The sequence below is a fragment of the Psychrobacter sp. M4 genome (assembly GCF_055699795.1).
This window is the reverse complement of sequence record NZ_CM146740.1, coordinates 173,015-288,357: the sequence shown is the minus strand read 5'-3', so window position 1 is coordinate 288,357 and position 115,343 is coordinate 173,015. Positions and strand designations below refer to the sequence as shown.

Genomic DNA, 115,343 nt, shown 5'->3' with positions numbered 1-115,343 from the left:
AGTACAACCAGACCCTAATCTTGTACCAAAACCGACTAACAAGCCAGCTGCGATTAATAAAGGCAGTGATGACGTCACTTGCATTACCGGCAGCGGCGTTACCAGTTGGTATAATAAAGGTGACACCACCAAACCCAAGATAAATAACACTTGCCATATCTCAACGCGTCTAGGCTTTAGTAAACTTGAGGCAATGCCGCTGATACCAGCAATACGGCCAATACCTAATAGTAAAACCACTGCTGCGATTCCTATCATCAAACCACCAACTAAAGAGATAGGGGTGAAGGCTTGCCAGTCTATTTGTATACTCATAACGAATTACCTGATGAATTCTTAATTATTCTATTTATAAAAATACATTATATTATAAAACATAATAAATAGCTAAAAAAATACCGAGCGCTTGTATCAACACACTCGGTATTTCTTGTTTAAATTATAGCTGTACTAAAAGCGCTATATTTCAATCAATTAGGCAGGTTGCTCAGCCATTACTTTTTCAAGTACTGTCTCAAAACGCTCAACTGCCCCCTCAATGTCAGTCAATTTATCCAGACCGAATAGACCCAAGCGGAAGGTTTTAAAGCTCTCAGGCTCCCCTACCTTTAATGGCACTCCAGAGGCTATTTGCATGCCAGCTTCAGCAAAGGCACTACCTTTATGCATATCATCACGGTCAGTATAAGATACCACTACCCCCGGTGCTTTAAAGCCTTCAGCGGCAACGCTCTCAATTCCTTTATCTTCGAGCACGGCGCGGATACGCTTGCCAAGCTCCCACTGCGCCGCGCATAATTTATCAAAACCGACTTCTTTGGCTTCATTGATAGTATCGCGGAACTGACGCAAACCATCGGTTGGCATAGTAGCATGATAAGCATGACCACCATCCTCATAAGCACGCATGATGTTTAACCACTGCTTTAGATCAAGACTAAAGCTATTCGATTCAGTGCTGTCTACTTTTTCGACCGCAGCTTTGCTCATCATAACCAAACCGGCACAAGGAGTGCTACTCCAGCCTTTTTGCGGCGCGCTAATCAGGACGTCAATGCCCAGTTTTTTCATATCCAGCCAGACGCACCCTGAGGCGATACAATCAATAACTAATAAGCCGCCTACGCTATGAGTGGCATCAGCGAGTGCTTTGATATAGTCCTCAGGTAGAATAATACCCGCTGAGGTTTCGACATGCGGTGCAAACACGACAGCAGGTTTGTGCTCTTTAATCTTAGCGACTGCTTCATCAATGTCCACTGGGGCAAATGGTTTTGGCGTATCACTATCGTCACTGCGATTGGCAGTCAGTACGGTTGATGATTTGGCGATTTTGCCTTTTTCTAAAATCTGCGTCCAGCGATAGCTAAACCAGCCATTACGGATGATAAGGCAATCCTCATCATTTGCTAATTGTAGCGCCACAGCTTCCATACCATAAGTACCAGAGCCTGGAACGATGGCAACGGCTTCGGCGTTATAGACTGATTTTAAGTCGCTAGATAAGTCGTTCATCACTTGCTGAAAGACTTTTGACATATGATTTAGGGCGCGATCAGTATAAACCACTGAATATTCTAAAAGACCATTAGGATCAACATCTTGACGTAATGCAGGCATGAGACACTCCTTGTTTTATTAAATTATTTATAAGATTGCTAGGATGCGAATAACTTTTATACAGCTAAGCCATTGATACAATAGAGGGTATAACGAGGGATTGACGATATAGCGCTTTAACCTTGCACTATTGTCGTTAATGGTTGCCAACTGCGATATAAGCACAGCACTGGTGTTGTGATATACGAAGCTACATAACGGTAGACAACGGCATAGCAATGGCTATTTGATATTAGCATCGATATTGAGGACTGGCAATGCTTTGCTGATTCAGCAAGCTATTATTTGACTGGATAAATAATCACAGGATGGATTGTAATTATCTAAATAACGTCTACTTAGTTCGATAAGCATCATTTAATCCTGATACCACAAAGTCAAGCAACTCACTATCGCCTTCACGCGCCGCTTTACGCATAAGCTTTGATGGGGCGTGGGTTAAAGTCTGAGTTAAACGCCGTGATAGCTCAGTGATGATATCTTCAGCGCAAGCATCACCCTGCTCAAGCCTTGCTATTGATTCGTGTAATAGCTTGTCAACTTGATCATAGGTACGCATACGGTACTGCTGGATATCGCGGCCAACCTGACGCACCTGAAAACGCCGCTCCATCTCAACCACCAGCTGACTGACCAGCAGCTCAGCATCTACAGCAGCCTGCCGGCGCTGCTCAAGATTGCCTGCGATAACATGCTGTAAATCATCAACAGAATACAGATATACATCATCCAAACGGCTAATAGAGGCATCGATATCACGAGGTACAGCTAGATCTATGAGTAACATAGGCTGATAGCGACGGCGCTTTAGCGCTTGTACGGTCATAGTTTTGTTAATCAATAACTCCATACTACCGCTACAACTACTGACGATGTCAGCTTCGCTCAGCACCTTTGGCAGATCTTGTAGCGTTCTAATCTCAACGCTACGTCCAGGCTGACGCAGCTCGCCAGCTAACGCTTCAGCGCGCTCGGGACTGCGATTACAGATGATAATGCGGCCAACACCTAAGCCTGCGATATGGGTAGCAACTAAGCGGTTCATCTCGCCCGCTGCTACGACAAGTAAGGTACGATTGTGCAAATCATCAAAAATCTGAGTTGCCAATTTGGCGGCTGCAAACCCAAGTGACACCGCTTGAGCACCGACTTGGGTTTCATTACGCACCCGTTTAGCAGCGGCAAATATTTGATCAACGATCCAGGTGAGCTGACTGCTTAGTGCCTGCTGTTCTTGAGAGAATTGTACCGCACGTTTAATTTGTCCCAGAATCTGCGGTTCACCCAGTATCATAGAATCAAGGCCTGCTGCCACCCGCAGCCAATGCGTGAGTGCATGGACATCTCGATGAATGTATAGATACGACTCTATCTCGGCCAAAGGCAGGCGTTTAAAATCGGCAAGCCATGATTTGATTTTATTAATATGCGCGCTCATCACTGCCGCTGTAATACCAACTCTGCCCGTACTACTGTCAGTATTTTTGGTATCAGTAGTCATTTTGGTATTAGCCGGCAACGTACTATAGCTTTGCGGTACTAGAGCATAAATCTCGGTACGATTACAGGTTGAGACAATTACACTGCCGTCGGTAAAGCGTTTTAGTTGCGTATGAGCAGCTGTCAAATCGTCACTACCAAACGCCAGGCGCTCACGCAAAGCAACTGGTGCGGTTTTGTGATTAACCCCAATGACCACTAATCTCATTATTGATATACCATAAATATAACGCTTGCCAATTGATTACACCCTAATAGATACCAAAGCAAATCTGGCATCCAAATGAGTAAAATTCAGCTTTTTGCGGTTGCCACCAAATTGTGTATCAACCGTCAATATTGGTACGTTATTAGTTTGAATAGGTTATACAGCGCATACTACAAATACAAAAGCGCTCATTATAACATCGTTGAGCGCTTTATTTAACATCCGCCCTAGTATGATTGCTACCTGACTGTATTTGGGCATACCAGCGACAAATCAACCACAATCCTTGCTATCAGTATTCAGCAGTCAAATAAACACACAACTTGCCATATATAGTTAAAAATCCTCTTATTATAAATTAGTCATAACGAACAATATGTTATTATTAAGCTACTCTATTTTGAAATCTATATAAAGAATTCAAACAACAGCTATCCTGTTGTAATAAGATCTATAGCGCTACTATAGTCATTATCTACTGAATATTAGTAGAATAATCAGTAACAGGATTACTATTGTTCGCTAATATCGTTATTTGTTAATATTATTTGCTTTTATAATAAACTGTTTTTACTTACTGATGAATGCTGCTGTCTATGATTTCTCTTGGGTTGTTGTCTCAATCAAAACCTGCGCTGCAATTTATTTATGATCATTGTTTTAAGAATCAGACCTTAACTAGTGTCATTACGAATCGTTTGCGCCGGTACCAAAAGCTAACGCTATCGTTGGTGACTTGCCTGTGTCTTAGCAGCTCTGTTCATGCCTCAATTTTTGATATTCCCTCATCACTATTCGCCGCTGAGTCTGCTCCGGTAGAGACAAGCGCTAGTAATACTGATCATACAGATATCAACGTTGATAAATTGAGCGGCGCAGCTGTTATTGGCCCTATTATTGGCACTGGGATTAGCACTACGGCTACTGATGATAGAACCTATACTCAGTCAGCATCGCCAGCGTTTAATATTCATGATACTGATGATTTTATCAATACTAATACATTGCCTTCGGCGACAGTGCTACAGCCAAAACCTAATGAATCCTTAAATGAACCCAGCTTATATGCCCTGCTAGATGCTGAATTTGCCGCTGATCGCGATGATATTGGGCGCGCCTTAGCGCTTTACAAACAGCAATCCTTTAAAGAAGATGCTACAGCTGTGTTCGAGCGTGCCTTGACGCTATCCTTACGTTATGACGATGTAATATCCTCGCTACAATTTGCTAAAAAATGGCAGGATCAAAATCCTGATCATGTGCCTGCTTGGTTTTACGTAGCACATTTGGCTCTCAAAGCTCACGACTATAAGCTGGCAAGCCAAACCTTAAACCGTATTCTGCGTTATGATCCGCGTACTGATTTAAGTGAGATCTTGATCGGGATCTACCCCACCACAGATAGCGATCAACGTGAGCTGCTAGCAGCTTTGCAGCCAATCAATAGCGAACAAAACGCTTCTTTGTCAGTATTAAAAGCCGGCCTACTTTATCAGTTTAATGAATCAGAAGCGGCGCTTATTCATATTAATCGCGCTTTGATGCGTCAACCGGACTACGTACCATTTATTACCTTAAAAGCAGATATTTTACGCAAAATTGAACCTGCTGTGACAGTCACAAACTATATTAGCCAAGCGCGCTTGCGTATCCCGAATAATAAGAGCTTATATCTTTATGAGATTCGCTACTTGTTAGACCTTAAACAAAGCGAGCAGGCGTGGCAATTGTTACTGACAGCAAACGATCGTTTTCCAGATGATGCTGAGATCACTTTATTAGCAGCCTTAGTCAGCTTGGATATTGAAGAGTATCGTAGCGCTGACAAATTACTCAACATGCTAGCAAAAAGCCCTACCTATCTAGATCAAGCTTACTATTATTTAGGGATTAGTGCCGAACGTCAGCAGCGTTTCGAGCAAGCAAAATACTACCTAAACGGCGTCATGCAAGAAGACTTAGTACTGGCTGCGCGCAAAAAAGTTGTCGATCTTGAACTCTTAAATGGTAATGTTGATGCCGCTATTGCGACGCTTGAAAAACTACGTCAGCAATTTGAAGTGTTTGCGCCCGAAACCTATGTTATGCAAGCCGATATTTTATGGCAGCACGATGAGGCGGATGCTGCGTTACAACTATTGACGCGCGCCAGTCGTCAATATCCTAGCAATGAGATCATACTCTTTGCCCGTGCTCAACTGCTAGACGATGTCAACGACTATATCGTCAAACGTGCCCTCCTTAATCATTTGCAAACGTTGGATCCTAACAATTTGTCCTACCAGCTCAGTTACGCCCAGCTTTTGCTCGCTCACGATCAAAAATCTGAGAAGGGATTGGAGCTGGCGCAAGCGCTTATCGAGATTCGCTACGATGACCCGCGTTATGATAATGAGCTCCATCTACAAGCATTGAATGTCTTAGCAAACAATGCTCTGGTGAATAAAAAATACGCTCAAGTTATTGATTATCTGCAGACTCCATACGATGTACTACCTACTCTGCGTTCGGGGGTGCTTTTACTGCGAGCTTATCAAGGTCTTGGCAAGAACGACAAAGTTGATGAGCTTTTAGAAGATCTGCAGCAGCGCTTTTCGTTCGGGCAACAAAACGTTAATGATCGCGTGCAGCTTTATTAACTTTTATATACTACCTGATGCTTTATCAGCTCGTATAAAGCCAACAAAAATTTAAACTCAGGCAACAACTATAGCTTAAGCTGCCTTTTTCAATATCGAGGAAACATCATGTTAGCGCGCTTATCATCACTACCTGTAAGTCACCATAAATCAATTAAGCTGCCTGCTTTTGCTACGCTTGTAGCAGCCCTATTAATAACCTCCGGTTGTCAGTCACTACAAAGTGCGCAGACAACAACCAGTGCCACGCCTGTGGTGCAAGCTCAGAAACTCGATAATTTCAGTATCACTGGTAAAATTGGCGTCACTACACCTGCCAATAGTACGACCAATACTAGTGCTCAGGGCGGCAGTGCATTTTATGCTTGGCAACAAGAAGGTGAGCGTTTCGCCATTGAGCTGATTGGGGCTTTAGGTATTGGCAAAACCAATATCGAATATGATGGCCAGACTGCTACTTTAGTTAGTGAAAAAACAGGCACGCTGACTGCCGACAATCCTGAAACCTTACTGCAAAAAGCGACAGGCTGGCAAGCGCCTATCTCACAGATGCCGTATTGGATATCTGGTCGTCCCGCCCCTTCTGATAGCGCGCCACAGCTAGACAGCGCCGGACGCTTAATCAGCTCAGTCAATGGTCAATGGACCGCTAGTTTTACCTACAAAGGCGCGGATAAGTTGCCCAGCAAAATAAGCGCGGTGCAGCCTACAGGCGAAAAAGTAGTGATGACCATCAATCATTAAAAATAGCCTAACTATGACGCTAGAAAAAACCAACGCTGATTCAGTCATTACTTGCTTGTCACCTGCAAAAATTAATTTATTTTTGCATATTACTGGCAGACGTGAGGATGGCTATCACAATCTACAAACGGTGTTTCGCTTGGTGAATTGGGGCGATGATCTGCACTTTTTGCCGTTAGAGATGATCGAGACTAGTCAAATAACACCAGTAAATAGTGATAATAAGCTGCAAGCCACTAAGCTATGTAAAGACCTGCTAACGCTTACGGGAACGGATAATATTACTGATAGTATCGAAGATAATTTAATCTTTAAAGCGGCAAAATCGCTACTAATCTACGCTATTGATACGAAAAAACTGCCTGAACATTTACCACAAGTTAGCATTACTCTAGATAAACGCTTGCCCATGGGCGCAGGTTTAGGCGGCGGCTCCTCCAATGCGGCAACCACTTTACTTACTTTAAATAAGATCTGGCAATTTAATCTAAGCCAAGAAGGATTAATAAGAATCGCGACCACTATTGGCGCTGATGTGCCAATATTTATCTTTGGTGAGGACGCTATCGCGATGGGTATTGGCGAGCAGCTAATCCCTATTGACTTGCCCGACCAGCACTATTTATTGCTAACGCCTGATGCCCATATTAGTACTGCTAAACTATTCGCGTATCCCAGATTGCGCCGTGATATCGAACTACTATCAGTTAAGACCATTCAAAATCAATCCGATAATTACACACAAAATTTAGTTGCGCCTTATCACAACGTATTTACGCCCATAGTGATAAGCCTCGCCCCTGCCGTCGCTGAGGCTCTAGAGTATTTGCAAAGTTTGGAGTCTCAAGCTTTGGGCACAGCAAGAATGACAGGGTCAGGTAGCACAGTATTTTTGCCTTTGGATGACAGTCTAGTTTCTAATAAAGCGCTTTTGGAGAGGTGGATTGCTAATGCACCTTGCTCTGCCCATATTATCAATAATTACTCTTAGCATGGTTACTCTTAATAAGGTTATGCTTAGTCCTATTAATTTGCTAAAATGATGCCAACCTTGTTTCATTATGAATAAAAGCAAGAAAAGAGCGCAAATACCTTGCAAAATATAAATATTTATTTATAATAGGTCGCCACAATAGGGGTATAGCCAAGTTGGTAAGGCATCAGGTTTTGATCCTGACATCCGTTGGTTCGAGTCCAGCTACCCCTGCCATTTTTAGTTTGAATTGTTTAGTAGTTACTAATAGAGCTTATAAGCAATTGACAACACCCTTCCGATTTCGGTATAGTTCGCAACGAACACTACTGGGAAACGTAGTTGATTTTCCAGTGACAGCTTATTTAATTATAAGTTAGTACAGTTATAGCTTTATGAAATAGCTTGCACATTACAGGGGTATAGCCAAGTTGGTAAGGCATCAGGTTTTGATCCTGACATCCGTTGGTTCGAGTCCAGCTACCCCTGCCATTTTCTACTATAGTGGTTTTATAAAACTATTTCACAAAATATTATCTATCAATAACTTTTACCACACTTTTCTTAATTTGAGCAGTTAGCTACTGCTTAGCGGTCGCTGCTTGAGTCAATTAATAGGACTTTAGTCATGCCTTATTTGGCAATCTTTACGGGTAATGCCCACCCAGAACTTGCGAAAACCGTAGCCGATCACCTGCATATTCCTCTTGGTAAAGCTGACATCACGCGTTTCTCTGATGGCGAGATTGCTGTTGAGATCAAGGAGCACGTGCGCGGAAAAGACGTGTTTATTATGCAGCCTACTTGCGCGCCGACCAATGATAATTTGATGGAAATCATGATGATGGCTGATGCCTTGCGCCGCTCAAGCGCTGGTCGTATCACGGCAGTCATACCTTATTTTGGTTATGCTCGCCAAGACCGTCGTCCTCGCTCCGCTCGTGTTCCTATCTCTGCAAAAGTCGTCGCTGATATGCTCAACATTGTTAGTATTGATCGCGTCATGACGGTTGATTTACACTCAGATCAGATTCAAGGTTTCTTCTCTATTCCCGTAGATAATATCTATGGCACGCCGGTACTCTTAAAAGACTTGATCAAACAAGACTATGACGACATTATCATAGTCTCACCTGATGTCGGCGGTGTGGTTCGTGCCCGCGCTATGGCAAAGCAGTTGGGTGATACTGATCTTGCCATTATCGATAAACGTCGTCCCAGTCCTAACGAGTCACAAGTGATGAATATCATCGGTGATGTACGTGATCGAGACTGCGTGATCGTTGATGATATGGTCGATACCGCAGGTACGCTGTGTCAAGCTGCATTAGCGCTCAAAGAAAATGGCGCCCGCCGTGTTCTAGCGTACATTACCCATCCGGTGCTCTCAGGTAAAGCGCTTAAAAATATTAGCGAATCGGAGTTGGATGAAGTGGTGGTCACTGATACGATTCCGTTATCTGAGGCTGCTAAAGGCTGTAGTAAGATTCGTCAAGTTTCTATCGCACCAATGCTGGCTGAGAGCCTACGCCGTATTAATAACGAAGAGTCTATTAGCGCCATGTTTGACGCGTAAACCTTTATTATTGCTACAAAACCGCGTATAATGCGCGCCTGTGCCTGCCCTTTGTCTCGAATCTATCATTTATTCAATAGATTTGATGGACGAGGTGGGCACTATCACGAGTGTCGATAACCTAGTAATGGACTGGTCGCAAGCTCATTATTGGCAGATACTTCATTTATTTTATAATAGGATTATATCCATGGCTATTGATCATTTTGCAATTAACGCAGTTGACAGATCTAGCGAGCAGCAAGGTAAAGGTGCGAGCCGCCGCCTACGTAAGCAGAATCTAGTTCCTGCTATCATTTACGGCGGTAATGAGGAGCCAACGGCTATCTCTATCAAACTTAACGAGATGGTAAAGTCGCTCGAATATGAAGCGTTCTTCTCGCAGATTTTGACCATTACTACCGATAAAGGCGATGAGCACCAAGTCGTTATCAAAGACTTACAGCGTCATCCTGCCAAAGGCTTTCCAATGCATGCTGACTTTCAGCGCATTGTAAGAGGTCAAAAAATTCACATGAACATCCCAGTACATTTTTCAGGTCGCGAAGAAGCGCCTGGTACTAAAGAGGGTGGTATTTTATCAACACTAGTATCTGACGTTGAAATCGTTGCTCTACCATCACAGCTGCCTGAATATTTAGAAATAGATGTCTCTGGTATGGAAATTGGTGATCTGTTCCGTCTATCAGATATCAAACTTCCTGAAGGTGTTATCATCTATGAGCTTGACCTAGAAGATGCACACGATCGCACGATCGTCAACATGTTGCCACCGACGGTTGAAGAAGTAGATGAAGTTGAAGAAGATGAAGTGGATGCGGATGAAGTACCAGCCACTGAACAAAGCGATAAAGCTACTGGCGACGCTGATAGTGAAGATGACGAAGATAAAGACAGCGAAGAATAAGTATTAGGTTAAGAGTCTAGAGTAGTAAAAAACAGCAGGTGATTAAGGTCTCCTGCTGTTTTTGTCATTACGGTTTAAAACCACACTTTTGTAGCTCCACAATAAAGATGACTTAGTAAATTTGAGCAGAGTATTTTATGGCTATAAAGCTTATCGTCGGCCTTGGCAATCCGGGTCAACAGTATATGTTTACGCGCCACAATGCTGGGTTTTGGTTTGTACAGCATTTAGCGCAGCAGTTTAATATTGAGCTGACTCCTGATAAAAAATTCCATGGGGTCACTGGACGTGGCCAGATTCACGGGTCTGATGTGCGTTTATTACTGCCTTTGACCTTTATGAATAAGTCTGGTCAATCAGTAGTACCGATGGTCAATTTTTATAATATTGCTAACGATGAGCTGCTGATAGCCCATGATGAGCTTGATATACCAGCTGGCAGTATTAAGCTCAAAACTGGCGGCGGTCATGGGGGTCACAATGGTCTACGAGATATCACTCCGCATATTGGTAATGATTTTCATCGTTTACGCGTCGGTATTGGTCATCCTGGTCACAAGTCAAAAGTCACCGGCCATGTGCTATCAAAAGCCGCTCCTGATGAACAAATCGCTATCGATAGTGCCCTGACTGCTGCTTTTGAGGCATTGCCACTATTATTAAATGGTGATATTGAACGGGCGCGTTCGCAGATCAATAGCTTCAAACTACCTGATTAGTCTTATAAATAGTATAAAATGTGCTTTTAATTCAACAGCCTCATCCCCATTAAACTTTTGATTTAATCTATTAATACTATTTAATTTATTAGTACCGAGGAAGCAATCTATGCTACTTAATATGCTTAAATGCAAGTTACACCGTGCACGCGTCACCCATGCTGAGCTTCATTATGAAGGCTCTTGTGGCATTGATGGTGATTTATTGGATCTTGCAGGTTTACATGAAAACGAATCCATCGATATCTATAACGTTACTAATGGCAAACGTTTTCGTACCTACGCTATTCGTGCAGAAGCAGGCTCTGGTATTATCTCCTTAAATGGTGCAGCCGCTCATATGGCAGATTTGGGTGATATCGTAATCATTTGCGCTTATGCTCATTTTGATGAAGTGGAAGCGGCAACCTATCAGCCCAAACTCGTCTACTGCAATGAAGATAATACGGTTAAAGACACCGCTAATATAATTCCGGTACAAGTTGCTTAATAGCTAAGTTGCTTAACGATACAGGGACTTGTAATTTAGCCAGTATTTATTCATTTTACCAAAACGGCAATATTTCTGGTTTAGTAAAATGAGATATATATTGAAAGTGATATAGTTTTTCCAATTATAATCTTAAACCTATGCTAATATAAAAGCTGGATCATTATTTTGATTCAGCTTTTTTTGTGTCCGCTAATTGTATTAAAACTACTCTATGACACAAGGGTTCTTTAACTTTTTAATAGGAAATAAAACTCATGTGGTTGGCAGTCATTGCAGTACTGATTGGACTTGCAATTTTAGTTTGGAGTGCCGATGTCTTTATTGACGGCGCTGTCGTTTTAGCAAATAAGCTTAAAGTTCCAAGCTTTTTGATTGGTGTCGTAATTTTAGGGTTAGGAACCTCAGCACCAGAGATGGTGGTATCGGTATTAGCGGCATTGGAAGGTAGCCCTGAGCTGGCATTAGGCAATGCTTATGGCTCCAACATTATCAATATCGCTTTGGTCTTGGGAGCGACCGTACTGATCAGCCCTATTATTATTCGCAAAAGTATTATCAATCGCGATATGCCTTTGTTACTATTGGTGACTGTAGTTGCCGCATGGCAACTAAGCGATGGCGTCTTAAGCAGTACTGACGGTATTATTCTAATCATTTTATTAGTCGCTGTACTAGGTATGCAGATCGTATTGAGTTTACGTGAGGGCAATCATGAACACGAAGATGACCCCATAATAGCAAGTGCAGATGAGACGAGCGCTATCCGCGGCTTAGGTGGTCTATTCCTAGGTTTGCTGGTACTGATACTAAGCTCGCGTGCCATCGTCTGGGGCGCAGTTGAGCTAGCAACATTTTGGGGTTTAAGTGAGTTGATTATCGGTCTCACTATCGTCGCTGTAGGTACGTCATTACCTGAGCTAGTAGCCAGTCTGTCAGCGGCGCGTAAGGGTGAGCACGATATGGCTTTAGGAAATATTATCGGCTCAAATATATTTAATACGCTGGCCGTAGTCGGATTCGCCGCGCTCATTGCTCCTATTACGCCTAATGCAATTATTCTATCACGTGATATATTAGCAATGGGTCTGTTAACATTATTGCTATTTGCAATGTGTTTGTTTGCCTTCAAAACCAAGCGCCAATTTGGCCGCTTATCAGGCGCGACTTTGGTGCTATTTTTCGTCGGTTATACGGTAGGGTTGATACAGACGGCTAGCTTGTAGCTAAGTACGCTACTATTTACACCCCTTACTGCTTGTTTTGTTTGCGATTTTTGAAGCCTTTCCATAGTCCTTCATGTTCTTGTTTAGGCATCTTTAGGGTAATGGTATTTGAGATCATATCTTGCACCGCTAAACCGCGACGATTGAAGATACAAAATGCATAGTTAAACATTAAGCCTAAAAACGCGCTGGTCAGTACCACAGCGCGTGAGCCACCGATCAAGCTACCAATAACGCCAAAGAGTAACGGCATCAAACAAGCCGCTAAGATACGTTTAAACGATTGTCCCCAGCTTAATAAATGACCTACATTATTGACGGTTTTAAGTCGCCACGTTTGCATACCCAAGGTTTGACCACCGCGTCGCCAAAATAAACCATAGAACCCCACTAGCGTTAGAATAAAAGAGGGCGTCATAATTAGGTTTTGATACCAGGTCGGTAGCGACTGCGCCTGTGCTGAATCAGTACCGGTTTGCATGGTCAATAGCGTACCAATTACGGTCAGCACTGTCCCGACCAAAAACAATAAAGCCAAGATTAGCATACCATCGTAGACAATGGCGACGAGCCGAGTACTTGGTTTAGCGATGGTTGGCTGTTCGGTTGCAGGTATAGGTAGCGGCGATGCTTTACGCTGTGTTTTTGCTTTAGCAGGCGCTTTTGACATGTTTTTCGGCCTTATTCAAAGTCATAATAAGCACAGGCTATTTGTTAGCTGATTCTATCGATTGCTTATTAGTTGAACCTTGTATTGTACCGTAATTATAGGCTCAATCGTAGAGTAACTATACATACGATATGAATATAAGAAATAGCAAAGATTTAGATATAGTCATGAAAATGCAAAAACAATCAGACATAAAAAAATCGCCAAAGTGTCATCAGACAGGCGATTGATTTAAATTTGGCTAGCTATTATGCAAATGGTGCGCCTGGAGAGATTCGAACTCCCGACCCCTTAGTTCGTAGCCAAGTGCTCTATCCAACTGAGCTACAGGCGCTTATTTTGCATATCATCTACTGCTTTTTAAACCTCATTTACAGTAAATTAGGTTGGCTATTATATAGATAATCTAGCTGGTGTCAATACATTTAAAAACTTATAATAAAACAATTTTCATTTTAAGGTATTAAATATAATACAGTACTATAAATCTAAAAATAAACCGAATAAATGGCGGTGAAGGAGGGATTCGAACCCTCGATACGCTTACACGTATGGTTCCTTAGCAGGGAACTGGTTTCAGCCACTCACCCACTTCACCGAACGAGATAAGACTCTTTGTATTATAAGTATTCATAAAAATATTTATAATCTAAAGAACAGTATTGATGCTAACAATACGTCCTAGCCGTGGGCGAGTATTATAACAAAGACATAACGAATTGCAAGCGTTGTACTCGTTTTTTCATCATACTTTTCATACTTTCGTCATAATATGGCATCTATATAATAATCGAGCCCATGCAAATACTCATTTAAACCTTTTAACCCAACCTTTTAACATAGAAAGTTGCGGACAAGACAGTAGTCGATATAGACTTGTATAAAAAAAGACGCGCTATAAAAATAGGCGTCTTTTTTGTAGTTCACTAGCTAGCTATAATTTAATCAGCCTAGCCTAGCATAGGCATAAAGCTTGCTGCCAAACCGCCGATAAAAATCTCGATCAGATAGAAGGCAAAAAAGGCCACGAGTGGAGATAGATCTAGCATTCCTAAATTGGGCGTGATACGGCGAAATGGTGCCAAAATTGGCTCAGCTAAGCGCATAATAATACCGATGATAGGATGCATAGAATTGGTAAAGACCACAATCCAGCTGACGATAATTGAGCCAATAACTAGGTAGCGACACATACGCAAGAAGTCTAGCACTAAACTGATTGAACCGGTAAAAAATAGCGGTACAGGAGCGATACCCTGATTAGTTAATGCCGCCTTACCTGAGATATCCACTAGCCGAATAAGAAACATCAGCACAATAGCAGCAATACTAATACGACCCTGCGCCACGGTTGGAAAAATACGTCCAAAGACATCGACAATATGTGTCGCTTTATAAGCTGGGCTTACCATAGGGTCGCTAGCATCCATCCCTGCAAATTGCAGCATAAAGCGTATAAACACTAGCAACATGGCAAAGGTGGTGACCAAATCAAAAATTTGCAATAACATATTATTCATGAAGAGTTACTCAATGTACCTGTATTGGTAAATGCTTGTATTAGTAAATGCCGGATTGATAAATGCTAAATGCATGGAGGATAACCTAATTGATATTGGGCAAATAAACGACAATACAATTACTTTACTATCTATTAGTTAGATCAGTAGCGTTACCCATGTTTTATTTCATCTCTTCGCTAAGCGCTTGGCTACGATCATAACACGCTTGCATAGCCTCGCCGATTTGACGAGCGATCTCATTGTGCTGCATAGACTCAATCGCCGCTTGCGTAGTACCGTTTGGTGACATCACTTTACGGCGCAGCTCGCTTGGACTATCTTCACTGTCGATGGTCATTTGTGCCGCTCCTAACACGGTTTGCATGGCAAGTGCTGAGGCCTGCTCTTTATCTAGCCCTAACGCTATAGCGCCATCAATCATCGACTCGATAAAGTAAAACACATACGCAGGCGCGGAGCCAGCTACCGCAGTGACCGCATGCATCTGCTGCTCAAAATCTACCCACATTGCCAGACCGGACGCTGCCATCAGTGCCTCAGCAAGCTGCTTTTGGGTATCAGTGATGTTAGCAGTAGCATATAGACCAGTAGCGCCCATCTGAATAGTTGCTGGAGTGTTAGGCATTGCACGTACGATATGACGATAGCCGCCAAGCATGTCAGATAAAACCTCAGTCGATAAGCCAGCAGCAACCGAGATCACTAATTGCTCATCTAAGGCATCAGCAAAGGCGCTAACGACCTTTTTCATCACCTGTGGTTTGACAGCCAGTACTACAATATCAGCACCAGTAATGGCCGCTTTTGGCTCTGTTTTGGCGTCAACGGTATGCATGTGCTGATCAGCAAAGCGTTGACGCGTCTCCATGCTAGGTGCTGAAACGGTAATCATCTCAGGCTTAACACCGCAAGCAAGCAGGCCACTTATCAAGGCTTGCGCCATGTTGCCGCCACCAATAAAGCTGATTTTTTTGTCATGCAGCTTATCGTTACTTAGCTTGTCATTATTTGATTTTTCGTTATTTAAAGATGATACGGACATAGCGGTCTCCTACTAATATGGTACCAAGCTGACAAAGTCTAAAAATAGCATAAATAGTCTTGAACAAACTATAGTTGAGCATAATAATATTTAAATGACGCCTAGTTTAGCATACTGCTATTATTGCCGTTTGATAAATTAAAAATGATAACTGCGGAGCAAGAGATGTTTTTTGTGCGTAAGGCCAGTTCACATGATTATTTGGATATTGCTAACATTCATTTTACAAGCTGGCATGCTGCTTATGCAGATATTTTGCCTGCATCGTATGTACAACAGAAAAATGATTTGTCAGAAAAGATAATTATGTGGCAGAAGCTTTTATCCCATCCTAATGTAATGATTTGGATAGCTTATGATGACAATCATAATAACTTAGGGTTTATTGGATATTTTGCGACCGCTGATAACTATGAAATCACGACCTTGTATGTTTTACCTGAGTATCATAGTTTAGGTATAGGTACGGCGCTGATAGATGTTTCATTACAATACCTATTGAATACCAACGCCAACGCCCACTTTTATCTATGGGTGCTTAAAACCAATCTAAATGCTATCAACTTTTATGAGAAACTTGGCTTTGTAGCTAATGGAGAAAACAGTGAAGAGCTATACGAAAGCACTAGGATAATAGACATTAAAATGGTGAAAAATTAATAGCTTACTTGTATATTTGAATCACTATAAAACTGATACAGTGCTACTGGTAATGTTAGCGTATCGATTTTATTTCGAATTGACTATAGTACATTTCTGATAATGCTATCTACTAAATTGTCAGTATTTGTCATCTTTAGCGCTAACTTATCGACGCCCAATACCCAGCTCTCAAATGGTGATAGCAATAATAAAGGCCATTTCTCGCCCGTTTGCTCATCTATAACACTGACAACGATTAAGCTGTCGCGCAGCCATACAGGCACGCCCAGTGTTTGATACAACTTTTTCCCAGCTTGCGGACGCGTTGCCAAAGCCGTTTGTAGTCGCTGCTGTCGATCTAATGGCGCTACTTGTAAAGCTATATTATGATTTTCTTTATTAACAAAATTAGCATTAATAAATGCTAGTAAATGATCTAATTTCACTATCAATTGCCAATGACAACGATCACTATCTCGTAAAGTAATGCTCAACGATTGATCAGTCGCCGAATGAGAGTCTGGTAAAAAAGGTTCTATTAATACTTTTGACTCAGCAAGGGGCAGCTCTAACCATGTAAGCCAAGTCTCACTGAGCCGATACAGCTGCTGGCGGTAGCGACGCACACTATAGTGCTGATAGCGGCCTTGCCAATCTAATTGCGTTTGATGGTCATGATCAGCGCGCTGGGTTAGGCTTAGGACGTCGTCTATCAACTGTTTGTTAGGCGGTAGCGGTTCGTCTTGCGCTAGCCAGTGATGCAGCAGCTGGCGTTGTCGGTAGATAGGGAGCGTTTGCAGCAGATCAATATCCAGCGCCCGCTGCACTGGTGGATAGCATAGTCGCTCAATAGCGCTATAGTGCATGTCTTTATTTGCCTGCTCACTTACGATAGCCTGTGCGTCGCTAAGCAGCTGCGCGCTACGGGCAATATTTTCAATTACATTGTTATTATAAGTCGTTAATAGCGGTATCACATCACAGCGCAAACTGCTACGCACATTATCACCGCTGTCGTTGGTTGGATCATTAATATAAGGTAGTTTTAACTGTTTGGCATAGCGGCTAATAGCAGCCCTGCGTACTGACAACCAAGGCCGCCATAGTATACTCTGCTGCTCGCCTTGCTTAGTGACGCGCCATGATTGCATACCAGATAGACCTTTGACGCCTGCGCCCTGAATTAGGCGCATCAGTACCGTCTCTGCCTGATCATCGGCATGATGCGCCAATAGTAAAACATCCTCTTGATTGATGTGCGCACCCATGATTTGATAACGCGCTTGCCTTGCTGCCTGCTCGTCATGACCATCTACCTGTGCCTGCAAGATCGTACAAGACATTTGCTGCGCTGCTGCCCATTTTGCAACATGCTGCGCCCAGAGCTGGCTACCCGCTTGTAGATTATGATCAACATGCAATAACTGCGGTAAAAAAGGTAATTTGCCTTGACGGTATAATTGCAAACATATCGCAGCAAGCGCTAATGAATCACGGCCACCGCTACAAGCCAGCCAAATGCGGCGACCGTGCAGCTGCCTACGATACTCATTCACACTTACCAGTAGCGCATCGGCAAGCACTGCAGCAATTGGCAGATTTGCTGCTATTGGCGCGGCAGGATAGGGTTTGATGGCGCTGCTGGTCATAATGGTACCCATAAAAAAAACGTGCTATTTTATAGCACGTTATCATTAAAGTATTAAACCGTGTTAAATAATTAATTTTGGTGTGTCAAACCATTAGCTTGGCAACATAACCTCTGAATTGAAGGCTTTAAACTTCTCATAACGTTGCTCGCAGCGAGCCTCTGCGTCCAGCTCTTGTAACTCGTTTAATTGTTCAAGCAGCAAGTCTTTTAGCGCATTCATCACAGGCTGCGGCTGCAGATGCGCCCCCTCACCCTCTTCAATAACAGCATCAATCAGACCTAGCTGATATAAGTTAAGCGCGTTTAATTTTAAGGCCTCACTAGCGTCTTGCGCTTTTTCAGCCGTGCGCCAAAGAATAGAGGCACAGCCCTCAGGCGAGATGACAGAATAAATGCTGTTTTGTAGCATGTTTACTTTATCGCCAAAGCCGATAGCTAGCGCACCGCCAGAACCGCCTTCACCGACAACAGTTACGATAATAGGCACACGCAAGCTTGAAAATACGGCAATACTCTCAGCAATTGCTTGTGCCTGTCCGCGCTCCTCGGCACCGATACCTGGATAAGCACCTTGTGTATCGACAAAGGTCATAACAGGGACATTAAAGCGCTCTGCCATCTTAACCAAGCGGATAACTTTGCGATAACCCTCAGGATTGGCCATACCAAAGTTATGAGCAATACGCTCACGGGTACTGCGGCCCCGATGTTGACCGATGACCATAACCGGCTTGCCAGCAAAACGCGCCAGACCGCCAATAATAGCTTTATCATCAGCATAAGCACGATCTCCATGCAGCTCATCAAACTCGGTAAACAGCTGATTAACATAGTCCATGAATAATGGACGCTTGGCATGACGTGCCAGCTGAACGCTATCCCAAACAGTACTCATAAGCGTATTCCTTCGTTAGTTTCATATCATTCATATCAATAATAACTGGTTTGAGCATAAACTCTAAATAAACAGGTACAGTTGTAAACTCAATAAAACTTATAGTAGCACAGTTTATAGACCTTAGTGTATTATCAAGGCCTGTGTTTTTTGATGTATTCAACAGTGTAGTGACTCATAGAAATAAGATAACCGCTTAGGCAGGTAGCGGTGCTTTAATTACCTCTAACCTAACACCCCATTTGGCAAATTGTTCAATCTCTGCGCTCAAGTCTGACAATAAAAAAGCATAGTGTTTTTTATCAGTAGCGACCATCATTTGCCAGTGATTGGTATCTATAATGTTCAGCTGCATGTCAGGTGGGCTATATTCGCTACGACTATGATGCGCTAGCACTGCCAGTCTCAATAGCAAGCATAAATAAACCAATTGGTCACCGCCAATTGTACAAGTTTGCTCAAGTATATCGGTCTTAAGCTTGCGCCGATGACTGAGCACCAGCTGCGCCATACGTTTTTGATCTACCTGTGAAAATCCTGGAATATCTGAGTGCTCAAGCAAATAGCTGCTGTGCCGATGGTAATTACTATGACTAATGGCTAAACCGATCTCATGTAAAAACGCGGCGCGCCTTAATAAATCAGCGTCATCGCTATTTAAACCCAGCTCATCTTGCACTTGCTCAAGCAAATGCTGGCAGGTCTTAACCACTTGCTTGGCCTGCTTTTTATCTACAGAATAACGCTTAATCAAGGCCAGCACACTTCGATCTCGCACATCTTCGCTGGCAAAGCGACCTAACATATCGTACATAACGCCCTCGCGCAGCGCCCCATCAGAATAGGTAATGGTATCGATACCTAGCACCTTCATTGCTGCGCGCAGTACCGCAACCCCTGCTGGAAACACAGCGTTACGATGCTCTTTGACGCCTTCTAGCTCAATAGCACTCACATCCCCAATATTAATCAATAGTTTTTCTAACTTTTTGACCCCTTGATAAGTAATACGCTCTTGATCATCAGCCCAGCCCTTAGATACTAATACGTTTCTGACCGCTTTGATGGTACCACTGGAGCCGATCACACTACTCCAACCTGTCTTTTGGTACTGACCATTGATGGCCAATATCTCCTTGCGTGCGGCAGTAGTTGCGTTGTTAAAAGCGTCTTTGGTAATCAGACCGTCAGCGAAGAATTTTTTGGTAAAAGCCACGCAGCCCATTTGTAAGCTTTCAGTCAATAGCGGCTCAAACCCTTTACCGATAATAAACTCTGTAGATCCGCCGCCGATATCGATGACCAAACGCTTGTCACTACTAGCATTGGTATGCGAGACGCCCAAATGAATCAAGCGCGCCTCTTCACGACCAGCAATGATCTCAATAGGTTTCGGTAATATCTCATTAGCACGTTTAATAAAGTCATCAGCGTTTTTGGCTTGACGCAAAGCATTGGTGGCAACGATACGGATGCGCTTTGGCGATACCGAATCAAGGCGCGCGACAAAACGACTTAGGCATTCAAGTCCGCGGCGTATGGCCGCTACGCCTAAAATATTATGCTCATCTAAGCCTGCAGCTAGTTGTACCTTTTCAGACATAGAAACTACTTTTCGTACTTCGCCATGATCAAGGCGCGCGATAGCTAAGTGAAAGCTATTGGAGCCAATATCAATGGCCGCCATTAGCTCATCATCAGCGAGTGGCGGGTTTGCTAGATATTTATTAAGCATAGGGCAGACGATTACCAAATTGGATGGGTTGGATAAATGATAACAAATGACTCATGATGTCAACTGACAAAGGATACTGCAACAGTTATAGTGGCTAAAAGCATAAACCTATATACTATCGGTAAATTTTGTTATTAAAGCACTTTTGCTAAAAACTGGCAAGCTAACGGTAACACTTTTAAGCTAAACTTAAATAAGGGAAGGAACAGGGTAACATGTAGAATAACTTATGCTCGTTATGACGGTTTGCTACATTCTGAGTTAAAAACACAACTGTTAGTAACTACTAGAACTATTAATAACTACTAGATGATTATCATTTATACCCTATTTATGACTATGTAATTCTTTTTATTTCGTTTCAAGAATACTGCTACTCTAGTATTATTATCAATTTAGCGCTAGCAAGTCTGATCAGTTAACATATGCAATTAGCAAGGGAAGCTACGACCATGAATACAATTGACCACACCCAAGTACAACCGACTACCAATACGCTCAAAAGTACGAATATGAGCAATGATGTCACAAATACGAGTGAGCTTGCAAAGTATAATTTTTACGATTTTTATTTAGATGAGCATCAAAACATGGCTTGTCGCCGTTTGCACTTTGCTGGTAGTAGCTTTGGTTTGTTAGGATTGGCAAAGTCTGTCAAAATTCGTTCACCTAAACCCGTTCTCAAAGGTATCGCTGCAGGCTACGCTTGTGCTTGGGTTGGACATTTTTTCTTCGAGAAAAACAAACCGGCTTCTTTTAAGTTTCCTCTACAAAGCTTTGTCAGTGATTTTCGCATGTATACCGACGTGCTACGCGGTAATCTAAGCTTGGTGGATCGCAAATTTGATAAACCAAGATCTAATGTAGCCAAACGAGCCAGCTAGTTCTTAAGACTAAGTATTTCAATTATAAAATAAAAGCCATTAAGCTCTTCTAAAGACAGCTTAACGGCTTTTATTGTTTGGTTATCTAATATTTAGCTTTAGTAATCAGCGTAGCGACTTACGCAGTATTTTGCCAACCGCCGTCTTTGGTAACTCGTCAATAAAGGCGTAAGACTGTGGACGCTTGTAAGCGGTTAAGCGATCCTTGGCAAAAGCGGTTAATTCCTCTGAGGTCAGACTTGGATCTTTTTTGACCACAAAAGCTTTAGGCACCTCACCGCTATGGTCGTCTTCAATACCAATAACAGCTACTTCTAACACTTTGGGGTGTTCAGTAAGCGTCGCTTCTACCTCATTGGGGTAAACATTAAACCCTGAGACCAGAATCATATCTTTTTTGCGATCAACCAAAGTTAAAAAACCCGCTGCGTCAAGGACGCCAATATCGCCTGATTTGAAGTAACCATCTTCTGTAAAGGTTAAGGTATTATCTTGTCGCCAATAGCCACGCATTACCTGCGGCCCCTTAATACCAACCTCCCCAGGCTCTCCAACAGCGCACGACCCACCTTTATCATCGATGATTTTGATTGCCATCATCGCTAGAGGCAAACCGACGCTACCATTGAACTTGGTAATACCTGGTGGGTTAAAAGAGATCACCGGCGCGGTCTCCGACATGCCATAGCCTTCATTGATAATCATTCCAGTCACTTGTTGCCACTGATCAGAGATGGCTTTAATGATTGCCGTACCGCCACCAATCGATAACGCTAAACGGCTAAAATCTAGGCTGGCAAACTTAGGATGGTTGAGCATGGCATTAAACAAGGTATTGACTGACGGAATAACGTGTGGACGATGCTGCTCAATAGTATTGACTAGTCCATCGATATCGCGTGGATTAGTGACTAAAACATCTTCCCAGCCGCCATAAATACCAAGTAGGCCGCAAACGGTAAACGAGAAAATATGATAAAGCGGCAAAGGATTTAGGATTTTGATTTGTTCACTACGGCCCGCTTCAATAGCCTTGCCAAACATGGCATAACACTGACAGACATTAGCCATGACGTTGTAGTGAGTAAGCATCGCGCCTTTAGGCTTGCCTGTGGTGCCGCCAGTGTATTGCAGCAATGCCAAATCGTCACGCTCAATAGACACCGGCTGATATTGGTCAGCATGGTATTCGCTCATAATGTGGGCAAATTTCACCTGACGTTTCAAGTCTTTATTGATGGGTGTACCAGTCAATAATTTATTGATTTGTTGCAACAAGGAAATATCATTGTCTGCATCGGTGACATTGGGATCAATGGAGCAGTGCACCACGACCGACAACTGCGCTTTGACATCGTCCTCAAGCTGATCATAAGCAGATGACATGCCATCAAGAATAATAAGCCCACAAGCTTGCGCATCGCTTAATTGATGCGCAAGCTCATAGTGAGTATACAGAGGGTTGACGTTGACCAGTACTATTCCTGCCCGCAAACAACCGAGCATCACGACAGCGTACTGTAATATATTGGGCAACTGGACGGCGATACGCTCGCCCTTTTTTATGCCCTGAGCTTGTAAAAAGGCAGCAAAGCGGCGACTGGCAATATCTAACTGCACAAAGCTTAGTTTTGCAGCTCCCATACTAAAAGCTGTGGACTCACCATACTGATTGATTTTTGGCTGTAGTAGGTCGAGCAGGTTTTGTTTGCCTTCTAGTACTTCTAAATTATTTCTAAGTCCATATTGCTCATAGCTCACCTGCCATAATGGTGGCACAGATTTGCTAGGCGAGCTATTGTCAGCAGTAGCATTCATAGGTCAGCGTCCTTGCCAAGATAGTTAGTTTCAAAAAAGTTAAAGGTTTTAAGCCTATAGGTATTAATATTAGCATAGCATGATTTATTATTTATTTTATATACTGCTAGACTATTATTTATACTAATCAGACCAAGATTTTAGTTTTATAAAAAAGCCAGCATGACCTTCTATATTGGTCATGCTGGCTTAGTTATAGTTTTCTTAAAACTGTTGAGCTTTTTAAACCATTAAGCTATGCTGCTGCCATCTGAGCAAAGATTTCATCAGCAGCCTTGATTGATGCCTCTAAGTCTTCATCACTATGTTTGATAGACATAAAACCGGCTTCATAAGCAGAGGGCGCCAGATAAATTCCGCGATCTAACATACCGTGAAAGAAGGTATTAAAGGCGTCCATATCACAAGCAGTCACGTCATCGAAATCAAGTGGAGTTTTAGTAGCGCTATCTTTGACAAAAAATATGCCAAACATACCGCCCAATTTGTTGGTACGCAAATGGATACCATGTTTATCAGCCGCCGTTTGAATGCCATCAACTAAGTGATCAACCTTGGCTGATAAATCCTCATAAAAACCATCGACGGTTAAGTCCTCAAACATCGCGATACCCGCACGCATCGCCAGCGGATTACCCGATAGCGTACCGGCTTGATAAACGCCGCCCATTGGCGCGATATGCTCCATAATCTCTTGCTTACCGCCAAAAGCACCTACTGGTAAACCTGCCCCAATGATTTTACCAAAGCAGGTCAGATCAGGCTTAATATTAAAGTGCCCTTGCGCGCCGCCAAGTCCTACGCGAAAACCCGTCATAACCTCATCAAAGATCAGCACTGCACCGTGCTTAGTACACTGATCACGTAAAGTATCATGAAAGGTTTGCTCGGGGATCACCATGTTCATATTGCCAGCGATAGGCTCAACAATAACGCAAGCAATGGTCTCGCCCCACTTCTCAAAACAGTCTTTTATCGCTTGTGGATCATTATAAGGGATAGTAATGGTGTGCTTAGCAAAGTCCGCCGGTACCCCTTTTGAAGTCGGCTCACCGATATCAAGCATACCCGACCCAGCTTTTACTAATAAGCTGTCGGAATGGCCATGATAGCAGCCTTCAAATTTGACGATATTGTCGCGTTCTGTAAATCCACGCGCCAAACGAATAGCACTCATTGTCGCCTCAGTACCGGAGCTGGTCATCCGCACCATCTCAACGCTAGGCACGATATCGCAAATCTTATCTGCAACCGTCGTCTCAAACGGCGTTGGCGTACCAAAGCTTAAGCCATCATCAGCCGCTTTTTTTACCGCCTCGATGACTTTTGGATGCGCGTGTCCCAAAATCATGGGACCCCAAGAGCCAATATAATCGATATAGGCGTTATCTTCGGTATCGTAAATTTTACTCCCTTCAGCACGGTGCATAAAAACAGGCGTACCGCCGACACCAGCAAAAGCACGTACAGGTGAATTAACGCCGCCCGGAATATGTTTGCGGGCTTGCACGAAAAGTTGTTCGTTTTTAGTACTCATAATGATGACCTTTATTTATTAGAATTTTGGACGAATAGTCCATTGTAGCGATTATTCAGTAGGTTTTAAATTTTGCTGACAATAAAAAACAGTCCCAGTAAAACAGTCCCAGTCTTAAAAACTGTATTTGCTGACATTTGAATTTGCTAAACTTTTATTTCTGTAATATAGTAAAAAGACCTGATAAACTTTTGTCTAACTTTTTATATAAACGGAGCTACTATATAATGACCACTTTAGTACATGAATCCATCAAGACAGCGGCTGCAATCCCTATGAACAACCAAGAAGCCATCACTATTATTCAAACCCTGATTGATGGTATTAATCCTTTATCTGATGAACCTTTATCCGCTAATAGTTTATGTTTACATAGTGACATTCAAAGGGCGCTGCAAACCGCGATTCCTGCACTTGAAAGCAAAATCAAAGCTGATATTCGTAGAGCTAATTTGCCAGTCAACGCCGGTAAGCCTTGGAATAAAGAAGAAGATCAAAAACTCATAGCTGCTTTTGATAATGGCCACTCTATTGCTATGCTCGCTGGGCAGCATGAGCGCACTAAAGGCTCAATCACCTCGCGCCTACTAAAGTTTAACAAAATAGACGGCTAATACTTTTAGCTCTTCTGCATTTGTCTATACGTGCAAGAGCTTATTAAGCCTTTTTGACTACCGAAGACTTAAGTTTCATCTGCCCAAAGCCGTCTACTTTACAGTCGATGTCGTGTCCGTCTACGGGATCGTCAAGCAAACGGATGCTTTTTACTTTCGTACCGACTTTTATGGATGTCGATGCGCCTTTCACCTTTAGATCCTTGATCACCGTTACGGCATCACCATCTTGCAGCTCATTACCGACGGCATCGCGAATGACGTTATCTTCGATATTGGCTTGTGCCGCGTCAGCCTCTGCAGCATCGGTTTCAGCAGCTGTCCACTCATGAGCACACATGGGACAAACCAACAACGCGCCATCTTCATAAGTATAATCAGCATCACATTTTGGACAATTAGGTAACATAATTTTCTCTTTAGACTCTATAAATTAGGGTTATGCTAATCCTAGCATTGTAGCTCAAGTGGCTAATTTTAACCAATCCGCTTGGTTGAAAATCAGTCATAGCACCCAATCTATAACCTAATCCATGTGTTTTAAATGACAGGAATAATAACAATGAATGATGCTCTGAATTCATCACTGCTACCGCAGTTTGTACAATTGACTATTCAAGGCGAGGATGCTGAGAAATTTTTGCAAAATCAGATCACATCTGACCTAACCAAACTTGGGCTTAGCTATCAGCCAACGGCGCTTAGTAATTTAAAGGGCCGTATTGATTTTGGTCTTTGGATAAAGAAACAAGACGAAAAACACTACGACGTGGTTGTTAGTAGCGATTGTGCACAGTCTTTACAAGCTCATCTAACTAAGTATGGCGCTTTTTCAAAGTTTGAAACCAGTGCACCTGTAGCTATTTACCCTTGTGTACTCGCTGATGAACCGACCTTTAGTCATAAGGATGACCATAATACAGCAGAAGATACTCGAGCCTGGATGCAGCGTAGTGTTGCGACAGGTAACTATTGGATAGTGGCGGCAACGCAAGGTCAGTTTCAGCCGCAAGAGCTGCGTCTGCATCAGCGCGGCGGTATAGATTATGATAAAGGTTGCTATTTAGGTCAAGAAGTCATCGCTCGTATCTATTTTAAAGCTGCGCCAAAAGCGTTTTTACATCGTGTAGCAGGTGCAGGCGAGGTGCCAGCAGCAGGCGATAAAATAGACAAGATTCAAATAGTCAACGCTATTGCCACTGACAAGGGTTTTGAGGCTTTGGTCGTTGCGCGTCCAGAGCAGCTAGCAGATAGTGATTTAAACATTCTTGAGTTGCCATCTGCTTTGCAAGTCGATGTTGCTCGCCCTCAGTAAAATAAAGGGGGCCAGTAAGTCTTGAGCCAAAAACGTCACCTATAATTAGGATAACTAATCAGGACTACTATGACACATATTGCAGTACTTGGAGCAGGCGTGGTGGGCGTGACCACTGCCTGGTATTTACGGCAAGCAGGTTTTGAGGTCACCGTCATTGAGCGAGAGTCAGGTGCTGGCATGCAAACTTTATTTGCAAGCGGCAGCTTATCGGTAGCTAACGCTAAACCTTGGGCCGACCCCAAAACCCCTTTTGAAGCGCTTAAAGGCTTTTTCAGCGAGGATGCACCGCTGCTTTATCGTCTGCGCGCTGATAAGTCACAGCGTCAGTGGGCGATGCAGTTTCTGCGTGAGTGCCGCGCTGAACATTCAGATGCCAATCTTATACAAATGGTACGTCTAGGATTATATTCACAAGAAGCCCTGCAAAAACTGCGTACCGAGACCCAAATCAAATATGAGCATAAAACTCGCGGAGTGATGCATTTTTATACCAATCAAGCCGCTTTTGATGCTGCTAGTGCGCCTACTGAACGTCTGCAAGAGCTGGGCTGTAACCGCCGCTTTATCGATATCAATAATGCGGCAAGCTTGGAGCCGGCGCTATATCCGGTTGCTCATAGACTGATTGGTGCCACTTATACCAGTCTCGATGAATCAGGCAATGCCTACTTATTTACCAAGAACTTAGCTGAGCGCTGCGCTGAAGCAGGCGTGCGATTTATGTATGATACTGAGGTTTTAGCTCTTAATAGTGATGTACACTCCAGTGCGCCGCACATTCACAGTATTACTATCCGTCCCATCGATGAAAACGCTCAGACCTTTAGTGCAGATAGTTATGTTCTCGCACTTGGTCACGATAGTATGCCTCTAGTAAAACCGTTGGAGGTGCAATTGCCTATCTTTGCGGCCAAAAGCTACTCTGCAACCTATAGAGTCAATCCGCGTGCTCCGCATTTAGCGCCATTTATTAGCCTTATTGACGATGAATATAAATTGGTAATATCACGTCTTGGTGACAAGCTGCGAGTGGCAAGCGCTATCGAATTTAATGGTTATAGTTTGGATTTAAACCAAGCTCGCTGCGAGGCTATTACGCGCCGCGTAAGACAGCTATTTCCTAAAGGTGTTATCGCTAACTCTGCTCAGTACTGGGCAGGTTTGCATCCTATGACACCCTCAAGCGTACCTTTGATCGGGCGCGCTCATATCGGACAAAATTACCACGGTAGCCAAGATAGCAGTGCTACCTTTGATAATTTATGGCTCAACACTGGACATGGTACATTAGGCTGGATGTATGCTTGCGGCTCTGCTAAAGCCATTAGTTTGATGATGCAAAACGAAACCCCAGTAGTCGATTTTGATTTTGTCGGTATAAATGCTTGATAGGCTTGTCCAATAAATAAAACGTCATTAGGTATGAAAAAGGCGCTCATATAGAGTGCCTTTTTAATTTTAATAACTTAGAACGCTTAGTTTTTCCAGAAACGCTTAGCCCATTATATTGTCAGATAAAGCTTTAGGTTCAGACTCAGCTACAACATCGATATCGGTATCTCCACTTTCTGATTTGAGCGCTATCAGTTGCACAGGTACGCCGTTTACCGCCGCGTTGCCACACAGCTGATCTATCAAAGTATCGTCGGTAAGATCGTTAACACTGACACCAGCATGCGCTTGGGCGATTTTTTGCTTAACGCCTCTGCGGCCATGGCCCCAACCATGGGGAATACTCACTATCCTTGGCATCAACTCATCAGTGACTTCGGCGATGATAGTTACGCTACCGACACGTGAGGTGACTGCTACCTTTTGACCATCCTCAATGCCGTACTCTTTAGCTGTGTCCGGATGCAGCATTAGAGTGCAGCGCGGCTTGCCTTTCACCAAGCGATAGCTGTTATGTAGCCACGAATTATTACTGCGCACATGGCGACGGCCTATCAGTAAAATCTGCTTATCATTATACTGCGCCATCATCTGTTGTACGCGTTCTAAATCAGCTTGATAGAAATCCATATTGAGATGGATTTGCTTATCTTGATGCTTTATAGCTTGTGGTAGCATTTTTTTCAAAGGTCCTAGATCTACGCCATGCGGATGTTTTTTTAGCTTGTTGAGAGTCATACCATAATAAGGCCCGCGTTTTAGACCTTGATCAAGCATAAATTTCGGCCCTAATCTTTTGATTAATTGGCGCTCAACTCTGGTGGCAACAGGTACTTTTTTGTCTAAACGATCAGCCAGCTCTAAGTAGATTTGCCAATCGTGTTTGGCTTCTTTGTGCTTGGCAAATAAAGCTGGTGAGTATTTGGCCACATTGTGCACCGCAAAACCATTAAAGGTTAGGTCATAGTGATCACGCTCCAGCGGCGAGACGGGCGGCAGTATGATATGGGCATGACGACTGGTCTCATTGACGTAATAATCAAAGGCAACCATAAAGTCGAGCTTTGAGAACGCCTCATCTAGTTTTTCGCCATTCGGTGTACTCAGCACCGGATTGCCAGCGACACAAATAAAACCCTTTAGTTGCCCCTCGCCTTCTACTAGCATCTCGTCGCTCATAGCAACGACAGGATAATCACCATTAAAATCGGGCAAGTTGCTGACGCGGCTGTGACGTTTACCTAGATAGCCGGGACCTGAATTATTAACCACATCGACGGCAGGGTTAGGGAACATAAGACCGCCTACTTCATCTAAGCGGCCAGTGACAAGGTTAATCACCATGATCAGGTACTGACTTAACAAACCAAACTCTTGCACCGAAACGCCCATGCGCCCGTAACAAACCGAGCTTTTAGCTTCACAAAACTCTTTTGCTAAGCGTTTAATCTCATTTGCAGCGATACCGGTAATATCTGCAACCTTCTCGGCAGGATAGTCTTTGGCAAAATCAGCTAATCGTTCAACCTCTGGCGCTAAAGCGGCAGCTGTGTTACTAGAAAACGCTTTATCCGCATAGCCTTGCGCATCAATTTCATTGAGCATGGCGAGCAATAATAAAACGTCAGTTGCTGGGCGAATAAAGTGATGTTCGCTAGCCATATCTGCGGTTTCGGTACGCCTTGGGTCAATGACCACCACTTTGCCGCCGCGAGCTTTAATGTCCTTTAGTTTTTGGCGCATATTTGGGGCGGTCATAATACTGCCATTCGAGGCTAGCGGGTTACCACCTATGATAAGCATATGCTGAGTTCGATTGACATCAGGTACCGGAATACGCAGCATATGCCCAAATAGATGCATACTCACAATATGATGCGGCAGCTGATCGATTGAGGTGGCTGAGAAGCGACTGCGGGTTTTTACGCTGGTGAGTAGATGCTTAATAGTCAGCATACCGCCTAAATTATGCACATTTGGATTACCTAGATAGATACCGAGCGCGTTTTGACCATAATTTTTTTGTATAGATTTAATACCAGCAGCTACCTTGTCTAAAGCCTCAGACCAGCTGATTTCTCTCCAGCCAGTAGCCGTACGCTCAATAGGGTGACGCAGACGATCAGGGTCTTCATGCAAGTCTTGCAAGGCCGTTGCTTTGGGGCAAATGTAACCTTTGGAGAATGGGTCATCTTTGTCGCCTTTGATCGATAGAACCTTTTTGCCATCATGCTGGATAACGATGCCACACATCGCTTCACACAAATTGCAGGTTCTAAAATGAGTTTGTTCAGTAGTCATAGTCAATCCCTCTGGTAGCTTGATGTTCCTTGCCATATCCTTTGTCGTACCTATGATATAAACCTGTTTTGATTGTCACTTTTTTTATAACAAAACGGCTTTGTTAAAGATTACTTTAGCTTATAGGCAAACGTAATGTCGAACTTTTTTATTGACCCAGTAATTTAATAATAGATATTGTATATGTAGATGATTATCGGTGCTTCATTAGCATCTCATGTGTAGTTACTAACTACAAAATCTAGTTTACATTATATTAATTGCTTTGATTATCAATAACATAAATTACAAAGCCTTAATAAAATTGTGGCTTTATTTATGAAGAAGTAACACTTTGGACAATGCTTATACAGACAAAATAATCTGGATTTTATAGATTAGATATTACCAGCTGGCTTATGAGTTTTGATCGCCACTGGTAGCTAGAATATTAGATCAAAGACAATGATCTTAACTATAAATTTATAATTAATAAAAGGAATAGAACAATGGACAACAATACTCTAAAAGGTCAATGGAACGACATGAAAAACTCAGTGAAACAAAAATGGTCTGAGATGACTGATGACGATATGGATCATGTCAATGGTGACCGAGATAGACTAGTAGGCCGCGTCCAAGATCGCTACGGTCGTAGTAGAGAAGATGCCGAGCGTGAGGTTGATGATTGGCGTCGTGATAATAATTACTAGTATTATCTGATAAACAGCTTTTCACATTGCTTAGCTTATAAATGTTAAGACCGTATAAACTACCTAGTTTATACGGTCTTTTTCTAGGCTAATAGAAGCTTTTAATCACAGTAACTTTTGTACGGTATACTATACCGTTTGTAAACACGATAAAACCGCATAACAATCAATGTTATGCGGTTTTATTGTTAACCATTCCTGTTATCTTTTACCGTGAGTATCAATGCATCCATGCAAAATACTATATATACTGTAAAAGCTGAGCATCCTGCTCATCGTTTATTACTTTTCTGATAACAACTATTTTAATAGTATCTACCAGCAGCATAAAACATGCGTTTCTATCTCACCTACTGTTATCATCCTGACGCTAGCAGATGAATTAACATCCTTAATTCGGTCTACTCAATCCTTGAGTCACATTCCCTTATGCCGTGTGTGTATAATGCCAAATTGATGAGCTGCTGATAAGTCGCTCAAGCGTCATTATGTGTAAGCATATGCTTACATGCACTTTTGAGAATATATTATTATCCTCTATAACAGCCGCTCACTCATTATTCTGCACAAAAACCGTAGAGTCGCACCTAACGAATAAAAGCTCTTTTTATTCTGTCTCTAACAATGCCTTTATAGCTGTACTTCGATCTATTTCACTAAAGGTTCTGCATGCACAAGAGTTTCTATGTTCTTGCGCTAGCTGTTGCATTATTTACAACTTACTAACGCACATGACATCTATCATCAAGCTTTGCAGCTTACTATACAAATGTAATAAATTATTTCGCTATTTGAATTAATCAAGTTCATAAAACAATAGCGACGTTAATGATTAAATTTGTTTGATCAAAGCGATAACCAGATGGGTTATAACAAAAGGTTGATAGCTAGTTATTGCTATGATTAGTGAGATGTTGTGCTGAATCATTGTAAACTTTGTAGGGAAAATACTATGCCTATGCTTAAGCGCTTAACAAGACGTCTAATTTTGCCCAGTCTAGTTCTTCTGGTATTGGGTACAGTGCCTAGTGTCAGCGTTATAGCTTCGAATCATAGTGAACAAAACATCTACCAACAAGAGAGTTTTGGAGAGATGACTAGCCAGCTGCGTCAGGATCTGCGCCGTGATGGCTATTATGTGATGGACGTGCAAGCTGACGGCAACAATCAAATTGATGTTTATGCCAAAAAAGACCATCAGCCTTACGTTCTCACTTATAGCTATCCTGAATTAGAACTGATTAGCACAGATAAGAAGCAGTGGTCGAACGTATGGAAGAATAGAAAACATAAAAATATTGAGGATAGCATTAAACAAGAAGCTCGTTATCCTACTGTTAGGAAGCGAGCTATCGGCAAAATAAACGATATGGACTATCAAGTAGAGAAAATTGAGCTAGAAGAAGAAGATAATCACGGAGTATTTGAGATTGAAGCTAAACGCGGTTCACAGGATTTTGAGGTAGTACTTGGCTACCCAGATCTGGACATTATTAAAATTGAAAAAGACTGATACTTTTGACCAAAACAATAAGGTACAACTAAATAACATAAGACTTTAAGTTAAGTTTTTGACACCGTTAAAATTTTGGTGTCTGTAGTCAGACAAGCCAGCCCTTGGTTTCGTCTGACTTTTTTTATATTGACTTGACTATAGTATTTACCAAGCTTCAAATATCAAGCACTTTGATAACATCATAAGCTGGGGTCTCATAAGGGTGAGCGTCTTTGAGTGCAGCGATGACTGTTTGAATAACAGCCTCACGAACGACCATCTCAACACGCCACTCTGCGACTGTTTCTAGCTCATCTTGGCGGCCGATATGCGGTGTACTACCTGATATGGGCATAAATTGTCCTCTACCCTCAACTTGCCAGCAGCACTGTTCATAATTGCCGATGGTCCCTGCTCCAGCAGCAAACAGAGCCAACTTGACCGGTTCTAAAGCGTCTTCGGGAATAAAAACCGTTAATTTATACATTTATAACCCTCATAAGCATACGTTTGATGGTAATAGATAAACTAAGTATAGCCAATAATTTCATATTAGGGCGAAAAACAAAATCTACTTTATTATTGCCTTTCTAACCTCAATGCTACGAACTTTTTTACTATTTTTTTGATAATGAGGGATGATCGGTCCATACATAGCGTAGTAACCAGTCTTTGGCCTCCCCTGCATAGTCAATACCGATACGAGGACGTAAGGATACTGGCGGCGTGCATTCATCATCTTCAATCCATAGGTTTGATTCAGGATCGATTGCCAAACCAGACAGCGTACGGTCAATCTGCAAATGTTTGGTTAATTTGCCTGGACCTGCAAATTGTTTGAGCTGCTGCACAGGCGTTAATTTTTTATTATTACCTGAGTTATCAGTACTTGAGTCTGCATCTGAATGGTCGCTATTATCTATTAAGAATCCTGCCCGTATCAGCACAGACTCAGGAGACTGGGCTTTGCCGCTCACCAGATTTAGCATATGATGGACGCCGTAGGTCAAGTAGATATAAAAAATCCCCCCTTGCTCATACATAATATCACCGCGTTTGGTGCGTGTCCCTACATGTGCTTGTACCGATCCATCTTCGTCACCAATATAAGCCTCGGTTTCTGATATGCGCAGTCGCAAAGTCTTGACGTTACCATCACTATCTATCAGTTGGCGACACAGTATTTTGCCAACCAAGTCAGCCGCGACCACGCACGTTGGACGCGTAAACCAAGAAGAGGCTAAAATCGTTACTTTAGACACAGAAGCTTTAGCGGTTGGCATTTATCAAACCTTGTTGCTACTAAATATTATGGGCGCGGCTACTAAACTTTATATTAGTCATATAATTTTACAGGATTTTAAGCTTGCTTAAAGCTAGCATTTACTTAAGTTTTAATACTTTATTCCACAAAAAACTGAGCACATGGCTCAGTTATTGTAACTACTTTTATAAAGATAAAAAAATACCTAATCTAAAGGCACGCCAATACGCTTAGCCACCTCTTCATACCCTTCAACCACATCTCCTAAGGATTGGCGGAAACGGTCTTTATCTAGTTTTTTCTTAGTTTTTTTATCCCAAATACGGCAGCCATCTGGTGAGAACTCATCACCCAACACAATGCGGTCGTGAAAAACGCCAAACTCTAACTTGAAGTCTACTAGCATTAAATCGCCAGCGTCAAAGATCTCACTAAGTACATCATTGACTTGATAAGTCAGCTCTTGCATTTGGCTCAGCTGCTCTTTGGTAGCCCAATCAAGAGAGATGGACAATGACTCGTTGACCATAGGATCGCCAAGCGCATCATCTTTATGAAACAGCTCATAAGTTGGCGGCGTCAGTGCTTGCCCTTCCTCTAGGCCCAAGCGGCGCACCAAACTACCAGCAGCAAAGTTACGCACCACACACTCAACCGGAATCATCTCAAGACGCTTTACCAGCACTTCATCCGTTGACAGTTGTTTTTCAAAATGAGTCTCGATACCAGCATCCGTAAGCTTTTGCATAATAAAGGCATTAAAACGATTGTTTATCTCGCCTTTACGTGCCAACTGTTCAACACGTTCACCATTGAAGGCTGAGGTATCATCACGAAAGTGTAAGATCAAAAAATCATTATCGTCTGTTTCATACACAGATTTAGCTTTGCCCTTATAAAGCAGTTGTTGCTTTTGCATGGTGGCTTGTCCTTCATTCAAGCTTATATTTTACAACGCTAGCTCTATTCAAAAATTAGCGTTGTCTGGTTGGCGTTTCAGTAAGGTATTGATCTTTATTCAACGGGCACAGCAGTCACAGGAACCGCGCGCTCAGGTTTTGGCAGTCGATACTGTTTACCTGCCTCGTTTTGCAATTCAAGCGTGTTTGCACCCAAATCCGGCGTTTGGTATAAAGGGACAAAGGGCGCTGTTTCTTGAGCGACGGGTAGCTCTATAGGTGCAAGCTTTTGGCTTTGTTGATACTCCAAACTGCCATTGTCTCGCTGACCCAGTAGGTTTTTAGCAGATTGACAACCGCTCAATGCCACTGTACTTCCTAAAAATAAACTAAATATCGCAGTAAGTAGCTTTGGGTTAATTGACGACGTCTTCATCATGTTATCTCTTAAAGTAGTAATCGACATTTATATCAATACCACTATAGGCGCAGCACTGTTGCTAGCTAGTACTATAGTTACTATTGATTTGGAATCGAAAATTTATAATAAGTTTGCCCGTACTAAGGCCTCATCGATGGTCGCATGATGCTCTGGAGCTAGCCATACAAGCGGCAAACGAATACCATTGTCTATCATACCCATCTTATGTAACGCGTATTTTGCTGGAATAGGGCTTGACTCAATAAACAGGTCACGATGCAGATGCTTGATGACATCGTGTGCTTGGTTTGCTGTCTCAAAGTCGCCGCGTAAAGCTGCAGCGAAAGTATTACTCATAGCCTTGGGAGCGACATTAGCCGTTACAGAGATATTACCTTTAGCACCTACTCTCATCAGCTCAAGCGCTGTGCCATCTTCACCTGATACAACCACAATTCTGTCGCCAACGGCTTTAATCAGTTGCTCGCCGCGAGCAACAGAGCCAGTGGCATCTTTAATAGCCACAATATTATCGATGTCAGCCAGACGCTCGACCGTCTCTTGAGCGATATCGACCACCGTGCGACCAGGTACATTGTAGAGCATTTGCGGCATATCAACTGCTGCAGCGACAGCTTTATAATGTTGATACAAGCCTTCTTGCGGGGGCTTATTATAGTAAGGAGCGACCAATAAAGCACAGTCCGCACCTGCATCCTTGGCTTCTTGTGTCAGCTTGATGGCTTCAAGCGTATTATTAGCGCCCGTACCTGCAATTACAGGTACACGGTTTTTCACATGTTGCACAAAATAGCGAATGACATCACTGTGTTCTTGCATAGATAAAGTGGCAGATTCGCCAGTAGTACCTACAGCCACCAAACAATGCGTGCCTTGCTCAATTTGCCAGTCTATGAGATCTGCCAGACGTTTATAATCGACCTTACCATCAGGATGCATAGGCGTTACCAAAGCTACCATAGAGCCTTGTAATTGGGTCTTAATGTCATTGTATGCTGTGCTCATAACTCTACCTTACTGTATCGCGCCAGCTTTGAGTAAAGCTTACGCATAATAGGTCACCTGCAAGGACTACGCCTCGCTTTATATTAATATTAATGCTATTGGCTCATATCTTATTAGAATAGATAATCTGTCAAATTAAAAGATCTAATTGAATAGTGCATTAGCTACTGTTATAAATGCCCGCTAGTGTAGCATATTTTAATTTACTGACTCACTAACAATTGACTTTTAATGGGCTTTATTTAATAACAATCAGCTTTAATTGCCTTCCTTGTAGTGAGTATGGGCATACCAGATGGCAATAACCTAGCTGTTAACCGCTATTTGTTAATAACTACCATTAACGAATGGTTAATACATCAATAGTGGGACAATGCAGGCGAAAGGGCAAACCCCGAGTACCAATACCACTACTCACAAATACTTGTGCGCTACCATGTTGATACAAGCCACGCTCGTTACCTGTTAGTTTACCTTTAAATTCAGCAGATTTTGCAGCGCCTGCGATCAAAAGTGGTCTTGGCTGTAGCGCTTTTGGTAAATCAGCAACATTATCAAAGCGTGCAGCTAAAATAATAACTGGTAGTGTGGCTTGCTTAATTTTAGTGCGCAGCGCTGTTTTATCAGCCAACACTGCAATGCCAGCATTAGTCTCATGGCTGTGTTTTTTAAGATGGTTGTTCTCATGACTGTTTGTACAACTATCTGCTTGAGGAGCTGCTGGTACCTGCTTTTGGTACTCTTGTGATTCTATATTCTTAAGCGTGTTTTTAAGATAATGCTTTGGTACATCTTGCCAACCACAGAGCATGGCCGTTTGCTGTACAGGATCTATGCGTTTGGTCGTTTTGGTACTCAAAGATATATCTTGCCTGTCCTTTATTGCACAAGTATGAACATTACCTGTACTTTTGGGCGGTAGCGGCAAGCACTTTTGACCGATACAAGCAATGTCGAGTACATCAAACGCGCAAGCTAGCGTATCTTCTAGCAGTGGCTGGCCTTGTTTGGTAGTATTCATAGACTGATAGCGTAAATCTGAGATGCTCATCACTGTATAAATAGGTTTATTCGCGCCCTTAAATAGCATTAGCTGTCCAACCAAATCAGCGCTCGGGTAATAAAGCCAGTCACCAGTAATTAATACCGCATCCACCGTCAGCTCGTTAATCGTAGCAATTAGCTTGCGAATATGGCGCGGCTTACCGCTGTACAGCCCTATACGTAAATCTGCTAGTACGGCTACAGTCAATGGTGTCGTTAAACCGAGATCTATAGTTTGACAGCGCAGTCGTAAGCGGCTTGGTTGTACAATAACGGTATAAAAGTATAGCCCCATCACTGCTATACATAACAGTATCCATAGTAATGATGACTGTCCTAGCATAGGCGTTACATTTGTAGCCCAGCCCGCGATGAGCAGTAGGGCCCATATCGGCATGGTGTAGGCGGCATAATACAATGCCAGTTTTGGCCAAATACGCATAAAACGCTTGCTAGGATTGGCATTAAAGGTTTGCAGTCCTGACCACAATATTACGTACGCCACTAGCATTGTCGCGATAATGATACCTAGCGTATAAATAGGGTGGTCAATCATGAATACCTAATATGGATATGAACGGACACGGGTAAAGTCTCAAGTTAGTTTAGGCCCAAACTAGCGCCAATACGTATCAGCTCTGTGCAGTTTAGCTTACCCGTTATACAAAAATAGTTAAGGTGTATAAATAGATGCCCTACTCATCGTTATACCATCAGCAGCGGACACTACAAAAATCAGCTATTATAAAGAGCGTTACCTACAATAAACAAGTCTTATCAGCTATCGTCTGACTTTGTTCTTATTCAATACGTAAACCGATAATTGCTGGTATGCCTTGGCGTAATAGCTCTATAGTTATCACGCCTTTATTAGGTAGCGCTGAGATGGCACTAGAAAAATCTGTCACATCGCTGATAGGTTTTTGATGCAAATTCGTAATGATATCGCCTGCCATGATACCGGAGCGTGCTGCCAGCCCCGTTGGATCTACAGCGGTGACCAGTATACCAGTCTTGCCCTCTGTAGCCAGACCCGCTTGCTCATCTGGAGTCAAGTTGCGTAATCGCAAACCTACACGTACCTCGTTGTCCTGTTTATCGCGTCCTTCTGCTTGCACATCACTTGGTGCTTGACCAAGCTGACCGGACACGCGCAGCTGCTTTCCATCACGCTGTACTTGGGCTATAAACCTATCATCAGGACGAGCACGATTGATAAGATTAAGCAGGTCGGAGGCGCGCATAATATTTCTATCATTATACTTTAAGATAATATCGCCTGACTCAAGTCCTGCTTTTTGTGCTGGTGAATCTGGGGATACCCGAATCAACAGCGCGCCTTGTGGCCGTGCTAGCTTATAAACCTCTGCTAGGTTACGATCAATATCTTGTGGATAAACGCCTAAATACGCGCGCGATACTTCACCATTTTCTTTGAGCTGCTCGTAGATATCCATAGCCGCATCAATGGGAATAGAGAATGATAAGCCCATGTAGCCGCCCGTACCGCTAAAGATACGCGAGTTGATACCAACTACCTCGCCGCGCTTATTAAACAAAGGTCCCCCTGAATTACCAGGGTTTAGTGCCACATCCGTTTGGATAAAGGGCACGCTGGTCTCACGCGAAAAGCTGCGCGATTTAGCACTGACAATACCTGCAGAGGCAGAATAATCAAAGCCAAATGGGGAACCGATAGCCAAGACAGGCTCGCCGACCTTTATGGTATCAGAATCACCAATTGGTAGTGCTGGAAACTGGTTGCCTGATACTTTTAGTACCGCCACGTCTGAGCGCTCATCACTACCCACTAAAGTGGCGTCAAGCTCGGTGCGGTCATTGAGGGTGACGGTGATATTATCTGCGCCTGCAACCACGTGATGATTGGTCAACATATAACCATCATTCGTGACAAAAAAAGCAGTGCCATAAGCATGCTCAACTGCAGGCGTCGCCGCTCGATCAGGTAGGCGTAAACGATTACCAAAAAACTGACGTAATAATTCAGCCGTCTGAGCTTTGACCAATTCATCCTCACTGATCTGCTTAGTGACATTAACCCGTGCTACCCCTGGCGTCACTTGCTGCACCAGATCGGAGAAATCAGTAGTGCTGACTGCCGCTTGCACACTAGTACTAGCAGTAGCACTAATCCCTGCCATCATAGCTATACTCAGTGCTGATGCCAGCACTCCTTGTTGTAATCCACGTTGTATCCTATGAGCTATTGGCTGCGCTTTCATATTACTACCCTTGTCTAAACTTTATAATTTGATAATTTGAATTTTTTATGGCTATATTATGCAGGATAAAACTATGCATAGCTATGTCCCTATTCTCTTACTACTGCCGTTCAATGTACGGGTAATAGGCTTATCAACTGCAGTGTGAAAACTGACATAAATTCTACCTTATACTGTCTATCACTAAATGATACCGCTTGCGTTTAACACAAGTAAAATAAAATCATGGTATGATTACAAGCCAAATAATCTAAACTATAAACAGAAGTTATTGATGAAAAATACTGCTATTATTCCTCGTTTTAGTCTTTGGCAGCTTGAACCCTCTATTATTTCAATTTATTTATTATCTCGTTTGTTACGCATACGCTGTATCAAATGACTCTTTGTCTTTGAGCTCTTTTGGTGTCACAGGTTTTTGTCACTATCTATTTTTGCCGACTATATTAAATTGAGTATAAATGTTTTTGTGACAATGAATGATGCTTCATTAAAGTGTTGGTAACAACTATTTACTATAGCAAAGATTAGAGTTTACTTCATAGATACCAGTGCCATACAGTGCTATAGGTATCAGCGAAAACCACTAGATAGTCACTGTTAGATCGCAAAAAACTCTAATGTACGTGCAGTATAGCAAGCTTATAAAAGGATTAACTTATGGATACCGCCCTATTGCTATCCGGTGTGGTTGGGCTTGGCATCGCCGCTCAGTGGTTGGCTTGGTACTTAAAACAGCCATCCATTCTATTTTTATTATTAATTGGCATTCTAGTCGGCCCTGTATTGGGTATCTTTGACCCTGATGTGGTATTGGGCGAGCTGATGTTCCCTTTTATCTCATTAGGCGTGGCCGTTATTTTATTTGAGGGCTCACTAACTTTAGAGTTCGATGAGATTAAGCAACATGGTACCGTCGTGCAGATGCTGGTATCGGTCGGCGTACTTATTACTATCGCCATTGTGGCGCTATCGACCTATCTTTTATTTGATGTTGATCCTCTGATCGCTTTATTGTTTGGTGCTCTAGTTTGCGTGACTGGTCCTACGGTCATCATGCCGCTCCTGCGCAGTGTGCGTCCCAATAAAACTATTGCCAACATCTTAAAGTGGGAAGGTATTATCATCGATCCTATCGGCGCAATTGCGGTAGTATTGATTTATGAATATATCATCTCTGGCGGTGAAGCCAGCAGTATCTTCTTATTCGCCAAAATAGTCGTGCTAGCGACGGTAATTGGGATGGCAGGAGCTTGGGTGCTAGCGTTTTTGATGCGCAGACATATGCTTCCTGAGTTTTTGCACAATGTCTTTACCCTCGCCTTTGTTCTCGTACTATTTTCAATATCCAATCATTTAGAGCATGAATCTGGGCTGTTGACCGTAACAGTAATGGGAGTCGCGCTTGCCAACTGGCCAAAATTCCCACGCGATACGATTTTAGAATTTAACGAATCGCTAACGATCCTACTCATCTCAGCGCTATTTATTATTCTTGCTGCGCGCGTAGAGCTTGCCAACCTAGTAAGCGTAGGTTTTTTTGGTTTAATACTGCTTGCCATCGTAATGTTTGTCGCGCGTCCCTTATCAGTTTGGGCCTCCTCGATTGGCTCCAATCTAAAGACCAGCGAAAAGCTCATGATCAGCTGGATCGGGCCGCGTGGTATCGTCGCAGCTGCCATCTCCTCCTTGTTTGCGATTCGGTTGCAAGAGTACGATATACAAGGCGTTGAGCTGCTCGTACCCTTAGTATTTATGGTCATTATCGGTACGGTCATGGTGCAGGGTTTGGGCGCAAAAATGGTTGGTAATTTATTGGGCGTTCGTGAACCTGAAACCAATGGCGTATTGGTAGTAGGCTCAAATCCAGTTGCTTTACTAGTAGCCACCTCTTTAAAAGAGCAAGGTTTTGATGTCATCGTCGCTCATAATAACTATACTAATATTGCGCGGGCGCGCATGAGCGGGATACGTACCTACTTTGGTAACCCCATCTCCGACCATGCCGATCGCCATTTAGATCTCATCGGCATCGGTAATTTATTTGCGATGAGTACGGATAAAGAGATGAATACCTTATCTGAGATTCATTATCGCCATGAATTCGGCGAACAAAAACTTTTTCGCCTCAAATTTAGTGATGAAAAGGTTAAAAGCGAGCGCGATGATAAGCAGTCAAACTTTCAGTCACAGTGGTTGTTCGGCAAAGACGTGACTTATACTAAGCTTGCCAGTATGTTGTCCAAAAAGGCAAAAATTAAAATCACTAATATTACTGACAGTTATAGCTATGAGCAGTATAAAGCGGATAATAAGCAGTTTGTACCTCTATATACTCTTGATAAAGAAGGCAAATTGCACGTTATCACTGACAGATTTGATGGCACTGTACCGCGCGATCGTAAGCTAGTAGCCTTAGTCATTGACGATGAAGTGCAACCAAAGCCTGTTGATGTCACGGCCAAACAAGAACAAGCTCGGGCAGTTGCTGACGCGCACTTTGAAGCCAGCTCTAAAGCCCCTGAAAAACGCAAAGAAAAAGAGCTGATAGATGATAGCGATAAAGATAGTGCTATTGAAGATACTGCGGTAGATGACAATGCCACCGAAAACAGTTATCAAGAAGGCGATACGGACATTGACGCCGACCAAAAGGTAGTCGCTACGCAAAAAGAGATACCAGCAGTCGTGCAAGACAACGCTGCGAAAACTGAAAGCCCTACCACATCCAGCGCTACAAATAGCGATACAGTTGCTAGAATAAAAGGCAACGCTCAAGGTAGCGGTAGCGCGCCCAAAAACAAAAAGGGTTCACTAGATCCTAATCGACTACCAGGTGGCAGTAGTACGGCCGATGATACTGAAGAAGGGTCTCAAGATACAGATAGCAGTACTGCTAAAGATGGTAGTGATAATAAGTAGCTGTTGTATTATTGACTGTTATATAAATAACTGTCAAAGCAGCTGTCATAATCATCGATAGCTACATAGTCTATTTTAATAACAGTCCAGCTTTAGAGCTGGACTTTTACTGTAGTAAAGCTCACTAATTTTAAGTCTTAAAAGTAGCAAACTTTGACTCAATCACCTGCCAGATGCGTCTGCCAACCTCATCGCTACTCCCCGCTGCATCAATACGCTGTATCCTTTGGGGGTATTTACTGGCAAGGGTCTCAAAGCCTGCATAGACTCGGGTAAAAAAAGCAGCTGCTTGCTGCTCAAAGCGGTCAGCGACGCTGCGTTTGCCTGCGCGTGCCATACCTTCAAGCACAGGAAGATCTAGCCATAATGTCAGCTCCGGTAGCACAGGAACAAACTGGTCGATAAGCGTATCAATTTTTGTTAATACGCTAGTGTCGCCATGTGCTCGTCCAAAGCCTTGATAAGCGATGGTTGAATCAGTAAAACGATCACAGATCACCCACGAACCGTTTTGTAGCGCGGGCAAAATAACGCGCTGCAAGTGATCACAGCGCGCTGCAAATAGCAGTAGTAGCTCGGTATCATCACTGATAGCCGTTGCTGGATCTAAAAGGATAGTACGCAGACGCTCAGCAAAGGGACTACCGCCCGGCTCGCGCGTACGCACATAAGGTATGCCAGCTGTTTCTAGACGCGTGCATAGCTGATTGATAGCGGTGGTTTTGCCAACGCCTTCTGTACCCTCAACGCTAATAAATTTACCATGTTTTTGCGCTAATTCTGAGCTTGACTCTGGATTAGTTACAGTCGCAGGCTTATTACTCTCTGTAGGCTTAGTCATACTGACCTGATTTGCTTGCATATTCATTGGTGCTAACACTATTGACATATAAGTATGCCTTATTGATTTACTCGGGCGGCATTTGCGCTTTTTTCTCACGCATGACGCTTAGATATTCTTGTACGGCCTTGTTGTGCTCCGCCAAGCTATTGGTAAATTTGTGCCCACCATTGCCTGTCGCGACAAAGTATAGCGCCTCGCTATCAGCCGGATGTAGAGTGGCTTCGATAGAGGCCGCTGAGGGTAGCGCAATGGGCGTTGGCGGCAGACCATCGATCTGATAGGTATTGTAAGCGGTCTTTTCATCGATATCTTGGCGGCGAATATTACCATCATAGCGGTTGCCCATACCGTAAATGATCGTGGGATCCGTTTGCAAGCGCATGCCTTTATTTAAGCGATTATTAAATACCGCTGATACCAAAGGGCGCTCGTCAGGAACGCTAGTCTCTTTTTCAATAATAGAGGCCATAACTAAGGCTTCATAAGGGGTTTTGTAAGGCAGGCCTTCGGCACGATTCTCCCACGCGGTGGTTAATGCCTGCTGCTGACGCTTGTACAGATCGGTGAGAACTTTTGTGTCGGTAGCGCCTTCACCATAATAATAGGTATCGGGTGCAAACCAGCCTTCTAAATTATAGCGAACGATGGCATCATCGCTGTTTGTTACTGAATCTGGTAATACCCCATCCAAATCTAGCGCTGTGGCGATACTGGCATTATCGCTATCTGCTGTTAGCACTTCTTTTTTGATACCAGGATTATCACGCAAGTTTTGATACAAGTCGCTTGCGGTTTTACCCTCGATAATTTGTACTTTTACCATTGCTACTTTTGCGCCTTGCTCTAAGACTTGCAGAACCTCTGCAATCGTTGGATTCTCAGGCAGCTGATAGATTCCAGCATGCAATGGTGCGTCAATCTGTGATTTAATATAAAGCTTAGCAATACTGGTCGAAAACAGCGGAATTTGTCGTTGCCACTGCGGCAGCAGCCCATAGTAAGTATCACCCTGCTCGATAGTCACTTTTTGTGCAGGCTGATCGATACGTCCAAATAAGGTTTGATAAACCATTACCAATAAAAAGGCAGCAATGAGACCCAACACTAATAGTATCTGATAGCCGCGCTGCATAAAAAACGATTGGTTGTCCTTTTTATAGCGCCGCGGTTTGGTATCGCCACTGATTAAGGAGATATCGGTTAAGGGTGCTTTATCATCAGTATCTGTAGCAGACCCTTTATCATTAGCGTCGTCAATAGTCCCTTCTTGCTGATTTGCAGGCGTGCCATTCTGAGTATCATCAGATTGATTAGAAGGTTTTTCGGATGTAGGCTTGCTCATGGCAACTCGCGAGGCAAAGGTTTGCTAGAATTTAGCACTGAACGGTAAGCTTTTCAATGTTATTTGCTAAGTAGTAGATAAATAGAACTATTAAAAATGTATAACCTTACCCGATAGCAAACTAAGCTCACTTACGGGCATCACACCGCGCACTGCATTGCAAAAAAATAGCGCCTGTAGATTAGGCAAATCTTTATCTTTTAATGGACGCATAATAACAGGCGAATCAGTGTTGGCAAAGCTATCAAGCAATACTTGGCGCATCACGCCCGCGACTCCTGAGTGTACTATAGGCGGCGTAAACCACTGACCAGACAAATAGTGATCAGAATAGCGGGTGTTATGGCTAGAGTCAGTCAACTGAGCGCTAGATAACTGATAAAAGACATTACTCATCGTCCCCTCAACCCAGCGGCCTGTCATATCACGCAGCAATCCTTCACCAAAACCTAGTGCAGCTGAAGCAGCGTTAATACGCTGAAGCTCACCACTTGCAAGAACACTATCGAGACGATTGAGGCTTTTAAGTCCTGCTAAAGGCGGCGGCATACTAGCCAGCTGAGAGGTTAAGCAGACAGCTTGTGTGTTAGGCTGTAGAGGAATTGAGGGCGTATTTGCTAAACAAAGATACTGACTGCTATCTATAGACATCGCGGTTGCTTTTAACCAAACTTCACAATCACTGCCTGAGGTATTTGGCACAAAACCATAACCGCGCGCTGTTTGGGTCGCACGGGTCACTATAAGCTTCATTATCCCTTGTTGTAGCTCACCAGCCTGTGCCTGTAAACTTACTATTAGTTTTGCAATGTGATCTTGATTGTCTATATTTAGCTGCAAGGCTTGTGCATGAGATATCAGACGCTTGACATGATAGTCTTGCCATAGTACCGCACCGTCAATAACGCCCATAGTGGTAAAAAAACCATCACCATAAGCCAAACCGCGGTTGTCTAAACTGATACAAGCACTATCTATGGTAGCAGAATTCGTATCGACCTGCGGATATAGGCACTGCCATTGACCTTGAAGACTCTGAGCTTTAACAGTCATTGCTTAGCTGTCTGTTGCTTGCTGTTCACCTGATTTATTTAGCACCAGCATACAGCTATAAAACTCACATTTTGCTAATTCTATTTTCTGGCCGCCGACGGTTTGATTTTTTATGACTTGACCATTTAGCATCTCAGCCAGTACTTTTTCGCCATCATCTCCCATTAGCTGCCGCGCAAGTTGATATGATTTTTGTGCATGCGCTTGACTAAACTTTTTTTCTTCATCCGAGTCAGTAGGATTGGCATAATACCAGCCAAGCTCGAGATATTTTTTAGAATCGATCAGATCCAGATAAGGCGCGTCAGTATCCATAAAACGATATTTGGTTGCAGGGTTACTGGCATAGTCTAAGCTATTTTCATCGGTCGTAATTACTTTACCGAACGTTGATTTGATTTGATCAACCTCGTTTATACTGACAGAATTGACAGCGTCGCTATTCCACGATGATACATCATAGCTGACGGGGACCCCTTGCTCGGCGACTGCCCCGTCCATATCTGCACTCGGTGCTGGGCTGGTCTGTACAGGATCCTCAGCAGTCGTTTGTTCGGTGGCTATTTCAGCAGTATTATCTTGGGTTGAGCTGTTACATGCACTTAATGATGCACCAGCCCCCATCACTATACCGATCATAACAATCTGTAGGTTATTATTCCACATGGGCACTTTACTCATATTTTTTAGGTTTTAAGGTTACATTTGAGTTTTGGGGTTATACCAACAAGCTACTAAGAGAGGCAACTGTCGATAAAGAGTCTGCGTTATCAATAAGATATAAATATATGCCAGTTTGTGCAATAAGTGCGCCAGCTATAAAACAATTATAAAACCATCGCTTACTTTGTTAAATTATTATAATTTTACTATACTGGCTTACTTTATTTTATACTCAATGACCTACTATTAACACTATACTTACACAACAGTGTACCCAACTGCCTAGTGCTTGACTAGCCTTTACGTTACGGATAACCGTCCAAGAGAGCACAAATTTGTTAAAAATATTGTTATATCCTATGACGATTATCTTCTGATGGTTTTTTATCTTTTATGTTTCGTTCTCTTTAACTTATAAGACTTATGGATTATTTATGACTCAGCACTTTATTGTCATTGGCAACCCTATAGACCATAGTAAATCTCCAGATATCCATCGTGTGTTCGCTGCGCAGACGGACCTTGATATTATTTACCAGCGTCAATATTGCCCAGATGACAATGCTAGCTTCGTCGCTGTGGTTGAGGCGTTTTTTAATGGCGGGGGTATAGGCGCTAATATAACCGTACCTTTCAAACAAATAGCTTATGCTTATTGCCAAGCACATGGTAGTCTCTCCAAACATGCAGAGGTTGCTGGCGCCGTCAATACCCTACTCCTAAAGGACAATGCTCTGTATGGTGATAACACTGATGGACAAGGTTTGGTTAACCATCTGTTGAGTATGGGCTGGCCACTGCATGACGCACGCGTCGCTATTGTCGGTGCAGGCGGGGCGGCACGCGGAGTGATTTTACCGCTTATACAGGCAGGCATCGGGCAGCTGACTATCGCCAATCGGACACTTATCAAAGCTAAAACACTTATCAATGAGCTTACGCTTGCTAGCGATGAGATTAATCAGCACTCTATAACGACTTGTGCAAGCGCTGAATTGACGGGCGAATTTGACTTGATTATCAATGCAACGTCTACGGGCTTATCAGGCGATAATCTGCTCTTGTCTCCAGAGTTAAGTGCTCATTACGCCTACGACATGATGTATGGACGCCCGCTGCCTTTTTTACAACACTTTGATGCTAGAGGCGCGCAGACAACTGATGGCTACGGTATGCTTATCGGACAGGCAGCCTTGAGTTTTGAGCGCTGGACAGGACAGCATATTGATGTATTACAAGCGAGTGACACCTTAAAGCAGGCGGCTAAGTAGTGGACTAAAAACAGTAGCTGGCTGAAAATATCTTGATCTATAAGCGGCTGTTTTTATTTTACCCAAACTTTACTAGTAGCCAGTCCTCTACTTGCCGCAGTGGTACGCGCAAACGTGAGGACTGCATCATAAAACCGCCTGCAAAGCCCGTCACGCAGCCAATTAGAGTATCAAACAAGCGCGCATTAACGATGTGTTGATAGCCTTGTTGCATAAGTGGCGAACTGCTGCCATATTCAGCGATAAATATCGTTAAGGGCGTAACAAATACAACGGCGAGCCCGTAATGGCGATCGACTAGCGCTTCTATACAGAGCATCATGATCAGTATGGCAATAGCAACCTCCCATCTTGCTAACCCCCAAGAAATCATCCAACCTGCCAAACCCATACCCAGTAAGGTACCAAACAGACGATGAAACTGCTTAATCCACATCGTGCGCAGATGAATCCCTTGAATAATAATAAAGCAGCTGACTGCCGCCCAATAAGGGTTAGGTACGCCTAAAATTACGGCTATCAACAGCGCTAGACTGACAAAACCTGCCACCATAATGCTTTCACTAATAGTCTCAGGCTCGTAGTGATAAGTAGGCGTTGGGGTATACTGACGCGTCATCATTAAAAATAGCGAATAAAACAATGCCATCAGTATCGAAAAACCACTACCCAGCACTACCAGACCCGTTGCAAACATAATTTGCTCGAAAGGCACAGGAATAAACAGAGCAATGGCACCCGCCATCATGACAAACAACCCTGCTGGTGGCGGCTGGCGATAGTACCTTCCAAAAAAAACAATACCAAAAGCCATCAGTGCAAACACAGGAATGATCAGTATGGGCACCTGCTGCGCAATAAGTCCAAGTGCAAAACACAGCGACATAGCAAAACCCCATGTCATCACTGTTACCAGACGATAAGGCAGAGAACCTGCTAGCGGTATATTTAAGATAATCATCGCTCCTAAAGAAGCTTTGATACCGTCAGATAAAACGTCAAAATAAGCTCCTACAAACACCGGAAAGCTGATGGCAATAGCGGCGATAATGGGCAGGTGCCAAGGACGTTTGCTACGATTGACTGTCAGTAGATGGGCAATCTCACCACTAACGACTCGTCTAGTCACTGTAGATATAGAGTTAGCTGTTGGTTTAGACAAGGATATGCCTCGATAAGATATTGAGTAGTAATTTTTAAGGAAAGCACGAATTTAGTTTTTACTTTTAGTGTTTGTGAATAGTAAAACTATTCTCTATTATAATATAAAGTAATAACTGAACTATTATAATATGAATTTTAATTATGAATAGTATATTTGTTGCTAAAGAACACTTATACTCAATGTAAGTTTATAAGTGAGCAGTTTTATAATTGCTAAATTTGTTGAATACATTTTTACGATAGATATTATAACCAGATCTGTTTTTTACTTTATCTATTAATAACTGGTTTTACCATTTTTATATAACTAGTCATATAAATTGAGCGAACCGATAATCAAAGAGACCAACTATGTTAACCTACAAAGCGCCTTTACGTGATATTAAGTTTTTAATCAACGACGTATTTGATTTTCAAACCCATTACAAAGATTTGGACAACGGCGCTAATGCTGATCCTGAAACCATCGATATGATTTTGCAAGGCATGGCTGATTTTGCCGAAAATGTTCTTGCACCTATCTATCAAGATGCCGATGCTGAGGGTTGTCATTTTGAAAATGGCGTTGTAACTACTCCAAAAGGCTTCAAAGAAGCCTATGATCAGTTCGTAGAAGGCGGCTGGCAGGGCATCTCATACCCTGAAGAATACGGCGGTATGAACTTACCTATGTCACTTAACCTCATTAAGTCCGAGATGATCGGTACGGCCAACTGGCCGTGGTCCATGTATCCGGGTCTATCTACCGGCTGTATCAATACTTTATTGCAGTATGGCACGGATGAGCAAAAACAGACTTATTTACATAAGTTGGTTGAAGGCTCGTGGTCAGGCACCATGTGTTTGACTGAACCTCAGTGTGGTACTGACTTGGGTCAGGTTAAGTCTAAAGCTATTCCGCAAGACGATGGCTCATACAAATTATCAGGCACTAAAATCTTTATCTCAAGCGGCGAGCATGATTTAACTGAGAATATCGTGCATATTGTGCTAGCGCGTCTTCCCAATGCACCAGAAGGTACGCGTGGCATCTCATTGTTTATCGTTCCCAAATTCCTACCAAACGATGCCAATGAAGTTGGTGAGCGTAACAGCGTCACTTGCGGCTCTATTGAGCACAAAATGGGTATTAGCTCATCTGCCACTTGTGTACTTAATTTTGATGAAGCCACAGGCTATCTGATTGGCGAGCCTAATAAAGGCCTAAAAGCCATGTTTACCTTTATGAATACCGCGCGTATCGGTACCGGTATCGAAGGTTTGGCACACACAGAGTTGTCATTCCAAAACGCCCTACCTTATGCCAAAGACCGCCGCTCTATGCGTGCTTTATCAGGTACTAAAGATCCTGAAAAAGTAGCCGATGCCATCATTCATCATGCTGACGTACGCCGGATGCTCTTAACCCAAAAAGCCTTTGCCGAAGGTGGACGCTCAATGATTTATCATGCTGCTCGTTACGCTGACAAAATGGCTCAAGGCGTCGCTCAAGGTGATGATGCTGAGTTTGAAAAGTGGGACGACAAATTAGGCTTTTATACTCCTATTCTCAAAGGTTTTTTAACCGAGCTTGGTATTGAGGCGGCCAAACACGGTCAGCAAGTATACGGTGGTCACGGCTATATCAAAGAGTGGGGCATGGAGCTGATCGCTCGTGATGCTCGCATTGCTACTATGTACGAAGGCACTACCGGTATTCAAGCGCTTGATTTGCTAGGCCGTAAGGTAATTTTGCAATCCAAAGGCAAAATCATCCGTGATTATACTTCTAGCATCATGAGATGGTGCGGCGAGTATGCCCTTGATAAGAACATGCGTAAATTCGTTTGGGCACTCACCAAACTATGTGCTGAGTGGAATACGCTTACCGTACGCCTAATGCTTATGGCACGTAAAGACCGTGAGATCATCTCAGCAGCCTCTGAAGACTTCTTAATGTATTCAGGCTACGTGATGATGGGTTATCACTGGGCGCGTATGGCAGCAGTGGCTTATGAAAAACTAGAAAATGGCGGCGTGGAATCAGCAGAATTCTACACCGCCAAAGTTCAAACGGCTGAATTTTATTTCGATAAAATCTTGCCACGTACTTCAGGTCATGCCGAAAGTATGGTGGCACCAAGCGAGAGTATGACCGCTATGGATATTGAAAACTTTGCCTTTTTAGACTAAATTTATAACAATATAAGTACGAGAAGCGCCTATTGATTAGGCGCTTTTTTTGTAAAACATAAAATACTTAACTACCCAGTATTTTCTTTTGATAAACATCACTAATCTCTTCCACCTCAACACAAATCTGTAAAGAGGTACGTTCTGATTGCTCATCAATGAGCTGATCTTCTATAGCTTTGACTAATATTTCTGCCAATTGGTTGCGAGCTACAATGTCACGACCTATCATCAGCTTTAGATGCACGTAAATAAAACCATACTCTTGCTCATCATCTTCAATACCGACTAAAAAGGTGTCGATAGGTATGATACGCGCTTTGATATCTGTCGCTTTATTGAAGTGACCGCTACGCCAAAGCGCTTGATTGAGTGCTTTGAGTAAAGATTCTTCGTGAGGTATGCTGACATTTGGCGTCGCTTGCAAAGTAAGATGCGGCATAAAATGCCTCCTTAGCTAGATAATCTGGTAACTGATTTATTTTGAATTAGAGTAATAAACGACAAGCCAAGAGCATACTACTAATTATCAGCGATATCGGCAAAACTTGCATTAAGCGTTGTAGCCAATTGTATCGGTGGTAGCTCAAGATCAAGTCCGCGCCGACCGCCGCTCACATATATCGTAGTCTGGTTTTGGGCTCTGCTATCCATAATCGCCATTAAGCGCTTTTTTTGTCCTAATGGACTGACGCCGCCCAGCACATAACCGGTACTACGCTGCACCTGTTTAGGATCAGCCATTTTTGTCCTTTTGCAATTTAAAGCTTTGGCCATTTTTTTGAGATTCAAGGTAGTATCAACGGGCAAGATTGCCATCGCTAGTGCCCTTGTATCAGTCTCAACGATTAAAGTTTTAAAAACTTGCGCAGCTGGTAGCCCAAGCTTTTCAGCAGCTTCTAACCCAAAAGATTGGGCACTGCTATCGTGAGTAAATTCGTGTACTTGATAATCAAGATCAAGCGCTTTGGCAAGCTCAATAGCAGGAGTCATCAGCCCTCACTTTAAACTAGTAATTAATGCGTAATAATAGTTCTTCTGTAAATAGTTTTTCGTCTTTATTTTGATAGGTCTATCACAAGCGACTATCCGCCAAATCTTATAATATATTAAGAAGAGATGGCGACACTATATATCGCTTTATGTACTTTTATGGCATCATAAGCACACTATATTTTATAAAACCTGACTCCTGATTATGATACCCAGTTTCCTAAAAAACAAGCTTTTGAAAAAACGGATTGCTAAGACGTCAGCTGCCCCTACTGACGTTAATGAATCAACGTCCAAGCGCCAGTCGCTAGCACCGCATTATGCCAGCGTATCTAACACTTCAATCAATCAGCTCTACCGTAAAATCTCGGGACAAACGCTTGATTTGGCAGTCAAAGCTAAGCTGCTTGGCGAGCTGCCACAGATTGATAGTGATGACCAAACGCTAACCTTTTATGTACTGCAAGATTACTCACGCTCCAACAGTATCTTAATTGACCTGCAGACTCAAGAGCATAACTTACCGCCAGCTTTGGTAGGTTTAAAAGATAGCTCTCAGGGTATCAATGAGAATGCAGCTATTGTGTTTTTGCATCATCCAAGAGCAAAAGATCATCAACTGTCGCCGCGTCTATCACGCTTGGTAGCGGCCAGCTTGCAATATCCTAATTTAAATATTCGCCTGATACCAGTGACGATCCTTTGGGGACGTGCTCCTGAAAAAGAAGATTCTTTGTTTAAGCTGCTGATGACGGATAACTGGGAAGATCCAAGTATCACCAAACAGCTCTTCAATATTGGCGTTATGGGACGTGATACCTTCGTGCAATTTCATACACCGCAGGATTTACGTACCATCATTTACAACAACCTAAACAGTGAGGGAATAGATGGCCAAACAGACTCTGCAAATACTTATGTAGACCAGTCAAGCCAGCCCAGCACTGAGCATGCTGCGTTAGTTGCCTCAGTAGATGCCAATCGAGAACTGGTACGCGACTTACAAACTCAGTTGAATACTTATCTTGATAAACAGCGCGCCAGCATGCTCGGCCCTGATTTATCCGATCGCCGCAACTTAGTTGATAAACTCATCTATTCGCCAGCCATTAAGCACGCGATAGAGATAGAGGCCAAAACAAAGGGCATAGCCGTAAAAGAAGCACGGAAACTGGCTAGAGGTTATGCCAATGAGATGGTTAATGATTATTCACATCCTATTATCCGCGTTTTTGATCGGTTTTTGACGTGGCTGTGGACGCAGCTTTATGATGGAGTTAAGGTTCATCATTTTGAGCGCGTACGCGAGCTGGCAACGGATCACGAAATCATCTACGCGCCTTGTCACCGCAGTCATGTCGATTATTTGCTATTATCTTATGTTATCTATAAACGCGGTTTGAGCATTCCGTACGTCGCTGCTGGAGATAACCTAGATGTGCCTTTGTTAGGACCCTTACTACGCGGGGCTGTGGCTTTTTTTATTCGCAGAAGCTTTCGTGGTAATGCGCTATATACGGCAGTATTACGCGAATATATGCACACCTTAATTACGCGCAATACGCCGATTGAGTACTTTATTGAGGGTGGGCGCTCACGTACTGGCCGTTTGTTACCGCCAAAAATGGGCATGCTGGCGATGACGGTGCATAGCCAGCTGCGTCAAAGCAATAAACCCGTCGTCTTCATCCCCACCTTTATTGGTTACGAGCGCATTATGGAAGGCGGCACTTATATTGGTGAGCTCAAAGGCAAACCTAAAGAGTCAGAATCGATCATTGGCCTACTTAAAGCTGGACGCAAAATAGAACGCATTTTTGGTACCGTGCACCTAAGCTTTGGTACACCGCTATATCTTAGCGATTTTATGCAAAAATTCGATGTGCCAGCTGATAGCTTGCCTGCTCATCGCACTGATACTCCACTTGATGAAAAAGCCAGCGCCATGGTTGATAATATTGGTGTCAAGATTATGCAGCATATCAATAAAGCTGCTGTGATTAATCCGGTCTCATTATTATCCTTGGTACTCTTATCAGCGCCCAAAGCGGCTCTCGATGAAGACATCTGCCGTGAACAAATCGCCCTTTATCAAGGCCTTGCCCGCGAGCTGCCTTATGCTGATGATACTATTATCACTGATATGAGCCCGCAGCAAATTATTGATTACGGTATCAAGCTCAAGCTTATTGAACGCATACCGCATATTTTGGGTGATATCATCCAAGTCGCTGGTAGACAAGCGCCGTTACTGAGCTACTTTCGCAATAATATCTTACATGTCTTTATCTTATTATCGTTCTTGGCAGCCTTGGTGGCTCGTAATAGCCGTATCGAGCGTAGCCGTTTAGATGATATCGTCAAGCAGCTCTACCCCTTTTTACAAAGCGAGCTATTTTTATACTATCCTGCTCACGGTTTGACCGAAACCCTCGATCAAAAGATCGAAAACATGATGGCTCATGGCATTATCGTTGAGCTAAGTGATGGCCTGTTGAGCGTTCCAGAAGCCAACAGCAATGAATACCAACAGTTAGAGGTGTTAGCAGCGCCCGTGGGTCAAAGTCTTGAGCGTTACTTTATGACCCTTGCCCTGCTCTCGCAGCAAGGTTCAGGCAATCTGACTGAGGATGAAGTGGTTGATCTATGTCATCTGCTAGGCCAGCGTCTATCTGTACTTTATGCCGATGATATTCCAGACTTTTTTGATCGAGCGTTATTTACCAGTTTTGTGACCGCCCTTATCCGGCTTGACTATCTTCAAAAGGATAATGAAACGGGAATTCTCACCTTTGATCAGCGTATCGATGATATTGCGCAGTACGCTAAATACGTTCTCAATCCTGATATGATGCAAATTTTGCAGCAAGTGGCGCATCTTAGTGAAGAAGAGATTACTTATGCTATTACTGAGATTAGCAACAAAAAGCAGCGTAAATTTGGTCTTAAGCGCTAACAGCTACTAGTTATTAAGACAATTTGCTTATTGTCTATCTATCACTAAAAAGCAAACTGTGAGCAGTTTGCTTTTTTTATATATTAAAACAAAGTAAATTTAGCCTTGGTTTTTAAAAGCAGTTATTATAATCATTTTGCTTTTGTCACAATATTTGAGCAAACTCATTTATACACTGTAGTATTGGCTTGTTTGCAATAGAGGGTATCAATATGCATTATGACGTTATTGTGGTGGGCTCAGGTATGGTGGGCACATCCATCGCTTGGCATCTACAAAAAAGCGGTTCTCAGGTTTTGATGCTGGACAAAAAACTGCCAGGAGAAGAAACCTCTTATGGTAATGCTGGATTGATCCAAAGAGAAGCCATTCACGTCACCCCTTTTCCGCGGCAACTTAGCGAGGTTATGCGCGTACTGCCTAATAATAGTACCGATATCCGGTATCGCTGGTCGGCTATGTTTCGATATCTACGTCCTTTGATGCAATACTGGATGCATTCTAGTCAGAATAAAGTTGGCGCTATTGAAAAACAGTGGTCAACGCTCATCGAACATAGCACCAGTGAACACAGCATTATGATGAAAGCAGCCGATGCTGATAATTTGGTCTCTAAAGCGGGCTGGATTGATATTTATCGTAATCAGACTAAATTTAATGAAGCGGTCGCCCTTACACAAAAAATGACTGATGAAGGCATAGAGTATCAAATCCTATCCGTACCTGAATTGCAGGCGCTAGAACCAAACGTTGACTTTGCCGATTATGTCGGCGGAATACACTGGAAAAGCTCCTGGCAGGTTAGTAACCCAAGCAAGCTAGTCAAAGCTTATGCACGTAGCTTTGAGCAGATGCAAGGCCGTACCAAACAAGCAACCGTCAAAGAGCTGTTGCCAATTGAGGATGGCTGGCAAGTCATTACCGATGACGACACTTATTTATGCAAGCAGGTGGTTATTGCTGCAGGACCTTGGTCTGCCCAGCTTATAGCGCCTTTGGGCTACGATATACCTCTATTCCCTATGCGCGGCTATCACCAGCATTTTGCGCTGACAGACAAAAACACCATCAATCATAGTTTGTGTGATGTGGACAAAGGCTTTGTCATGGGTGCTATGGAGCAAGGCATTAGAATCACGACGGGCGCTGAGATGTCGCTACTGGACGCACCCAAAAACTTTGCGCAATTAGAAGCAGTACTTAGCTATGCCAGACAAGTCTTGCCACTTGAGAGCGCTATTGAGTCAGAACCTTGGGCAGGAGCCAGACCTTGCTTGCCAGATATGAAGCCAATCATTGGACCGGCTTCAAAGCACGATAAGTTATGGTTCGCCTTTGGTCATGGTCATCAAGGTTTTACTCTAGGTCCTATTACCGGTCGTCTTATAGAAGAGATGATCTATGATAAGCCTTTAATCATAGATGCCAGTCCTTTTAGCAGTCAACGTTTTAATTAATTTTCTCTTGTTTCAGTATTTTTCTATAAGAACCAGTTTGCACGCCTTAAAAAATTAATCTAGTCAGCTTCTGATAAAAAGCATAAAGTAAGCTGAGAAGCTGCATAAGATCCATTAGACGGTAGGAGAATAACTATCATGGAAGATAAAATAATCAATACAGAGCCAAAACCTGACACAGCTATACCTTTTCGTTACGCGATCTTGCCCGTCATTATTATGATTAGTTTTATGGCGGTTGCCATTAGCGTGTATGAGATTGCGCCGCACGTCCCTTTAATCGTTGGTGCCATTATCGCAGCTATCGTAGCTTCTTTGCACGGTTATACCTGGAAGACTATCGAGGAGGGCATTTATGTCGGCATCAAGCTGGCATTACCTGCGGTAGTTATTATTATCATGATCGGGTTGGTCATTGGCTCTTGGATCGGCGGCGGTATCATCGCTACTATGATTTACTATGGGCTTGAGATCATCTCGCCACCCCTGTTTTTGGCGACTATTTGCATCATTTGTGCGGTGGTTACCTTAGCGGTAGGCAGTTCTTGGTCAACCCTAGGCACTATCGGCGTAGCAGGCATCGGCATTGGTATCTCCATTGGTATCCCATCCGCTATGACCGCAGGCGCTATCATCTCTGGCGCTTATTTTGGCGATAAGATGTCGCCTTTATCAGATACCACCAACTTAGCGGCTGGTATTACTGATACTGATTTGTTCGAGCATATTCGCTATATGATGGTCACCACCTTGCCCGCTATGCTTTTGGCGCTAGGCGTGTATTTTTATTTAGGTCGAGGTTTTGATGGCTCAAACGTTGATACCGGAAGAATCAGCGATATCTTAACGGTGATTGAAGCTAACTTTGTCATCTCGCCATGGCTGCTTTTGGTACCCGTTCTTGTTGTGGTATTGGTTGCCAAAAAGGTACCAGCACTGCCCGCTTTAACCGCTGGTATTATTCTCGGTTGGTTGTGCCACGTATTTATTCAGGGCGGCGATATTGGCGTCGCTTTAGATACGCTCAACAACGGTTATGCGATAGAAAGCGGTAACGAGATGATTGATACCTTATTTAATCGCGGCGGTATCGATGCCATGATGTTTACCGTATCCCTAACCATCGTCGCTATGAGCTTTGGCGGTATCATGGAGCAGACCGGTATGCTGCGCTCTATAGTGACCCAGATTTTGCGCTTAGCCAAAAGCGCTAAGAGTCTTATTGTGGCAACGCTAGCTTCAGCGTTTTTGACCAACGCTACTGCCTCCGAGCAATACATCTCTATCCTGCTGCCGGGACGTATGTATGTAGAGGCGTTTAAAGACAAGGGTCTCCATAGCAAAAACCTTTCGCGCGCCCTAGAGGATGGTGGTACGGTCACCTCCGTATTGATACCTTGGAATACTTGCGGGGTCTTTGCCTTCTCAATGCTCGGCGTCAGCGCCTTTGAGTACGCCCCTTATGCAGTTTTCAATTACGCCACCCCCTTACTTGCCATTTTATTAGCCATGATGAACTTTAAGATTCAATATTTAACTCCCGCTGAAAAACAAGCGCTACTGGCTAAAAAACAAGCGCTGTATAATGCTTAATCAATAGACGCATAGTTGGCGTATTAACCTTGTTTTTAGTGAATCATATTTTCCATAATAAATGACACAAAAAAAGACCGCTAATTAATTAGCGGTCTTTTTATAGCACTGAACAAGAAAAACAAACCTAGCTAGTAATTTTCTTATATTTCATGCGCTTGGGGCCAGCATCTGCGCCCATGGTCTTTTTGCGATAGGTTTCAAATTCAGAATAGTTACCATCAAACCAGATCGGACCTTCTTCTTCAAAGGCAAGAATGTGCGTAGCAATCCGGTCAAGGAACCAGCGATCATGTGAGACTACCATTACCGTACCCGGGAAAACCTGAATCGCATCTTCAAGCGCGCGCAAGGTTTCGATGTCCAAATCGTTTGAGGGCTCATCGAGTAATAAAACGTTTGCGCCTTGCTTTAAAGTCTTCGCCAGTTGTAGACGGTTACGCTCACCGCCGGATAGTTGTCCAACGCGCTTTTGCTGGTCTGAGCCTTTAAAGTTAAAGCGACCAATATAAGCGCGGCTTGGGGTGGTATAGTCACCAACAGTAATAATATCTAAGCCGTCCGAAACCTCCTCCCAGACCGTTTTATTGTCGTCGAGATTATCACGTACCTGACCGACGTAGGCCACGCTGACGCTCTCGCCAAGCTCTACAGAACCAGTATCTGGCGTATCGCGTTCGGTAATCATATTAAATAGCGTGGTTTTACCCGCGCCATTTGGACCGATAATACCAACGATAGCGCCTGCTGGTACATTAAAACTTAAGTTTTCATAAAGCAGACGATCGCCAAAGGATTTGGAGATATCGTTGACTTCGATAACTTTATTACCTAAACGTGGGCCTGGTGGAATATAAATCTCTGAGGTCTCATTACGCTGCTGGAACTCTTTTGAGTTCAGCTCTTCAAAGCGCTGTACGCGAGATTTGGATTTGGTTTGCTGGCCCTTTTGGTTTTTACGAATCCACTCAAGCTCTTTTTTCAGCGCTTTAGCAAAAGACTCTTCTTGCTTTTGCTGCTGCTCTAGACGCGTGTTCTTTTGCTCAAGCCACTCAGTATAGTTGCCTTCATACGGATAGCCATGACCGCGATCCAGCTCCAAGATCCACTGAGCCACATTGTCTAAGAAATATCTATCATGGGTAATAGCCACGATAGTACCGCTGTAGTTTTGCAAAAACTGCTCAAGCCATGCCACCGATTCGGCGTCCAAATGGTTGGTCGGCTCATCAAGTAGCAGCATATCAGGGCGCGATAGTAGTAGACGGCATAAGGCTACGCGGCGTTTCTCACCACCTGATAATTTGCTGACGTCAGCATCCCATGGCGGCAGACGCAAAGCATCGGCCGCTTTTTCTAACTGCGGCTCTAAGTTGTGCGCGTCCCACGTTTGAATGATGTTTTCCATCTTGCCTTGTTCTTCGGCAAGCTTATCAAAGTCGGCGTCAGGATCAGCGTAGTCGCTATAAATCTGATCTAGACGTGCCAGCGCATCTAACGCTTCACGCATGCCATCTTCAACATTACCGCGCACATCTTTGCTGTCATCAAGCTGTGGTTCTTGCGGCAAATAACCGATTTTGGTACCAGGCTGCGCCCGGGCTTCACCGCTAAATTCGGTATCAACGCCCGCCATTATGCGCAGCAAAGTTGATTTACCTGAACCATTAATGCCCAATACCCCAATTTTTGCACCAGGGAAAAAGGATAAATTAATATTTTTTAGAATTTCACGTTTAGGCGGAACAAGTTTTGATACGTTGTTCATCGTGTAGATATATTGAGCCATTAACACTCCGATAGACTGTATAACCAAACGCTCTTAAACTCTAGCACCATCACTCTTGCTTATAGTACTACCTGTACTTAGCTGAGTATTTAGCTTAGTACCGACTGTACTTTTGCATGCGACTTTTGCTTTAGAATTAAATTAGATTGGCTATATAAGAGAGCTCAGCAAATGCATGTCACGACTATTTATATGAACACCTTTGCTGCGCTTTAAAATTAAGATATGGATGGTGGCTTATTATCGCATTGTGGCACGCGCCCTGCAACCTGAGAGACAGCTTTTGCAAGCGTTTTGACCCTTTTATCACTAATTACCCTCTCTTTGTGACAAACTCGAACAATAGTGGTTGTAAAGCTCTGGCTAAATCACCATAAAAGAGGCTATGAGCGCTATTTTACAGCGTCCAAAGCTTTATTAATTCAAAGTTTTATTGATTCAAAGCTTTAATAATTATAGTAATCAGCGCTAACTATTGATTATGCTAATAGCGCTTTTTATAACAAGGTACTAAGGGTATGACATCCGGCTATCAGCCTGAGATTATTCAAAGCGTGTTTATTGATTTTTTGGGCGCGCGCATGCTTCCGTTTTGGTCGTTGACGACACCAAAACTGCGACTGCTTGCTAGGTATGCGCTTAGTGACGAGCTAGTTGCTTTACAATTTGAGGTCAATCGCGCTTTTGAGCAGCAAATATTAAAAAAAGAGGGCTGGCAAGGCGGGCAACACCTGAATCTAAGTGTGCCAATAGACGGTATTTATCATCAGCGTAGTTACTCATTAGTAGGTATGCCCTATCAGCCTTTATGGTGGGACACTAGTAAATCGTCCAAACGCCATACCCTGACCATTGCTCTTAAGCCGCAAGGCCTAGTCTCAAACTATTTAACGAAGCTTGCGCCCATAGGTAGTGTCTTTGGTACTAGCAGACCTAGTGGTAATTTTGTTTTACAATCGCGGATTTTGGCTGCTAAATCATCGCTAGCAAAACCAGCGCCTTTATTATGTATCGCAGGTGGTAGTGGTATTACACCGATGTTAGGATTAGTGACTCAGGCCCTAGCAGATGGGCGGCAAGTCACTTTATTGCACTATAACCGCGGCTCTATATTGGAGGATTGCTGGCAAGATTTAGCTGCTAATTATCCTGCTTTCACTTACTATCTCATTGATACGCACGACTCCAATACTTACTTAGCGAATACTCGTCATTTAACGGCGCAAAGCCTACTGGCATTAAAGTTGCCTCTAGCCGAGACACAGATTTTTGCTTGCGGTTCGCAGACATTGTTGGCAAGTTTGTATGATGCTGCTAGTAAAGTAGCGCTGACGAATGGTTATGATTTGCGTGATAACATTGTGGTAGAGCATTTCGGTAGCGTTTTATCTGCTTTTGATACAAATGATATAAAGAGTAACGCTGAGATACATACGGTTTATCTGCGCATGCGCCAGCAAAAGTTTAATAGTGATAACACGATATTAAATGCAGCTGAACAGGCAGGTATACGTATGGCTTATGGGTGCCGCCAAGGTATTTGTCAGATGTGCCGCTGTAATAAAGTCAGCGGCGTAGTCAAAAACGTACAATCAGGTAAAGTCAGTAGCGACGGCTTTGAATCGATTCAAACTTGTATCAACATGGCTATAAGCGATGTGGTGCTGGATGTATAACCGTTATTAGAACTAACTTTTTTCCAATAGGCATAATAAAAACCGTATTTAGCAAGATAAGTAATAAATGAATGCGTGATTTGTTGTTTACTGTGCCAAAACCTATATGCTTTACAAACCGATCCTACTTATATAGTTGCATTGATTTTGTGCATCAATCAGGCTGGCTCGGTAAAGGATAATTTATGCGCTTATTACCCCCACTATTTACTGCCAACTCTGCGGTACCTATCTTGGCTTTAAACCCGCAGCCACCATTGCAGAGCGACGCATTAGCAGATCAAGGTTATGTTGCGTACCTATCTGATAGCAGTGACAATAGTAATGTAGATCACAAACAACAAGCTGAAAAAGGTCAGCCTGCACATTATCCTACTCTATCTGGCGCGCCGCTATCAAAGGTACAAACCGAAGCCTTAGCCGATGAGTTAAATACCTTATATCAAGATGTTATGAATTCATTGGGCGCTACCGATGCGCGCTATATCAAACGTGTCTATGCGACCGTGGTTTATAGCGAGCTTGTAGCTCGCGGAATATTGGCTAGCGCTGGTCGTTTATCATCAAAGCGTTACCAACTCGGCGCTTGGCTAGTGGGTACTGGCCTGCTCAGCTTTAGCAAAATATTGAATAATATGGAGCTTGGGCACAATGTTATGCATGGTCAATATGACTGGATGCAGCATCCGCATCTAAACAGTCGAAGTTTTGATTGGGATATCGTGTGTCCTGCGCCCTTGTGGCAGCACTCACACAACTATTTGCATCATACTTTTACCAATATCGTCGGCCGTGACCACGACGTCGGTTACCATTTGATTCGAGTAACCGATGAGCAGGCGTGGATACCAAGCGATCGCTATAATCCATTTAAAACCATGGTGTTAGCCTTGGGCTTTGAATGGGCCGTCGCCTTTCACGATATTCAAATCAGCGTAGATGAGTATGCACAGTCAGCGGACAGGCACCCGCTACTACAACAAAAATCTCGTGCTCTGTTTGCCAAAATCGTCCGTCAGGTGGGTAAAGACTATGCGGTACTACCCATAATTGCAGGAATAGTACTAGGTCGCCGTAGTGCGCTAACTACATTGAGTGGTAATATTACCGCCAATATTGCGCGCAATTTATGGACATGGGCGGTGATCTTTTGTGGGCATCTTACTGAGCAGGCACACATTTATACTCATCTTGATGATAGTGAGACCAAGGGCGACTGGTATGTACGCCAGATCCTCGGCTCTAGTAATATAGAGGGCAGCAAATTATTTCACCTTCTCACGGGTAACCTATCGCATCAGATTGAACATCATATCTTCCCTGATATGCCAGCCAATCACTATGGTCGTATTGCGCCGCAAGTAAAAAAGATATGCCAAAAGTATGATCTATCCTATAATACAGGTAACTTTGGGATACAGTTTAAACAAGTGCTCAAACGTATTTATCACTTTAGCAAGCCCAATGCCGATGAATTGCAAGCTTACGAGCAGATACAGTCCCTCTGTGATGCTGATAGTATACCTATAGGTAAAAAAGAACAGAGAATGACGACGCCGGTAAGCGGCATCAAAAGCTATCTTCCTGAGGTGGTACGCGATGCTTGGTTCTATGCATGGTCAGCAAAACCTACGAAAAGTTAATAATTAAATAATCTTACCTAACTATGGAGTTTTTATGAGCAACCAAACCGACAATAAAGATCTTGATATCCGTCATGATGAGTCAGCCAAGCGTTTTGAGACCACTATTGATGGTCAAACCGGCTATATCAGCTATCAAGAGCGCGGTGATACTTTAGTCTATGACCACACTATCGTCCCGCAAGCATTGGGAGGTCGCGGTGTGGGCTCAGCACTGGTTGAACACGCCTTAGATTATGCACGTGCTCATGACAAAAAAGTCGTACCCCAATGCTCATTTGTAGCGTCTTACATCAATAAGCATCCAGATTATAAAGACCTTGTAGGATAAAGAGTATGATGGAGATCAAACTTATCATGTGCTTATAAACTATTTTATAAACATGCAACCTATTATCTTCTATTATGAGGATATAACTATTAAGCAGTGACGCTCTGCATACTCACTATTTGAACTTACCTAGCTTTGTATTTAAAAATCGATATATAATAAAGTATAAGCGGTAAGTAGTTTTTACGTCCTGATGACAATTGTATAATAATAAAATAAGGGATATTAATATGAGTAGTTTATCTAATGAACAAATTGATATGCAGCTAGAAGACCTTGCTGGCTGGCAGCGCGATGGTGATAGTATCATTAAGACCTATCACTTTAGCGATTTTATTGAAGCTATGAGCTTTATGAATCAGGCAGCTTTTTATGCAGAAGCGCTGGAACATCATCCTGAATGGCGCAATATCTATAATGTAGTAGAGGTGCGTTTGACCACTCATGATACTGGCGGTATCACTAGTCATGATATTCGATTGGCGAAACGCTTAGAGTATATCATTCAACCAAAACGGTTTTAATAATTCTAGAATAGCTATTTAGTCTTATTATCAATGTCAACGTATCAATAAAAAAACGTCCTTTTAAAAGGACGTTTTTTTGGTTTTTAGATCTTTTACGTACTTAGTTGCTATTTGGCAACTACATTTTACGGCTAACAAAAGCTACGATAAATAAAATAACAGCTACTGCTAAGAAAATGTAAGCCAAGTTAGCAGATAAACCCGCTACGCCGCCAAACCCTAACAAACTTGCCAGCAATGCGATAACTGCAAAAATAATAGCCCAACGAAACATAGTTATTCTCCTCAATTGAACGATGACGAAACTATAAAAAACTTAAGTAAAACCTAAATCGCCAACATCTCAATACTTATTAGCACTTATGCGTTGAATATTATTATGGATATTTATTATTGAAACCTTTCAATAGTGACTGCATTCAACTTATATAATAACTAACTTACAAAGCATTAAACGATATAGGTTAGTTGCTGATGACTTAATCATAACAACTTTTAGAACATACAAATGTTCATATTAGTAACCGTCTCGCTATATTATGTAACCTTTGTAGTTTTGTACCTTTATTTATAGCAAATTTGAATGGTACATTGTTCTTTATATCAGTATTACATGCACTCTAATATATAGTTTGTAGGATTATAAAAACTATATAATGTTAGCGCCTATAATCATTTCACTGCAAGTGAAACTATTCAATTATAAACCAATCAATTATAAATTAAGGAAACAGCTATGAATAACGATACGGACAACTCAAACAATCAAGACCGCTCTTATGCCGTTGTTTTATATGGTGCAACCAGCTTTGTAGGTCAGATTACTGCTCATTATTTATCACAGTTTTTGTCACGTGATAATCAGCAAAATGGGACAGATCAAAATAAAACAGTCACTTGGGCAATCGCTGGACGTGATCAAGACAAATTAGACAAATTACAGCGTGAGCTAAGTGACACGCAGAAAAAAGACTCAGCGGATAATAAAGCTAAAGTTGATATTATTGTCGCTAATAGTAATGACCCTGCTAGTCTTGATGAGATGACCAAACAAGCCCAAGTTATTATCTCAACCGTTGGTCCTTACCTTAAATATGGAGAACCCCTGATCAAATCTTGTGCCGAAAATGGTACAGACTATGTCGATCTCACCGGTGAAGCTATCTTTATCAAAGACATGCTAGATAAGTACCAAGATACCGCTAAAAATAGCGGCGCCCGTATTGTCAACTCGTGTGGTTTTGACTCTATTCCTTCAGATCTAGGGGTTTACTTCACTCAGCAGCAAGCTGAAGACCAATTTGACGAAGCATGTGAAGTTATAAACATGCGCGTAAAAGCTGCCAAAGGCGGTTTATCGGGCGGTACTATAGCTTCGATGGCCACTATATTTGAAGAGGTAGGTCAAGACAAAGCGCGCCGCAAGCAGTTGGCCAATCCCTATCTGCTCAACGATGATGACGATGCGCCTAGCGTGCGTCAAGATAATGTGAGCAAACCTGAGTATGACGATGAGCACAAGCGCTGGCTTGCACCTTTTGTTATGGCAAGCATCAATACTCGCGTCGTGCACCGTAGCAACCAGCTATTGGGTTACGAATATGGTCGCAACTTTAAGTACGATGAAGCCATGTGGATGAAAGATGGGCTAAAAGGTCAGCTGATGAGCTTTGGTATGAGTGCAGGTTTGCTTGGCTTTGCCACAGCGATGACCTTTAAGACCAGCCGGGAGTTTTTATCTGAACACGTTTTAACCAAAGCGGGTGAAGGCCCTTCTAAATCTGAGCAAGAAAACGGCTACTTCGATATCCGCTTCTTTGGCAAAACGCCTAATGGCGACACTATCAATACTAAAGTCACGGGTGATAAAGATCCTGGCTATGGCAGTACGTCGCGTATGCTGGCGCAATCAGCGCTGTGTTTAGCCCAAGATATCACCAAAGAAGACGTTGAAGGCGGTTTTTGGACGCCAGCCTCTGCTATGGGCGAACATCTATTGCAGCGCTTAGAGACTCACTCCGGTCTTAGCTTTGAGGTGGTGAGCGCTAAAGACTAAAGTCGACTATATTTATCTTTCATAGTTCATAATTACCTACTATATAACTATTTATAAAAGCAAAAACCGTGACTTATAAGATAAGTCGCGGCTTTTTATTGTCCGAAACTTACGGATGAGGGAAGTATGTTAAAAAATGGCTACCTCTCAAAAATCAGGTCGATTAATGTTAATAAACGCTAATAACGTATTTTTTAGGTAAACGGTAGCGCTTATTTTTGATATTTAAGCACATAACAATACACTTTGTTAATTCAAAGACACAGCGATAACTAATTATATCGCGTACCCTTAGTAAAGTTATCACATTGTGACTATTGTGACGCTCAAATAAAACAGTTATGGGAATCCAAAGTTCTTTTATCTACCTGAGGTTTTCGTAGAAATTTTCACTTTGACATTTAGAGGATTTATTTTTCCATTGATATTCATAACAGTTTTAACTTTAAAAACAACCTATCAGCATTAATTAAATAATCGTCAAAAGGAGTCTATTATGAAATTGAATATATTAACGGCAGCAGTAGTAACCTCAGGTCTTGCTATGTTTGCAAGCTCTGCTAATGCGGCTATGGTAACCGATAGCCATGGTAACGTTGGTTATGATAGCTATGATGAATGCGTGGCTGCGGTCAAAGATGGTTCTGCTAAATTTTATACCCCTTATACTTATCAAAACCCAAAGCCCCGTGCAGGCGAAGTAAGCGTTGAGAAAATGCGTTTGTCTGAAGTCATGATTCCTCAAAGCGTGGTCAATAATCAAAGTCTACGTACAGCAGATTATCAAGCTGGTGCTTGCGACTTAGGTGTTGGTCAATCAAATGGTCGTTATGGTGTTTCAGGTACGTTAGTAGGTAAGTACGTTCCTTTTGCAGCTGATATGCCAGTCAACGTTTATATGGATAGTAGCGGTAATCCGGTACGTTTGACTATGCAGCAGTGTGATAACCATTTTGGCGATCATTTTCCAACGCCTGTTATTAGTGAAGCAAAAGCGCCAGAAGCACAGGTCGCTATAGAAGAAGCGCGCATTGTTGAGCCTGTAGTTATTGAGACCAAGCGTGTTATTCGCCCTTCTCAATATGTTGTTAAAGAAGTCATCATCGCACCGCAAGACCAAATTAACCGTGTTGAGACAGAAGCAGGTACTGCTATAGCTATTGAAAATCGTAATCAGCGTAACGTTGTTATTGGTCAAGAGGCGGATGCTGAAGTACTTGAAAATACCGAGATTGGTCAAACATTCCCAGTGTTTCAGGTGCCTAACAACGATGCACCGCAGCGCATGGTAGATCCAAATACTGGCGAATTTATTATTGTAGAATAAACACTCCATAATGGATAAGTGACCGCTGATCTGTAGATAGTTGCTGTTTTAGAGCTATAGACACAGCACTTTCATAACGTCACATGAATACATCAAGCTGTTAGACCTTTAATGAGTTTACTACTGAAATACCAGCCCTAGAGCTGGTATTTTTGTGTCTGAGGTATAGCGACTAATTTAGATGACAGTCGCAGTCTTAATTTAAACCAATCATGATAGCTACTTTATGGGCTGCCATGATTTTATTTTGCATTTATATATTAACTAAATTAACAACATATGTTAAGTATACTGAATGTGCTGACAATAGTTAAGTTTAGCGTTAATAGTCTAAATTATTATTAAACTTAACTATTACGAATACTTTTAAAGGATGTACCCATGAAACTCAATACTCTATCTTTATCACTACTGCTTAGCTCCGCTCTTGTCGTTCCAACACTGGCAATGGCCGATTCAACTGACTATAGCCGTGCGGCAGTAGAGGTAGGTACTACGTCTGATACTTTGCCTGCCGAAGGAAGCCTACAACCAGGCAGTGGTGAGATCCTTACTACCCAACCTAATATTGATAATGGCTATGCAACTGAAACGATTACTGAAAATAGTACTCTGGATCAAGGTACTTTAAATCAGGGCACCATGAATCAAAACTCTATGAATCAACAAGGTTTTGACGAAGAGCTTAGTCAACAAAGCAACGTCGAAGCCTATCCACCAGTAACTACTCCTGCTAATACCGACTATGCGGCACCAGTAGAGCCTGAAGCACCACTTGCTGACGACAACTTTTAATAAAAGCTTTAAAAACAAAGCTTCAATCTAATTAATTAAATTTTTGACCCAAGGAATGACCCCATGAAACGTAATACTTTATCTTTATCTCTACTTCTTAGTACAGCTCTGGTAGTGCCAACCCTTGCCATGGCTGATTTAACAGGCTACGAGGAGACTACCCCAGCAGATACAAGTACTGCTACGGCTGACAATACCCTACAAGCTGAAGTTGAAGGCCCTGATGGTGAACTACTAGCTACCCAACCGGGTGAAGTGGTAACTGATGAAACAGTAGTTGAAACTTATCCTGAAGAAGTAAGTCCAGACGCTCAAAATGAAGCTCTTAATCAGCAAGATAGTAGCGAGATAGACCCAGCTGTAACAGAACCTACCGATGTTGACTACAATACTATGCCGATAGAGCCAGAAGAGCCACTTGCTAACGATGAGTTGTAAGAAAGAATAAGGTAAAAAGAGATAAGTTTAAGAGCGCTTTGAACGGATCAATAACGTTATGACTAAGGAATAGACTGATGCAAATTCGCACTTTATCATTCATTATAGGCACGGCTTTGGTTATGCCAAGCTTAGCTATAGCCGCACCTCTTGATACAGATAATATCACGCCAGCAGATATGGGCGCGGCCCCTGTTAACAACACCTTGCAAGCTGAGATAGAAGGACCTGATGGCGAGCTACTTGCCACCCAGCCAGGTGAAGTTGAGACCAATGAGATGGTTGTCGAAACTTATCCTGAAGAAACGCAGGATCCTAACATGATGCAAGATCCTAACATGATGCAAGATCCTAACATGATGCAAGATCCCAACATGATGCAAGATCCCAACATGATGCAGGATCCCAACATGGTGCAAGATCCCAACATGATGCAAGATCCCAACATGATGCAGGATCCCAACATGATGCAAGATCCTAACATGATGTCAGAAGATTCTGCTAATACAGGCTATATTGAGCCCGCTGATGAGCGCGTTACCTCTGCTCCTAATACCTTACAAGAGGAGATTGAAGGCCCCAGCGGTGAGCTATTAGCTACGCAGCCAGGTGAAGTTGAAATAGAAGAGCAAGAAGCCTTGGCTACGGATATGGCAACCTCGGATCCACTACTGAGTCAAAATAGCAACGCTAACCCTCAGCGTCTGCTTGCTGGCGAAGATTTTGATAGTAACGTGACGCCTGCTGATGAACGTACTACCGCAGTGCCTATCACTTTACAAGAAAAAGAGGCAGATAGTCGTGGTGAATTGCTGGCGACTCAACCAGGAGAGGTTGAAGTTAGTGAGGTTCGTGTGGTTAGCGTACGTTAACCAACTTACCTTAATATAAGAATGTAGCAAGCAATATAAAAAGGCAGCCTGATGGCTGCCTTTTTATATTGTGAAAAATAGCTGGTTTATTTTTTACCTTTAGTCACGCCAGCTTCTTGTAACAATGCGCCCAAAGTACCAATCTTACTAGGAGCCTCTGGTTTGCTAGGCTTTTGCGTATGGTTACGATTGTCAGTAGCGCCTTGCTTAGTAGCGCCTTTATTAGAATTGGATCTACTATCAGGGCGTTTGCTACGTGATGGAGAGCGGCGCTTGTCACCATCAGATGTTGGACGGTTATAAGACCGACTTGGCTTATCATCAGTACTACTAGAACCAGTATTAGCTGTAGTCGTTTTATTGGTAGTACGTACTGGCTTATCTTTCTCAGGTTTCATACTAAAACCGATGCGACCACGTTGCTCATCGATGGAGATGACACGTACCGAGACAATGTCACCGGGTTTGACACGGTTCATAGGATCGGCGACAAAGTCGTTAGCCATCTGCGAGATATGTACCAAGCCATCTTGATGCACGCCAACATCAACGAAACAACCAAAGGCGGTCACATTAGTTACCACGCCCTCTAGCTGCATACCTTCAGTCAGATCTTTGATGCTATTAACATCATCACGGAAGTTAGCTGTTTTAAACTTAGGACGCGGATCACGAGCAGGCTTTGCCAGCTCTTCAACAATCGCACTGACGCTGATATTATCATCGTTGGCGGCAAGCTTATCAGTATCAATGCTATTAAGTACGCTATCGTTACCGATAATCTCCGGCAGCGCTTTACCGGTCTGTGCCAATAAGTTATTGACTAGCGCATAACTCTCGGGATGAACACCGGTGGCATCAAGAGGATTACTACCATCATGAATACGTAAAAATCCTGCCGCTTGCTCAAAAGTCTTGGCGCCCAAACGTGGGACATCTTTTAGTGCCTCGCGGTTATCAAACGCACCATGTTCGCGGCGATAGTTGACAATTTGCTGGGCAACATTGCTATTAAGACCAGCGATATGCGTTAAAATTGCTGGGCTTGCCGTATTGACATCGACACCAACGGCGTTGACGCTATCTTGAGTGACTTTATCCAAACTATCCGCTAGCTGGTTTTGATTGACATCGTGCTGGTATTGACCTACGCCGATCGCTTTTGGATCTACTTTCACCAGCTCCGACAACGGATCTTGCAAGCGGCGAGCAATAGAAACCGCACCGCGTACGGATACATCTAAATCAGCAAGCTCATCACTAGCAAGCTCACTTGCTGAATAAACGGATGCTCCTGCTTCGTTGACGATAACGGCTTTAGCTTTCAGATCGTCGTTGGCTGCTAGGATCTCTTTAATCATCGCATCGGTTTCGCGGCTAGCAGTCCCGTTACCGATAGCCACCAAATCAACGTTGTAAGTACTTAATAACTCATCAATAACGGTTTTGGCCTCAGCCATTTTATTATCGGGTGCAAAAGGATAGACTGTGGCGATGACTGGTTTATCGTCATTATCTTTTATGACCTGACCTTGAGCATCAATAACTGCCATTTTGACCCCATGACGAATACCAGGATCGACACCCAAGATAATTTTGCGCCCCGCAGGAGCCGCCATCAGCAGATGCTGTAAATTATTAGCAAAAACCTCAATAGCGTCAGCCTCAGCGGCTAAACGTTTTTCAGTTAGCAGACGATGCTCAATGTGTGGACGCCATTTGTCTTTCCAAAGACTTGTCGCCGCCTCTACTAAAAATTCGCGCCGCGCCTCGGGCGTTTTGCTATCAACGTCAAAGTGTTTGATAATTTTATCAATAAACGGCGTATCTTCACCTTCGATTTTGAGACCCAAGACGTTTTCTTGACGACCACGCAGCATTGCCAGCAGACGATGATTGGGCAGACGTGCCAAGCTCTCGCTATGCTCAAAGTAGTCTTTAAACTTCTCACCAACTTCGCGTTTCTCATCGCTAGCTACTGTCGATACAATGCTGGCGGTTTTGGCAAAACCACTGCGCACGCTGTCGAGTAGATCCAGTGCTTGCGTCCATTCATCAATGATAATAGCTTGCACGCCAGCGAGCTGCTTATCGATATCACTAAAGTCAACGTCGATCTCATTACCACTATCATCAGTGACGCTGGCAGGTACTTGATAATCGCCTAGCGCCTCCATTGGCGTGATCTCTTGCGTTAGTAACGCTTGCGCGGGCGCGTCCAAACCTGCGGCACGAGCTTTAGCCGCAGGTGAGCGGCGGCGCGGACGATAAGGCAGATAGATATCTTCAAGCTCAAGCTTAGAGGTAGCATTGTCGATACGCGCTTGCAGCTCATCGTTTAGATTGCCTTGTGTACGCAGCAGCTCAGTTATTTTGAGGCGACGCGTTGCCATGTCACGCTCATAATTGAGCGACTTCTCTAGTGCCCTGAGCTGAGCATCATCAAGGTTTTGGGTCTTCTCTTTACGGTATCGCGCGATAAACGGAACCGTCGCTCCTTCATCGAAAAGTTTAACAAACGCATCGACTTGAGCAGTCTTAATGCCAAGCGCGCGAGCAAGTTTGTCGTGAATATTCGCGTGTGTGGTTGCATCCAAGCTCTGCGTGTTTGCTGGGGCTTGTGATGACGTTAAGGTATCAGTGCTACTCATATCCATATCAATCGTTGAGAAATGTAGTTTTGCATTATAGCAAAAGCTGCATGAATAAAAATCCTTTTTATATTTTCACAGCTTTTTCTGGTCTCTGCGGCATAAATTATGGGGTTAATGGTTTAAATTCTCGTTTTTACCCTATAAATTTAGCGCTATTATCTGTTCTCTAGTATTATTAAACAAACGCATACAGCATTTACGCTATGAGTGGTGCAATTGGCTGTACAATCTTATACACTAAAGTAGTCAAAGTATAAATGCCAAATCATTTGAATTTTAGAGGAATGAGGATTTCGTTTAAACGATACAATTATATGGCTGTCAATAACATTACTAGTAGATAAATGAGCTTATAAATAATTAAAACGCTTCTGACAATAACAATGTTTATTAAAGGATTTTGATATGACGGATAGTAAAAGCCCCGATACTATGACTCAACGTATTTTAGTCGTCGATGACGACGCACGACTGCGCTCATTGCTACAGCGCTTTTTAGAAGATGATGGTTTCGTTGTCCGTACTGCTCATGATGGCAGTCAAATGGATAAGTTGATGCAGCGCGAGTTGTTTTCTTTGGTGGTGCTCGATTTGATGTTGCCCGGTGAGGATGGTATTAGTATCTGTAAGCGCCTGCGAGAGGACAATGGTGATATCCCCATTATTATGCTAACGGCCAAAGGTGGCGACGCTGACCGTATTGCCGGTCTTGAAGCAGGCGCCGATGATTATCTGCCCAAGCCTTTTAACCCAAAAGAGCTACTAGCTCGTATCAAAGCGGTACTGCGTCGCCAAAACCGTGAGTTGCCAGGTGCACCAAGTTATCAGTTAGAGGTGGTAGAATTTGGGCCATGGACGCTGGATTTATCGACGCGTACTTTGAAGCGTGATGGCAATGTGGTGACCTTGACCACAGGGGAGTTCTCAGTGCTAAAAGCGCTGGTACAACATCCACGCGAGCCTTTGACTCGCGACAAGCTTATGAACCTAGCGCGTGGCCGCGAATGGGGCGCGATGGAACGCTCTATCGATGTACAGGTTTCACGCTTACGCCGTTTGATTGAGGACAATCCATCACAAGCGCGTTATATTCAAACGGTTTGGGGTGTCGGCTACGTCTTTGTTCCCGATGAGGCTGAGCCTGAAGAAGCCACTGAATCTGCTGAGTAATCGTTTTAAATTTAGTACTTTCGTTTATTACGCAAACAAAAAGCTCTGATACCGGTATCAGAGCTTTTTGTTTATCAATCTCATAGCTATTATTTAACAAAACTCATAGTCTGCTAGCGCAATTGACTGTCTTTGCTGCCGCGGCGATTAAACAGCTCAGCGGCTTTTGCTGTTTGCTCAAGCTCGGTCTGACAACCAACGCAGTGCTGTACGCCTGGTAGTGCTACGCGGCGTGCTTCTGGAATAGGCTCACCGCATTCATCACAGTACTCGCTACTTTCGCCTTTGGGTATAGCACTACGTACGCGATCCAAAGCATCATTAACGGTTGCATCCATCTGCTCATGTTCAGCGCCATCTCTTGACCATCCACCCGCCATAATCCTATCCTTCTTATCTGTTATTATGTCATTTTTATAAAATAAAAGTCTTTAAGAACAAATAGATGGGGTTAAGGAGTCTAATTTCAATAGGTACATATCGCCTAAAAACCGACGGTCTATATCAAAAAACCTACTAATCCTTCGGCTGCAAAGCCACCACTTGTCCGCGCACACCGATACTGGCATCACTCATCAGACATACATAACCTGACATAATATCCTCGGGCGTTTTTAGGGTCATAGGATTCTCACCCGGAAAAGCATGAGCACGCATATTGGTGCGAGTACCGCCCGGATTGATACAATTAAAGCGCAAGTTAGTGGTATTTTGGGTTTCTTGGGTAAAGATATCACTCATGCCCTCCAGCGTTTGCTTTGAGAGTGCATAAGCACCCCAGAATGCTCGCGGATGGGTGCCTACAGTGCTGGACGTGAAAACGATGGAGCCGTTATCACTCTCTTTAAGTAGCGGCAACAAAGCTTGGGTGAGCATAAAAGTGGCTGTCGCGTTGACGTACATAACTTTGGCAAAGAGATCAACATCGTACATCTCAAGGGGCGTCAATTGTCCAAGAATACCAGCGTTATGCAAAACGCCATCTAACTGCCCAAATTCTGTATCAATCAGCTCTGCTAATCTGCGCATCTCATCATAAGTGGCCGTCTCTAGATCCATCGGTAATATCGCTGGTTGTTTACCGCCTGAATTTTCGATCTCATCATAGACCGCTTCAAGCTTACTAATGTTTCGGCTCAGCAATAGCACCGTAGCGCCGTAACGGGCGTAAGTTAGAGCAGCGACTCGGCCAATACCAGCGCTGGCTCCGGTGACCAAAATAGTCTTGCCTTGTAGACACTCCTCGGGTGCTACAAAATGACGTATGGCATCGTGAGATAAAGGAGTGTTGGACGTTAAGTTGGTGTCTAGATTGGTACTCATAGCATAGCTCATCGCTTTAGATTAATGACTAGGTTTAATAACAGCTTATCGTTACTAACATCTATAGATTGAGTTTATTCAGTTATAAGTATTCAAACTTACCTGAAGATAACATTAGTTTTTCTAGCTGTTCGGGCGTCTCAACAATATAATTGGCACCCCATTTTTTTAGCTTCTTTTTTTCAGCAACAGCAATATAACCATAAGCAGCCAAAATAGTAGTCATACCAGCAGCATTACCTGCTTCAATGTCGCGAATATGATCACCGACATAAAGTACACACGCTGAACCGCCGCGCGGTATACCCAGCTTCTCTAAAGCCAAGTACATGGATTCAGGATCAGGCTTAGTCCGTGCAACATCCTCAGGACAAACCAGTACCGAACAGCGCTCATCTAACTGCATGGCTTTGAGTAGCTTTTCAGTCAGGTAGCGCGGTTTATTAGTCACTATGCCCCATGGCACCTGATTTTGCTCAAGTGTGCTTAGAATCTTTTCAAGACCATTAAACAACACGCTATCAACATAAATATCGGCGTCATACTCATCCAAAAACTGCTGACGAAAATCAAGCAGTTCTTTCTCGCTGGCCGCTGACTGTCCATTATGGCGTAGCAACAGCTCTACCATTGCCGAGGCTCCTGCTGAAACCTGTTCACGTATGTCAGCATCGCTTGGTACTTGCCAACCATGCTCACTACTCATTTTGCCAATAATACGTACAAAATCAGCCGCAGTATCAATCAGCGTGCCGTCAAGGTCAAACAAAACTGCTTTTACAAAGTTAGTCATAGGAGAGGTTCTCGTTTTATTATAAAAAATAGTCTCCGTCAGCGCTTTATTAGCGCGATAGCCACTACTGGTAACCGCTACATTTAAAAAGTTCAAAAAATCATCTAAGACTGATTCAAGCTAGTGGTTTTTGCACGGCCATCATATAATTGACATCGACATTTTGTGCCAGCCAGTAGCGCTTGGTGATAGGATTATAGTGCAGGCCAATGATGTCTTGACGATTAAAACCTGCGTTGACAGCCATTTTATCAAGCTCTGCTGGGGTAATAAATTTGGCATAATCATGAGTACCGCGATCAAGCAGACGCAGGACGTATTCAGCGCCGATAATGGCGAAGAGATAAGACTTGGGGTTACGATTGATGGTGGATAATACGCACACCCCACCTGGCGCTAGTAGATCAAAACAGGCTTGTACAATCGCACTAGGATCAGGCACATGCTCAAGCATCTCCATACAAGTCACGACATCGAATTGACCAGCATGAGATTTTGCTAGATTTTCTACGGGAATATGTTGATAACGCAAGGTATGCTCAAGTCCGCTTTGCTTGGCATGGACAGTAGCTGCTTTTAGGTTTTCTGCTCCTAAATCAATACCCGTCACATCTGCACCTCGGCGTGCCATTGACTCTGACAATATACCGCCGCCGCAGCCAACATCGAGGATATTTTTATCAGCCAAGCCACTTGCTGCGGTTTTATCGGCATGGGCACTTAAATAGCCGCGCTTTACATTCTCTTCTATCCAGTTAAGGCGTAGCGGATTGATCTCGTGCAAGGTTGCAAAAGCACCATTGTTATCCCACCACTCGCCCGCCAGCTTATTGAACTTGTCGACCTCGCTTGGATCAACATTGGTTGACGTTATGGTATCAGCAGTATCAGTATCAAAATTATCATTAGTCTGCGTATTAGTAGCAGGTGCAGATAAGCTCATGGCTTTTTCCTTTGTGGTCATTATATGTTGTACACTATTATGATCTTAATGTTAGCATGAGAGCGACTATTTTGTCGTAAGGACATCGTGACCGATTGTGAATAACGCTATTATCTACGTGATTAAGAGCAATATCCTCTAAATAATGTCTCACAGATTTACAACTTTTGATTAAGAATGAGATTCACAAAAGTGGTTGTTTTGCGTTATTATAGCCTCATCCCATTTAACGCTATATGGTTTATTATTTAAAATCTTAAACTCCTTGAAGGAAAAAGTATGAAACGTGTTATTACTCTGACTGGTCTGGCAGTTGCTATTGGGCTTGCTAATATGGGCGCGCAAGCTGCTGATTACGTTGCCGGTCAAGACTACCGCGTACTCGATAACCCAGAGAACATCAGCGGTGACGCTATTATTGTCCGCGAGTTTTTCTGGTACGGCTGTCCGCATTGCTATTCTCTAAACCCGCATATGGAGAAATGGGCTAAGACCAAAGATAAAGATGTGGCATTCTTTAAAACCCCAGCGGCACTGAATCCAGTTTGGGAAGCCAGTGCGCGCGGCTTTTATGCCGCTCAGCTGTTAGGTTATGAAGATAAAACCCACGACGCGCTATTTGATGCTGTTCATAAAGAGGGTAAACAGCCATTTGATCAAGCGTCACTTAGCAAGTGGTATGGATCACAAGGCGTTGATCAAAAGAAATTTAATAGCCTTTACAACTCATTTGCTGTAGGTACTAAAATTGGCCGCTCACAAGCTGGCGCTAAACGTTATCAGCTCTCTGGTGTGCCAGCCGTTGTGGTGCAAGGTAAGTATGTAGTAACCGGTGAAGGGGCTAAAGTTCCTCAAGTCGTTGATTATCTTGTTGATAAAGTCCGCGCTGAGAAAAAATAGTCTTTTTCTGTAGTTATACCTACCAAAGAATTAGGTCAAAGAGTTATATTGCGGGCAGCACAGAAGCCAATCTTAATTGATTGGCTTCTGCGTTTTACTATTCTGTTATTATCTACGAAAAGCCTTTTAGATCAACAGCCTTTTAGACTTATGGAGAGTTAGGCTGATTATCAAGCTGAGGGTTGTCGACATTTTCATCAAGCTTCTTATCCCCATTCTCCTCAAAGCTTTCGCTATCCTCTTCTTTAAATTTCTCAAACGCTTTTATTTGTCTGAATTGTTTAAACTTTTTAAATTCTTCGAATTCTCTAAACCTTTTAAACGCTTCGAATTCTTTAAATTCCTTAAACAGTTTAATATACTCCTTATCCTTACCCTCTTCATCATCTTCAAAAACGTACTGGTATAGAGCCTTTATATCGGGTCTATTGCCGATACGCTGCGTGCGCGGACGTTCAGGAGCATCAGTTTGTTCAGCGCCAGTTGCACGCAAGCACTGACGCATTTGCGCCGGACTTAAAAGGGCTGCACCGCGTGCGCGTACCATACCTTGCAGTGAGGCGACTGCTCCAACTACGATAGGCGACGCCGACGAAGTACCTGAAAAGGCGTCAGTATACCAAACATCCTCATTGAGACCGCTTTGTAGATCACCATAGCCACAAGTAGTCACCTCGCGGCCCCAGCCTTGGGCATCAACCAGCGCGCCATAATTTGAAAACCCTAGTCTTGATCTGTCGGGTCCATGGTCGCGACCATGAGTACCGGGCGGCGGCGCTCCTGCTCCAACAAAGATTGCGCCGGAGTCTCTATTTGATCGACGAAAAGAGTTACGCCAACTGCTTGGAAAATCACTGGGTCGCACTTCATAGAGATCATCATCTAGATTCTCAGCGCCATTACCAGCGGCTTCAATGACAATAATACCGCGCCGTGTAGCCGCTAGAATGGCAGCATAGTCATCCTCCCACCATTCGATAGCGATATATCCTTGTTGATCCTCTCGTGCTTGGAAATCATAGCGCGGCCCTGGGCGATGCAGCTCTAGCAATATCACATCACCGCTTCGTAGCCGCGCCGCTGCACTACGAATCGCTGCCGCTGACCCCATACCACCAAAGATTGACACTGCCGATGCCATAGCCTGATCGCTAATGCCAGATATGCCAAAATGATTATGATCACCAGAATAGACTCCTAGTACCGCCGTACCATGATTGCGCCAACCCACATCTTCTGATTGCACGCCGCCTACCACGCCGCCTTGAATTTGACGTAGATCTTCATGGGAGAAGCGCCACGCGCCTTCGATATCAATGATACGAACGTCTTGACCTCTTCCTCCTGCCTGTGAATGTGCAAAATAAGCGTCTACGCCCACAGGGCTAGGATCTAAGTAGATTTGCCGCGATATAAAATCTGGCGTTACAGGTACGCCTAGATCGTTTTGTAAGGACGTAACTTGCTCATCTAACATGATGGGCGGCTCAGCTCCAGGTTTAACATAAGCGGCCTCGACCTGACTTAATTTTGCTAGCGCTGCAGCAGCTTCTTGCGCCCTTGAATCATCCACCTCTAGTTTATAGAATCGGCTCAACTGCGGCATTGGCATATCGACTACGCCCTCAGCAGACTCTGCCAACAGCTCCCTCTCGATCCGCTCTTCGGTACTACCAAACATAGGCCTCATACTAGCTTGATATTTATCCAATAACTTCTTAATATCGGATACCGGTTCTGCTGACGCCGTCTCAAGTCGCCCATCAGAGGCACGTAGACTGGCATCAGGCTGCATAATAACTACCGTCTCACACGGTGATGCAGGCATTTTTTTTATCGTATTGTTAGTCATAGCTGTAACTCCTATCAAAACAAAAACTGCTTAAGGAGGGGCGTCAGTTGGCTTTCTATAACAGGCGTCAACGAACGTCAGATCCGAAAGCTCTACCATTATCGTATCCGCTCGATCCTTATTAGGAGCTAGCACGGCTGCATATCGTAAAGCTTCGGCGTTGGTATTTATAGGCGGCTGCACCGTTACGTTGTGATCAGCGGCCCAATCTTTTAGCATCACAAAAGCATGAAACATTGGCTCGGCGCCGGATGGATCCGGTACTGGATTCAAAATTACGGTCACTATCACAGGTTCAGTCAATGGTCATACTCCTGTTTGAGGCGAAAGGACAAATATTAGGGGTGTACATAGTTATAAATACACTCTAATAACATATTGATAGCATAGAAAATAACGTAAGGCTAGCGATGATTACTAAGTAAACTATTAAGCAACAATACATACTGTAGTTAATTATAAATAAACAAAGTACACTCACTATAATGTGCTACTAGTATGATTTTCCTCGTGTACTGTGGCTTTATAGTTTTGATACTGCGCGATACACATTAAAAAAAACATACTAATAACACTACATCTGTTTTAAAGTAGCTTTTCTATCTAGAATAGCTTTTATAAAAGCAGGCAGCAAAAAGCCGACTGAATCAGCCGGCTTTAATGTAATTTATACTTTTACTTAAAATCAGTGCCTAATACTATTTTAGCTGCGATAAAATAGCCACTTCTCGAATGTAGCTGGCCAGATCTTCCTCAGACTCCATTAGCAACTCGTCATCTTGGTTGTGCTTGGCATACTCAATCCAAAGTAGTAACTGATACAGGCTATTACGCTCTGAGGCTTTATACTGCTTTATAAACTGTTTCAGCGTGCTTTCATCGTTGATATTTAGCCGCCCTTGCCAGCTCTCAATTTTGGCAATTTGCTCATTGGGAAAAAAGGCTTCAAATAAAGCTTTTACCAGCTCATGGCGATTCTCTTCACTGATAAGCTTACCCACGCGTTTGGTCTGGCGATTGCGCGCATTAGCGCTGGTAATGTCAGCAAGCGCCATCAGCTCTGCCATAAAGTAATCACTAGCAGGCAGTGCTTTGAGCTGCTTTTTCGATAGGCTAGCAAGCGGTATTGATAGCTGCTGCAAACGCTCGTGAGCTTTTTTAAGTTCGGTACGCGAGACGCGCATGTCCTGTTCTGACCAATCAATCATACAAGCCTTCCAAAATAGTGAATAAAATTAACCCAGCAGCTAAACCTCTACCAACGCCGTTTTTCTCGGTGTTTAGCAGCGACGCTCAAGCCTTGCGGGAGACTCTTTGCCAAGCGTGTTTGCAGCTGCTCGGTAATAAATACGGAACGATGCTTACCACCAGTACAGCCAATAGCGACCGTTACCGTATGGCGGTTGTTATGTAAAAAACTAGGCAACCAACGATTCAAGAAAGTCGCGATATCATCAGTCATCTCTGCCACTTCAGGATAGTCAGCGAAGAAATCACTCACCTCGCTATCTAGACCCGTCGACGTACGCAGCTCAGGATTCCAATGTGGATTGGGCAGAATTCTTACATCAAAGACAAAATCGGCATCGATAGGGCTGCCGTATTTAAAACCAAAAGACAGTAGGTTGATGACAATCTTGTTGTCCACACCGATATGATCACGCAGACGATCTTTTAGCTGGTGGATGTTTAACTTGCTAGTATCAATTTTGATATCGGCATAACTGGCAACTGGCTCTAGCAGTTCTTCCTCTTTTCTGATAGCAGCGGGTAGATTGTAAGTAGCATACATCGCCCCTACTGCATCTTGTGCCATGAGTGGGTGTACACGGCGCGTAGCGTTGAAACGCGCCACCAAGACTGCATCTAGTGCAGTGACGTAGATGACTTTGACAGTCTGCTCACCATATACGTGTTTTAAATCTTTATAGATGGTAGCAAAATTGGATAAATCTGCACGCGGCGAGCGTATATCTACTCCAAGCGCGACGAGACGTATGGCGCTCTCTTTAACCAACTTATGAGCTACATCTGGCACCAAAGACAACGGCAAATTGTCGATAGAGTAATAACCCAGATCCTCTAAAATATTTAATACGGAGGTTTTTCCTGATCCTGAGCTGCCTGACACTACTATAATGCTGATACTATCGTCTTTGTCTTGCTTTGGGGTCGACGCATGCTCTTGGTTCATACCTGAATCATTCATAGCCTAACATCCTGTCTTGTTATGATCATTGGCCCAGCACATCATACTACTTTTAGCCGCGCTACTCTGAGTTAGTGGCTACTAGCGTACGAAATTGACAGGGTTTCATTATCTAGTAAGCGCGCACGTCCCAGCCATGCAGCCGCTAATATAATTAAATCTTGGGTTTGCTTGTTTTGTGTTTGCACTTTATCAATTTGTACCGCCTCTAGCTGGGTAGTCTTTATTTCTAAATAATCGATAATAAAACCAGCTTTCACAAGGCGCATACGCGTCTGTTTTAATAACACATCTAATAAATCATTGAATTCTGATTGAGTACTGTATATACCATGCTTCAGCTGCTGCGCTAGTTTGTGTAGCGCTTGATGCAGTACTGGTGCCACTTCGCGCTCCGCTTCGCTTAGATATTGATTACGCGAGGACAACGCCAAACCATCTCCAGCCCGAATAATGGGAGCGGCAATAATAGCAACCGGATAACTTAAATCGCGCACCAGCTGCCTGATAATAGTCAATTGCTGATAGTCCTTTTGTCCAAATATGGCGACATCAGGCTGCACAATATTAAATAGTTTGGCCACGACGATACCGACACCGTCAAAATGAGTCGGACGCGATTGACCACATAACTGCTTAGTAATCATACCGGCACTTATACTGGTCGGCGCTGGTAGTACCGGATACATCTCATCAACGCTGGGCGCGAATACATAATCGGCGTTGACCGTGGTAAGTTTAGCGACATCGTCATCTAGCGTACGCGGATAGCTGTCAAAATCCTCACCAACGCCAAACTGAGTAGGATTAACAAAAATACTGACCACTACGATATCAGCGTGCTGCTTAGCAATCTTGACCAGTTCAAGATGACCAGCATGTAGATTACCCATCGTTGGTACCAGTGCTATACGTTTATGACTACGATACGCTTTTAAAGTAGTTTGTAGCGCTGAGATATGATGGTAGATAATTGGCATTAATAAATAACTCTTTGCAAAATAAAAAGATAGGTTTAGTTTAAGAAGCTACGAAAAACTTATCTTTGTAGCGCAGTCTTTATAATAAAAACTATATATTCTCAACTAAAGCGCCCCTAATCAAATTGATGCTGCGAGGCTGGAAAACTGCCCTCTGTTACGGATTGCTTATAAAGTGCAAACGCCCCTTCGATACTATGCTGAGTGTTGCGCTCATCAGTCAAAAAATCATGCACAAAGCGCGGTACACGCCCATGCGTCATCCCGAGCATGTCATGCATAACCAGCACTTGACCATCTGTATCAGCGCCAGCCCCAATACCAATAACAGGTACCTCCACCGCCTCCGTCACGGCTTTGGCAAGCGCTGCAGGGACGCATTCTAATACTAGCATGGCAGCGCCAGCGCCCACTACCGCTTTGGCGTCATCAAGCAGTTTGTCAGCTGCCTGCTCACTACGCCCTTGGACCTTATAGCCGCCAAATACATTGACCGACTGCGGGGTTAGACCCAAATGAACACAGGTTGGCGTGCCTGCCTGCGCTAAAGTCGTCACCAAATCGCAAAGCTCGCTACCGCCTTCAATCTTAATCACATGTGCGCCTGCTTGCATTAAACGGCGGCTATTAGCAATGGCCTCTGGCAGCACGACATAGCTCATAAAAGGTAGATCCGCTAATATCAGCGCGTGCTCATTGCTGCGAGCAATGTTGGCGGTATGATAAGCGATGTCATCGACGCTCACCGGCAAGGTTGAATCATGACCCTGTACGACCATGCCCAGACTGTCACCGATCAAAATAGTATCTATTTGTGCTTTGTCCATCATGCGAGCAAACATCGCATCATAGCAGGTCAAACAGGTGAACTTAGTGCATTCTTTTTTAAATTTGTTTAAAGTCGATAAGGTTGTCATATCATTCTCTATTGATCAGCTGATAACAGTTTTAAGCCTGTCCAATCGCTACTTAGCTCATAATAGCTTATAGGTTTACCGGCAATGGTTAACTTTGGCGCCAACTCTCGTAGCGGCAGCAACACAAAGTTACGCTCAATCAGGCCTGCATGAGGCACTGTTAGCTCTGGTGTCATAATCTGCTCTTGCCCATAAAGTAAAATGTCTACATCTAGGCTACGCTCGCCCCAATGACGCAGACGTGCGCGCCGCGCTGCTTGCTCTAACTGCTGACAAAAGCTAAGTAGCTCAAGGGGTTTCAATGTGGTTTCAAACCCTGCTACTGCGTTGACAAAATCTGGCTGATCCTTAGGTCCCATGGGCACTGAGACATAAAAAGAAGAAGCCCTTAGCTCTCGTATTTTCAGGTTTGCCGCTAGACTTTTTAGGGCTTGCTGCAGGTGCTGCACAGATGAACCAAGCTCATTAGCTAAATTGCTACCCAAACCCACATAACAAAGAGTCCACTCTTCTGTACTAGCCACCAAATCAACCATAGTCGTCACTTTATCCTACTACCTCTTATGATTGAGCACTATCAGTGCTGAGCTGACGGCGGCGACGCTTAGAAGGTATAGGGCCTTTGCTATCAGGGCTTTTATAATTAACACCTTGAGCCGTAACAGCACTACTATCAGCTTGAGCTTGGTTAGTTTTATCTTTGCTAGATTGAACTGATTTTTTAGTTTTAGCAGTAGTTGTAGACTCTTTTTTCGTTGCGCCGTTATCGCCTTTTTCATCAGTATCAGCTTGTACAGTAGTTTTTGGCGACTTTTTGGTATATTTGCTGTCAGTTGTACGTTTATCAGGCGAGCTATTATCAGCGCTAACGGGCGCCTCTACACTATCTACAACAGGCTGACGGCGACGACGTTTGCTGGGTACCGGCGCGCTACTAGGACTAACCAGTTGCGGCGTTCGCGGTACTTGAGCGGCTCCGTCCATTTTACGCTTAGCTTTTTTATCTGCTACCGGTTTTTCAGTAGTTAATTCATGATCGCTAGGTGCTTGCTTGGGCATATCTGATTTAGTTGTCTGCGGCTTTGATTCAGCTGATCGGTCTTGGCCTTGCTGACGCTGATTTTTTGCCTCAGACTTGGTTGTAGAGCCAGCAGCGCTTTGGCTTTGGACGTCGTGGGTAGGCTCAGCAGCCGTCTGTTGAGCTTTAGACGGCGACTTTCTATCATCTGCTTGCTGGTTTTGTAGCGGCGGTACCACGCGCTCATGCTCAATGACAAATAAAGGTTTAGCTGTATGACGTATATCAGCATTGTTCTCAGTATTGGCAAGCGATAATTGCTTTAACTGCTCAAGCTCAGCGCGGTCTTGCTGCACTTGTTTGCTATCATAAGACTTGCTATCGGTAGATGACTGCGTCTTTGTTGGTTCACTACTACCGCTACTACGGCGGCGACGTTTTGAGGGTACAGTTGCCGCATCGTTTGGGGTTTGCGCAGCCTGTTGTGCTGAGTCACCTTTTTGTGTACTGCTCTGTTTAGTAGCATTTTCTTTACCGTTCTCTTGTTTAGCCTGAGCCAAACTAGCATCGGTATCCTTGCTACTAGTGACTTCTTTTTGACGATTGCGCTCGCGGCCGCGCTTATAAGCACCGCGGCGAATATTTTCATCAAAATCATCAATAGCTTGCTGCTGATCTTTTGCCGATAAAGTCTGATAAGTTTGCCACCACTCGCCCATGCCATTGGTTGACTCAGATAAGGGATGCTCAGCATCGCCGCACTGCTCGCGCAGTAGTAAAAAGTCAAAACCAGCCCGAAAGCGCGGATGTTCAGCCAGCTGCTCAATCTGCTTGCTACGCGGCGCGGCAAGTTTAGGCTGCAAAATCCAAATATCGCGAATAAATTGCTCAGCAAATTTAGGAATAGCGGTCTTAATACGCTGGCGGTCAATGACTTTGCCCGCTGCGTGCATTTGTGCTTCTGCAAACGGCATATTGCGTTTTTTGGCCTTTTCTAACTGATGCAGATAATTCTCCCACAGCAGGGCGGCATAGAAAAAGGCCGGATTGATGCTTTTACCAGCGGCGATACGTTTATCGGTATTGATAGCGACCTGCTGGACTAAAGCGCTGGGCTCAGATGGTGGATAAATGATCAAACTATCGATCGCCCCTGACTCAAATAACAGCGGCAGCAGGGGCACTAGATAGCCACCGGTAAACATCTTTTGCGTCTCATCATAGAGACGGTGCGGCGATATTTGCTCAAGCAGCGCCCAATTACTATCGTGGAATTGCTCAGACAGCTCTTTATCAAACTCAAAGCCAAGTTTGGCCTTAAAACGTAGTGCACGCAGTAACCGTACCGGGTCTTCTTCGATACGCACCGGCGCATGACCTAGCAGACGAATCACCTTATTATCGATGTCTTTAAGCGCACCGCAAAAATCATGCACCACGCCCTTTAAGGGCTGATAATAAAGCGCGTTGATCGAAAAATCGCGACGGCCAAAGTCTTGCTTGATATCGCCCCAAACGTTGTCACGCAAAATCATACCATCTTGATTGGTATTGGCATTGTTGTTCGGCGGACCACGAAAGGTCGCCACTTCGATGAGCTCACGTCCTGAGTACACATGGGCCAACTGAAACCTGCGACCAATAATACGGCAACGCTTACCAAAGACATCTTTGATCTCATGCGGTTTGGCATCGGTGACCGCATCAAAGTCTTTGGGACGCAGACCTAGCAAGGTATCACGCACGCCGCCGCCTACGATATAGGCATCAAAACCTGCTCGAGATAAAGTGGCGATAACTTCAGTGATGGAATTGGGTAATTCAGATTTATTCAGTTCTAACTGCTTGGCGGCGCGCTCGGCCATGCATCTACTCCTTGCCGGTATTCTTAACCACTCTTGATCAACGCAGCGTTTATCAGGCGGACGTCCGCATAGTTTAACAAATTTTGCGAGTACTGAGTGTAATATGGTTGTTATTTGGCGGCTATTTGCTAAAAATCAATCTATTTCTTAGTATGCAGACACTTAAAACTACTTTTATGCGTTGCTGAGCGTTATGATTTATTAATTTTGTAGCTGCAAGCGTGCACGGTTATTATCAATCGTTTTAGCTCCGATACCTTTAACATTAGCTAATTCATCGATAGTCTTAAACTCACCAAACATATCACGGTACAAGATAATCGCCTGAGCTTTACTGCTGCCAATACCGCGTAGCGTGGTCAGCTCGGCCTCAGAGGCGCGGTTAATATTGACCGCCATTTGGGTAAGGGCTTGGGTTTCTAACTTTTCTTGAGCCAATAAGTGAGCATAAGCCCGTTGTGGGTCACTAAAACAAAGGGCTGCTTGAGCGCTACTGATATGACCAAACGCTATCATAAAAAGCACAACCCAAAAAAAGCGAGCTTTTACCAGCGGCCAAACCCTAGCGTTATTGCGCGCGCTCATGCTGTTTGGCCGCCTCCCAAAGCGTATCCATCTCCATCAAATCACTGTCCTCAAACTGTTTGCCAGCCATTGCTAGCTGCGACTCAATAAAGCCAAAACGTGATTTAAATTTATGCACGCAAGTCAGCATTGCCGCTTCTGCATCAAGACCTAGTTTACGCGTGACATTGACTAGTGCAAACATGCAATCACCCAGCTCCTTTTCAAGCTCTCTTATCTGGGTCTCTTTAGCGTTTTTGAGGTTCGATGGTAGTGTTTGTAGCTCTTGCTTTAATTCGCTAATCTCTTCATCTAATTTATCTAGCGCTCCGCTTACATCGTCCCAATCAAAGCCTAGTTTCGACGCCTGCTTTTGCACGTCCTGCGCTTGCATCAGCGCGCTACCAGCCCTACAGGCGTCTAAGCGACGACGCGGTTTGCCTCGTGCTTCTCGCGCTTGGTTTTCTTCAGCTTTGATCTCATCCCAGCGCGCTTTTACTGCTGCGTCGTCTTTGAGACGCTCAGCCTCAAACACATGCGGATGGCGACGGATCAGCTTCTCTTGTAGCGTGGTGATAACGTCTTCGATATCAAAACGTCCTTGCTCAGCGTAGAGCTGGCAATGAAAAATTACTTGCAACAACACATCGCCAAGCTCGCCTTTGATATCTTCATCGTCATCTGTTTGTACCGCCTCGCCTAGCTCATAAGCTTCTTCAATGGCGTAAGGAATCAAGCTATGATTGGTCTGCTTTTGATCCCACGGACAGTCCGCCCGCAAGCGCGCCATTAGTGCTAATAAATCAGCCATTTCGCCACTAGCGTCAGGGGCTCCTAGCACTGGTTTAGGAGGTAGAATTTGATTTGACTGATTAGAATTATTTTGGGTATTTATAACTTGGTGACTCATAACGGTTACTCTTGTCTTTTTAACATTTTTTATTACTACTTATTATCTAATAACTCAAATTAGTTAGCAGTTAGTGTATCATTAATGGTTGTTTCACTATATAAAAAAGCTTAAGCCCCTCTTTTTTTAAGCGCAGGGAATTTTATAATATGTCTACGCCAACTCATGCCAGCTACCAACCGACTAGCACCTTTGATCCTATAAGCATCAACTCTTTTAAAGCCTATGATATTCGCGGCGAACTTGGGGCTGATCTCAATGAAGAGATCGCCTACCGTATCGGCCGTGCTTTTGCGCAGATTTTATATCAGCGTTATCGTGATCCGGCGCAGACTAGCGATGTTAAAGATTTAGCAGATCTAAAGCCTACTATCGTTATCGGCAGCGATATTCGTCATTCAAGCGAAACCCTAAAACAAGCGACTCTTAAAGGTATTATGGACGCCGGTGTCGACGTGATCGACCTTGGTATGACGGGTACCGAAGAGGTCTATTTTGCTACTAGCCATTATCAAGCGCTAGGCGGTATAGAAGTCACGGCAAGCCATAACCCTATTAATTATAATGGCTTAAAACTGGTCAAAGAGCACTCAAAACCTATCAGCGCCGATGAAGGTCTAGCAGAGATTCAAGCATTAGCAGAGTCTGGACAGTTTAACCAGCCTAGTCATAAAGGCAAGTTGCAGTTATTAACTGACAAAAGCGCTTATATTGATCATGTAATAAGCTTTATTGACATCGCTAAATTAAAACCGTTAAAGCTTGTGATCAATTCAGGCAATGGTAGCGCTGGCCCTGTCGTTGATTTGTTGGTCGCTAAGCTTGAGCAAGCAAAGGCGTCGATCGAAGTCGTCAAATTGCATCATGAGCCTGATGGCAGCTTCCCTAATGGTATTCCTAATCCGATGATTCTTGCCAATAGAGCAGCAACTCAAGAGGCTGTATTAAAGCACAAGGCCGATCTAGGTATTGCCTTTGATGGTGATTTTGATCGCTGTTTTTTATTCGATGAAAACGGCGAGTTCGTCGATGGTAGTTACGTAGTGGGGATGCTCGCGCAGGCGTTTTTGAATAAGTATCCGGGCGAGTCTATCGTTTATGATCCGCGCGTGGTCTACAATACCGAAGCGGTGATTAAAGCTCGTAATGGTCAAGCGGTTATCAGTAAATCAGGGCACTCTTTTATCAAGTATATGATGCGTAAGTCCGGCGCGGTCTATGGCGGCGAGATGTCTGCTCATCACTACTTTCGCGACTTTTTTTACTGCGATAGCGGTATGATTCCATGGCTACTTACCATTGAGCTGTTATCCATCACTAATAAAACTTTGTCGGAATTGGTTAGCGATTATATCAGCGCTTATCCCAGCTCAGGTGAGCTTAACTTTCGCCTAACCGATCATGACGCACCGACTATTATTAGAGATATTGAAGACAAATATAGCCAGCAAAACCCTACCAAAACCACGCTTGATGGCTTAAGTCTGGATTTTGGTGACTGGCGTTTTAATCTACGCGCTTCGAACACTGAGCCTTTGATTAGGCTAAATATCGAAGCTCGCGGGGATCAGCAATTACTAGCTGATAAGATCCAAGAGATACAACAGTGGCTGGAGGCGCAGGGTGCGGTGCTAGCTTAAGACTGATTGTTGATTATTTGGCTCGCCCAATACCCATATAATCCCCAACTAAGCTTTGTATCTGCGGGCGCGTCAGTGCGTTTTGTGCATCAAAAATAGGCTGAGCGGTCTTATTAATTTGGCTGATCTCCAAAGGATAATGTAGCGGCCAGCTCATAATAAATAAGGCCTGCGTACTATGAAGCTTGGTATAAGGATCATCAAGCAACTGCAATAATGGCTGCTCACTATATAAGCTATGTAGCTCAGCCTTGGCTTTATCGCTATAGATTAAGGTACGAATATTATAAGACCATAACAAAGCCAGCAAAGGATGGATAGCCGAACCAGCTGTACGACCGGACCCTGATTTATAACTGCCGCCCCAAATCATCACGGTTTTATTATCGATGAAGCCATCAAAATACTGCCAGAACTTACGAAATATCAGCTCTTTTTGATCCTCATTGATATGCTGGACCGCCTGCAGTAGGGGCATCTCTACGCGGCTGGCTTGCGCCGATTGCTCTAACTGCTGCAGCTCGCTGGGTAGCGTATTACCGCCAAAACCCCAGCCTGCTTTTAAGTAGCTGCTACCGACGCGCGCGTCCAGTCCCATAATATAACTGACTTCTTGGATATCAATATGATGACTGTCTGCCAATCGCGACAGCCCATTCATAAAGCTCACCCGCGTTGCCAGCATACTCATAATGCTACTGCGTGCAAACTCTATGGTAGCAATATCAGCGCAGTGAGAAGCACTAGCATGTTGCATCAAAGGCTGCAAAGGTCTTAGGTGCTGACGGCTACTATCGGCTGTCTTCTCGCCCAGCAGCCATAAAGACGGACTCAGCATAGAGCTATAAGCATCTCCGTCTTGCAAGAAAACAAAAGGCACGTAATAGACCCAAGCCCGCTTTAGACGCGTGGCAATATCTGCGACCTGTCCCAGTGCTTCAATACCACTCAATACTATAGGCAGCGTCTGCTCATCGCTGTAGTTAAAAGCGCTAATCCAACTGTCATCCTGCCAAGTTGACTTTATACTATCCAAAAACAACCAATAAAGAGCAACGGCTGTATCATCTTTTGTATGTTGTGCCGCTTTTATGGCGTCATCGTCTTGACTATCAGCTGCTGACGCTTTGTAAATTTGCAGTAGTTTATCCGCGCTATTAGGCAATGCTTGACTGACAATCTGCTGCTGCTGATCATACATCTGCCATAGTGCTTGCAGATGACGCTCAAAGCCGTATTGCTGGAGCTGCTGCGCAAGTACGTTCATATCAGCGTAGAGATGCACAGTTTGACCCAAACTTGCCAGTACTACAGCGCTGGTAATGGCTTCGATACCATGACCAACGATGACACAGACTTCTAATGTATCATTAATATTATCGGCATGGCTTGGAGTAACAGACATCTTATATCCTTTTTAATGGCAAGACATTTAGATTATAGATTTCAAAGTATCTTACAGAAATTCTATTTAAAGAATTTCTCTTGCGAAACTAAAATTGCAGTGCAATTTTTTAACGTTTCTCAGGATTAAAAAACCAGCCTACGATAGCTTATCATTAAACCTAAGACAACATTAAGACCAGCGTTTGATATGTTCTAATAATTGATTGGTTGAGGTATCAAATTGATCGCTAGCTTCTTGTTGCAGAGCCGCATATACCGACTCTGCCATCTGTTTGCCCATCTCAACTCCCCACTGATCAAATGGGTTAATATCCCAAATACTGGCCATGACGTAGACTTTATGCTCATAAAGAGCTATCAGTGCTCCTAAGCTCTGCGGGGTCAGCTCGTCAATAAGTATAGTCGTTGAGGGCTGATTGCCACGGTAGTGCTTGTATTTATCGGCATCCACAGTGATATTATTGTCCAAAATATCGTCGCCAACAGCGTCATTGCCAAAAGCCAGTACCCGGCTTTGCGCCAAACAATTGGCCAACGACAGCTCATGCTGCTGCTGCAATGAGGCATTGTGCTCTTTATCACTATAACGGTTCACACAGGCAATAAAGTCGCAAGAAACATGCTGCGTGCCTTGATGCAACAGCTGATAAAAGGCGTGCTGCGCGTTAGAACCAATCTCGCCCCAAAGAATCGGACAAGTATCGTAGTCGATATGATCGCCATGCTGGGTCACTGACTTACCGTTACTCTCCATCTCAAGCTGGGTCAAATAGCTTGGCAAATAGATCAAACGGCCATCATAGGGCAACACCGTATGCGCGTGCACTTGCAAAAAAGTGCTATTCCAAACTGCAATCAACCCTAAAAGTACTGGTAGATTTTGTCCAAAATCAGTTTGTGCAAAATGCTCATCCATACTATGGGCACCAGCCAATAGCGCTTTAAAGCTGGGCATGCCAATACGAATAGCAGTAGCCAGTCCAATCGCTGACCACAAAGAAAACCGGCCGCCAACCCAGTCCCAAAGCTGGAGCTGGTGCTCAGGATGGATGCCCCAAGCGCTCATTTTGTCACTATTGGCGGAGATACCAATAAAGTGGCGGCGCAGTACGCTGTCCTCAGTACCAGCAACTAATTTCGCCGTAGCTAGTAGCCACGACAGCGCGGTTTTAGCATTAGATAAAGTATCGATGGTACCAAAGGATTTGGAGGAGATAATAAATAAAGTGGTCTCAGGATTTAAATGCTTGAGCAAATTATCCAGCTGAGTGCCGTCCATATTGGAGACAAAATGCACCTCGATATCCGTATCTGCCCACTCATCAAGGGCAGTCGTTGCCATCAGTGGCCCCAAGTCTGAACCACCAACACCAATGTTGACCACATCGGTAATAGCTTTACCCGAAAATCCGCGCCAAGTACCAGTGCGTACGCGCTCAGATAAGCGTGCTACTTGCGCCAAACTCCGGTGTACATCAGCCACCACATTTTGCTCATCGACTTGCAGCTTAGCAGTCTCCGGTAGTCGTAGCGCTGTATGCAGCGCCGCGCGCTCCTCGCTGGTATTGACCATCGCTCCTTGCAGCAGCGCTTGAATACGTGCTGACAAATCACAGCTATCAGCTAAGCCTAACAAATGAGATAACACTGTCTCATCTAAACACTGCTTGCTAAAGTCCATATACAGCGCGCCGGACTCAACACTAAAATGTGTCGCGCGCGTCTCATCTTGCGCAAATAAGCTGGCCAGTGACCACCGCTTATCTGCTAGCTGCTGCAATTGCTGCCAATGCGCTGAGTGGCGAGCGCTGTTATAAGCTTTCATATTTTTTATAACGTCCATCAGCTACTCATTACCTCCTAGCTGCTGCTCGGCGAAATAGATAAACGCCTGCATATAAGAGCGCATGTCGCCTGCATCATAGCTGTCACCGCGCATAGTCGTGACATTGACCCCGTATTCGCTAATTAGAGCGTCAATAGCGTCGGTCAGCTGAATCTCACCGCCTACCGAGGCTGTCGTCTGCGCTAAATAATCAAAGATCTGATTGCTAAACACGTATCGACCTACCACGGCTAAATTAGAGGGCGCATCGTTTAAGCTGGGCTTTTCTACAAAGCCTGCCACTTTAAAGCTAGCATTTATGTTTTTATGATCAGTCTTGCTCTCACTATCGATAAGCTTAGCGATACCGTATTTATGCACGTCTTCATCTGCAACCGCATCTACCAGAATTTGTGAGTGTTTGTCCCTGCCAAAGGCATCGATCATAAACGCTAAGTTATCCGTGTGCATATCGGTAGTAAAGGGATCAAGCACCACATCGGGCAATAATACTGCAAAATCGTGCTCACCAATAATCGGACGCGCTGCCAATACTGCGTGACCTAAGCCTAGAGGCTTGCCCTGACGTATCATCGACACGCTCACATCTTCTGGTAGCCAGTTAAGACTATCGGCAAGCGCGTCTTTACCTTTATGACGCAGCTGATTATCTAATTCGGCATTGATATCGAAGTAGTTCTCAATCGCGCTTTTTTGCGCATGGCCGACCAAGACAATATGCTTGATACCAGCAGCGATCGCCTCTGCCACCACATAGTGAATAGCAGGACGATTGCCTAGTGGTAATAATTCTTTGGGAACAGACTTAGATAGCGGCAACATACGGGTGCCAAAGCCTGCGACAGGGATGACGGCGTGGGTGATGGTAGATGTGGACATAGTAGTAAATGAGTCTAGTAAAAAATAGTTTCCTTACTATAAATCAATAAACTCGATAATGCGTTGTAACCATTTATCATAATTGTAATTTTGTAGTACATGATCACTTGCGTAGCGCATCATTTCTGTCTGCTCTTTGGTATAGCCTTTAGCTAACTGCGCAAATAGTTCATCCGCTTGTTCTTTATTATCAATGACTTCGCACATCCCTTCAAAGCGCGTGCTGACTGCTAGGCTTGGATTGGTGACCGCTAAACGACCACAAGCCATGATTTCAATCAAACGACGAGAGAACATACTGGCAGAATCGGTTACCGTGTTAACGTTTAGGCAATGCGAATACTGCCTAAATAGCGCACCTGTCTGATTATAAGGTACGGCAGGCTTGATAGTCATATTAGGCAAGTCAGGATAACGATACACGTCTGATTTGCGGTCAGAGTTACGATCAACAATGGTGAGTCCATACGGGGAGGCCGCCGTAAATGCCATGTCCTGCCATTTTTGGCGAGCATTATGCACATGATGGCTGTAGCTGCCAACGAATAGGCTTTGATTATAATGAGGAGGGAGTGAGATAGGGTAATGAAACTTAGGCTGCACAGCAAAAGGTAGTACCCCTACTCGGACGTCTTTACCTAGTATCGACTGGTAGCGTTCGACACAGTTCTCATCAACTGTCAGAATATACTTAAATAAACTGGCCGAATTGATAAAGCGGTTAAAATGCGCCCCGTCTTCTTTATTCCAGAATACGGCTGGAATGTTATGCTTATCAGCAAGCTCTAAGAGTTTACGCAGTTCGACATTACTGCGTTCAGGGTAATCAGGGTAATTGGCTATCTTATAGCGCCACTTGTCTTTGTAACCGCGCCATGCCGATTCCACTAAGATAAAATCAGGCTTACGTCTTTTCCAAAGCTGATACTGAAGCTGCTGTTCAACGACTTTAAAAGCATCTGATTTATGCAAGGATTTGGAGGTTAACTCGTCACTGATTAGTGCTAACTTTAACAAAGTATGATCCTATGTCTTAAGTTTAAAAATTGAACACTTTGATGTTTGGGTAATGACAATGCTAACATCACTGTACAATAAAGATACTCGATGGAGTGTATCGTTATTTAGTATTCATCTAACAATAAAATTCTATACTAATAAGATGACCACTTTATCAATTATCAATCATCTCCTCAGTAGCACTTTTTAAACTTCTTCAATTTTCAATTTTAACTTTTAGTCCTTTCGGAGAGTCCTTTTGGATCGTCGTCAATTCAATCAAAAACTGTTTAAACTTACCATGTTATCGAGTATTGTCTATATGGAGTCTGCTTGCGCTATGTCTTCTAAACCTTCTTCTTCAAACTCCCAGCAGCTTTCAGTAAAACAGTTTGGTGCGACCGGAGATGGTAACACAGATGATAGCAAGGCAGTACAAGCGGCCTTTGATAGAGCTGCTACAAAGAAGCGATCTCTATTTTTCCCAGCTGGTACTTATCTACTCTCTGGTATTGATATCAAAGGGGTTTCCTTCTTCGGTGATCAGGCTTGCATCATGAGCAATCAGGATACTAAATATAGCGGGCTTATGTATGACAAATCAACTAATCCTATTGAGATATCGGATATTGTTTTTGATGGTAGTACGACTGTTGAGGTAAATAAAAAACACCAAGTTGCATTAAGGTTCACTAATAACCAGCAGGTTGAGTTAAATAATATAGACGCTCATAACTTCAAAAATAATGTCGCTATATTTGAACAAGAAACTAGACATAATATAGTAAGAGGTGGCGTCATCAAAGACTGTAAAAGTAATAATATTTACTCATTCAAGGGTCATTATAACCAGATATATGGTGTTACTTTTTCACGCTGCAAAGAACATGTCATAAGATTTGGACGCTTTAGCTCTGATAAGGACAAAGCATCAGGACGCTACAATATTGTTGACGCTTGTACATTTGAGCAGGTCGGCAATGATGCTATTCTTTTTGAGCTTAATTCAGGCAAAGGTATTGTCAAAGGCTGTATAGGTCATAATATTCGCTCGCTAGTAAAGGCGGAAACCTCATCGGAAGCTAAGCTACCTAAACAAAAGTCCCGTGACATTCATGTGTTAAATAACTACGTTGATCAAGCGATCGAAGAGAAAAGTGCCTGCATCAAACTAAACGGTGCCCAGAACTGCATGGTAGCCAACAATACTGTGATTGGGTTTTACGAAGGCATCTCTGCAGGCGCGGCTAGTATCATCGCTGATAATATTATTCGTGATACTGTGCATAAAGCGATACGTTGTAATGGCGATCATATGAGCATTAAAGGTAATCAAATTATTAATGCTGATTATGGTATCACTGCTAGTAGACCAGAGGTAAACTACTTAACAATTATAGATAATCACTTACAACACTGCCAAAAATATGCCATCTCATTAGCTTCATCTCACAACCTAATTAAAGATAATGTTATTACTAACTCCAAGGTCGCTATCAACCTTACCAAAGACGCAGAACATAATAAGATTTTCAACAATACAGGAACGGATAACGACGGTAACATCAAAAAAGGTCACGCTAGTAATACTTTTACTGGTAACTTCTAATCACTATTAACTTTATAAACAGCAATTTTATAAAAAATTTACGAGTATTTATTTATGCCAGTAGAAGCCCTGCCTATCAATGTGAAACTAAACTTAGAAAAAATCCGATACCATATAGATAATAAACTGTCGATAAAAGAAAAGATTGATCTGCCAAATGGCTACGCTATTAACCTATATATTGAAGATTATAGTCAGCCTTTACTATTTACCTTTGATAACCGTCATATTGCTGAACATATGGAGCAGACGACTTTTGAATGTAGACAAGGCTGGGGCTACGAATACGTGATAAATAAAGGCTGGAACATTTGTGCTTTTTTGGAATCTGACTATACCCGCTGGTATCGTCATCCCTTTTTTATTGCCCTAATGAGATGTATTGAGTCGAAAAATTTATTCCAAAACTATCCTTCAAAAAAGATAACTTATGGAAGCTCAATGGGAGGCTACGCAGCGGCTACCTTCGCAAAAGCTTTGTCTGCGGATACTAGTATATTATTCAACCCTTTTTCTACTCTTAATCATCGTCTTGCCCCTTGGGACACTAGGGAAGATTATGCTTGGTATAACAACTGGAACAGTGGGTATCACGATGCTGTTAAGGGCTGTCAAACCACGGACAACTACATTATCTATGATCCGACGTTTCAGTTAGATCACCTTCAAGCCAAGCGCTTTATGACTCACTGTACAAAGACCACTCAAATTAGAGTACCCGGAGTGGGTCATGGTATGCCTGGACATTTAGCGAAAATTAATGCTTTAGATTTAATCGTTAGTAGTATCGTCAGCGATAATTATCTAACGGCTAAACCAGAGATTTTTAATACCCTAAAAAAACGACGAGATTATATTGGCTATCATCGGTTTATGCTCAATCGTAATCCACAAATGACCAATGCTAGGAAGCAAATTGTCATGGAACACTGTTTGAATATGCTGCGTCATAAATATCATGAGCCTAGACATGCTTCTTTTTTTTATAGGGATGCTAGTGATCTTTATGCTCTTTATGATCGAAACATGGCTTTAAAATTTATAAAAAAGGCAGCCACGCTAAAGCCCGACTGCCCTAAAATAAATAAAAGATTGAATGATTTATTATCAAATGTTTAAGATATAGATACCTAAAAATATATCTAATAACTTTAACAAAAAATAATTAAATACAAGTTCACATATTCGCTATGCAATCTCTGGATAAGCTTCTTTTAATTTAGCCAATTGGTTTAAATCTCCAGCTCTCATATATGCTTGATAACTATTTTTCACTACAGTATCTGAGGTATCCAGCTCAAGTGCTCTATTAGCAAAAATAGATTCAATGCTAGTTCCTTCTTCAGCGATAGCACCAATGGTACGACTGGCTCTAATGAGCAGCACCGCTTTTGCGCGATCATTAAACCGGACATCGTTCTCTATAGCGGCAATCAAAGTCTCTACACCATAACGACGATACAAGCGTTTAAAATAAGTCTTTTGCTCCGTAACATCGTCAGCAGGCATAGACTCAGAATATTCTTTAATATTATTTAATATTTTCTGCTGCTGGTATTGTTCTTGATAGTTTTTTATATAGGCTTCAATTTGAGCGGCGTCTTTATAATTCTCGATTAATTGCTGCTTAATTAGTTCATACTGATCATGCGGTTCTATCGCTTGGTCTTTATAATAGTAGTGTAAATAAGCTAAGCACTCTAGAGCCTCGTTCATATTACCCAATTCAATATAAAGCAGTGCAGCTATACGATAAATACTTTCGTGTCGACTCAGATCAAAAGCTATATTTGGCAGATAGCTAAGTCTTTCACTTATTGATTTTTTGGCTAATTCGCGACCTGCTTTTAACAAGTTGTAAGCTTTAACTCTTGGATTACTGTCATTGTTCTGTTGATTTAAATAGGTAATCAATCCATAGACACCTAATTTTTGATAGCATCCTAAAATATTAGAAGATTCCATTTGTATTCTCAGTATTTACTAATTATTAGGTTGATTCAGATTTTGCATCTTGTTATAAAAGTCAGAACCAAAATATGTATCTAACTCTTCCTTATTTAAGGATGGAAGGCTCTTTAAACTATTCATCATAATTTCAAGTTTTTCCTGTTTTTTTCCTAACCTAGTATCTTGGCTATAGTGTCTTGACCAGTAAAAACCAATTTCCCTAGAGTCTAGTGTCACTCTATTTACTTTGTCCATATTCATATGCGCAGTATTTTTTGCTGAAAAATAGATCTTCTCATCTTTGTGACTATAACGACCAACGTTCATGAAACCTATATTTATTTTGGGCTTATAAATTTCTGCACAATGTATAAAATTATTATTTTCATCAAAAATTCCTACTACTCCTAAACCTATAGATATATAAAAACCTTCAAAACAACTATTTAGGTATTGTTTCATAATTTTAAAATATTTTAGAGATACACAATCATCATCGTCTAGTACGAATCTTCCTATAAACTTATCCTCTTTTATAGATTTTAGGTCGAAATGTTCAATTGCTATTTTATTTATCTTTCTTTCAGGTTTACCAGTTTCGTCATATACATTAAGTTTTATGAAGCTGTATTTTCTTTCTAAACCTTTCAAAATTGAAATATATTTAGTTGGAAGACAATCAGAATAATCAATGACATGTAGGAAATCATAATCTTCAACAGCTTTTTCTAAAAGCGGAAGAGTAATATTACTCAAAAGGTTTATTCGAAAATTTAGCCTTTACTCTTCGAATAATTCGTTTTTATACTTATTAATGCCATCAATATCTCTTGATATATTCCATCCGTTAGAATTAGGAATAAATAAACTAAAACGAGTTATAGCAATAAACATTCAAAGTTCCTAATATTTTTCTAAAGATTAAAATTTAACGTTATATAGTAATATAATTAACCAATATTTCTAATTGTAGTAGATTTAATAACTAGAAAAGACCTGAGGTTATTACAGCTGATACATTAACACCATCTCTTCCGTGACTAAATTTATTATTCTTAATAGCTGCTACTAGAGCTTTCTCAGTATTATAAAGAAACTCTGAACCCCAGAACTCTTGAACAAATTCACTTTGGCAAGCTAGCTTAAAATCTTTAAAGATATATTCCATACAACTGATATTTTTATCTATCAACTGATTCTGATCAATATGTTGAGGTAGCTTCGAAATATAGCTATCTCCTGCTTTTACATTTAATTCTCGACTCAAACACAAAATGTTTTCAATGTTAATGTTCTTAGGGCTCTTCTCTACAAAGTCATAAGGCATAAGTAATAATTCATTAGTAACGTTAATTAAATCATACATAATCTGTGCCGACTGTATTTTATCTTTACTACAAACAGCCATAACACAGTCTAAATATTTTGAACTCAGAGGAGTAAAACATACAGTGTATTGAGGAATCATTCCGCCGTGAAATCTATTTCTAAACTTAGTATAATGTAAAGTTAGCTTTTCATTAGATTTATTATTTATTTGCTTACTTATATATTGCATGCTTTCTAATATATTGTTCTTATATTCATTCCCTAAAAATCCATATTTAAAATTCTTTGTAAACTGGCCTGTATATAATTCAAACCTATGTTTTGAATAGTTTTTTGCATTAGCACTATAATAAGGGCTATAATTACCCCCACCTGCACCATTCAACTTTACTATATAGGGATTCATATTGTTCACAGGAAAATATATAGGATGATAGTTACCTAAATTAATATGCTTCCAAAGATCATAACTTTCTTTTACATCTAGTAGTTCATCTTCATTAGGTATACTAGACTGCAAATTATAATTATAGAAACCTGTAATTTCTTTAGCAATATCATAATCTGTTTTATCTCCACGTGAGACTCTGCTTACTAATTTTTGATTATTAGGCCTTTTATTTAGTACTTTATCATTTGCTAAATGCGTTAAAGAAAATATAGCTCTAGAGTCAATACCACCTGTCAAATCTTGGTTTATAACAACTTCTTCATTTTTTACTAAAGTTAGGTATCTTGATGTCCATATTTCAAAATACTTATGTATTATTTCTTCATAATTATTAAAATGGCTTAATAACGTATTTTCACATTCATTTATTGAAAAATAATTATCATTTATACTTAGATATGTATTAACAGGTAATAGTTTTATCTCATTTACAGGTGTTTTAAATGAAGTTAACTGCTGATTAAAGTTTTTATTAAGTACCATTGCATTTATTTGGGCACAATTAGGAGTATACTTTAGACCTTTTTCCTTCATCAACTCCACAATTAGATTTATTGAATTAGATACAATCCATATTTTTTCGTAGGGGTTATGATAATAAAATATTTTTTTATAACCAGAGTAATCTGCACCAAATAAATAATTACATCCACTTTTACGCATTAGTACGTAACAACCGTCTTCATCAAAATTAATTCTGTTTCCTTTCACTACTTCATAATTTTTTGCACCTTCAAAACCATAGATATAGTCATGTTCAATAAAACAGTAACCTTGAAAGAAAAAATCTGGATTTTCATTAAAATTAGAAAATATAAAAACTCTATTATCTATCATTTTTCAGATCCTTTAATATGAACATTATAGTTGATTACAATAGGCTGGTTCGCCTGTCTGTTTAAAGAAATATTATGGCCACCAATTTTATCATTCCAATCAATTACTAGATTACGCCCTGAAGTCGTCACACTATTTTCGCTTAAAATAACACTAGAAAAACCGTTAAAACTAAATAGCGTAGCAAATGAACCAGTATTGACTTGCTCTAAACTAAAATTAAGTGAATCTGTGGGTAAGAACTCGCGTTCTGCAGGTGAAAACCAACCTTGTAACCTCGGTTCTTCTACTCCGCGCATTACATTAGAGCCTTCAGCTCCACTCAGTAGACTCGTAACATGTAGCTTAGTATTATCATCTAACTTAGCATGATAAATGTTATCAGACTTGACAAGCTCAATTTTTGAATCAAAATTAAACCATTGCTTTACGTCATGTACACCATCCAAATTATCTTTAAACCAATCAAATACGATTAGCCATTGATTAGGCATATATATTAAGACTCTTGCATGTCTGATGCTTTTATTATGCTTACATTCAGTCTCGATGACCGTGAGACCGTTTGGATACTGCTTAAATCTCTTAGTTGCGCTTCCGTAGGGCTTTATACCCTTACGTAAATGATCACTATTATCAAACTCAAGCGTATTATGTGCACGGGTAGACTCACAATATAATCGGTTAGGATGAGTATACCAATACCCTTGCTGCCATAAATCAGATCCCATTTCAGCCTTTCCAATATAGCCATATCGACCAGCATCTATCAGAATATTATGTCCACGGTCGTACCAGATAAAGCTAAGGTCATCAGCATGTTTATGGGTGCGCGAATGAAAAGCAGCCGTTTGCGCAAGATAACTATATTGCTCATAACTTGTATTCTTAGAAGAATCGTTACTGCGTACAACGAAATAGCCGGCTTCTTCAAATACTTTCAGACTATCATCGCCTAACTTACCTATCTCTCCATTCGTCGTTACAAACTTCATCATAGGAGTTTGCCATTTTTTTTCAGCAGCTGAGCTTTTCACACGCATTAAACGCCAATCAGAGTCACCAAAATTAGCAATACGTTGATTTGGTAATATAAACCAAGATAGCGCTTCTTCAATCTTATAAGTGAATGACAAAATATCATCATCTGTTATTAACTCTGCTTTTAATACACCAATTAATGTATCGTAGACCATACGATGATAATCTGGAGAGTGCTCCCGATGGACACCTTCTTCTGTAAACTGCTGGTTTAACATGATCTTAAATCGCGATATGCCTTGCTCTAATGCCAGCGCCATAATGGGAGACGTGTCTTTAAATCGTCTTCCCATAGCGATTTGTCCAGCAGCTTGATAATAACCATGGTTATTATGGAAAGTGATATTACTATCTAGATTTAGATAAACTTGATGAGCTAAAAGACCACTCCAAAGCTTTTTACTAATCAAATCGTCATTTTTTATTTCTCGTCTATATTCATCGTATATATATGCCAGTCTATAAGCCCTTAACCCTACTGCCATATCGTACCAAGCGAAATCAGTACTATTTTGATAATCAATAGGAGCATCAGCCTCCATATCTACATAACGCTCTATCCAATCTAAAGCTATATCTAATGCAGGTTTAAAAAGTTTATATTCTGGTGCTTTTTTATAAGCATACAACAATGTATCAATCATATCCCATGAATGGATGTAAAAGTTCCATGAACGCTCGTCTTGAGAGTTGAGTGCCCACGGAATTGGATCATTTATATTTATGAGAGGATAGTTTCTCCGTGACCAGCCCTTATCAAGAATCTCATAGGCTTCTAAAACAGCTTCTTCTTTTGATTTTTTTTTACTCGTCAAATTTTCATAAGGAATTTTCATAAGGCGTTGTCTCTAGTATAGTTATGAAGTAGCAGTATTCATAATACCACCAATTACTAAAGATGCCTTCTCAGCAGTGCGCTGCCAAGTACGTTCATTTTCCACAAATATACGACCCGCTTCGCCATAACCTGACCATTTCTCTGGATGATCGAGCAAATATTGCAGCTGTGCTACTAAGTCCTCTACATTACCACGCTCAAAGATACGCCCATTCACATCATGGGTTATCATCTCTGTCAGAGCTTTATTGCTTGATACCAGTACCGCCTTTTTCATTGATAGCGCCTCTAGGGTTTTCATAGGTGGCACTATCTCACATACCGGCCAAGCCTTACGAGGAAAAGGTGCAATATCAATCAAGGAATAATAGCTTTCAACCTCTTCAAACGGTATCCGTCCCGGCATAATCAGCCAATCTTTAAAGCCTGTCTCTCCGGCTATTTGTTCTATTTGTTGGACGATACTGCCTTTACTTTGCCCTGTAGCGTCCTCATTACCGACTATTAAGAGTCTAAACTCATAGCCTAACTGTTTTAGTTTAGAGCAAGCCACAGCAAGATCATCAAGCCCTTCATAACTTACCAAGGTACCAACGTAGCCGATGACAGGCACATCCAAAGGTATATCAAGCTTATCTGCCAATTCTGCATCTTTTGGAATAGGGTCAAAACGTTCAACATTGCATGAGTTCGGCAATAGAGTAATACGATCTTGAGTGTGAACTCCTCTTGACTCTAGTTCATCTATCATTCCTTGAGTTAAGGTAAAAATATGATCAGCATACTCTGCAACTACAGCCTCTAGACGTTTTTCTACCTCAAACATAGGGTCTTGTGCAAACTCAGGGTACTTGGAGAGTCGTGTTATCTCCCAAAAGCCACGTATCTCATAGATAAAGGGAATACCTAGCTCGCGAGCAGCAAACATAGCAGGCAGACCATCTAAATGATTGGACGCTGCAATAATCAAAGCTGGTCTATCGACTTCAAAAGCCTGTTTATAGCTCTCTACGGCTTTTAATATATATTCATAGTTTGAATAGTCACGACGCGAAGGTGATAGTAGACGCTTATAGATGACATCATCTATACGATCAGCAGGCAGCACTTCTTCGACTTTGATGTCGCTAATGTCATGCGGATACCCAGGTCGTGTCATGGCATAGATATCTAATCCTTGAGCATTTAGCGCAGTCAGCAGACCATGCCCGCGGGTAGCGTAACCGCCACTCGAATAAGGTAAGCTATTATGGATCACATAACAGATCTTACCTTCAGTGGGTTCGTATGCTAACGCTTGCCTACGGTCAGGAACTTGATCAGCTAAAGTAATGAGATGCTCAGGCGTTGACCACAGCAGTTTACGTTGTCTTGATGTTGGGTTATCTCCTGCAATCATACGTAAAAGCGCAATAACTTCTTCTAATTTGTCATACTCAAGTGTGCGCTGATAAGCAAAATAAACGTTACGTAATGTACTTTCACTCTTATCAAGCTCATAAGCATAAGATGCTAGCAAATTAGTATCATGTCTAAAATCTTCTGGACGCGAGTCCCTATAATTACGTACAACTTTAGCTGCTTGTAGAGCAAGATTTGCTTTAACTTTATTACTCAGAACCTCATTATCCAGTAGCTTTACAACTTCATTGGCATTAGATTTCTCTAGTATAGAAACAATTTGGTCTTCAGCATATTTGACGTTTGACACTTTCTTATTTTTTTGATCTGAATTGACACGTCTTTCACTCTTAGCCGTTAAACTATTTATCGTCCTACTACCCGTATCAATTTTTTGAAGTTGTTGTTTAAGCATAGATAATAAGTTTTCTTCAAGTTTACTTATAGTCTTATCTTCAACCTGATACCTATTTTGCAGTTTTTTGATTGCATTATCAGCTTCTGCAATACTACCATTGTTTATACAGATACCTGCATGAGCCATTACGGTATATCTATCTTCACTCAACAATACTGCAATTTTACTTAAGACTTGTAGACTATCTTTTTTGAAACCTTGTTTCTTTGCATAATTTATAAGTTGAACGTATAAACGAGATTTTTTTCTATTATCCAAATCTAGGTATTTTCTTTCAAAAAAGGTAATTAAGCTAGAAATCTCATCTCTTAGTAGAAGATCTAAACCCTCTTCGAAAAACTCCTCGTCTGATATCTCCAAAAGTCTTTGCTGTACCGTCTCTAGTAATATTGGATCAAACAATCTTTCTTCTTTAATTGAAGTTTTATTGTCATACTTATCTAAATAAAAAAATTTTACTGAGATATTAAGACTAGTTGGAATAGATTTGAAGCGAAAATCACCTTCTAACCCATAACCGGACTTCTCAACAAGTATTTCATCAATATATAAATAGAACGCATAACTTAAGTCATCTATTTTTTCAGAGGTCGCAGTAATAAAACCATCTTTTTCACTGATAGTTCTTATTAGCTTCTCTGTCTGCATCTCAAAACCCTTAGTTTGCGATTCTGCTTCTTTCATACTTGTACCTAATATAATACGTAGTCGTTCAAATATACAATGAATAGATGTTTGAGATAAGGGTAACTTATATTGTTTTACAAATTTAGCTTGAGTTTATAACCTTAATTACCAATTAAAAAATCACTTAGTGTATCTCTAGTTTTTCTTTAACAATACTTTCTAAAAGATCAAAGGCTTCTTTATTTTCTTCTTGAGAATACTTACATTTAGCTCTTATATACTTAGAAATATTATACCCATACCTTTTATCGACAATACTATTTACGTAAAGCTTCAACACTCCAGCTTTAAGCATAGTTTGTAAAACCATATGAGTACCATGCTCTATAGGCAACAATTCTGGATGCGGATAAGCTAAAGAAATATATTCGTTTATAAACTTTGAATCAGTTTCTATAGCCGAGTCATATACAATGTAAACTTTTTTGCTAGTAGCTGGTATAGCACCAAAACTCTTGTGATTAAACTTCAAATTTTTAAACTTAGCTCTGCCAATAGAAGGATGAGCAGAGTTTTTTGGAGAAGCTGCAATAATAGTAGCATCTATACAACCTCCAAAATATAAAGTACAGTAACCACCTAAAGAAGCTCCATAAGCATATACATCTTTGTCAGCTATAACTGGTTTTACTGCTTCATGAAACTCTTCTAAACTTAAACTCTGATATTGAGTATCATTATCTTGTGCCACTGATATCAAGTTCCAGTTATTTACCATAGCAATACTCAAACCAAAGGGTATTGTTTTCTTAGTGGTTTTTGTACCATTAAAAGTGACAAAAGTAATGTTTGAGTTACGATCATAATAAGTTATTTTATAATCTTCCTTTTCTTTTATGACCTTACCTCTGACCTTCTCTAACGAGATGTCTTTTGCATTGAAAAGATACAGGTCAGTCTCATATTTGACTATTGTATTATCATCTTTCTTGAAAAAGAACCTTATACTAAAAATACCACTACTAAACTTATCTTTGAAAGTATATTCACTCTTCTTCTCGTAAAATTTCTTTTCTACAACTACATTATTCTTTTTAAGATAAAAAGCAACCAGTCCCTTATATTCAGTACTTGCAACTATATTTCCATTCTTATCTACAGAAATGTTCGAATTATACATAACAGTCCTTCAAAATTGTAAAGATAGTACTTATAAGTCTTCTAATATAAATAGCGTACTTCAAAATAGCTCTATTACTAGCGTAGACAATTATTAACTTCTAGCAAACTTGGTAATGTTAGTTATATAAGGATACTGTGAGTACAAAATTATTTTTTAAACTTCTTTTTTTAAAGAGTAATACAAATTTTTCTTTAATTGAAACATGATATTTAATTATCTATATTTTTTTGTAATTTAGGAAACTTTGCTACTACTTTATTATTGACTAGATTTAGTATAGGCTCTTCTGAAAAATCCTTATCTAATTTAAATCGAGTTAGTATAATTGAACGTTTTTTTAAAATAGTAGATATCCTAATGGTAGAAGTTGGTTCATATTTAAGGTAACTTTTAGATATCCAACCAATTAAACTACTTCCTGAATCATACCCTTTATAATAATAGTAATTGACTGCTTTATCTGAAGATTCCGAGGTAATTTTCATACTTTTACCTTTAGAGTTACTAACTATAACTTTGTTTTCGCCAATAAAAACCTCAGTATCTGTATCAAAATGCCACCACTGACTTACTTTCCTTGGTAGGCTTATCTTTTTATTAATAATAGTATCAATGACATAAAGATCCACACCTGGTTTATAAACTATAGTTCTTTCATGAACATATTTATTTTCCTTATGCTCCGCCCTACTTTTTAGTATCCAGAAATCATCAATGCACTGGGGTTGACTAAGTATGGCATTTCCATAAGCGTTTTCTTTACTACGAGACGTACTTTTGCCATCAATTTCAACCGTATTATGAGCACGTGTACTTAAAAAATACTTTCGATATTTATCCCTTTGGTAACTATACTTGCCAGAATCAATTAATAAGTCTACGCCATCTTCCTGCAAAATAAATGACAGATCATCAGAATGTTTATGAGCTAAACTATAAAAGGATCCTTGAAAAAATAAGAAAGAAGATTTTTCCAATGGGACTTCCTTTATAGATCTAATGACCGCATAGCCATCAACTTGAGCTCCAATATAGTTACCTGATTTAGTATGATGAGGCCATTTCTCTAACGGTGCGAGGTTGCTTTTAGGTTTGCTAGTAGCTGAATCTCCAACAGGTACACAAGTATCATTTGGAAAAACTAACCATGATCTAGCGTACTGACCCAACTCAAGAAAATCTAGGGTTTCTTTACCAAGATCAGACCACCAAATAGTCTTTATCATTTTGGTTATTTTTCTATGAGCGAAGAAATGGTAATCTGGTGAATGCTCTGTATGTACACCATATGATCCTAACTGTGAAGCTATCAGCTCTGCCATTTGCTCATTTGCATAAATTTTCTTTTTTTCTACGTTATAGGCGCCTTTACTATAATTGTTAAGTAGGTAAGTCAAACTTTTTAGACCATGCAACTGGAATAGTCCGTGATTACCCGTATTTAGCTCTCTTGGATTGCTCAAATGCCGCAGATGTTCATGCAATAAATAATCAAGAGACTTGATCTTGTGGTCTATACCCATATCAGAGCATTTTTTTAGGTAAAAGCATATTTTCAAAGCCCTTAAACCCGTAGACATGTCGTACCAAAGCCACTTATCTTTATGAGTTTTTTCAAAAGCCACCCAATCATTGATAACCTTAGAAGCATAATTCAGGTCTTTTGTATTACCCCGACTAAGGTAGCCATCTAGCATACGCCAAGCGTGTAGCTGAAACATCCAGTTTCTATCCTTAAATGGATCATCTAACCAACCTATCGGGAAAGTTAGCTTATAGGGAATGTTATCACCTCTTGGCTGAAAGCCTTTTTTTTCATATTTCGTAATAGCATCAGACTGAGAATTTACTATCTCGCAGTCAGTCAACGTTATAGAGTCCAATGAGTTTTTAGAAAACTCATATTTAAAATTGTCTTTGATTGATATAGGGAATAATTTGACTTTTTTTATTTCAGAGTTGTTTTTGTCGCGAAAAAATACCTTGACTGCTAGTTCATTAGTTTTACTTCTTTTAAAATAAAATACGTGTTCGCTGTTATTTCTATAACCACTTTTACTAGAAACTTTACTATCAAGGTATAAATAACATGCACATTCTACTCGCTCAAAGTCTGTTGAGATACTTACCTTGACTCTAAACCCATCATAAGTAGCTTTTACTTTGGCAGATTCACTTATTGAAGTGATATGATCTAGATCTGTTTGTGTTTCCATCGTTTATCTCGATATTAGTTATGAGCAACTAATTTTAGCTGATTACTAATGATTTCAGTCGTCTTGATCCAGTTTCTTTCTGCCTCTACCCAGACTCTTCCGTTCTCACCCAAAGTTTGTCTTAGACCTTTGTTATCTATTAACAACTGCAATTTATCTGCCAGATCACTAATATTACCTTTCTCAAATACCAGTCCAGTCTTCTCCTCAACCACCATCTCTTTTAGCGCTTGGACACTAGAGACTAACACAGCTTTTTTCATAGCTAGTGCCTCTAGAGGCTTCATTGGTGACACCAGCTCACATACGGGCTGAGGCTTACGAGGGAAAGGGGCAATATCTATAAGCGAGTAGTAACTCTCGACTTCCTCAAACGGTATTCGTCCGGGCATTATTAGCCAGTCATTGAAGCCATAGGTCGTTGCAAGCTCGCCAATTTTGGCAGTGATAGGGCCAACCTCTTGACCTGATGCATTTTCATTACCTACTAGTAATAGTCTAAATGGCACACCTTTTAATTTAAGAATGGCGCATGCTTCTGCTAAATCGTCGAGACCTTCGTATTGTACAAAAGTACCTATATAGCCAATGACTGGGACATCACTTGGTATATTTAGTTTCTCTACCAGCTCCATATCACGCTCTTGTGGAATAAGGCTCTCTGGAGAACAAGAATTAGGCACTAACGAAATACTGTCTTCTTCAACCCCTCTTCTTATCAACTCGTTGATCATAGGATTGGTCAAGGTAAAGACATGAGTAGCATGTTTTGCAGCCAAGGTTTCAAGCAGTACCTGTACTGTATAAGCAGGTTTCTTTTCAAACTCTGGCTCACGTGAAACCCTTGTAATCTCCCATAGGCCACGGACTTCATAATAAAATGGAATACCTAGTCGTTTTGCAGCTATCAGGCTAGGAATAGCGGTAATATGGTTGGACGCTGCTATGACGTACTTGGGACGATATTCTATGAATCTTTTCTCAAGAATGTCTGCCGCCTCCAGCATATAATCGTAAGGAGTCTTGCCTCTACGTGAAGTTGATAGCGAGCGTACGTATTTATGACCCTCTATAACTTCAGTTTCAGGTACGTCCTCAGCACTAAGATCATCCTTTATGTCAATAGGAAACCCTGGTCGATTAATGTTAATGACTTCAAAACCATGGCTTTTTAACCCTTCAGCTATTCCAAAGGCTCTGGTAGCATAGCCACCAGAAGAATAAGGAAAGCTATTATGTAGGACATAAGCGATTCTATTAGGAATACTCTCTATCGTATGCTTAGGTTCATTAGGAATGTGGTTTTCGATGAGTAAGCTATAGGCAGGAGATTTGTATATTTTTTCTAGCAATGTCTGTTGTTGTGGGTCTGATGACTGCTCTAAAATAGGAATAAGCTTTTGTAAAATTATAGCTGTTTTTCCAAAATCTTGGCTCTTTTGAAAAGCCCATAGACAAGCTCTCAAAGTTTTCTCACTCTGATCAATCTTTAAAGCTTCTTCACAGAAGTATATTTCTAACTTTCTGTCATGCGCTGATAAAGCTTTTGATATCTTAATTAACAAAAAAGCTCTATCAGATTTTCCCATGTGGTATGAGTTTGCTTTTATAAACTGTAACAGTTTTTCTTTATCATACTTAAGGTAAAACTCTAAAACTAAGTCACTAAAATTAGCAGATTTATAATCTAGTAGCCCATTCTCATAGACGGGATCATAGCCTTCTAGATTTCCTATACTTTTCTCAGACGAAAGAGTAGTCAGCTTTTGCTGAAACAAATCTGCTAACTCAAAATATTCTTGGTCATCTGTTCTTTGTCCTTCTTGAAGAAGCTTTTTAATGACAACTTCTAGTTGTTCTGCATCTCTTAGATGATAATTACTCCAAGCATAAGCTTTTAAATTTCTTTTGTTAACACTCAATTCAACAGACAGTTTCATCAATGTTCTATACAAGTTGGGATCGTGATCCTTCACTGTAAGCGCATTGTTGTAAACCATATTAGACTTTTTTCTTGCTGAAATATCGTACCATTCCAGAAATTCTGTAATACCTAACAATCCACGCTTTTCGTAGATTTTAATGAGCAATTTATCAGGTGAGCTGGTTCTAAGAAATTTTCCATAATCTAGCTTTGGTTTTTTCTGAGCTCGTCGACTCTTCGCATCTTGTCTTAGATTATATAGTTTCCAAGGCAGTATTAATGCGCCTTCAACAGTTTTTGCATCGATTAGAGCTTTGCCTAATTGATAAGATATAGTCTGATACTCACCTTTAGTTGTCTCTTTATTCTTCATTTGTATTACTCTTCAGTCTAGTATGATTTTCTTTAAATAATACCAACAGCGTCTATCACTTTTATATCATTTGGTAGACTTTCTTTTTTAAACTCATCATGAGCCACTAAAATAGCTACAATATCAGCTTTGTCTGTAGCTTCTTTCAACGTTGCAAGCTTACCTGATTCCAAGCCTTTAGGTAGCTTATCAATATTCGGCTCAACCAGTAAAACAGTAGCAGATGCGTTAGTGAGCATTTTCTTAGCAATATTAACTGCAGGGCTCTCACGTAGATCATCAATGTTAGGTTTGAATGCTAAGCCTAATAGCGCCACTGTTGGTTTCTCAATGCCTTCAGACTTAAGCTTTGCCACTTCAGTGTTGATCTTTTCAATCACCCATTCAGGTTTATAGTCATTGATCTCACGAGCCGAACGGATTATTCTTGCCTCATCAGGGTTTTTATTGACGATAAACCAAGGATCAACGGCGATACAGTGACCACCGACACCAGCTCCAGGCTGTAGAATATTGACGCGCGGATGATGATTGGCAAGCTCGATCAGCTCCCACACATTGATATTGAGCTTATCGGAGATCATAGACAGCTCGTTAGCAAAAGCGATGTTGACGTCACGAAAAGCATTTTCAGTCAATTTTGCCATCTCGGCAGTACGTGAGTTAGTCTCTAACAGCTCGCCGGTGACGAACCGACGATACACTTCTTTAGCTTTTAATGTAGATTGTTTGGTCATACCACCGATGACGCGATCGTTGACGATGAGTTCCTCTACTACTTTACCGGGTAGTACACGCTCAGGACAGTAAGCGATGAATATATCGGCCTCAGTATCTGGTTCATCATACTTAGGGAAAGTCAGGTCTGAACGTGCATCAGCGAGCCATTCAACCATCTGTTCGGTAGCCCCTACTGGCGAGGTTGATTCCAAGATGACTACATCGCCCTTTTCTAGTAGAGGAGCTAACGCTTTGCTAACAGATTGGATATAGGATAGATCAGGAGTATGGTCGTCACCTTTAAACGGTGTTGGTACGGCGATTAAGTAAGCGTCTGAGTGTACTGGTTTTAGGCTGGCTTTAAGCTTACCATTATCGACAGCCTTTTTAACTATCGCTTCTAAACCCGGCTCAACGATATGAATTCTGCCTTGATTAATAGTATCAACGGCGTGTTGATTAACATCGACTCCCGTGACATTGGCACCATGATGCGCAAACATCGCTGCAGTAGGCAGACCGATATACCCCAAACCAAACACACAAATATTTTCCATCTTAATCTCACTTACTCAATATCTAGTTAATTTTCTTAATTAGTTGCAACAGCTGATTTATTGAAAAATTCAACAATAGTTTCTGCAATACGCTCTGAGGCTTGCCCATCACCGTATGGATTATGTGCCTGACTCATTTTTTTATAAATGGCTTCATTATCAATTAAATTACTGACTTCGGTCACAATAGTGGGGCAATGCGTACCCACAAGTTTGACAGTACCAGCCTCGACGGCTTCTTGACGTTCAGTGGTAGTACGCATGACCAGTACAGGAATACCAAGTGAGGGGGCTTCTTCTTGAATACCACCTGAGTCAGTTAATATAATATGACTGGTACTCATCAAATAAACAAAAGGTAGATAATCTTGCGGCTCAATTAATTTAACGTTATCGAGCTCTTTTAGTAATCTATTGACAGGCTCTTTAACATTAGGATTTAAATGAACAGGGTAGACAAATTCGTAATTAGGGTACTTTTCAGCAAGCTCTTTAATAGCTCGGCAAATGGATTCAAAACCATCACCGAAATTCTCTCGGCGATGACCGGTGATTAAAACGCGACGCTTAGTAAAGTCTAATGCAGAGAATCGCTGCTGTAACTCATTTCTCAAGGCTTGGTCAGTCTCAAGCTTATGCTTGACATCTAAAAGCGCATCAACGACCGTATTACCTGTTACATGGATACAGTCGGGATTGTTACGTTCATCATAAAGGTGCTGGGCAGCGGTTTGCGTCGGCGCAAAATGTAGCTTGGTAATGATACTAGTCAGCTGTCTATTGGCTTCTTCCGGCCAAGGAGAATAGATATTATAAGTACGCAATCCAGACTCAACATGACCAATAGGTATCTGTTGATAAAAAGCAGCCATGGCTCCGCATAAGGTAGTTGAAGTATCACCATGTACTAGTACTAAGTCTGGTTGGCTCTGTTTTAAGATAGGTTCAAGCGCAAGTAGCATTCGTGAGCTAGCTTCAGTCAAGCTTTGTCCAGATTTCATAATATTTAAATCATAATCTGGAGTAATTTCAAATAAAGATAATACCTGATCGAGCATCTCTCGATGCTGCGCGGTCACGCAGACTAAAGATTCGATGTTTGGATTGGCTTCTAAAGCTTTAATGACGGGTGCCATTTTGATCGCTTCTGGACGGGTACCGAATATGCTTAATACTTTTATCATAACAGAGTCTTTTTGAGAGGAATTAGGAGATTGTTAAGATCGTGAACTCTTTATTGTAGCTATCTAGATTCATACTTTACCAATGCCTATTACTATTGTCTGTATCAATAGCAAACTATCGCATTTTTACCTTAATAGTATTTAAAGTTTGAATACTTGAGGAATGCCTAAAAATTAAACTGACCAGCATCTAACAGATTGGCAAAATCTTTCATCAGGTACTTCAAAAAAGCTATCAGTTTTATTAAGTATCTCTGAACTGATGTGTAGAGATAGATTAATGGCTAAAGTCTTGTTATTAAAGTCATTTACAATATATAAAAAAACACCCCATTGTAGGGGTGTCTTTACATTTTTTCAAGATAAACCACTGAAAATACCTATATTCAGTAACTTACATATGCTACCAACCCGTAACTTCCTTCAGCTTATCGCCAATTTTTGAAGGATCACGAGTATACGCGATGCCTGCATCTTCAAAGGCTTTAAACTTATCTTCAGCCGTACCTTGACCGCCAGAGATGATCGCGCCCGCATGACCCATGCGCTTACCAGCAGGAGCAGTAACACCAGCGATATAACCTACCACAGGCTTAGTGACGTTCTCTTTAATATAAGCCGCCGCTTCTTCTTCAGCAGTACCGCCAATCTCACCGATCAATACAATAGCTTCGGTTTGTGGATCATCTTGGAACAGCTTTAACGCGTCAATTTGGTTCATACCCGGGATAGGATCGCCACCGATACCGATACAGGTAGACTGACCAAAGCCCAGCTTGGTGGTCTGTGCAACCGCTTCATAAGTTAGGGTGCCAGAGCGTGAGATGATGCCCACTTTACCCGGTAGATGAATGTGACCGGGCATGATACCGATTTTACATTCGCCTGGGGTGATGACGCCTGGACAGTTGGGGCCAACTAGACGCACATCGCCTGCTTCCTCAAGATAGCGCTTAGCTTTTAGCATATCGATAGTCGGTACGCCTTCGGTGATTACCACGATCAATTTTACGCCAGCATCGATGGCTTCAACGATCGAATCTAATACAAATGGTGCTGGGACATAGATGACAGAAGCGTCTGCATTAGTCTCTGCCATCGCTTCTGCCATAGTATTAAATACCGGCAGACCTAGATGCGTTTGACCGCCTTTGCCTGGGGTGACCCCGCCGACTACTTTGGTGCCGTATTCGATGGCTTGTTCAGAATGAAACGTGCCGTTTTTACCAGTAAAACCTTGTACCAATACTTTGGTATCTTTATCAATTAATACACTCATTATTTTTTCCTTATATTCGGTTGTCTTGCAACAGTCGCTTACTAGTCCAGCGTAGTTAACCTCTAACCTAATTTATAGATACTGAGTTATAAATACTTTCTTATACCAGTCAAGCTACTGTTGCATCTTACGACTATACTTGCAGCGACAGTGAGGTGTTTAAGCTTTTACAGCATCGACGATTTTTTGTGCCGCATCTGCTAAGCCTTGAGCTGAGATGATTTTTACATCTGATTGCTCTAGTAGCTCAATACCTTTTTCAGCGTTGTTACCTTCTAGGCGCACAACGACAGGTACTTGTACGTCGACTTCTTTGACCGCAGCAATGATAGCTTCGGCAATCATGTCACAGCGTACGATACCGCCAAAGATGTTAATGAGCACGCCTTCAACACTGCTGTCTTCTAAAATAATTTTGAACGCCTCAACCACACGATCTTTGGTCGCGCCGCCGCCTACATCCAAGAAGTTGGCAGGCTTACCGCCATACAGTTTGATGATGTCCATCGTTGCCATCGCAAGACCAGCACCGTTGACCATACAACCGATATTACCTTCTAAAGCGACATAGTTTAGATCAAACTCAGCAGCTTTTAGCTCACGCTCGTTTTCTTGAGTTTTATCTTGTAGTGCCGCGATTTTGGGTAAACGGTATAGCGCGTTTGAATCAATACCAATTTTGCCATCGACACAAACGATCTCGCCGTTTTCACGTACCGCTAGTGGGTTCACTTCAAGAAGTGCAAAGTCATTTTCTACAAACGCTTTATAAGCGCCAGTCATAATTTTGACAAACTGATTGATTTGTTTGCCCTCTAAGCCCAACTGAAACGCTACATCGCGCGCTTGATAGGGCATGAGACCGACTAGGGGATCAACGCTCACTTTAAATATTTTCTCTGGCGTCTCATTGGCGACTTCTTCGATATCAACGCCGCCTTCGGT

95 protein-coding genes and 4 tRNA genes (2 of these 99 running past the window's edge) are annotated in these 115,343 nt (G+C 42.3%); 37 read left to right on the top strand and 62 right to left on the bottom strand.

Going from position 1 to position 115,343, the window contains the following annotated elements:
• The 3 genes from ACR63N_RS01230 to hemA all read right to left on the bottom strand — a co-directional run.
• A protein-coding gene (locus ACR63N_RS01230; protein WP_472782345.1) for a YeeE/YedE family protein crosses the window boundary here: on the bottom strand, positions 1–315 show its 5' portion. Its footprint begins 123 nt before the window's first position; only the first 315 of its 438 coding nucleotides appear in the window; its start codon is at positions 313–315; the stop codon falls past the left edge of the window.
• Between the two features lie 159 nt (positions 316–474).
• Complete coding sequence (locus ACR63N_RS01225; protein WP_367105032.1) at positions 475–1,620, bottom strand: aminotransferase class V-fold PLP-dependent enzyme; 1,146 nt, start codon at positions 1,618–1,620, stop codon at positions 475–477.
• Between the two features lie 334 nt (positions 1,621–1,954).
• Complete coding sequence (hemA, locus tag ACR63N_RS01220) at positions 1,955–3,328, bottom strand: glutamyl-tRNA reductase (protein ID WP_367105031.1); 1,374 nt, start codon at positions 3,326–3,328, stop codon at positions 1,955–1,957.
• 596 nt (positions 3,329–3,924) lie between these two features.
• Between hemA and ACR63N_RS01215 the strand changes: the two genes are divergently transcribed.
• The 10 genes from ACR63N_RS01215 to ACR63N_RS01170 all read left to right on the top strand — a co-directional run bounded on the left by ACR63N_RS01215 (position 3,925) and on the right by ACR63N_RS01170 (position 12,602).
• Positions 3,925–5,967, top strand: coding sequence for a tetratricopeptide repeat protein (locus ACR63N_RS01215; protein ID WP_472782344.1), 2,043 nt, complete (start codon positions 3,925–3,927; stop codon positions 5,965–5,967).
• Positions 5,968–6,075: 108 nt separating this feature from the next.
• Positions 6,076–6,711 (top strand): lipoprotein insertase outer membrane protein LolB, encoded by a 636-nt coding sequence (gene lolB, locus ACR63N_RS01210; RefSeq protein ID WP_472782343.1) that lies wholly within the window; start codon positions 6,076–6,078, stop codon positions 6,709–6,711.
• A gap of 13 nt (positions 6,712–6,724) precedes the next feature.
• A complete protein-coding gene (gene ispE, locus ACR63N_RS01205) occupies positions 6,725–7,702 on the top strand; it encodes a 4-(cytidine 5'-diphospho)-2-C-methyl-D-erythritol kinase (protein WP_472782342.1) in 978 nt (325 codons plus the stop codon).
• A 143-nt stretch (positions 7,703–7,845) separates the two neighbouring features.
• A tRNA-Gln gene (locus tag ACR63N_RS01200) sits at positions 7,846–7,921 on the top strand.
• Between the two features lie 179 nt (positions 7,922–8,100).
• A tRNA-Gln gene (locus tag ACR63N_RS01195) sits at positions 8,101–8,176 on the top strand.
• A 136-nt stretch (positions 8,177–8,312) separates the two neighbouring features.
• Positions 8,313–9,260 carry a ribose-phosphate pyrophosphokinase gene (locus ACR63N_RS01190; RefSeq protein WP_367105027.1) on the top strand — a complete coding sequence of 316 codons (948 nt, stop codon included), beginning with the start codon at positions 8,313–8,315 and terminating at the stop codon, positions 9,258–9,260.
• 190 nt (positions 9,261–9,450) lie between these two features.
• Positions 9,451–10,167, top strand: coding sequence for a 50S ribosomal protein L25/general stress protein Ctc (locus ACR63N_RS01185; protein WP_367105026.1), 717 nt, complete (start codon positions 9,451–9,453; stop codon positions 10,165–10,167).
• Positions 10,168–10,304: 137 nt separating this feature from the next.
• Positions 10,305–10,886 carry an aminoacyl-tRNA hydrolase gene (gene pth, locus ACR63N_RS01180; RefSeq protein WP_367107381.1) on the top strand — a complete coding sequence of 194 codons (582 nt, stop codon included), beginning with the start codon at positions 10,305–10,307 and terminating at the stop codon, positions 10,884–10,886.
• Between the two features lie 109 nt (positions 10,887–10,995).
• A complete protein-coding gene (gene panD, locus ACR63N_RS01175; protein WP_367105024.1) occupies positions 10,996–11,376 on the top strand; it encodes an aspartate 1-decarboxylase in 381 nt (126 codons plus the stop codon).
• A 257-nt stretch (positions 11,377–11,633) separates the two neighbouring features.
• Positions 11,634–12,602, top strand: a complete 969-nt coding sequence (locus ACR63N_RS01170; RefSeq protein ID WP_367105023.1) for a calcium/sodium antiporter — start codon at positions 11,634–11,636, stop codon at positions 12,600–12,602.
• A gap of 25 nt (positions 12,603–12,627) precedes the next feature.
• Here the strand turns inward: ACR63N_RS01170 and ACR63N_RS01165 are convergent, their stop codons facing one another.
• The 5 genes from ACR63N_RS01165 to proC all read right to left on the bottom strand — a co-directional run bounded on the left by ACR63N_RS01165 (position 12,628) and on the right by proC (position 15,738).
• Complete coding sequence (locus ACR63N_RS01165; protein WP_367105022.1) at positions 12,628–13,272, bottom strand: RDD family protein; 645 nt, start codon at positions 13,270–13,272, stop codon at positions 12,628–12,630.
• Positions 13,273–13,529: 257 nt separating this feature from the next.
• Positions 13,530–13,606 (bottom strand) — tRNA-Arg (locus ACR63N_RS01160).
• Positions 13,607–13,780: 174 nt separating this feature from the next.
• Positions 13,781–13,870, bottom strand: a tRNA-Ser gene (locus ACR63N_RS01155).
• Positions 13,871–14,222: 352 nt separating this feature from the next.
• Entirely contained in the window at positions 14,223–14,792 is a 570-nt protein-coding gene (locus tag ACR63N_RS01150) for a YggT family protein (protein WP_367105021.1), read from the bottom strand.
• 163 nt (positions 14,793–14,955) lie between these two features.
• On the bottom strand, positions 14,956–15,738 hold the full coding sequence (proC, locus tag ACR63N_RS01145; protein ID WP_472782696.1) for a pyrroline-5-carboxylate reductase: 783 nt from the start codon (positions 15,736–15,738) through the stop codon (positions 14,956–14,958).
• Positions 15,739–16,002: 264 nt separating this feature from the next.
• Here proC and ACR63N_RS01140 point away from each other — a divergent pair, with 264 nt between their 5' ends.
• On the top strand, positions 16,003–16,497 hold the full coding sequence (locus tag ACR63N_RS01140) for a GNAT family N-acetyltransferase (protein ID WP_367105019.1): 495 nt from the start codon (positions 16,003–16,005) through the stop codon (positions 16,495–16,497).
• Between the two features lie 83 nt (positions 16,498–16,580).
• Here the strand turns inward: ACR63N_RS01140 and tilS are convergent, their stop codons facing one another.
• From tilS to ppx, 3 genes are all read right to left on the bottom strand, one after another.
• Complete coding sequence (tilS, locus tag ACR63N_RS01135) at positions 16,581–18,128, bottom strand: tRNA lysidine(34) synthetase TilS (protein ID WP_472782341.1); 1,548 nt, start codon at positions 18,126–18,128, stop codon at positions 16,581–16,583.
• Between the two features lie 93 nt (positions 18,129–18,221).
• The gene (locus ACR63N_RS01130) at positions 18,222–19,025 is read right to left on the bottom strand and encodes an acetyl-CoA carboxylase carboxyltransferase subunit alpha (RefSeq protein WP_367105017.1); all 804 of its coding nucleotides are present in this window, start codon (positions 19,023–19,025) and stop codon (positions 18,222–18,224) included.
• 196 nt (positions 19,026–19,221) lie between these two features.
• On the bottom strand, positions 19,222–20,760 hold the full coding sequence (gene ppx, locus ACR63N_RS01125; RefSeq protein WP_472782340.1) for an exopolyphosphatase: 1,539 nt from the start codon (positions 20,758–20,760) through the stop codon (positions 19,222–19,224).
• Positions 20,761–21,272: 512 nt separating this feature from the next.
• Between ppx and ACR63N_RS01120 the strand changes: the two genes are divergently transcribed.
• The gene (locus ACR63N_RS01120; RefSeq protein WP_367107399.1) at positions 21,273–21,644 is read left to right on the top strand and encodes an Mpo1-like protein; all 372 of its coding nucleotides are present in this window, start codon (positions 21,273–21,275) and stop codon (positions 21,642–21,644) included.
• Positions 21,645–21,749: 105 nt separating this feature from the next.
• Here ACR63N_RS01120 and ACR63N_RS01115 read toward each other — a convergent pair whose 3' ends face one another.
• Entirely contained in the window at positions 21,750–23,462 is a 1,713-nt protein-coding gene (locus ACR63N_RS01115) for an AMP-binding protein (protein WP_367107386.1), read from the bottom strand.
• A gap of 235 nt (positions 23,463–23,697) precedes the next feature.
• Positions 23,698–24,999 (bottom strand): glutamate-1-semialdehyde 2,1-aminomutase, encoded by a 1,302-nt coding sequence (hemL, locus tag ACR63N_RS01110; protein WP_367107387.1) that lies wholly within the window; start codon positions 24,997–24,999, stop codon positions 23,698–23,700.
• 227 nt (positions 25,000–25,226) lie between these two features.
• Between hemL and ACR63N_RS01105 the strand changes: the two genes are divergently transcribed.
• On the top strand, positions 25,227–25,613 hold the full coding sequence (locus tag ACR63N_RS01105; RefSeq protein ID WP_367107388.1) for a hypothetical protein: 387 nt from the start codon (positions 25,227–25,229) through the stop codon (positions 25,611–25,613).
• 43 nt (positions 25,614–25,656) lie between these two features.
• Here ACR63N_RS01105 and ACR63N_RS01100 read toward each other — a convergent pair whose 3' ends face one another.
• A complete protein-coding gene (locus tag ACR63N_RS01100) occupies positions 25,657–26,025 on the bottom strand; it encodes a zinc ribbon domain-containing protein YjdM (RefSeq protein ID WP_367107400.1) in 369 nt (122 codons plus the stop codon).
• A gap of 150 nt (positions 26,026–26,175) precedes the next feature.
• Here ACR63N_RS01100 and ygfZ point away from each other — a divergent pair, with 150 nt between their 5' ends.
• Entirely contained in the window at positions 26,176–26,928 is a 753-nt protein-coding gene (gene ygfZ, locus ACR63N_RS01095; protein ID WP_367105012.1) for a CAF17-like 4Fe-4S cluster assembly/insertion protein YgfZ, read from the top strand.
• Between the two features lie 69 nt (positions 26,929–26,997).
• Positions 26,998–28,320, top strand: coding sequence for a D-amino acid dehydrogenase (locus ACR63N_RS01090; protein WP_367107389.1), 1,323 nt, complete (start codon positions 26,998–27,000; stop codon positions 28,318–28,320).
• A 105-nt stretch (positions 28,321–28,425) separates the two neighbouring features.
• Here the strand turns inward: ACR63N_RS01090 and ACR63N_RS01085 are convergent, their stop codons facing one another.
• Positions 28,426–30,624 carry a molybdopterin oxidoreductase family protein gene (locus ACR63N_RS01085; protein ID WP_472782339.1) on the bottom strand — a complete coding sequence of 733 codons (2,199 nt, stop codon included), beginning with the start codon at positions 30,622–30,624 and terminating at the stop codon, positions 28,426–28,428.
• 488 nt (positions 30,625–31,112) lie between these two features.
• Here ACR63N_RS01085 and ACR63N_RS01080 point away from each other — a divergent pair, with 488 nt between their 5' ends.
• Both ACR63N_RS01080 and ACR63N_RS01075 read left to right on the top strand, forming a co-directional pair.
• Positions 31,113–31,316: a CsbD family protein gene (locus tag ACR63N_RS01080; RefSeq protein ID WP_367105009.1), complete on the top strand. Its 204-nt coding sequence runs from the start codon at positions 31,113–31,115 to the stop codon at positions 31,314–31,316.
• A gap of 952 nt (positions 31,317–32,268) precedes the next feature.
• Positions 32,269–32,829 carry a hypothetical protein gene (locus ACR63N_RS01075; RefSeq protein ID WP_367107391.1) on the top strand — a complete coding sequence of 187 codons (561 nt, stop codon included), beginning with the start codon at positions 32,269–32,271 and terminating at the stop codon, positions 32,827–32,829.
• Positions 32,830–32,986: 157 nt separating this feature from the next.
• Here ACR63N_RS01075 and ACR63N_RS01070 read toward each other — a convergent pair whose 3' ends face one another.
• The 7 genes from ACR63N_RS01070 to ACR63N_RS01040 all read right to left on the bottom strand — a co-directional run bounded on the left by ACR63N_RS01070 (position 32,987) and on the right by ACR63N_RS01040 (position 39,630).
• A complete protein-coding gene (locus tag ACR63N_RS01070) occupies positions 32,987–33,298 on the bottom strand; it encodes a YqfO family protein (RefSeq protein WP_367105007.1) in 312 nt (103 codons plus the stop codon).
• Positions 33,299–33,428: 130 nt separating this feature from the next.
• Positions 33,429–34,094: a DNA-3-methyladenine glycosylase gene (locus tag ACR63N_RS01065; RefSeq protein ID WP_367107392.1), complete on the bottom strand. Its 666-nt coding sequence runs from the start codon at positions 34,092–34,094 to the stop codon at positions 33,429–33,431.
• Between the two features lie 186 nt (positions 34,095–34,280).
• Entirely contained in the window at positions 34,281–34,994 is a 714-nt protein-coding gene (gene purC, locus ACR63N_RS01060) for a phosphoribosylaminoimidazolesuccinocarboxamide synthase (protein WP_367107393.1), read from the bottom strand.
• A gap of 95 nt (positions 34,995–35,089) precedes the next feature.
• Entirely contained in the window at positions 35,090–35,413 is a 324-nt protein-coding gene (locus ACR63N_RS01055; RefSeq protein WP_367105004.1) for a hypothetical protein, read from the bottom strand.
• A 102-nt stretch (positions 35,414–35,515) separates the two neighbouring features.
• Positions 35,516–36,421 carry a 4-hydroxy-tetrahydrodipicolinate synthase gene (dapA, locus tag ACR63N_RS01050; protein ID WP_367105003.1) on the bottom strand — a complete coding sequence of 302 codons (906 nt, stop codon included), beginning with the start codon at positions 36,419–36,421 and terminating at the stop codon, positions 35,516–35,518.
• A 340-nt stretch (positions 36,422–36,761) separates the two neighbouring features.
• Complete coding sequence (locus ACR63N_RS01045) at positions 36,762–38,021, bottom strand: hypothetical protein (RefSeq protein ID WP_367107394.1); 1,260 nt, start codon at positions 38,019–38,021, stop codon at positions 36,762–36,764.
• A gap of 244 nt (positions 38,022–38,265) precedes the next feature.
• Complete coding sequence (locus ACR63N_RS01040) at positions 38,266–39,630, bottom strand: Do family serine endopeptidase (RefSeq protein WP_367109994.1); 1,365 nt, start codon at positions 39,628–39,630, stop codon at positions 38,266–38,268.
• 738 nt (positions 39,631–40,368) lie between these two features.
• Here ACR63N_RS01040 and ACR63N_RS01035 point away from each other — a divergent pair.
• Positions 40,369–42,630 carry a cation:proton antiporter gene (locus tag ACR63N_RS01035; protein ID WP_367105001.1) on the top strand — a complete coding sequence of 754 codons (2,262 nt, stop codon included), beginning with the start codon at positions 40,369–40,371 and terminating at the stop codon, positions 42,628–42,630.
• Between the two features lie 130 nt (positions 42,631–42,760).
• Here the strand turns inward: ACR63N_RS01035 and tmk are convergent, their stop codons facing one another.
• From tmk to ACR63N_RS01015, 4 genes are all read right to left on the bottom strand, one after another.
• Positions 42,761–43,519, bottom strand: coding sequence for a dTMP kinase (gene tmk / locus ACR63N_RS01030; RefSeq protein WP_367105000.1), 759 nt, complete (start codon positions 43,517–43,519; stop codon positions 42,761–42,763).
• Between the two features lie 19 nt (positions 43,520–43,538).
• Complete coding sequence (mltG, locus tag ACR63N_RS01025) at positions 43,539–44,816, bottom strand: endolytic transglycosylase MltG (RefSeq protein WP_367104999.1); 1,278 nt, start codon at positions 44,814–44,816, stop codon at positions 43,539–43,541.
• A gap of 90 nt (positions 44,817–44,906) precedes the next feature.
• A complete protein-coding gene (locus ACR63N_RS01020) occupies positions 44,907–45,869 on the bottom strand; it encodes an aminotransferase class IV (RefSeq protein ID WP_472782338.1) in 963 nt (320 codons plus the stop codon).
• 3 nt (positions 45,870–45,872) lie between these two features.
• Positions 45,873–46,535 carry a hypothetical protein gene (locus ACR63N_RS01015; RefSeq protein WP_367107395.1) on the bottom strand — a complete coding sequence of 221 codons (663 nt, stop codon included), beginning with the start codon at positions 46,533–46,535 and terminating at the stop codon, positions 45,873–45,875.
• Between the two features lie 431 nt (positions 46,536–46,966).
• On the opposite strand from ACR63N_RS01015, the gene aroE reads away from it, so the two are divergent.
• The gene (gene aroE / locus ACR63N_RS01010; protein WP_472782337.1) at positions 46,967–47,803 is read left to right on the top strand and encodes a shikimate dehydrogenase; all 837 of its coding nucleotides are present in this window, start codon (positions 46,967–46,969) and stop codon (positions 47,801–47,803) included.
• A 58-nt stretch (positions 47,804–47,861) separates the two neighbouring features.
• On the opposite strand, the gene ACR63N_RS01005 is transcribed toward aroE, so the two are convergent.
• Positions 47,862–48,965 carry an FUSC family protein gene (locus ACR63N_RS01005; RefSeq protein ID WP_367104995.1) on the bottom strand — a complete coding sequence of 368 codons (1,104 nt, stop codon included), beginning with the start codon at positions 48,963–48,965 and terminating at the stop codon, positions 47,862–47,864.
• Positions 48,966–49,318: 353 nt separating this feature from the next.
• On the opposite strand from ACR63N_RS01005, the gene ACR63N_RS01000 reads away from it, so the two are divergent.
• Entirely contained in the window at positions 49,319–51,139 is a 1,821-nt protein-coding gene (locus tag ACR63N_RS01000; RefSeq protein WP_367104994.1) for an acyl-CoA dehydrogenase C-terminal domain-containing protein, read from the top strand.
• Positions 51,140–51,206: 67 nt separating this feature from the next.
• On the opposite strand, the gene ACR63N_RS00995 is transcribed toward ACR63N_RS01000, so the two are convergent.
• Positions 51,207–51,581, bottom strand: a complete 375-nt coding sequence (locus ACR63N_RS00995) for a 5-carboxymethyl-2-hydroxymuconate Delta-isomerase (protein WP_367104993.1) — start codon at positions 51,579–51,581, stop codon at positions 51,207–51,209.
• 80 nt (positions 51,582–51,661) lie between these two features.
• Complete coding sequence (gene ybaK / locus ACR63N_RS00990) at positions 51,662–52,132, bottom strand: Cys-tRNA(Pro) deacylase (protein ID WP_367104992.1); 471 nt, start codon at positions 52,130–52,132, stop codon at positions 51,662–51,664.
• A 205-nt stretch (positions 52,133–52,337) separates the two neighbouring features.
• Here ybaK and plsB point away from each other — a divergent pair, with 205 nt between their 5' ends.
• The 3 genes from plsB to nhaC all read left to right on the top strand — a co-directional run bounded on the left by plsB (position 52,338) and on the right by nhaC (position 58,138).
• Complete coding sequence (gene plsB, locus ACR63N_RS00985; RefSeq protein ID WP_367104981.1) at positions 52,338–55,088, top strand: glycerol-3-phosphate 1-O-acyltransferase PlsB; 2,751 nt, start codon at positions 52,338–52,340, stop codon at positions 55,086–55,088.
• A 212-nt stretch (positions 55,089–55,300) separates the two neighbouring features.
• Positions 55,301–56,545, top strand: a complete 1,245-nt coding sequence (locus tag ACR63N_RS00980) for an NAD(P)/FAD-dependent oxidoreductase (RefSeq protein ID WP_367107397.1) — start codon at positions 55,301–55,303, stop codon at positions 56,543–56,545.
• Positions 56,546–56,683: 138 nt separating this feature from the next.
• A complete protein-coding gene (nhaC, locus tag ACR63N_RS00975) occupies positions 56,684–58,138 on the top strand; it encodes a Na+/H+ antiporter NhaC (RefSeq protein WP_367104979.1) in 1,455 nt (484 codons plus the stop codon).
• 127 nt (positions 58,139–58,265) lie between these two features.
• Here the strand turns inward: nhaC and ettA are convergent, their stop codons facing one another.
• Positions 58,266–59,927, bottom strand: a complete 1,662-nt coding sequence (gene ettA / locus ACR63N_RS00970) for an energy-dependent translational throttle protein EttA (protein ID WP_367104978.1) — start codon at positions 59,925–59,927, stop codon at positions 58,266–58,268.
• 518 nt (positions 59,928–60,445) lie between these two features.
• Here ettA and ACR63N_RS00965 point away from each other — a divergent pair.
• The 4 genes from ACR63N_RS00965 (at position 60,446) to ACR63N_RS00950 (ending at position 64,101) form a co-directional block, all read left to right on the top strand.
• Complete coding sequence (locus tag ACR63N_RS00965; RefSeq protein ID WP_367106754.1) at positions 60,446–61,603, top strand: flavin reductase family protein; 1,158 nt, start codon at positions 60,446–60,448, stop codon at positions 61,601–61,603.
• A 185-nt stretch (positions 61,604–61,788) separates the two neighbouring features.
• Positions 61,789–63,246, top strand: coding sequence for a fatty acid desaturase family protein (locus ACR63N_RS00960; RefSeq protein WP_367106753.1), 1,458 nt, complete (start codon positions 61,789–61,791; stop codon positions 63,244–63,246).
• 34 nt (positions 63,247–63,280) lie between these two features.
• Positions 63,281–63,577: a GNAT family N-acetyltransferase gene (locus ACR63N_RS00955; RefSeq protein WP_367104975.1), complete on the top strand. Its 297-nt coding sequence runs from the start codon at positions 63,281–63,283 to the stop codon at positions 63,575–63,577.
• 230 nt (positions 63,578–63,807) lie between these two features.
• Positions 63,808–64,101, top strand: coding sequence for a 4a-hydroxytetrahydrobiopterin dehydratase (locus ACR63N_RS00950; protein ID WP_367104974.1), 294 nt, complete (start codon positions 63,808–63,810; stop codon positions 64,099–64,101).
• A gap of 121 nt (positions 64,102–64,222) precedes the next feature.
• Here the strand turns inward: ACR63N_RS00950 and ACR63N_RS00945 are convergent, their stop codons facing one another.
• Complete coding sequence (locus ACR63N_RS00945; RefSeq protein WP_021814049.1) at positions 64,223–64,378, bottom strand: DUF1328 domain-containing protein; 156 nt, start codon at positions 64,376–64,378, stop codon at positions 64,223–64,225.
• A gap of 462 nt (positions 64,379–64,840) precedes the next feature.
• Between ACR63N_RS00945 and ACR63N_RS00940 the strand changes: the two genes are divergently transcribed.
• From ACR63N_RS00940 to ACR63N_RS00920, 5 genes are all read left to right on the top strand, one after another.
• Complete coding sequence (locus ACR63N_RS00940) at positions 64,841–66,160, top strand: saccharopine dehydrogenase family protein (RefSeq protein ID WP_367106752.1); 1,320 nt, start codon at positions 64,841–64,843, stop codon at positions 66,158–66,160.
• A gap of 496 nt (positions 66,161–66,656) precedes the next feature.
• On the top strand, positions 66,657–67,487 hold the full coding sequence (locus ACR63N_RS00935) for a hypothetical protein (RefSeq protein WP_472782336.1): 831 nt from the start codon (positions 66,657–66,659) through the stop codon (positions 67,485–67,487).
• Positions 67,488–67,868: 381 nt separating this feature from the next.
• A complete protein-coding gene (locus ACR63N_RS00930; RefSeq protein WP_367104971.1) occupies positions 67,869–68,282 on the top strand; it encodes a hypothetical protein in 414 nt (137 codons plus the stop codon).
• A 63-nt stretch (positions 68,283–68,345) separates the two neighbouring features.
• On the top strand, positions 68,346–68,720 hold the full coding sequence (locus tag ACR63N_RS00925) for a hypothetical protein (RefSeq protein WP_472782335.1): 375 nt from the start codon (positions 68,346–68,348) through the stop codon (positions 68,718–68,720).
• A gap of 77 nt (positions 68,721–68,797) precedes the next feature.
• The gene (locus ACR63N_RS00920; RefSeq protein ID WP_472782334.1) at positions 68,798–69,592 is read left to right on the top strand and encodes a hypothetical protein; all 795 of its coding nucleotides are present in this window, start codon (positions 68,798–68,800) and stop codon (positions 69,590–69,592) included.
• Between the two features lie 86 nt (positions 69,593–69,678).
• On the opposite strand, the gene ACR63N_RS00915 is transcribed toward ACR63N_RS00920, so the two are convergent.
• Positions 69,679–72,243, bottom strand: coding sequence for a helix-hairpin-helix domain-containing protein (locus ACR63N_RS00915; RefSeq protein WP_367106748.1), 2,565 nt, complete (start codon positions 72,241–72,243; stop codon positions 69,679–69,681).
• Between the two features lie 408 nt (positions 72,244–72,651).
• On the opposite strand from ACR63N_RS00915, the gene ompR reads away from it, so the two are divergent.
• Entirely contained in the window at positions 72,652–73,416 is a 765-nt protein-coding gene (gene ompR, locus ACR63N_RS00910) for an osmolarity response regulator transcription factor OmpR (RefSeq protein WP_367106747.1), read from the top strand.
• Between the two features lie 113 nt (positions 73,417–73,529).
• On the opposite strand, the gene ACR63N_RS00905 is transcribed toward ompR, so the two are convergent.
• From ACR63N_RS00905 to ubiG, 4 genes are all read right to left on the bottom strand, one after another.
• Positions 73,530–73,796, bottom strand: a complete 267-nt coding sequence (locus tag ACR63N_RS00905; RefSeq protein WP_367106746.1) for a DksA/TraR family C4-type zinc finger protein — start codon at positions 73,794–73,796, stop codon at positions 73,530–73,532.
• Positions 73,797–73,932: 136 nt separating this feature from the next.
• Positions 73,933–74,739 (bottom strand): YciK family oxidoreductase, encoded by an 807-nt coding sequence (locus ACR63N_RS00900; RefSeq protein WP_472782333.1) that lies wholly within the window; start codon positions 74,737–74,739, stop codon positions 73,933–73,935.
• 82 nt (positions 74,740–74,821) lie between these two features.
• Positions 74,822–75,532 carry an HAD family hydrolase gene (locus ACR63N_RS00895; protein WP_367104991.1) on the bottom strand — a complete coding sequence of 237 codons (711 nt, stop codon included), beginning with the start codon at positions 75,530–75,532 and terminating at the stop codon, positions 74,822–74,824.
• A 115-nt stretch (positions 75,533–75,647) separates the two neighbouring features.
• Complete coding sequence (gene ubiG / locus ACR63N_RS00890; RefSeq protein WP_367104964.1) at positions 75,648–76,475, bottom strand: bifunctional 2-polyprenyl-6-hydroxyphenol methylase/3-demethylubiquinol 3-O-methyltransferase UbiG; 828 nt, start codon at positions 76,473–76,475, stop codon at positions 75,648–75,650.
• A 279-nt stretch (positions 76,476–76,754) separates the two neighbouring features.
• On the opposite strand from ubiG, the gene ACR63N_RS00885 reads away from it, so the two are divergent.
• Positions 76,755–77,375, top strand: a complete 621-nt coding sequence (locus tag ACR63N_RS00885; protein WP_367104963.1) for a thiol:disulfide interchange protein DsbA/DsbL — start codon at positions 76,755–76,757, stop codon at positions 77,373–77,375.
• A 148-nt stretch (positions 77,376–77,523) separates the two neighbouring features.
• Here the strand turns inward: ACR63N_RS00885 and ACR63N_RS00880 are convergent, their stop codons facing one another.
• The 10 genes from ACR63N_RS00880 to mazG form a co-directional block, all read right to left on the bottom strand.
• Entirely contained in the window at positions 77,524–79,227 is a 1,704-nt protein-coding gene (locus ACR63N_RS00880) for a S8 family peptidase (RefSeq protein WP_367109639.1), read from the bottom strand.
• Positions 79,228–79,257: 30 nt separating this feature from the next.
• Positions 79,258–79,530 carry a hypothetical protein gene (locus ACR63N_RS00875; protein ID WP_367109638.1) on the bottom strand — a complete coding sequence of 91 codons (273 nt, stop codon included), beginning with the start codon at positions 79,528–79,530 and terminating at the stop codon, positions 79,258–79,260.
• A gap of 395 nt (positions 79,531–79,925) precedes the next feature.
• Positions 79,926–80,435: a ribosome biogenesis factor YjgA gene (gene yjgA / locus ACR63N_RS00870; protein ID WP_367109637.1), complete on the bottom strand. Its 510-nt coding sequence runs from the start codon at positions 80,433–80,435 to the stop codon at positions 79,926–79,928.
• 47 nt (positions 80,436–80,482) lie between these two features.
• Positions 80,483–81,421, bottom strand: coding sequence for an RNase adapter RapZ (rapZ, locus tag ACR63N_RS00865; RefSeq protein WP_367104990.1), 939 nt, complete (start codon positions 81,419–81,421; stop codon positions 80,483–80,485).
• Positions 81,422–81,507: 86 nt separating this feature from the next.
• On the bottom strand, positions 81,508–82,416 hold the full coding sequence (gene panC, locus ACR63N_RS00860) for a pantoate--beta-alanine ligase (protein WP_367111208.1): 909 nt from the start codon (positions 82,414–82,416) through the stop codon (positions 81,508–81,510).
• Positions 82,417–82,532: 116 nt separating this feature from the next.
• Positions 82,533–83,333: a 3-methyl-2-oxobutanoate hydroxymethyltransferase gene (gene panB, locus ACR63N_RS00855; RefSeq protein ID WP_472782332.1), complete on the bottom strand. Its 801-nt coding sequence runs from the start codon at positions 83,331–83,333 to the stop codon at positions 82,533–82,535.
• Between the two features lie 8 nt (positions 83,334–83,341).
• Positions 83,342–83,869, bottom strand: coding sequence for a 2-amino-4-hydroxy-6-hydroxymethyldihydropteridine diphosphokinase (gene folK, locus ACR63N_RS00850; protein ID WP_472782331.1), 528 nt, complete (start codon positions 83,867–83,869; stop codon positions 83,342–83,344).
• Between the two features lie 25 nt (positions 83,870–83,894).
• A complete protein-coding gene (pcnB, locus tag ACR63N_RS00845; RefSeq protein WP_472782330.1) occupies positions 83,895–86,216 on the bottom strand; it encodes a polynucleotide adenylyltransferase PcnB in 2,322 nt (773 codons plus the stop codon).
• Between the two features lie 201 nt (positions 86,217–86,417).
• Positions 86,418–86,801, bottom strand: a complete 384-nt coding sequence (locus ACR63N_RS00840; RefSeq protein WP_472782329.1) for a ComEA family DNA-binding protein — start codon at positions 86,799–86,801, stop codon at positions 86,418–86,420.
• Positions 86,785–87,591, bottom strand: a complete 807-nt coding sequence (mazG, locus tag ACR63N_RS00835) for a nucleoside triphosphate pyrophosphohydrolase (RefSeq protein ID WP_472782695.1) — start codon at positions 87,589–87,591, stop codon at positions 86,785–86,787. The genes ACR63N_RS00840 and mazG overlap by 17 nt, the downstream gene beginning before the upstream one ends.
• A gap of 248 nt (positions 87,592–87,839) precedes the next feature.
• On the opposite strand from mazG, the gene ACR63N_RS00830 reads away from it, so the two are divergent.
• The gene (locus tag ACR63N_RS00830; protein ID WP_472782328.1) at positions 87,840–89,330 is read left to right on the top strand and encodes a phosphohexomutase domain-containing protein; all 1,491 of its coding nucleotides are present in this window, start codon (positions 87,840–87,842) and stop codon (positions 89,328–89,330) included.
• A 13-nt stretch (positions 89,331–89,343) separates the two neighbouring features.
• Here ACR63N_RS00830 and ACR63N_RS00825 read toward each other — a convergent pair whose 3' ends face one another.
• The 4 genes from ACR63N_RS00825 to ACR63N_RS00810 all read right to left on the bottom strand — a co-directional run bounded on the left by ACR63N_RS00825 (position 89,344) and on the right by ACR63N_RS00810 (position 94,479).
• Positions 89,344–90,735, bottom strand: coding sequence for a UDP-glucose/GDP-mannose dehydrogenase family protein (locus ACR63N_RS00825; protein WP_472782327.1), 1,392 nt, complete (start codon positions 90,733–90,735; stop codon positions 89,344–89,346).
• Between the two features lie 171 nt (positions 90,736–90,906).
• On the bottom strand, positions 90,907–92,580 hold the full coding sequence (gene pgi, locus ACR63N_RS00820; RefSeq protein WP_472782326.1) for a glucose-6-phosphate isomerase: 1,674 nt from the start codon (positions 92,578–92,580) through the stop codon (positions 90,907–90,909).
• 3 nt (positions 92,581–92,583) lie between these two features.
• Complete coding sequence (locus ACR63N_RS00815) at positions 92,584–93,462, bottom strand: UTP--glucose-1-phosphate uridylyltransferase (RefSeq protein ID WP_472782325.1); 879 nt, start codon at positions 93,460–93,462, stop codon at positions 92,584–92,586.
• A 36-nt stretch (positions 93,463–93,498) separates the two neighbouring features.
• On the bottom strand, positions 93,499–94,479 hold the full coding sequence (locus ACR63N_RS00810) for a CgeB family protein (RefSeq protein WP_472782324.1): 981 nt from the start codon (positions 94,477–94,479) through the stop codon (positions 93,499–93,501).
• Positions 94,480–94,720: 241 nt separating this feature from the next.
• Between ACR63N_RS00810 and ACR63N_RS00805 the strand changes: the two genes are divergently transcribed.
• Entirely contained in the window at positions 94,721–96,070 is a 1,350-nt protein-coding gene (locus tag ACR63N_RS00805; protein WP_472782323.1) for a glycosyl hydrolase family 28-related protein, read from the top strand.
• 54 nt (positions 96,071–96,124) lie between these two features.
• Entirely contained in the window at positions 96,125–97,189 is a 1,065-nt protein-coding gene (locus ACR63N_RS00800; protein WP_472782322.1) for a hypothetical protein, read from the top strand.
• A gap of 69 nt (positions 97,190–97,258) precedes the next feature.
• Here ACR63N_RS00800 and ACR63N_RS00795 read toward each other — a convergent pair whose 3' ends face one another.
• The 12 genes from ACR63N_RS00795 to sucC all read right to left on the bottom strand — a co-directional run.
• The gene (locus ACR63N_RS00795) at positions 97,259–98,035 is read right to left on the bottom strand and encodes a hypothetical protein (protein WP_472782321.1); all 777 of its coding nucleotides are present in this window, start codon (positions 98,033–98,035) and stop codon (positions 97,259–97,261) included.
• Positions 98,036–98,053: 18 nt separating this feature from the next.
• Positions 98,054–98,776: a glycosyltransferase gene (locus tag ACR63N_RS00790; protein WP_472782320.1), complete on the bottom strand. Its 723-nt coding sequence runs from the start codon at positions 98,774–98,776 to the stop codon at positions 98,054–98,056.
• Positions 98,777–99,005: 229 nt separating this feature from the next.
• Positions 99,006–100,637, bottom strand: a complete 1,632-nt coding sequence (locus tag ACR63N_RS00785) for a hypothetical protein (protein WP_472782319.1) — start codon at positions 100,635–100,637, stop codon at positions 99,006–99,008.
• Complete coding sequence (locus ACR63N_RS00780; RefSeq protein ID WP_472782318.1) at positions 100,634–102,514, bottom strand: heparinase II/III domain-containing protein; 1,881 nt, start codon at positions 102,512–102,514, stop codon at positions 100,634–100,636. Before ACR63N_RS00780 ends, ACR63N_RS00785 begins: the two co-directional genes overlap by 4 nt.
• Before the next feature lie 21 nt (positions 102,515–102,535).
• Entirely contained in the window at positions 102,536–105,019 is a 2,484-nt protein-coding gene (locus ACR63N_RS00775; RefSeq protein ID WP_472782317.1) for a glycosyltransferase family 4 protein, read from the bottom strand.
• Between the two features lie 127 nt (positions 105,020–105,146).
• A complete protein-coding gene (locus ACR63N_RS00770) occupies positions 105,147–106,142 on the bottom strand; it encodes a hypothetical protein (protein WP_367104941.1) in 996 nt (331 codons plus the stop codon).
• 212 nt (positions 106,143–106,354) lie between these two features.
• Positions 106,355–108,361 (bottom strand): heparinase II/III family protein, encoded by a 2,007-nt coding sequence (locus ACR63N_RS00765; protein ID WP_472782316.1) that lies wholly within the window; start codon positions 108,359–108,361, stop codon positions 106,355–106,357.
• A gap of 14 nt (positions 108,362–108,375) precedes the next feature.
• Entirely contained in the window at positions 108,376–110,658 is a 2,283-nt protein-coding gene (locus ACR63N_RS00760) for a glycosyltransferase family 4 protein (protein WP_472782315.1), read from the bottom strand.
• A gap of 32 nt (positions 110,659–110,690) precedes the next feature.
• On the bottom strand, positions 110,691–111,935 hold the full coding sequence (gene wecC, locus ACR63N_RS00755) for a UDP-N-acetyl-D-mannosamine dehydrogenase (RefSeq protein ID WP_472782314.1): 1,245 nt from the start codon (positions 111,933–111,935) through the stop codon (positions 110,691–110,693).
• A 35-nt stretch (positions 111,936–111,970) separates the two neighbouring features.
• Complete coding sequence (wecB, locus tag ACR63N_RS00750) at positions 111,971–113,119, bottom strand: non-hydrolyzing UDP-N-acetylglucosamine 2-epimerase (RefSeq protein ID WP_472782313.1); 1,149 nt, start codon at positions 113,117–113,119, stop codon at positions 111,971–111,973.
• Between the two features lie 403 nt (positions 113,120–113,522).
• Positions 113,523–114,398 (bottom strand): succinate--CoA ligase subunit alpha, encoded by an 876-nt coding sequence (gene sucD / locus ACR63N_RS00745; RefSeq protein ID WP_367104936.1) that lies wholly within the window; start codon positions 114,396–114,398, stop codon positions 113,523–113,525.
• Between the two features lie 159 nt (positions 114,399–114,557).
• Positions 114,558–115,343 carry the 3' portion of an ADP-forming succinate--CoA ligase subunit beta gene (gene sucC, locus ACR63N_RS00740; RefSeq protein ID WP_367104935.1) on the bottom strand. Its footprint extends 381 nt past the window's final position, so the window shows 786 of its 1,167 coding nt (coding positions 382–1,167); its start codon lies beyond the right edge, outside the window — the gene reads right to left on this strand; it ends in the stop codon at positions 114,558–114,560.

What these genes read in the sequence shown, in the direction of transcription:
- ACR63N_RS01225 (WP_367105032.1), bottom strand. Translation starts at nt 1,620, where the DNA reads ATGCCTGCATTACGTCAAGATGTTGATCCTAATGGTCTTTTAGAATAT.
- hemA (WP_367105031.1), bottom strand. Translation starts at nt 3,328, where the DNA reads ATGAGATTAGTGGTCATTGGGGTTAATCACAAAACCGCACCAGTTGCT.
- ACR63N_RS01215 (WP_472782344.1), top strand. Translation starts at nt 3,925, where the DNA reads ATGATTTCTCTTGGGTTGTTGTCTCAATCAAAACCTGCGCTGCAATTT.
- lolB (WP_472782343.1), top strand. Translation starts at nt 6,076, where the DNA reads ATGTTAGCGCGCTTATCATCACTACCTGTAAGTCACCATAAATCAATT.
- ispE (WP_472782342.1), top strand. Translation starts at nt 6,725, where the DNA reads ATGACGCTAGAAAAAACCAACGCTGATTCAGTCATTACTTGCTTGTCA.
- ACR63N_RS01190 (WP_367105027.1), top strand. Translation starts at nt 8,313, where the DNA reads ATGCCTTATTTGGCAATCTTTACGGGTAATGCCCACCCAGAACTTGCG.
- ACR63N_RS01185 (WP_367105026.1), top strand. Translation starts at nt 9,451, where the DNA reads ATGGCTATTGATCATTTTGCAATTAACGCAGTTGACAGATCTAGCGAG.
- pth (WP_367107381.1), top strand. Translation starts at nt 10,305, where the DNA reads ATGGCTATAAAGCTTATCGTCGGCCTTGGCAATCCGGGTCAACAGTAT.
- panD (WP_367105024.1), top strand. Translation starts at nt 10,996, where the DNA reads ATGCTACTTAATATGCTTAAATGCAAGTTACACCGTGCACGCGTCACC.
- ACR63N_RS01170 (WP_367105023.1), top strand. Translation starts at nt 11,634, where the DNA reads ATGTGGTTGGCAGTCATTGCAGTACTGATTGGACTTGCAATTTTAGTT.
- ACR63N_RS01165 (WP_367105022.1), bottom strand. Translation starts at nt 13,272, where the DNA reads ATGTCAAAAGCGCCTGCTAAAGCAAAAACACAGCGTAAAGCATCGCCG.
- ACR63N_RS01150 (WP_367105021.1), bottom strand. Translation starts at nt 14,792, where the DNA reads ATGAATAATATGTTATTGCAAATTTTTGATTTGGTCACCACCTTTGCC.
- proC (WP_472782696.1), bottom strand. Translation starts at nt 15,738, where the DNA reads ATGGCGCAAGCCTTGATAAGTGGCCTGCTTGCTTGCGGTGTTAAGCCT.
- ACR63N_RS01140 (WP_367105019.1), top strand. Translation starts at nt 16,003, where the DNA reads ATGTTTTTTGTGCGTAAGGCCAGTTCACATGATTATTTGGATATTGCT.
- tilS (WP_472782341.1), bottom strand. Translation starts at nt 18,128, where the DNA reads ATGACCAGCAGCGCCATCAAACCCTATCCTGCCGCGCCAATAGCAGCA.
- ACR63N_RS01130 (WP_367105017.1), bottom strand. Translation starts at nt 19,025, where the DNA reads ATGAGTACTGTTTGGGATAGCGTTCAGCTGGCACGTCATGCCAAGCGT.
- ppx (WP_472782340.1), bottom strand. Translation starts at nt 20,760, where the DNA reads ATGCTTAATAAATATCTAGCAAACCCGCCACTCGCTGATGATGAGCTA.
- ACR63N_RS01120 (WP_367107399.1), top strand. Translation starts at nt 21,273, where the DNA reads ATGAGCAATGATGTCACAAATACGAGTGAGCTTGCAAAGTATAATTTT.
- ACR63N_RS01115 (WP_367107386.1), bottom strand. Translation starts at nt 23,462, where the DNA reads ATGAATGCTACTGCTGACAATAGCTCGCCTAGCAAATCTGTGCCACCA.
- hemL (WP_367107387.1), bottom strand. Translation starts at nt 24,999, where the DNA reads ATGAGTACTAAAAACGAACAACTTTTCGTGCAAGCCCGCAAACATATT.
- ACR63N_RS01105 (WP_367107388.1), top strand. Translation starts at nt 25,227, where the DNA reads ATGACCACTTTAGTACATGAATCCATCAAGACAGCGGCTGCAATCCCT.
- ygfZ (WP_367105012.1), top strand. Translation starts at nt 26,176, where the DNA reads ATGAATGATGCTCTGAATTCATCACTGCTACCGCAGTTTGTACAATTG.
- ACR63N_RS01090 (WP_367107389.1), top strand. Translation starts at nt 26,998, where the DNA reads ATGACACATATTGCAGTACTTGGAGCAGGCGTGGTGGGCGTGACCACT.
- ACR63N_RS01085 (WP_472782339.1), bottom strand. Translation starts at nt 30,624, where the DNA reads ATGACTACTGAACAAACTCATTTTAGAACCTGCAATTTGTGTGAAGCG.
- ACR63N_RS01080 (WP_367105009.1), top strand. Translation starts at nt 31,113, where the DNA reads ATGGACAACAATACTCTAAAAGGTCAATGGAACGACATGAAAAACTCA.
- ACR63N_RS01075 (WP_367107391.1), top strand. Translation starts at nt 32,269, where the DNA reads ATGCCTATGCTTAAGCGCTTAACAAGACGTCTAATTTTGCCCAGTCTA.
- ACR63N_RS01070 (WP_367105007.1), bottom strand. Translation starts at nt 33,298, where the DNA reads ATGTATAAATTAACGGTTTTTATTCCCGAAGACGCTTTAGAACCGGTC.
- ACR63N_RS01065 (WP_367107392.1), bottom strand. Translation starts at nt 34,094, where the DNA reads ATGCCAACCGCTAAAGCTTCTGTGTCTAAAGTAACGATTTTAGCCTCT.
- purC (WP_367107393.1), bottom strand. Translation starts at nt 34,994, where the DNA reads ATGCAAAAGCAACAACTGCTTTATAAGGGCAAAGCTAAATCTGTGTAT.
- ACR63N_RS01055 (WP_367105004.1), bottom strand. Translation starts at nt 35,413, where the DNA reads ATGATGAAGACGTCGTCAATTAACCCAAAGCTACTTACTGCGATATTT.
- dapA (WP_367105003.1), bottom strand. Translation starts at nt 36,421, where the DNA reads ATGAGCACAGCATACAATGACATTAAGACCCAATTACAAGGCTCTATG.
- ACR63N_RS01045 (WP_367107394.1), bottom strand. Translation starts at nt 38,021, where the DNA reads ATGATTGACCACCCTATTTATACGCTAGGTATCATTATCGCGACAATG.
- ACR63N_RS01040 (WP_367109994.1), bottom strand. Translation starts at nt 39,630, where the DNA reads ATGATGGCAGGGATTAGTGCTACTGCTAGTACTAGTGTGCAAGCGGCA.
- ACR63N_RS01035 (WP_367105001.1), top strand. Translation starts at nt 40,369, where the DNA reads ATGGATACCGCCCTATTGCTATCCGGTGTGGTTGGGCTTGGCATCGCC.
- tmk (WP_367105000.1), bottom strand. Translation starts at nt 43,519, where the DNA reads ATGTCAATAGTGTTAGCACCAATGAATATGCAAGCAAATCAGGTCAGT.
- mltG (WP_367104999.1), bottom strand. Translation starts at nt 44,816, where the DNA reads ATGAGCAAGCCTACATCCGAAAAACCTTCTAATCAATCTGATGATACT.
- ACR63N_RS01020 (WP_472782338.1), bottom strand. Translation starts at nt 45,869, where the DNA reads ATGACTGTTAAAGCTCAGAGTCTTCAAGGTCAATGGCAGTGCCTATAT.
- ACR63N_RS01015 (WP_367107395.1), bottom strand. Translation starts at nt 46,535, where the DNA reads ATGTGGAATAATAACCTACAGATTGTTATGATCGGTATAGTGATGGGG.
- aroE (WP_472782337.1), top strand. Translation starts at nt 46,967, where the DNA reads ATGACTCAGCACTTTATTGTCATTGGCAACCCTATAGACCATAGTAAA.
- ACR63N_RS01000 (WP_367104994.1), top strand. Translation starts at nt 49,319, where the DNA reads ATGTTAACCTACAAAGCGCCTTTACGTGATATTAAGTTTTTAATCAAC.
- ACR63N_RS00995 (WP_367104993.1), bottom strand. Translation starts at nt 51,581, where the DNA reads ATGCCGCATCTTACTTTGCAAGCGACGCCAAATGTCAGCATACCTCAC.
- ybaK (WP_367104992.1), bottom strand. Translation starts at nt 52,132, where the DNA reads ATGACTCCTGCTATTGAGCTTGCCAAAGCGCTTGATCTTGATTATCAA.
- plsB (WP_367104981.1), top strand. Translation starts at nt 52,338, where the DNA reads ATGATACCCAGTTTCCTAAAAAACAAGCTTTTGAAAAAACGGATTGCT.
- ACR63N_RS00980 (WP_367107397.1), top strand. Translation starts at nt 55,301, where the DNA reads ATGCATTATGACGTTATTGTGGTGGGCTCAGGTATGGTGGGCACATCC.
- nhaC (WP_367104979.1), top strand. Translation starts at nt 56,684, where the DNA reads ATGGAAGATAAAATAATCAATACAGAGCCAAAACCTGACACAGCTATA.
- ettA (WP_367104978.1), bottom strand. Translation starts at nt 59,927, where the DNA reads ATGGCTCAATATATCTACACGATGAACAACGTATCAAAACTTGTTCCG.
- ACR63N_RS00965 (WP_367106754.1), top strand. Translation starts at nt 60,446, where the DNA reads ATGACATCCGGCTATCAGCCTGAGATTATTCAAAGCGTGTTTATTGAT.
- ACR63N_RS00960 (WP_367106753.1), top strand. Translation starts at nt 61,789, where the DNA reads ATGCGCTTATTACCCCCACTATTTACTGCCAACTCTGCGGTACCTATC.
- ACR63N_RS00955 (WP_367104975.1), top strand. Translation starts at nt 63,281, where the DNA reads ATGAGCAACCAAACCGACAATAAAGATCTTGATATCCGTCATGATGAG.
- ACR63N_RS00950 (WP_367104974.1), top strand. Translation starts at nt 63,808, where the DNA reads ATGAGTAGTTTATCTAATGAACAAATTGATATGCAGCTAGAAGACCTT.
- ACR63N_RS00945 (WP_021814049.1), bottom strand. Translation starts at nt 64,378, where the DNA reads ATGTTTCGTTGGGCTATTATTTTTGCAGTTATCGCATTGCTGGCAAGT.
- ACR63N_RS00940 (WP_367106752.1), top strand. Translation starts at nt 64,841, where the DNA reads ATGAATAACGATACGGACAACTCAAACAATCAAGACCGCTCTTATGCC.
- ACR63N_RS00935 (WP_472782336.1), top strand. Translation starts at nt 66,657, where the DNA reads ATGAAATTGAATATATTAACGGCAGCAGTAGTAACCTCAGGTCTTGCT.
- ACR63N_RS00930 (WP_367104971.1), top strand. Translation starts at nt 67,869, where the DNA reads ATGAAACTCAATACTCTATCTTTATCACTACTGCTTAGCTCCGCTCTT.
- ACR63N_RS00925 (WP_472782335.1), top strand. Translation starts at nt 68,346, where the DNA reads ATGAAACGTAATACTTTATCTTTATCTCTACTTCTTAGTACAGCTCTG.
- ACR63N_RS00920 (WP_472782334.1), top strand. Translation starts at nt 68,798, where the DNA reads ATGCAAATTCGCACTTTATCATTCATTATAGGCACGGCTTTGGTTATG.
- ACR63N_RS00915 (WP_367106748.1), bottom strand. Translation starts at nt 72,243, where the DNA reads ATGAGTAGCACTGATACCTTAACGTCATCACAAGCCCCAGCAAACACG.
- ompR (WP_367106747.1), top strand. Translation starts at nt 72,652, where the DNA reads ATGACGGATAGTAAAAGCCCCGATACTATGACTCAACGTATTTTAGTC.
- ACR63N_RS00905 (WP_367106746.1), bottom strand. Translation starts at nt 73,796, where the DNA reads ATGGCGGGTGGATGGTCAAGAGATGGCGCTGAACATGAGCAGATGGAT.
- ACR63N_RS00900 (WP_472782333.1), bottom strand. Translation starts at nt 74,739, where the DNA reads ATGAGTACCAATCTAGACACCAACTTAACGTCCAACACTCCTTTATCT.
- ACR63N_RS00895 (WP_367104991.1), bottom strand. Translation starts at nt 75,532, where the DNA reads ATGACTAACTTTGTAAAAGCAGTTTTGTTTGACCTTGACGGCACGCTG.
- ubiG (WP_367104964.1), bottom strand. Translation starts at nt 76,475, where the DNA reads ATGAGCTTATCTGCACCTGCTACTAATACGCAGACTAATGATAATTTT.
- ACR63N_RS00885 (WP_367104963.1), top strand. Translation starts at nt 76,755, where the DNA reads ATGAAACGTGTTATTACTCTGACTGGTCTGGCAGTTGCTATTGGGCTT.
- ACR63N_RS00880 (WP_367109639.1), bottom strand. Translation starts at nt 79,227, where the DNA reads ATGACTAACAATACGATAAAAAAAATGCCTGCATCACCGTGTGAGACG.
- yjgA (WP_367109637.1), bottom strand. Translation starts at nt 80,435, where the DNA reads ATGATTGATTGGTCAGAACAGGACATGCGCGTCTCGCGTACCGAACTT.
- rapZ (WP_367104990.1), bottom strand. Translation starts at nt 81,421, where the DNA reads ATGAACCAAGAGCATGCGTCGACCCCAAAGCAAGACAAAGACGATAGT.
- panC (WP_367111208.1), bottom strand. Translation starts at nt 82,416, where the DNA reads ATGCCAATTATCTACCATCATATCTCAGCGCTACAAACTACTTTAAAA.
- panB (WP_472782332.1), bottom strand. Translation starts at nt 83,333, where the DNA reads ATGACAACCTTATCGACTTTAAACAAATTTAAAAAAGAATGCACTAAG.
- folK (WP_472782331.1), bottom strand. Translation starts at nt 83,869, where the DNA reads ATGGTTGATTTGGTGGCTAGTACAGAAGAGTGGACTCTTTGTTATGTG.
- pcnB (WP_472782330.1), bottom strand. Translation starts at nt 86,216, where the DNA reads ATGGCCGAGCGCGCCGCCAAGCAGTTAGAACTGAATAAATCTGAATTA.
- ACR63N_RS00840 (WP_472782329.1), bottom strand. Translation starts at nt 86,801, where the DNA reads ATGAGCGCGCGCAATAACGCTAGGGTTTGGCCGCTGGTAAAAGCTCGC.
- mazG (WP_472782695.1), bottom strand. Translation starts at nt 87,591, where the DNA reads ATGGCTGATTTATTAGCACTAATGGCGCGCTTGCGGGCGGACTGTCCG.
- ACR63N_RS00830 (WP_472782328.1), top strand. Translation starts at nt 87,840, where the DNA reads ATGTCTACGCCAACTCATGCCAGCTACCAACCGACTAGCACCTTTGAT.
- ACR63N_RS00825 (WP_472782327.1), bottom strand. Translation starts at nt 90,735, where the DNA reads ATGTCTGTTACTCCAAGCCATGCCGATAATATTAATGATACATTAGAA.
- pgi (WP_472782326.1), bottom strand. Translation starts at nt 92,580, where the DNA reads ATGGACGTTATAAAAAATATGAAAGCTTATAACAGCGCTCGCCACTCA.
- ACR63N_RS00815 (WP_472782325.1), bottom strand. Translation starts at nt 93,462, where the DNA reads ATGTCCACATCTACCATCACCCACGCCGTCATCCCTGTCGCAGGCTTT.
- ACR63N_RS00800 (WP_472782322.1), top strand. Translation starts at nt 96,125, where the DNA reads ATGCCAGTAGAAGCCCTGCCTATCAATGTGAAACTAAACTTAGAAAAA.
- ACR63N_RS00795 (WP_472782321.1), bottom strand. Translation starts at nt 98,035, where the DNA reads ATGGAATCTTCTAATATTTTAGGATGCTATCAAAAATTAGGTGTCTAT.
- ACR63N_RS00785 (WP_472782319.1), bottom strand. Translation starts at nt 100,637, where the DNA reads ATGATAGATAATAGAGTTTTTATATTTTCTAATTTTAATGAAAATCCA.
- ACR63N_RS00780 (WP_472782318.1), bottom strand. Translation starts at nt 102,514, where the DNA reads ATGAAAATTCCTTATGAAAATTTGACGAGTAAAAAAAAATCAAAAGAA.
- ACR63N_RS00775 (WP_472782317.1), bottom strand. Translation starts at nt 105,019, where the DNA reads ATGAAAGAAGCAGAATCGCAAACTAAGGGTTTTGAGATGCAGACAGAG.
- ACR63N_RS00770 (WP_367104941.1), bottom strand. Translation starts at nt 106,142, where the DNA reads ATGTATAATTCGAACATTTCTGTAGATAAGAATGGAAATATAGTTGCA.
- ACR63N_RS00765 (WP_472782316.1), bottom strand. Translation starts at nt 108,361, where the DNA reads ATGGAAACACAAACAGATCTAGATCATATCACTTCAATAAGTGAATCT.
- ACR63N_RS00760 (WP_472782315.1), bottom strand. Translation starts at nt 110,658, where the DNA reads ATGAAGAATAAAGAGACAACTAAAGGTGAGTATCAGACTATATCTTAT.
- wecC (WP_472782314.1), bottom strand. Translation starts at nt 111,935, where the DNA reads ATGGAAAATATTTGTGTGTTTGGTTTGGGGTATATCGGTCTGCCTACT.
- wecB (WP_472782313.1), bottom strand. Translation starts at nt 113,119, where the DNA reads ATGATAAAAGTATTAAGCATATTCGGTACCCGTCCAGAAGCGATCAAA.
- sucD (WP_367104936.1), bottom strand. Translation starts at nt 114,398, where the DNA reads ATGAGTGTATTAATTGATAAAGATACCAAAGTATTGGTACAAGGTTTT.